This window comes from Pacificibacter marinus, from assembly GCF_018860505.1.
GTDB classification, from domain to species: Bacteria; Pseudomonadota; Alphaproteobacteria; order Rhodobacterales; family Rhodobacteraceae; genus Celeribacter; species Celeribacter marinus_B.
This window is the reverse complement of the sequence record NZ_JAHKPU010000018.1, coordinates 1-113,705: the sequence shown is the minus strand read 5'-3', so window position 1 is coordinate 113,705 and position 113,705 is coordinate 1. Positions and strand designations below refer to the sequence as shown.

The window sequence follows — 113,705 nt, the reverse complement described above, 5'->3', positions numbered from 1 at the left end:
TCTTGTTTTGGCAGGGTCTCAAATGTGTGCTCAGGTGGTGGGCACGGTAGGGTCCATTCGAGTGTATCCGCGTATTCATTCCAGTAATTGTTTTCGGTGACGCGTTTGCCCCATTTGAGGGAGTAGATCACGATACCGATAAAGAAGATGAATGACGCGAAGGACAAGAAAGCACCATAAGAGGAGACTTTATTCCAAAGCGAGAAGGCTTCTGGGTAATCGATGTAGCGACGTGGCATACCTTGGCGACCCAAGAAGTGTTGTGGGAAGAAGGTCAAGTTCGCGCCGATGAACATCATCCAGAAGTGAACATGTGCGGCCCATTCAGGGTAGTGACGGCCCGACATTTTACCGAAGTAGAAGTAGATACCGGCAAAGATCGAGAAGATCGCACCCAAGGACATAACGTAGTGGAAGTGTGCCACAACGTAGTAGGTGTCATGATAAGCACGGTCCACGCCCGCTTGGGACAAGATGATGCCTGTCACACCGCCAACGGTGAAGAGGAAGAGGAAGCCAAAAGCCCAAACCATAGGTGCTTTGAATTCGATCGACCCGCCCCACATTGTGGCGATCCAAGAGAAGATTTTCACCCCTGTTGGCACAGCGATAACCATCGTTGCCATCATGAAGTATGTCTGTTGGCTGAGCGACATGCCGACTGTGTACATGTGGTGCGCCCACACGACGAAGCCAAGTCCACCAATCGCGATCAACGCCCAAACCATCGGCAAGTAGCCGAACACGGGTTTGCGAGAGAATGTCGCGATGATGTGAGAGATCAAGCCAAAGCCGGGCAGAATGATGATGTACACTTCTGGGTGTCCGAAGAACCACAGGATGTGTTGGTACAAAATCGGGTCGCCGCCGCCGCCAGGTTGGAAGAAGGATGTGCCAAAGTTGCGGTCTGTCAGCAGCATGGTGATCGCGCCCGCCAAAACTGGCAAAGACAAAAGGATCAACCAAGAAGTCACAAAGATCGACCAAGCAAACAGTGGAACCTTGAACAATGTCATGCCCGGTGTGCGCATGTTCATGAATGTCGTGATCATGTTGATCGCGCCAAGGATGGACGAAGCACCTGAAACGTGGACAGCAAAGATCGCAAGATCCATGGAATAACCTGCTTCAGAGGTGGACAATGGTGGGTAGAGAACCCAACCAACGCCTGAACCCGCTTGACCATTGCCGCCAGGGGCGAACAAGGACGCGATGCCCAAAGCCACACCACAAACGTACATCCAGTAAGACAGGTTGTTCAAGCGTGGGAAGGCCATGTCTGGCGCGCCGATTTGCAGCGGCATAAAGTAGTTACCGAAACCGCCAAAGAGCGCTGGAATAACCACAAAGAACATCATCAAAACACCGTGGTAGGTGATCATAACGTTCCAAAGGTGCCCGTTTGGTGCACATTCGTCGCCACCAAAGCCAGAGATCAGGCGCGCGGCTGCGTTGCCGGCCTCATCAAGGCACATGAATTGAACACCCGGTTCCATGAGCTCAAGGCGCATGTAAACTGTAAGGGCGACAGAGATAAAGCCCACCACCGCAGCGGTGATGAGGTAAAGGATGCCGATATCCTTGTGGTTCGTTGACATGAACCAGCGCGTAAAGAAGTCGCGGTTGTCTTCATGTTCGTGGCCGTGAATGGCTGCGTCTGCCATGCGGTCCTCCCGATTTATGCTTAAGCTATGCGTTAATCCGCGCTGCAACAAAACAGAGTCACCACACGGAATTGCGTATGGTCTTAAAGGCAATATATCGCTGGGGCAATGTGTCAACGCGCCCCATGGGGTGAAAAAGTGTCTCATGTGGCTTGAATTTTGATACCGACTGCCGGCTCACGGGGATTCGACGCGTGTTACGAGGGGCATGGCTTTCGATAGAGGGCTGTGATCTGGTGGTTTGTGCCGTGGTGTCTTGGGCGACATAGCGCTATGAGCAAGCATTCGGGGAATCGATGCGCCATAAAAAAACGCCGCCCCGAAGGGCAGCGTTTCAAAATCTATCCGTGTGAGGCCTTCTTACTCGGCAGGGGCCGCATCTTCTGTTGGCATGTCTTCCACTGGCATCTCTTCGACAGCGGGTCCAACGGACGCAAGGTAAGCGGCAACGTCTGAGGCGTCTTTGAGTTTGAACGACATTTTGGATTTTGCCGCCGTATCAAGCTGCGCGCTCAAGAATTTTTTTGGATCTTGCACATATTCAACCAAAAGCTCTTCGGTCCAAACCAGACCTGCCGCACCGACCGCAACCAAGTCGTCACCGTATTTTGTAAAGCTTTCTTCTGTTCCAGCTGTACGCCCGATCACGCCGTAAAGGTTCGGACCGGTTTTGCCGCCTTTGAAAATCACTTCATCGCCATTTGCGACTGTGTGACAGGCTTTGCATTTTTTCATATCTTTTTCGCCTTTGACAGCATCGCCTGCATAGGCGGATGTTGCGGCCAAAAGGGCAGCGGCAGTGAGTGCAAACATCTTAGTCATCGGAATCTCCAACGTGAGTCGTTTCTGGTTGTGTAGACAATATCGCTTGTATCTTAAGATGCGAGTTCGAGATTGTCGCAGGGAGGGTGTTTGTCGTCGTTCTTGCGCGTTTTTTGTGAACAAACCGTTACAGTTGTGGTGGTTATCTTACGTTTTTACTGCAAGTCGGGCACATTTTCAAATACATCGTCAAAGGCACGGCGCAGGGCTATATCCACGTCATCCATGGTGATCGGCAGGCCCAAATCCACCAAAGACGTCACGCCATATTCCGTGATGCCACATGGCACGATGCCTTCGAAATGCGACAAGTCGGGTTCAACATTGATCGACAACCCGTGAAATGACACCCATTTGCGAATGCGCAACCCGATAGCGGCCACTTTGTCTTCAGCCTTTTTGCCCGTAACGGTCAGCGGTTTGTCATCGCGTTCAACCCAAACGCCGACACGCCCCTCGCGAATTTCACCTTTGATGTTGAATTCCGCCAAAGCGGCGATCACCCAAGTCTCCATGTTGTGCACAAATTTGCGCACATCGCGCCCGCGTTTGTTCAGGTCAAGCATCGCATAAGCGACCCGTTGCCCTGGGCCGTGATAGGTATATTGCCCGCCGCGCCGCGTGTCATAAACAGGGAAGCGATCCGGTTGCACGAGGTCTTCGATCTTGGCGGATGTGCCGGCTGTGTACAAAGGCGGGTGTTCGACCAGCCAAATTAGCTCGTCCGCTTCGCCCTTGGCAATCGCAGCCGCACGCGATTCCATTTCGGCCAAGGCTGTGTCGTAATCGGTCAACCCGTCTGATATTTTCCATTCAACCATAGTGTCTCAGAGCAAAAGCCCTGCCTCCTTGAGTGCAGGGACATAGGCGCGCAGCACATAAATGTCACGCCCATCCGAGGTCTTGATCGCAGCTTTCGCGCCGTCACGTTTCGCGGATGTCTTGGTAGTTGTGTGCAAGCACGCAGGTATGGCCCAAATACGTTGGACAAAAAGAGTTTCTTAAAATCACATCCGTTCGAAAAGACGATGACATTTGGCAGCGTCATAGGTGTGTCATTTTTTTCTGACAAAGATCATTTTTGGCCTTTCCATCCATTCGCACCTTCGTTAGATACGCCTCACCAAGTCAAGACTGTGCGGTCGTGGCGGAATTGGTAGACGCGCAGCGTTGAGGTCGCTGTGGGGTAACACCCGTGGAAGTTCGAGTCTTCTCGACCGCACCATTTACTTTCCAGTAAATTCCCTTTGCCCTTATTAATAAGAGGTTTGACAAAGGTCGGGCATAGCCTCGCATCCCCATATCCCCATCATTTTCTCCTAAGTTGGTCAAGCATTGCGTATTAACGTACTCGTTTTTTATTCAGGGCGCATTTTGTCAGCTAAACCGTTATTGCAGCGTTGGTTTCAGGGCGCTTTTTGATTTGTTGACGGTCAAGGCGCGGTGGGGGTTTACGGCACGCGCCATAGGCCGCGCCATCCATCACGGCGCTCATAGAACGCACGGATGTGAATAGGCGCAGCCAAAGACACCACATCCATGTCGAACAATGTCATGCGCAGGATTGCGAAACGGGCCTGATCAGGCTGGCGCGTATAGGATGTGGGTGTTGGGATGTTTGATCCAGGGGACGGAGACACGCCATAATTGGGTAAGGCCAGATCGGGCAGGCTAGACCAAGCGGCATGCGCTTGCGTGCCCTCAATGATTTCTATCGTGCCGGACAAACGCAGTTGCAGTTGAAAATCCGCGTGCCACAGGGTGAGAGCCGCACGGGGATCATTGGTAATTTCAGCGCATTTGGGGGTGGCGGCATCCGTGAATATATCAACAGATGCACGTGACCTGTCATTGGCACGCAAAACGACACTGCGCGCTGCGGGGGCGCCACCTTGGCCGACGGTGGACAGTGTCACGACTTGCGCTTTGCGTTTGTCTGCAACGATCTGTGGAGCCAAGGCAGACCAAGCCGTGTTTAAAAACTGTGCAAGGTCTACGGGATGTGATGTATTCATATCATGTGTCATGGGTTTAAACTGACCCTTGTCTCGTTGTCTTGCAAGCGGCTGGACGCGCGTGCTCTTGCATGTGATAATTAAGGTATGCAGATTGATATGAACGTCCCGACGACACCCCTGAATTTTTCTGAAATGCGTGAACGTGCTTTTAAAGTGTTTATGGCGGGGGTTGATGAAGCCGACCCAGCCAGCGCTGTCGAAGAGGCTTTGAAAGGCAGCACATTCACCCGCCCAACGATTGTCGCCGTAGGTAAAGCTGCGCGCACGATGGCGCAGGCTGCTATGAAGCATGTCCGAGCCGAAACGGTTTTGGTCGTGACCAATTACGAGAACGCGGCCCCCCTTGATGGCGCTGAAGTTCGTGGGGCCGCACATCCTGTCCCTGATGTTGAAGGTGCACGTGCCGCCCAGCGGGTTGAAAGCGTACTGAGCATGGCCCAAGGCGATGTGATCGCTTTGATTTCGGGTGGTGGGTCTGCTTTGTTGCCTGCGCCTGTGATGGGCGTCAGTTTAGAAGACAAAGCTGCCGTGAACGCGCTTTTACTCGCGTCTGGGGCTGATATCGTCACGATGAATTTGATCCGCCAGCAGCTGTCGCGTCTTAAAGGTGGCGGACTTTTGCGTGCGGCTAGCCCATCGTTTGTCACCACTTTGGTTTTATCTGATGTGGTGGATGACGATTTGCGTGCCATTGCCTCTGGCCCATCTGTGTCACCAATTGGAACACGGGCGGATGCTGTCGCAGCTTTGAAGTCTTTGCAGGTGTGGAATCGCCTGCCTGAATCTGTGCGCAAACATTTGTTGCAAGTCGAGCCAGACCTTGGACCATTGCCTGACAGTGAAACCATTTTGATTGGATCGAACGCACGGTCTGTCGCGGCTATGGCGCGCGCTTGCGGTGGTGTGGGGCAGGGGGTTCACCTGTTTCCTACGCCTCTTGAGGGCGACGTGGATGCCGCAGCCCATGTGATGTTAGACTGTGCAACCGAGCCTGGCATTTTTCTGTTCGGCGGCGAGACAACCGTAAAAATCGCTGGCCGCGGGCTTGGCGGGCGCAATCAGGAATTGGCGCTGCGTGTGGCAAAGCTTGCTGGTGAGCGCGGGCTTGACGACTATGTGTTCTTGTCTGGCGGTACAGACGGGCGCGATGGTCCAACGGACGCAGCTGGGGGGCTCGTGGATGGATCAACGCTTGCTCGGCTCAAATCGGCGGGTGTTGATCTTGATGATATCTTGGCACGCAACGACAGCTATCATGGGCTTGAAGCGACGGGTGATCTGTTGAAAATAGGCGCGACGGGCACGAATGTCGCTGATCTTCAGGTACTTATACGGCGCTGATCATTTGACAGGTGAAAAGCCGTAAATGAGTTGACGCAGGCCCAATGCAGCACCTGCGATAATGGCCACCAGTGTGATGGGGGCCGAAAAAGCCAGCACTGACATGGCTGAAATGCCCTGCCCGATGGTGCAACCAAAGGCCAAAACCGCGCCGACGCCCATCAAAGCAGCGCCGCCAATTTGGCGTTTCAATTCGCGTGGGTCATCGCAGGCTTCCCATCTGAAATGGCCTTTGATCAGTGATCCAATGGCCGCACCGATCAATACACCTGCCACAGACCCAATGCCAAAGCTTGGCGTCGTGGCCGATGACATCATCAGAAAAAACAGGGCATCGCCAATAGGCGCGGCAAAGGAATGGGACGCAAGGGGCACGGCCTCAAACGTAAGATGTGACAGCCAAGCGCTGCCCGCCCAGCCAGAGGTGATTGCCAAGCCGACAATGCCGCCCCACAGAATTGATTTTCGGTCAGACAAGAATGATTTCGAACTCAGCGTGAGGATAAGAATCGTAAGGCCGATGCTCAGTCCTGCAGGCACCAAAGGCACGTCGTGCCTATTGAGCCAGTGCGCAATGCCAGCAGGGTTTTGCGCGGGCGCAGGTGGAAATAAGACAACGCGCAGCTCTGCCAGTGGCCCGTTCAACGTCATATAACTGAACAGCCCCATGACGATCACGATGACGAAATTGCGCAGGTCGCCGCCGCCAAGACGCGCCAAGGCACCAAATCCGCAGTTTCCGGCCAGTGCCATGCCGTAACCGAACATCAATCCGCCCAGAATGGACGCAGCAGGGGACCATCGCAATGCTAAGAAATGGGACGCCGTTGGGTCAAAGCCAAAAAGCCCGATAAGGGTGAAAACACCGATGATTGCCACGCCAATCGCCACACCCCATTGGCGCGCACGGATATATGAGGCTTGATATAAGGCGTCCTCGATCGCGCCCATAGAGCAAAAGCGCCCAAGCCGCGCTGCCAAGCCAAGTCCTATGCCTCCAGCACAGCCAATTAGGGCCGCCAATGCGCCCGGACTTAAAATATCAAGCATATGTCCTCCCTATCGATGAGAGAGGCGGGGCTAGTCGCCGCGCTTTTCCGCACCGTCATCTACGCTGCAAAACAGATCGTAGATAACTTCAAGGATGCGTTTGGGGCGATCATCGGTCAAGGAATAATAAATCGCCTTGCCGTCGCGCCGTGGGGTCACAAGACCTTCAAGGCGCAGCCTTGCCAGCTGCTGACTGACAGCCGCTTGGCGCACAGATAGCAAGTCTTCAAGCTCTGTGACCGATTTTTCCCCCGTGACGAGGTGGCACAAAATCATCAAGCGACCTTCGTGCGACAGTGCTTTGAGCAGGTTTGATGCGTCACAGGCACTCGACATCATTTTGTCGAGTTCTGCGTCAGATAGATCGTCCGAAAACACTGGCAAAGAAGAGGTCATCGCCCCAGTCCCTCATTGTTAAAACGCGATATCATCCCATATCGCGTCAATCCCGTCTTGGGCACAGCGCTCGTCAATATCCGGCCCCGGTGCCCCTGATACACCAATCCCTGCAACAATAGAACCCGCCGCTTCGATCACAACTCCGCCACCAAGGGCCAGCGGCTCTGAAAGCTCGCGAATGCCTGCCATCATCTCGCCAGGGGCGGTGAGGGTGGCAAGGTCCAGCGTCGAGGTGCGAAAAGACACGGCTGTCCAAGCTTTGCGGCGCGCGGTCTCGAACACGTGCAGTCCGGCAAAGCGGTCGCGGATATAAACTTGCGGGAGGCCGAAACGATCAACGACCATGACGCCGACCTGATAGCCCTGTGCGCGACAGCTTTCCATCGCAGCCACGGCCGCCACACGCGCCACTTCAGGTTTGAGCACTTTGAAGGTGACAAAGGCGTCATCGTCTTGGGCAAAGCTTGGGGATGCCGTTGCTGCCATAAGGGCAAAGGCAGTCAAAATGCGTTTCATATCAGTGTCCTCCCGTTTGTTATTTTTATTCTTAATCAGTGACTTACTCTCCGAAATCGCTGTGGTTTTGCAACGTCACAGTCAGCATCGCCCAAAACATTTCATCGCCGCCGTAGCCTTCGATCCGTGCTTGTTCGACGCCGTTTTCGACCAAAACAAATGTGGGCGTGATCGCGAGTGGCCCTTTGAATGTGATGTCTTTCGGAGGCTCAGCGCGCAGATCCATGCGGCGCAGCGGGGCAAATTTGCCCTCTGGCGTTTTGGGGTAGATGTCAGAAATCTCTTTATTCCAGCGCGCGCAATAGATGCATCCGTCCTGTTCCACCATGACCAATTGCGGGTTGGTGTGTGCATGCAGGGCCTCTTTATCGGAGTGATCCGCTGCAGCAGCACCAAAGAGCATCACAAGAGGAATGCACAAAAAACGGGCTAGAATGAAACGACGTGTTTGCATAAGCATGAAGGGACCAGTGAGTTCGATTAAGAGAATGTTTATTGACGTTCGTATAACAATCAACATAATTTGAATATGTGCATGACACAAGGTTTTCACAGCGCAAAACATTCGGCGCAGGTGAGAACGAGGGAGGAATTATATGTTAGATGTGACCGTGATCTCCGCTTTCATAGGGGGGCTGATTGTATTTTTTTCGCCCTGTATTCTGCCTATCGTGCCGTTTTACCTGTCCTATATGGCGGGTACATCGATGGGAGAAATCTCTGAGGATGGTCAATTGGCGGCGGGGGTACGTAAGCGTGCAGTCATATCATCTATCATGTTTTCGCTTGGTATTATCACGGTTTTTGTCGCCCTTGGGGCTGCCGCGTTTTCGTTTTCGCAAGTGTTTCGCGGCCAACAAGATCTGTTTCGCATCCTCGCCAGTGGCATCGTCTTTGTCATGGGGTTGCATTTCTTAGGCATTATTCGGATTGGCATATTAAACCGCCAGTTCCAGATGGATGCGGGTGATACCTCGAACATGAGCGTCTTTGGCTCTTACGTTGTCGGGCTGGCCTTTGCCGCGGGCTGGACGCCTTGCGTGGGTGGTGTTTTGACGGCTGTGGTCTTTACCGCGTCGGTTGAAGAAACCGCTGTGAGGGGCTTGATCATGATGCTGGTCTTTGGTGTCGGGATGACCCTGCCGTTTGTTGTCGCGGCTATCTTTATCAAACCGTTTTTGAAATTCGCCGCCAAGTTCAGACGCCATTTGCCCAAGGTTGAAAAACTCATGGGGGCATTTTTGATTGTCTTCGCCATTCTTATTCTAACCAATTCTGTCAATATGATCGCGGCTTGGATGTTGGAAACCTTTCCGGCCTTCACTAAAATCGGATCAACTGGGAGCCTATAAAATGTTTCATATCTCACGTCGCACCTTTGGCGCGCTCGCGCTTGGTTTTGCCTGCACTTTGACACCCGCTTTCGCCGCAGTGCTGGGGGATGACGGTTTGCACAAAGCGCCATGGCTGCGCGAAACGTTCAAAGACCTGCGTGAAGATTTGGAAGAGGCCACGGCTGAGGGCAAGCGCTTGATGGTGATGATAGAGCAACGTGGCTGTATCTATTGCACCAAAATGCACGAAGAGGTGTTTCCCGATCCGGACGTGACGCAAATGATCGAAGACAATTTCTTTGTTGTCCAGATCAACATGTTTGGCGATGTCGAGGTGACTGATTTTGATGGGGAGGTCTTGTCCGAAAAGGACATGGTGCAAAAATGGCGGGCTTTGTTTACGCCCACGACCTTTTTCTTTCCTCAAGAGGTTCCCGAAGGATTAAGCGCGCCTGAGGCGGCCGTGTCCACTGTGCCCGGTGCTTTTGGTCGTATGACCACCTATAATATGATGACTTGGGTGCTTGAGCAGGGCTATGACACCGATGTGCCTTTTCAAAAATATCATGCAGATCGCGTGGCTAAGCAGCAAAAGACAGGTACACTGCGCCTTGACGCTCAATGATTCTAATAAGATAACACCGTTTGTCCGTTTTGCGATTTGATGGCTTTTACAAACATTAAAATTCCATTTTTTGAATTTGTTCTTGCGCCAATGCGAAATGCTGGTCTACGGTATCTGACAATACACAAGTCTTTCTAGGGAGGAGACATGAAACGCATCGCAACGACTCTCGTCGTACTTGGCCTAACGGCTGGTGCCGCACTCGCAGAGGTAACGCCAAATGACGTTGCCTACGTTGATGGCGCAATCGCAGACTCTTTGACTGGTGTTGCTGGCAACGCTGAAAAAGGCCGCGAAATCTTGACATCCAAAAGTCTGGGCAACTGCGTGGCATGTCACGCGGCTGAGGCTTACGAAGATATCTCTTTCCACGGCGAAATCGGCCCCATGCTTGACGGTGTCGGATCGCGCTGGGAAGAAGCTGAAGTCAGGGGGATCGTGGCCAACGCCAAGATGACCTTTGAGGGCACAATCATGCCTGCCTTTTACAAAACAAATGGCTACATTCGTCCGGGTGATGCTTACACAGGCAAAGCCGCAACAGGAGATTTGCCACCGCTTTTAAGTGCGCAGCAGATCGAAGATGTGGTCGCCTACCTTATGACGCTGAAAGACGAGTGATCGCTTTGAGCTGGCTGGAATTTTTGAGGAGAACACTATGAATCTCACACGACGTGACGCTTTGGCGCTTGGGCTTGGGGCGACGGCTGCTTCATTATTGCCTTTGCGCGCTGTTGCTGCCGCTGACGATGCGATTGCCGCCTTTACAGGTGGTGCAGAAATCGGTTCCGGTGGTATCACTTTGACCGCACCTGAAATTGCTGAAAACGGCAACACCGTGCCTGTGTCTGTTGATGCGCCTGGGGCCGTTTCTATTATGGTTTTGGCAACAGCAAACCCGACACCCGGTGTGGCGACCTTTAACTTTGGTCCATTGGCTGGGTCGCAATCCGCGTCCACGCGGATGCGTCTGGCGGGGACGCAAGACGTTGTTGCGATTGCCAAAATGGCAGATGGATCTTTTGTGAAAGCATCGAGCACTGTCAAAGTAACCATCGGCGGCTGTGGCGGCTAACTCAACCGACTAATCTAGGAGATCCTATCAATGGCATCAGGTGTAAAACCCCGCGTGAAAGTCCCCAAGTCGGCAGCAGCTGGCGAGACAATCACCATCAAAACACTCATCTCTCACATCATGGAATCTGGTCAACGCAAAGACAGTGATGGCAACATCATTCCGCGTTCGATCATCAATCGTTTTACCTGCGACTTCAACGGTCAGTCCGTGATCGATATTAAAATGGAAGCGGCCATTTCGACCAATCCATATTTCGAATTCGACGCTTTGGTTCCCGAAGCTGGCGAATTTAAATTCACTTGGTATGACGATGACGGCGATATCTACGAAGACGCTAAAGCTATCGCAATCGCATAAACCAAGCGCTTAGGGAGGAGACACGCATGAAAACGAAATTGCTTAGCACAGTGCTTGGCACGGCGGCGCTTTCGGCTTTGGTATTTGCAGCACCTGTGCTTGCAGATGAAGAGGCTGAATTGATCGTCAATGGCGAGCTAGAGATCGTTACCAAAACCGCAGCGCCAGCCCATTTGTCTGACAGTCTCGACGAAATTCTATCTGGATGGCGCTTTCGCTCGGATGGTACGCAGACGATGCAGATGGATGATTTCGACAACCCTGGCATGTTGGGCGCTGAAGTTGGTCTTGACCAATTTGAGACATCTATGGGGTCAGAGGGCAAAGCCTGCGCTGATTGTCATAACGGTCCTGAAAGCCTGTCCTCAGTGCGTGCCACATATCCGAAATGGAATGAAGGCGCGGGCGAAGTCCGCACTATTCAGATGCAGATCAACGATTGTTTGACGACGCAAATGGGTGCGGAGCCAGAGAAGTACGACAGCGCTGCAATGTTGAATTTTGAAGCGATGCTTGCGGTTGCGGCGCGCGGCACACCGATCAATGTTGCGATCGATGGACCTGCGCAATCCACATGGGAGCAGGGCAAAGAGATGTACTACACGCGTTTTGGTCAGCTTGAATTGTCTTGTGCCAATTGCCACGAAGACAATTACGGCAATATGATCCGCGCCGATCATCTGTCGCAAGGTCAGATCAACGGTTTTCCAACATATCGTTTGAAAAACACCAAGCTCAACGGGTCGCATTCACGCTTTAAAGGCTGTATCCGCGACACCCGCGCCGAGACCTTTAACCCGGGTTCGCCTGAGTTCGTTGCACTTGAGTTGTATGTTGCCTCACGCGGCAATGGACTGTCGGTCGAAGGACCGTCTGTGCGCAATTAAATCATTGAAGACCCCGCTGGACTTGGTCGAGCGGGGTTTTGTTTTTCTCAATACATTCAAAATGACGCATGGAATGCCATTTGCGCCTTGCGTATAGCGGAGCCCATTATGATCAATCGTCGTGATTTTCTTCAGGTGTCTATGGCCGCCTCTGCCGTTGTCGGCGCGTCTGGCTTTGGCAATTGGTCGCGTCTTGCAGCGCAACAATTGTTGACCCAAGATCAGTTGTTGGATTTTGACACCTTTGGCAATGTCTCCTTGATCCATGTGACTGATATCCATGCGCAGCTTAAGCCGATCAATTTCCGCGAGCCCAGCATCAATATCGGTGTGGGAGACAACAAAGGCCAAGTGCCGCATATCACCGGTGCGGATTTTCGCAAGCTTTACGGCATTGATGACGGATCAGCGTTTCACTATGCGCTGACGTCTGACGATTTCGCGGCTTTGGGCCAGACATACGGCAAAGTTGGCGGGTTGGATCGCGTGTCTACCGTGATCAATTCGATCCGTGCTGCGCGTCCCGATGCGTTGCTGCTGGATGGTGGGGACACATGGCATGGGTCTTACACCTGTTATCACACCGAAGGCCAAGATATGGTCAATGTGATGAACGCGCTGAAACCTGATGCGATGACCTTTCACTGGGAATTCACGCTGGGGTCTGATCGTGTGCGCGACATTGTGCAAGAGTTACCGTTCGCTGCCTTGGGTGCCAATATTTATGACGCGGAATGGGATGAGCCTGCCGAGGATTTCGAGCCTTACAAATTCTTCGTACGTGGCGGGGTGAAAATCGCTGTTATCGGACAGGCGTTTCCTTACATGCCTATCGCAAATCCGGGCTGGATGTTCCCTGAATACTCATTCGGCATCCGCACAGAGCGCATGCAAGAGGTCGTTGACGAGGTGCGCGGGCAGGGGGCCGAACTGGTGGTTCTGTTGTCGCATAACGGCTTTGACGTGGACAAAAAGATGGCTGGATTGGTCAAAGGCATCGATGTTGTTTTGTCAGGTCACACTCATGACGCCTTGCCTGAACCTGTTTTGGTGGGCGAGACGATCATCGTCGCCTCTGGGTCCAACGGCAAATTCGTGTCTCGTGTCGATTTGGATGTGCGCGATGGCCGGATGATGGGCTTCCGTCATAAATTGATCCCCATTTTCTCTGATGTGATCGAACCTGACAAGGCGGTCAGCGATTTGATCGACGCACAGCGCGCCCCATATGAGACCGCCATGTCCGAAGTGATTGGCGAAACCGATGGCGTTTTGTACCGTCGTGGCAATTTTAACGGCACTTGGGATGATTTGATTTGTGATGCGCTTTTGTCTGAACGCGAGGCAGACATTGCGCTCAGCCCTGGCGTGCGTTGGGGGCCATCCTTGATGCCCGGCGATCAGATCACCCGCGAGGACATCTTTAACGCCACCTCAATGACCTATCCGAATGCTTATCGTACTGAAATGACGGGTGAATTGATCAAAACGATCATGGAAGATGTCGCCGACAATATCTTCAACCCTGACCCTTATTACCAACAAGGTGGCGATATGGTGCGCCTCGGTGGTCTTGGTTACCGTATCGATGTGACCAAACCCCAAGGGGCGCGGATTTCGGACATCACCATGCTGAAAACGGGTGAGCAACTCGATCCTTCGAAATCATATGTTGTTGCGGGCTGGGCCTCGGTCAATGAGGGAACAGAAGGCCCTGAAATTTGGAACGTGGTCGAAGATCACATCCGCAAAATTGGCACCGTCCACCCGACCGAGAACACGTCGGTCAAAGTCGTCGGCGCTTAAATCTATTGGCCGTCTTGCCGATCTGGCAAGGCGGTTTTTAAACCTCAGTTTTATTCACATAGTTGAATGAAAGAATGCATAAGGGAGACATCCCCATGACTGACAAACGGATCAAAACAAAACAAACCCACCCCCCATCACGGCGGGCCTTTTTACGCGGGGCGGCTGCTACAGGGGCAGGGCTAGCTGCCAGTGCCGCCAGCGCGCAAACCGCGCCTGATCCGCTGATCACCGAGGTCCAAGATTGGGCCTCAGGCACAGGGGATGGGGTTGACGCAACGCCCTATGGGTTGCCCATCGAATTTGAAAGTGACGTGATCCGCCGCAATGTGGCTTGGCTCACGGCAGACACGATTTCATCGATCAACTTTACCCCTATTCATGCGTTGGACGGCACGATCACGCCACAAGGCTGCGCGTTTGAACGGCATCACTCTGGCGCGATTGAGTTGAGCAAAAGTGACTATCGATTGATGATTCATGGTCTGGTCGACACGCCGCTTGTGTTCACCTACGCTGATTTGGAACGCTTCCCGCGCATCAACAAGACGTTCTTTTTGGAATGCGCGGCCAATACTGGCATGGAATGGGCGGGCGCGCAGTTGAATGGCGCGCAGTTCACCCATGGCATGATCCACAATATGGAATATTCTGGCGTCTCTCTGCGCAGTTTGCTGAGCGAGGCGGGCCTGAGTGCTGCAGGCGATTTCAAAGACAAATGGGTCTATGTCGAGGGCGCAGATGCCTCGTCAAACGGGCGTTCCATTCCGCTGGAAAAGGCGCTTGATGATGTGATGATCGCCTTCAAGGCCAACGGTGAAGCCCTGCGCAAAGAACACGGTTATCCTGTGCGTTTGGTCGTACCCGGTTGGGAAGGCAACATGTGGGTTAAATGGCTGCGTCGCATTGAGATCACCGACCAAGCTATTGAATCGCGTGAAGAAACGTCGAAATACACTGACACATTAGAAGACGGCACTGCACGCAAATGGACGTGGGTGATGGACGCGAAATCTGTCGTTACCTCGCCCAGCCCGCAAGCGCCGATCACTCATGGTAAAGGGCCTTTGGTCATCACGGGGCTGGCGTGGTCTGGTCGTGGGGCCATCACTGGCGTTGATGTGACGATTGATGGTGGCAAGACATGGCAAAAGGCCCGTTTAGCCGCCCCCGGTCAACCGATGGCACTGACACGGTTCTATTTGGACATTGATTGGGATGGCTCTGAAATGTACCTGCAAAGCCGCGCCCATGACGACACGGGCTATGTGCAGCCGACGAAAACGCAACTGCGTGAGGTGCGCGGGCTCAATTCGGTTTATCACAACAACTGTATTCAAACATGGTGGGTCAAGAAAAACGGGGAGGCCGAAAATGTCGAAGTATCTTAAGCTGGCGCTTGTAACGGCGATCACCACTGGCAGTCTTAGCGCGCCTGTTTTGGCCGCAGGCCTTGGGGTGGGGCGTGCTGCACTGCCTGAGGAAATCGCGGCTTGGGACAAAGACATCGCGCCCGATGGTACGGGGCTGCCTGTTGGATCTGGCTCTGTTGAATACGGCGAAGAGATTTTTTCTGAGACTTGTGCAAGCTGTCACGGTGAATTTGCCGAAGGTGTCGACAATTGGCCCACGCTTTCTGGCGGTTTTGGCACTTTGGACCGTGAGGACCCTGTGAAAACGGTCGGATCTTATTGGCCTTATCTGTCAACGACTTATGACTACATTCGCCGCTCTATGCCTTTTGGCGGTGCGCAGACGCTGTCGGATGACGATGTCTATGCCATGGTCGCCTATATTCTGTATTCCAATGATTTGGTTGATGATGATTTTGTCCTCTCGAATGAGAATTTTCTTGAAGTTGAAATGCCGAATGCTGGCGGTTTTATTGTCGATGATCGTGTGGTCACCGAATACCCGCATTTTACTTCTGAGACTGCCTGTTATGAGGATTGCAAAGACACAGTTGAAATCACCATGCGCGCGGCTGTGTTGGACGTAACGCCAATAGAAGACACGCCTGAGCCTGTGATTGAGGCGACGCAAGAAGCCGCTGTTGAAGCCGCCCCTGTGGTGGAAACACCCACAACTGTGACTGCCGCAGCTTTTGATGCAGATTTAGCCGCGAAAGGTGAAAAGGTCTTTAAGAAATGCAAAGCCTGTCACCAAGTGGGCGAGGGCGCAAAAAACAGGGTCGGGCCGATGTTGAACGGCGTGGTTGGGGCATCCGTCGCCCATGTGGACGGGTTTAAATATTCCAATGACCTATTGGCTGCCAAAGACGCAGGCCGTGTTTGGGATGAGGCTTTGATATCAGAATTCTTGGCCAAACCGAAATCCGTGTTCAAGAAAACCAAGATGAGTTTTGCAGGCTTGAAAAAGGACAGTGAAATCGCCGCAGTGATCGAATATTTGAAATCTGTGTCACAGTAATTTTTGAGCGATCTCTGGACAAAGGCGGCGTGATGCCGCCTTTATTCGTTTGCAACGTTGATCTATGCTATGGTCAAGCTAGAAAGGATTTTGTCATGAGAAATAATCTGTTAGCTCTCGTTCTGAGTCTCGGACTTGCAGCACAAGCCAGCGCTGGCGAGGCGGTTTTGTATGACTATGATGGCACATTTGAGGACGCGACATTCGCAGTTGAAGACGCCATCGTATCAAAAGGTTTGGTGATCGACTACCGCTCGCACACGGGCGATATGTTGGAACGTACCCGCGAAACTGTGGGGTCTGATGTGGTCCTGTTCGACAATGCAGACATATTTTTATTTTGCTCAGCCGTTGTCTCGCGCAAGGTGATGGAAGCGGACCCGATGAACATCGTGCATTGTCCATTTTCCATTTTTGTTGCCGACCAAGCGGGTAAGGTGACGATTGGTCATCGTGACTATCCCGAAGGCCCGATGCAAATGGTTGAAGACTTGTTGACAGAAATTGTGACAGAGGCCACATCGTTTTAAACAGCAAGGCAATGCGCAAACCGGTTTGGTGATGCGCAAGAACAAGGGCGACTATGGACTGGATTGATAGATTTGCAGGGCTGTCTCAGCTTGATGACAGCTTGCGCAACATTTTGGTGTCGAAATCTCAGATCGTGAACCTGCCCCAGAAAACCGTGCTTTTCGGACCTGGGAAATCGCCGGAAAACCTATTGCTATTGTTGGATGGTGTCGTGCGTGTGCAGCAAGTCACAGAAGGCGGGCGCGAAATTGTGCTTTATCGCGTGCACGCGGGCGAAAGCTGTGTGCTGACGACCGCCTGCCTTTTGGCCTATGAAAACTACGCCGCAGAAGGCATTGCCGAAACCGATGTCCAAGCTGTCGCTATCCCACGTCTCGTGTTTGACGATCTTGTAGCTGGCTCTAAATCGTTCAGAAATTTCGTGTTCTCAGCCTATTCGCGCCGCATCACAGATTTGTTTCATGTGATCGAGGAAATCGCCTTTCAAAAGGTCGATATTCGGCTGGCGCATAAACTTGTAGAACTGGCAGGCCCAGACCACAAATTAACTGCCACCCATGCGCAACTGGCCGCAGAGCTGGGCACAGCACGCGAAGTGATTTCGCGGCAATTGCAAGAGTTCCAGCGCCGCGGATGGGTTTCAACCGCTCGAGGCGCTGTCACGTTGACGGATCGCAGCGCTTTGGAGGCCCTGTCTGAGGCGGGGTAGCGCAGCGCGCTACGCTTTTATTTCTTGATCTTGCAGGTGTTGATTCCGATGAGGGAATACAAAGCGCAGCTGCTCATCAAACCCGTCGCCAAGGGCACGATGCCGATGAGGTAGAGCCAACGGTAAGGCGCATCTGGGCTCATAACGAAACCAGCCAAAAGCGCGATTCCGACGATGATGCGGATGATACGGTCAATCTTGCCGACATTCTTAGAAAACATGGTGTAACTCCCCTGATGTTTTATTGAACCTCGCATAAGTGGCGCGGGGTTGTCTGTGACAAGGTCACCAAGTTTGAACGAAATTCATAAATTAAAACTAATGTTGTTAAATGAATATAAAAAGGCGGCCCTACCATCGATGGGCCGCCTGAAATGTCGTATTTGTATAATTTATAGTTTAGTCGAGCGCTTTGAAATTCAACGCTGCGCCGTCTTTGATGCCAGAATACCAACGCGAAGTGACGGTTTTCGTCTTGGTGTAGAATTTGAACGCGTCAGGACCGTATTGGTTCAAATCGCCAAAGGCAGATTTTTTCCAACCACCGAACGAAAAGTAAGACAAAGGCACTGGGATCGGGAAGTTGATGCCCACCATGCCCACATTGACGCGAGACGCAAAATCACGCGCCGTGTCACCGTCAGCGGTATAGATTGCGGTGCCGTTGCCGTATTGGTTGTCCATGACCAGTTTGAGCGCGTCTTCGTAGTTGTCTGCGCGCACTGTGGTCAAAACAGGGCCAAAGATCTCTTCTTTGTAGATGTCCATTTCTGGGGTCACGTCATCAAACAGTGTTGGGCCGATGAAATAGCCGTTCTCATAGCCCTGTAACGCGAAATCACGCCCGTCGATGGCCAGCGTCGCGCCTTGCTCAACACCAGAGGCGATGAGGCTTGTGATGCGTTCCAAGGATGCGGCGGTGATCACGGGCCCATAATCCACGTCGTCACCCGCCGTATAGGGACCGACTTTCAAGGCTTCGATTTTGGGCAGCAATTTCGCAACAAGTTTATCTGCGGTGTCTTTGCCCACGGGCACAGCCACAGAAATCGCCATACAGCGTTCGCCTGCAGCGCCAAAACCAGCGCCGATCAATGCGTCAGATGCTTTGTCGAGATCCGCGTCCGGCATGATGATCATATGGTTTTTCGCGCCGCCAAAACACTGCGCGCGTTTGCCATTGGTGGCTGCTCGACCGTAGATATATTGCGCGATTGGCGTTGAGCCAACAAAGCCGACTGCTTGGATCGTGTCATTGTCGAGCAGGGTATCAACAGCTTCTTTATCGCCGTTAATCACTTGCAGCACGCCATCGGGTAGACCCGCTTCAGAGAACAATTCCGCCAAACGCAAAGCGGTAGAGGGCACACGCTCGGAGGGTTTCAAAATCATAGCGTTGCCGCACACAATCGCAGGGGCCATTTTCCACAGCGGGATCATCGCAGGGAAATTGAACGGCGTGATGCCAGCCACAACGCCCAAAGCTTGGCGCATAGAGGTCAAATCGATGCCTGGGCCGGCGCTGTCCATGAATTCGCCTTTGAGCATCGCAGGCGCGCCCATGCACACTTCGACCACTTCCAAACCGCGCTGGACGTCGCCTTTGGCGTCTGGGATGGTTTTGCCGTGTTCACGTGCCACAAGTTCGGCCAACTCTTCCATGTGCTCATTGATCAAAGCACCAAATTTCATCATGACACGGGCGCGACGTTGTGGGTTCACTTTGGCCCATTCCACTTGCGCAACCGCGGCTTTTTCAACCGCGTCTGCGACTTCATCAGGGGTCGCAAGCGGCACACGGGCTTGAACTTCGCCCGTGGCTGGATTGTAGACGTCTGCAAAACGGCCAGATGTGCCTTTGACGTGGGCGCCGTTGATGTAGTGAGTGAGCTCTTGCATGGAATCCTCCTAAGGCATTTTTTTCCAATCTACTCTTGCGAAAATGTCTGTAAAAGAGGCAATAATTCAAAAAAGAAATGCAAAAATGCAAAACTCTGTGAGGCGATGTGCATTTGAACGGATGAAAACGGGGTGAGTCGATGAATTGGGATGATATGCGCGTCTTTTTGGCTGTGGCTCGCACGGAAAGCCTGTCTGGAGCAGGACGCGTGCTGAAAATGGACCCTGCCACCGTGGGACGACGGGTGGCACGTCTTGAGCAAGGCATGAGCGTGACATTGTTTGCCAAGTCGCCCCAAGGGTATGATTTGACGCGTGATGGTGCGCGTTTGTTGACCCATGCGGAAGACGCGGAAAAGGCTATGACCTTGGGCGCGGCTGATTTGGAGGGCAAGGGGGACACATTGAACGGGGTGATCCGTTTGGGGGCGCCCGATGGTTGTGCAAATTATGTTTTGCCCAAAGTCCTTGCGCGCATCGCAGTTCAGCATCCCGATTTACAGGTGCAAGTCGTGGCCTTGCCGCGGGTGATCAGCCTGTCCAAGCGCGAAGCGGATTTGGTGATTTCTGTCAGCGCGCCACAAACTGGGCGTTTGTTGGTGCAAAAGATCACAGATTATCACCTCTCATTGGCGGCGATGCGCTGGTATTTGCAGCAAGAAGGCGAGGTGAAAACTCTAGGCGATGTGAAAAACCACAAGATTGTCGGCTATGTCCCAGATTTGATTTTTGATAAGGAACTCGACTACTTAGACAGTGTCGGTGGTGCCACTGCGGATTTTTCATCGAATACGGTGTCGGTACAGTTGAACATGATCAAAGCGGGGCTGGGGATCGGCGTTGTTCATGATTTCTGCCTGCCTCATGTTGAGCGGATGGTACGCATTTTGCCTGACGATTTTCGGCTTAAGCGGGCCTTCTATTTGATCCGCCATGCGGATGATCGCAAGGTTGAGCGCCTCACGCGATTTGCCGATCTTTTGGTGAGTGAGATGAAAATTGTCGTGGAAGCGCTTGAAGGTGACGCTTGACACATGAAGCTGTCTGACGGACGCTGAAGGTGGGAGCAGGACAATTAAGGAGGAATTATGTTAGTTGGTCAGATTCTGAAAGAAAAAGACATCGCAGAGATTGTTACAATCGGACCAGATATGACGATTGCCGCAGCCGCAGAGCTTTTGTCATCGAAAAAAATTGGTGCCATTATTGTTCAAAGTCAAGCCGGCGGGTTTGATGGTATTTTGTCCGAACGTGATGTTGTGCGTGAGCTGGGCAAAGAGGGCGCAAGCGTGTTGAAACGCAAAGTGTCTGACTTGATGACAACGAAACTACAAACATGCGTGTCCGATGACACCGCTTTGGCCGTGCTTGAGCGCATGAGTGCGGGCCGTTTTCGCCACATGCCTGTGGTCGATGGCGGAAAACTGGTGGGCCTTGTGTCTATCGGTGATGTGGTGTCGGCGCGGTTGTCGCAGCTTGCGATGGAAAATTCGGCCCTTGAGGGCATGATCATGGGGCATTGATGGCGCGAGAATGATCCGTCATCCTCTATCGCCATTGCTGAGAGCCTTGTTTGTCACAATGGGGTAGGGGTCTTGTTCAGTGGATGCTTTGATGTGGGGCGGTGACAGTTTCAAGCTGAGGTGAAAAACTGTCGACTTGTGCTTGCAATTGGTAGCGCAATATTGTTGCGTTCGCTCAAGCAAAAGGAGAATGCGATGCGCATTGGGCTATACCCTGGAACCTTCGATCCAGTCACTCACGGTCATCTTGATATCATTCGCCGAGGCTGTGCCTTGGTGGATCGTTTGGTGATTGGCGTCGCGATCAACCGATCCAAGGGGCCATTGTTTTCTCTTGAGGAACGTGTGGCCATGCTTGAACCAATTTGCGCACAACTGTCGCAAGATACGGGATGCGAAGTGGTTGTTCATCCGTTTGAAAATCTGCTGATCCAATGTGCTGCCGATGTTGGTGCTTCTATTATTGTGCGCGGCCTGCGGGCGGTTGCCGATTTTGAATATGAGTACCAAATGGTCGGAATGAACAGGGCGCTGGACGATAGCATCGAAACCGTGTTCTTGATGGCTGAAGCACGGCATCAGGCAATTGCCTCGAAATTGGTCAAAGAAATCGCGCGTCTTGGCGGTGACGTGTCCAAATTCGTCACGCCAGAGATAGAAGCGCGATTGAAAGACAAACTGGCCAGCCGTTAAACTGGAATTTTACCAGCGGACCAAGAAACACCCGCCACGATTATCGTCCGCGACGGCGTTCATGACCGCACAGTGTTTTGAGGCGTTAAAAGTCTGGAATGACGCCAATGGCCACAAAGCCTTGCAGCACTGTGTCGACCGCAACTGCTGCTAAAATCATGCCCATCACACGGCTGACAATTGCAGCTCCGGTGTCGCGTAGTATCCGCAAGATGGGGCGCGCAGCCAGCAGTATACCCAGTGTGATGATCAAGATGAGGGTCATGACCGTGGCGGTCATCATTTGATGGGCCACTGAAAAGCGATCATTGTCTGTTAACATGACCACCGCCAACATGGCACCCGGCGAGGCGATAGATGGCATCGCCAAGGGAAAGACTGCCACGCGGCGTGCGTGCAAAGATAATGATTTCGTTTCTGGGGATGTCTGTCCCGTTTCCTGTTGGGGTTTTCCGTCCCCAAAAATCATCGTCATGGCAAAGAGAAACAGCACAAGGCCGCCAGCAATTTGGAAAGAGGGCAAGCCAAGTCCAAGGGCATCCAGCACGACTTGACCAAAGACAATAAACACCAACAAAATCGCGAAAGCTGTCGCAGTCGCACGTATGGCGACTTTTCTGGAAAGCCGAGGGTTCAACGAGGCTGTTGCGGCGATAAAGACGGGGAGAGTGCCGATAGGATCAATCACGACCCAAAGGGTAATAAATTCGCTTAGGATCGTTTGGAAATTAATCATAAATTGGATGAATTGTCATTTTTTGAAACATTTCAGGGGCAATCACGGACAATATAGGGTCGCGACTACATATGCTCATTCATGGGCGGAAAATCAACAAGCAAGCCGACAAAGCTTGAGATGGATTAAAAAAAGCCCCGCAGAGTGCGAGGCTTTTGGATAGGGTAAGCCTATCTAGGCAAGCGGGGCTTGCACGGGTCTTAACGACTGTCTTTACAGGAATTTACCCATTGCAACAGCTGTGTCTGACATACGGTTAGAGAAGCCCCATTCGTTGTCATACCACGTCAGGATGCGCACCATTGTGCCTTCCATGACCTTGGTTTGGTCCGTGTGGAAGATAGAAGAGTGTGGATCGTGGTTGAAGTCAGAGGACACGAGCTGCGCGTCAGTGTAGCCAAGCACGCCTTTGAATGGGCCGTCTGCCGCATCGCGGATCAACTGGTTCACTTCTTCCACAGTTGTGTCGCGGGCCGCTTCAAATGTCAGGTCGACAACAGACACATTCGGTGTTGGAACGCGGATAGAAACGCCATCCAATTTTCCGTTAAGCTCTGGCAACACCAGGCCCACAGCTTTTGCAGCACCAGTTGATGTCGGGATCATGGACAAAGCCGCCGCACGCGCGCGGTAGAGATCTTTGTGCATTGTGTCCAAAGTCGGTTGGTCGCCTGTGTAAGAGTGGATCGTGGTCATAAAGCCTTTAACGATACCGATGTTATCGTTGAGAACCTTCGCCACAGGAGACAGACAGTTGGTTGTGCAAGACGCGTTTGACACAACGATGTCGTCGGCTGTCAATTGGTCGTCGTTCACACCAAACACGATGGTTTTGTCAGCGTCTTTGCCTGGCGCAGAAATCAACACGCGGGAAGACCCGTTGTCGAGGTGCGCTTGGCAGGCTTCTTTAGAGGTAAAGATACCCGTACATTCCATCACAACATCAACATCAGACCAAGGCAGGTCCGCAGGGTTGCGCATGGCTGTCACTTTCATCGGGCCACGACCCACGTCGATTGTGTCTTCTGTGTGGGTCACTGGGAACGGGAAGCGACCGTGTACAGAATCGTACTGCAACAGGTGGGCGTTTGTGGCCACTGGGCCAAGATCGTTGATTGCGATCACTTCGATGTCTGTACGACCAGATTCGATGATGGCACGCAAAATATTACGACCGATCCGACCAAATCCATTGATTGCGACTTTTACCGCCATTTCAGCAACTCCTTGACGCTAGAATGTGAGCAGAACGTCTGCCCGTTATGGGCGCAAAGGAGGCAATTCTCCCCCGCGTCGTTAACGCTAACATCGCCATCTTGGCCAAAAGGTCAACCGTCAAAGGCAAAAATTATCGCCAAAAGGCCACCAGAGCGATGAGGTCCATGAATTTACGGGCCAAGAACAGTGATGCGATACTGTTATTAAGTGTGATGTCCAATGCGACCGCCACAGCGATCAACACGGCAAAGGCAATGGAAAGACGGTCCATACTTGAATTTGTTCCTTGAGCGGCACCGGCATTGGTGCAGGGTCGGTGCAAATCATAAAGGGATTGCGCAAAAAGAAAACCGCCCAAAGGTCTGATAGATCTTTGAGCGGTAACATTATGCTTGGTTGGTCGATGCTTGGTTATTGTCAGGCTTAGTGCATCAAGCGGCCCATGGCGCCGGCAACATCGGCCATGCGTGAGGAAAACCCCCATTCGTTATCGTACCACGCCAAAACCCGCACAGTACGACCGACCACTTTTGTTTGGTCTGGTGCGAAGATTGAGCTTTCAGATGTGTGGTTAAAATCGATCGAAACCTTGGCTTCTGCATCATAGCTCATCACCATGCCCATGTAGCCGTTGGCGGCGTCGCGCACGATTTCGTTGATGTCGTCAACCGTGACGTCTTTGCCCGCTTGGAACGTTAAATCCACAGCAGACACATTCGGGGTCGGAACGCGGATGGATGAGCCGTCAAGTTTGCCTGCAAGTTCTGGCAAAACCAAACCCAAGGCCTTGGCGGCGCCTGTAGAGGTCGGGATCATCGCCATTGCGGCGGCACGCGCACGGTACAGATCAGAGTGACGGCGGTCCAGCGTTGGCTGGTCGCCAGTGTAGGAATGGATCGTGGTCATGATGCCGCTTTCGATGCCAACAGCGTCGTTCAACACTTTGGCCAAGGGCGCAAGGCAGTTGGTGGTGCATGATCCGTTGGAAATCATCCGTTCGTCTGCCAACATATCGCGGTGGTTCACGCCGTACACAACTGTGCGATCCACGTTTGTGGCTGGGGCAGAGATCAGCACTTTTTTCGCGCCGCGTTCCAAGTGTACAGCAGATTTCAAACCGTCATTAAATTTGCCTGTGCATTCCAAAACAACGTCAACACCTTCCCAGTCTAATTCCTGAGGCTCGTAGGTGGACATCACTTTGATCGGGCCGCGCCCCAAATCCAATGTGTCGCCATCCACAGTGACGTTGCCACCAAAGCGGCCGTGGACTGAATCGTATTTCAGCAAATGCGCGTTGGTTGCAATCGGGCCAGTCGCGTTGATCTTAACGACCTCCACATCATTGCGTGCGGCTTCCGCGATATGCGCCAATGTGCAGCGTCCGATACGGCCAAAACCGTTGATCCCTAGGCGAATGGTCATATGCGTCTCTCCTGGTGCTCTCTCGATGCAAAGGCAACTTTTGCATCCTCTCAGATTTATGCGGTCTCGTGAGGCGCTGCGGGGGGCCACCCATAGCGCGTCTGAGGTTCGTATAGGCGAGACTCGGTTTTTAAAAAAGACGTTTAGCGCCAACATGTTAGCGTAAACATGGTGTGGTTGCGCTAACAGAGGGTCTGGGATGCGGAAATATCTGTCACGATGCTTGGTTTCTATGTCCTTGGCACGCTTAATCCTTAAAAGCCCAAAAACCCAAAAGCCCGCGCATCGCTGCACGGGCTTCTTAAGTGTTTCAAATCTGATGAGCTTAGCTCAAAAGCGGTGTGGGGCTTAACCCAAAAGTGTTTTGACCTGCTCAACGATGTTTTCAGCGGTGATGCCGAATTTCTCATAAAGCTCATCGATAGGCGCAGAAGCCCCAAAACGATCCAAGCCCACAAAGGCTTGCTTTTGCTCACGACCACGTTCGCCCAACAGCAGCTTGTCCCAGCCACCAGCACGTGCGCCAGCTTCAACACCCACACGGACAGGGCCAGCAGGCAGGACTTTGCGGCGGTAGGCCAAGTCTTGCTCTGCGAACAGTTCCATACACGGCATAGATACGACACGTGTGCCGATTCCAGCCTCTTGCAAGATGTCGCGTGCTGCCATGGCGATGGCAACTTCGGACCCTGAGGCGATCAAGATGGCTTGGCGTTTGCCGTCTGAGTCCGCCAAAACATAGCCACCTTGTGTGACCAAGTTTCTGACTTTGTGGTCTTTGCGCAAAGTTGGCAGACCTTGACGGGTGAGCGCCAAAACGGTTGGTGTTTTTTGTGACGTCAGCGCGATTTCCCACGCTTCAGCCGTTTCCACAGTGTCACAGGGACGGATGGTCAATGTGTTTGGTGTGGCGCGGCAAATGGCCAAGTGCTCAACAGGTTGGTGTGTTGGGCCGTCTTCGCCAAGACCGATGGAATCGTGGGTCATCACGTAGGTCACAGGGATTTGCATCAAAGCAGACAGACGCATCGCGGGGCGGGCGTAGTCAGTGAAGCAGAAGAATGTCCCGCCGTAAGGGCGTACACCACCGTGCAGCGCCATGCCGTTCATTGCAGCCGCCATACCGTGCTCGCGGATGCCGTAGTAGACGTAGCGACCTTTGCGGTTCTCTTCGTCAAAGACGCCCATGTCGGCTGTCAGGGTGTTGTTTGATCCCGTCAAATCGGCAGAACCGCCAATGGTTTCGGGCAACACTGGGTTCACCACGCCAAGCACCATTTCGGATGATTTGCGTGTGGCGACTTTTGGCTGATCTTCGGAAATCTGCTTTTTAAGCGCGCGAATGACCGAGCTCAATTTGTTGGGGGCTTCCCCTGCAAATGTGCGGGCGAATTCGGCTTGGCGGCGTTCTGATTGCTCGTCAAGGCGTGCTTCCCAAGCGGCGCGATCCTCTCGGCCACGTGATCCGATGGCTTCCCATTGGGATTTGATATCCGCTGGAATTTCAAACGGCGCGGCTGTCCAGCCATAGGCTTCTTTCGCCGCTTTCATTTGATCCGCATCGGTCAAAGCGCCGTGGCCTTTGGATGTGTCTTGTTGTGCGTGACCCAAAGCGATGTGGGTTTTGCACGCAATCATAGAAGGCTTGCCTGCGTTTTTCGCAGCCGTGATCGCCGCATCGATGGCCTCCGGATCGTGACCGTCGATTTCTTGCACGTGCCAGCCGGCGGCTTTGAAACGCTGAGGTTGGTCGGTGCGATCAGATAGATCAACAGTGCCATCGATGGTGATGTTGTTGTTGTCCCAGAACACGATCAGCTTGCTGAGCTTTTGTCGTCCCGCAAGCGCAATCGCCTCATGAGATACACCTTCCATCAAGCAGCCATCGCCCGCGATACAGTATGTGTAGTGATCTTGCAGCTTTTTGCCAAAGCGTGCGCGCAGGTGTTCTTCTGCCATGGCAAAGCCAACAGCGTTGGAAATGCCCTGACCCAATGGGCCAGTTGTGGTTTCAACCGCTTCCAACAAGAAATTTTCAGGGTGACCAGCTGTTTTGGCGTTCATTTGGCGGAAGTTTTTCACTTGCTCCAAGGGCATCTCTTCGTAGCCTGTGAGGTAAAGCAATGAGTAGACCAACATAGAGCCATGGCCAGCAGATAAGATAAAGCGATCGCGATCGGCCCAAAGTGGGGCAGAGGCGTCGAATTTCAGGTGCTTTTCAAACAAAACAGTTGCCACATCGGCCATGCCCATTGGCATGCCTGAGTGTCCTGAGTTCGCAGCAGCGACCGCATCGAGTGTCAAAGTGCGGATGGCAGCAGCACGCATCCAGTGATCAGGGTGCGCTGCGCGCAGTTTTGCGATGTCCACGTGTGGATCTCCTAGCTGTCTCAAAGGCAGCCGCCAAATCCAACATGTTAAGCCAGACTTCGCAGCCATTCGCGTTTGGTGATAACGATGTTGCGCGAAAGTGCAAGCCAGAGGGACCAATTTGCCGCCATATGAAGTCATATCAAGTCACTTTAGGTCAGCCGTTGGTAAAGCCTTTGCCATAGGCTAACCTCTCGAATCGAACGGACTTATATGTCTTGGGCTTGCGCTTTACTGGTTTTGGGGTAGTTTTATCCTGTCAGGTATAGGCCTGTTTTGCAGGGTTTGTGACATCCGCCAAGGATGTGTTATAGAGTGAGAGACATTTGTGCGGTCTACGTCAGAAGATGACCGGCACAAAAACAAGTATTAGCAAGAACAGTAACAGGTATGGCGATGAGCGAAATTTCAGACTTTGAGACACGGATCACGGCAGCGCTTGAGCGTATCGGCCGTGCAGTGGCTGCCGCCGAAGAACAAGCCGAAGAACAAAATGCCTCAGGCGGCGGAATTGCCTCTGATGAAATGATGGCCGAAATGGGCCGCTTGCAAGAGGCGTTGGATGGTGAGCGCGCCACCAACTTGCAGCTTGAAGAACGTGTACGCGCGATCCATGAAAAACAGCAAAGCCATGTCGCGTCTTTGGAAGAAGAAGTCGAAACACTGCGTCACCAATTGATGAACCATGATGCCGAAACGCAAAAACTGCGTCGTGTCAACGCGCAGCTGCGCACCAACAACACCGCATTGCGTGAGGCGAATGCGACTGCAATCGGGGATTCGGCTTTGGTGAACACAGCTTTGATGACTGAACTCGAAGCGATCAAAGTTGGACGTGATGCCGATCTGGTCGAACTTGATGCGATTTTGAATGAATTGCGCCCGTTCACAGATGCTGCTCAAAAAGAAGAGGCTTAACCCATGCCAGAGATTAAAATTTCCATCGGTGGACGTGAATTCGAAGTGGCTTGCCAGCTGGGTGAAGAACATTTTTTGAAATCCGCAGCACAGCTTTTGGACAATGAGGCCACTGTTTTGTCTAGCCAAATTGGCCGTTTGCCCGAAGCCCGCATGTTGTTGATGTCTGGTTTGATGTTGGCAGATAAAACCGCAGGCATGGAAGAACAGATGCGCGCACTTGAGGCCAAACTTGGCGCACAAGAAGCCCTATTGGAAGAGTTGCGATCCGCACCCGCCCCAGCGCCTGAACGTATTGAAGTGCCTGTGGTGCCAGCCGAGGTGAATGACACCTTCGCCGAATTGGCGGCACGGACCGAAGCTATGGCTTCTGCACTTGAAGATCGTTTGGGTGTGTCAGCTTAGGTGTTTCGTCAACCTATTGAATTATAAAAAGGGCGGCGAAGAGATGATCTTCGCCGCCCTTTTTTCGTCCAGATAAAGGTGTTCAAGTCAAACTGTGTTACGCGTTTGCGGCGCGCACTTGGTCGGCTTTTTCTTTGTCGAATGCGACGCCGTTGGCTTCGAACAATGTGTCCAATTCACCAGAAAGCGTCATCTCTGTGATGATATCACAGCCGCCAACAAATTCGCCTTTGACGTAGAGCTGTGGAATGGTTGGCCAATCGGAAAAGTCTTTGATGCCTTGGCGAATGTCGGCGTCAGCGAGAACGTTTTCGTCGTGAAAATCCACGCCCATAAAGTTCAAAACGCCAGCCACGCGGGATGAAAACCCACATTGCGGCATCATTTTATTGCCCTTCATGAACAAAACAACATCATTGTCATCAATGGTTTTTTGGATTGTGGCTTTTGCGTCGGACATAGAATCGACCTTTCGAATGTTTGAGCCGCATTAGGTGCGGCAGATGTGTATCTTTTACTCAGGTGCGCGTGTGGACAGGGCCAATGCGTGCAATTTACCGCTGTCTATCTCGGCTTTCAGCGCAGCGTTTACGGCGCGTTGCTGTTGTACGCGGTTTTTGCCACGAAAACTTTCATCGACCACTTCGGCGGCAAAGTGCTGCCCGTCGTCGCCTTGAACGACGATGTGGGCCTCAGGAAAGGCTGTGCGGATCAGAGTTTCGATTTCTGCGGCGGTGATGGCCATGTAAGGCGCTCCTTAGTGTCGTCTGTGAGGGTCGTCTTGTGGGTGTGTTCTTACTTTGATGTAAATGTAAGGCCCGCGCGGCAGCGCTGCAAGGCGTTGATGAGATTAAGACGCAGTGCTTTGTGCCAGTGCAGTCAAAAAAGCGTCATATCGGTGCTTGAGTGTGTCTGTATCAGCCCAAACGCGAGCGCTGCGTTTCAGTAAATCAGCGCGTTCGGTTTCCAGCACCTCTGGCAAATCGCTTTTGCTTGCCTCAGTCAGTTGCACCATGCGCTCATGCAGGGGGCGCAGGTTTTCAAAGTCGCGCATCATTGCGAACATGAGTTCTGGATGATCTTGCCAGCTTTCGCCGTTGAACCGCATCTGCGTCACACGTTGACCTGCGCCCGCGCAATCAAATTTGATGCAACCTTCAAACCCGTCCTCTTTCAGCGAGCTATGGATTTTGCAGCTATGATCACGATCTAAATTGGGGCAGGGCGTGCCTGACGCTTTGTCGATGGCAAAGTCATCGCCCTTTTGAAAGGACATACCTAGGCAGCACAACCCAACACAATTGGCGCAATCGGATGTGAGATCTGGCAGGTTCATCTGGGGCATCCCTGGCTTGATTAAATTTGGCTTGGACTAAACTTGATTTGGATGAAGTTCGGGTGGGCTTCAAACCAAAGACCCGCGCGAAGTGGCGGGCCTTTGGTCTATTTTATATGGGGCCGTCTACGGTTTATGCAAAAGTCTCGGCAAAGGCACCGTTGAACACGGCGCTCAAGCTGGCCAATGAAGCCTGTGAGCCGCCAAGTTTCACGGTGTCGCCGCCAAACTTACCAACTGTGACAATCTCTACACCCGCTTGGGAGGCTGCTGCCATCAACGCTTCGGCTTGATCAAAGGTACAAGACACAAGGTAGCGCGCTTGGTCTTCGCCAAACAGTTCTGCTGTGTCGCCGCTGTCCAATGTCAGACCAAGGCCCGCTTTATCCGCCAATTCAAACGCCGCCAAAGCAAGCCCGCCGTCAGACAGGTCAGTGGCCGCGTTGATCAGTTTGCGGTTGGCCTTGAGGAACTCACCGTTGGTTTGTTCAAGTGCAAGGTCAACATGTGGCGCATCGCCATCTTCACGGTTGAACACTTCGGCGAGCAGTGCAGATTGACCCAGATGCGAGCCAACAGCGCCAATCACAACCGCGATATCACCATCTTGGGCAAGGCCCGCGATCAATTCGTCTTCGTTTGCGATCAGGCCAACAGCGCCGATGGTCGGTGTCGGCAAAATGCCCTCGCCATCGGTTTCGTTGTACAAAGACACGTTGCCCGACACGATTGGCATATCAAGGAATTTCACAGCCTCACCAATGCCCTGCAATGCGCCAACAAACTGCCCCATGATTTCGGGCTTTTCTGGATTGCCGAAGTTTAGGTTGTCTGTTGTCGCCAAAGGTTTCGCGCCGACTGCGGTCAGGTTGCGGTAGGCTTCGGCCACAGCTTGTTTGCCGCCCTCAACTGGGTTGGCTTTGACGTAGCGCGGCGTCACGTCTGATGTGAAGGCCAGCATCTTAGGTGTGCCGTGGACGCGGATCACGCCAGATCCCATGCCTGGTGCGCGGACTGTGTCTGCCATCACTTGGCTGTCGTATTGCTCGTAAACCCAAGATTTCGCCGCATAGTTTGGTGAGGCCAAAAGCGCTTTTAGGCCATCAATTGGATCGATGCTTGGCACGTCGTCCATTGGGTCCGCTGCGGGTGTTGGCACCCAAGGACGGTCGTATTCTGGCGCAGAAGAAGCCAGCGTGGACAGCGGCAAGTCACCTTTGACTTCGCCGTTGTGCATGATCAAGAAGCGGTCTTCTTCGAGCGTCTCGCCAACGATGGCAAAGTCGAGGTCCCATTTTTCGAACACGGCGCGGGCCTCAGCCTCAAGTTCTGGTTTGAGAACCATCAGCATGCGTTCTTGGGATTCAGACAGCATCATCTCGTAGGCGGTCATGTTCAATTCACGCTGTGGCACGTTTTCAAGATCAAGGCGTACGCCCAATTTGCCTTTGTCGCCCATTTCCACGGCAGAACAGGTCAGGCCAGCGGCCCCCATGTCTTGGATTGAAATCACAGCACCGGTGGCCATCAGCTCAAGCGTGGCTTCCATCAGGCGTTTCTCAGTGAATGGGTCACCGACTTGAACGGTGGGGCGTTTGTCTTCGATTGTGTCGTCGAACTCAGCCGAGGCCATTGTCGCGCCACCCACACCATCACGTCCGGTTTTGGCACCAAGGTAGACAACAGGCATGCCAACACCAGATGCGGCAGAGTAGAAAATTTTGTCGGTGTCCGCCAAGCCCGCTGCAAAAGCGTTCACAAGGCAGTTGCCGTTGTAAGCAGAGTGAAAGCGGACTTCGCCGCCAACAGTTGGGACGCCAAAACAGTTGCCGTAGCCGCCAACGCCCTCAACAACACCATGCACAAGCTGCTTGGTCTTATGGTGCTCTTTGACGCCAAAGGACAATGAATTCATCGCCGCAATAGGTCGCGCGCCCATGGTAAAGACGTCGCGTAAAATGCCACCAACACCGGTGGCCGCGCCTTGATAGGGTTCGATGTAGGACGGGTGGTTGTGGCTTTCCATCTTGAACACAACACATTGACCATCGCCAATATCAACGATGCCGGCATTTTCGCCGGGACCGCAAATCACTTGCGGGCCATCAACGGGCAGGCCGCGCAGATGTTTCTTGGAGGATTTGTATGAGCAATGCTCATTCCACATGGCCGAAAAAATGCCGAGCTCAGTATAGGTCGGCTCGCGGCCCATGATCTCGAGGATGCGCGCGTATTCTTCGCCATTCAGGCCGTGCGCGGCAATAAGATCATCGGTAATTTTCGGATCGGTCATGGAAATCCCCCAAAAGGTCATCAGAGCGCCCTGCGTCATGCTTGAAGGCACTCGCGGACGCGTATCTCGGTCAGGCGTTCTCTTAGGCTATAGTGGTGCTTTGGGAAAGAGGGCAGTTGATGTCAAAGGGCCTCTATCTGTGGTTTTTACCCTTGAAGCGGTGATCCGCGGCCAAAAGACGAGACGATCTTGGGCTCTGAGCGACTCACTTGAAGGCGCTCGCATACCAAAAACCAAAAAAAAGGCCGAGCATTAGCTCGGCCCAAGTCCAACAGGGAGGTGAAGTTGCTAAGAGTTTCCTCTATCAGCAGCTTCGATGGTTGATTTATGTGCGGTTTGTGAATCGTTCAAGAGGGAATGGGGTAAAAATGCGCATGTCCGCTATGTCCTTAACGCATAGCTCAGGTAAACGTTGCTCGTAACAGCCTGAAATAGTTGAACATAGAATGAAATTTATCGCCCTAACTTGGATCAGACCTGCAGGCCGCGACTTCAGCTCGGGGTGTCGCGAAGGCGGCGGCGGTACTCATTGATTTCGCTGGTGATGAAATCGCGGAACACTTCGATCCGCTTTGAATGGCGCAGTTCTTCAGGGTAGGCCAAGAATACGGGCACTTCATTGCTTTCAACCGTATCCAAAACGCGCACAAGATTCGGGGCGCTGTCGAATAGGTAATCTGGCAACAGGCCGATTCCGAGATCATTGAGAACCGCTTGCAGCACGCCAAAATAGTTGTTCACATAGAGTTTGGATTTCACTTCATGCAGGCTTAGTTCATGAGACAGGCTTGCCCCAGCCGCGACTTGTGCCGATTTCGGGTTTTGAGAAATCAGGCGGTGGTTGTCAAAGTCATCCAAATCCTTGGGCGTGCCATGTTCGTCGAGATACTTTTGCGTCGCAAACAACCGCATGCGGATGTTCATCAAGCGTTTGCGGATCAAATCTGCCTGTGACGGCTCTTTCATACGAATGGCCACATCCGCTTCGCGCATCGGCAAATCCAGTACCCGTTCCTCAAGCATCAGGTCGATCGTCAGGTCTGGGTATTTTTTATAGAGTTTCGACAGGCGGGGCGCGAGCCAAAGCGTGCCAAAGCCCGTGGCTGTGGTGACGCGCAGTTCGCCGTAGACTTCTTCTTCGCTGTCTTTGATGCGCGCAGCAGCCGCATCAAGGCGTTTGGCCATGGCGCGGGTGGCGTCAAACAGCAATTCGCCTTGTTCGGTTAAAATCAAGCCGCGGGCGTGACGGTGAAACAGCGTTGTACTGAGCGATTCTTCGAGCGCACGAATTTGGCGCGACACAGCCGATTGGCTTAGATGTAATGTATCACCCGCATGAGTCAGTGATCCTGCATCTGCAACCGCGTGAAAAATCCGTAGTTTATCCCAGTCCATACCTATAACCTTTTTAGTCTCATTACCTGTAACATAGTTGTCTGTTCGGACAAAGTGCGGTTTGGGGGCTCTCATTTGCGTTTTTTGATCAGGCTGCAAGAGGAGATTGCCACTTGTTTGTCTTAGCTTCGCTTTTTTACGATTTTTTTACGTTTACGATAAAAATATAGCAGCCTTAAAACCTGCCTGCGCAGGCTTTAGGCATATATGTCGTTTCAATACACTGATTGAGTGTAAATAATCATGAACCGAGACTCATTTTTTGAGAAAAACAATGGAGGTTTCGCGAAAAACAATGGAGGCGGTTCGTTTGGCAGGTTAAAGTGTCCAAACATTTATGAATGGAATAGCCCCAAGTGATTGTGCATCCAAAACCTAAAAATGGTGCTTGTAAAGAAAGTGCCCGCAAAGATCGCCAAGTCGCGAGAGATATCACCTATGCCAGTTCGGCGCAGACGCGGCCTGGGCGTGCACTTATTCGTGTGATGGAAAATGTCACGGGGCGTTTGTCTTTGATCAAGCGGGCCGAGGGCTATAGCAAAGATCTTGAAGACGGACAGACGATTTGGCAGGTGATGGTGCGACGATACGGGCTTGAACTTGATGTGCTTGTGGGTGCGCTGGAAAATATCCCGCGCGAGGGGCCTTTAATCGTTGTTTCTAACCATCCTTACGGGATTTTGGATGGGTTGATGATGGGGCATATCCTTTCGGTTACACGCGGTGATTTTCGGATTTTGGCAAACACAGTCTTCAAACAGGCCGAAGACATTGATCGCGTAATTTTGCCCGTATCGTTTGATGCTAGCAAAGAAGCGGTGCAACTTAATCTTGAGACTCGCAAAGTGGCGATGAAATATCTCGCAGATGGCGGCTGTATCGGGATTTTTCCGGGCGGCACTGTGTCGACCTCTGCCACGCCGATGGGCAAGCCTCTGGACCCATCTTGGCGCGCATTTACTGCTAAGATGGTCGCCAAATCTGGCGCGCAGGTCGTACCTATTTTCTTTGAGGGCAGCAATTCACGCCTGTTCCAATTGGCCAGCCATCTGCATTCTAGCTTGCGCACGGGTCTTTTGATCCGTGAGTTTAAAAACCGTATCGATGAACCCGTGCGCGTGGTCATTGGTGAACCGATCGCGCCAGAAGAGCTTGAACCTTATCGTAAAGATCCGAAACAGATGATGGATTTTCTGCGTAGGCGGACCTACGCTTTATCTCCAAATCCCATTGACAATCTGACGCTTGGGTTCGAGTTTGAGGCAAAGCATGGGGCGACTCCACGTACATTGTTCGGCGCTCCGCTGAAACGATTTCGGGTGTCCACAAAAGGTCAAAAGGACCGGTATTGAGCATGGCAGTAGGTATTTTTGACAGCGGACTTGGCGGGCTGACGGTTTATGACGCGGTTAGTAAGCGAATGCCTGATCTGCCATTGGTTTATTTCGGTGACAGCGCACATGCGCCTTATGGCGTGCGCGATGCAGATGATATTTACAATTTGACCACGGCGGCTGTTGAGCGTCTTTGGGATGCGGGCTGTGATCTGGTAATCTTGGCTTGTAATACAGCCTCTGCTGCGGCTTTGCGCCGGATGCAAGAAAGCTGGATCCCGAAAGATAAACGCGTCTTAGGCGTTTTTGTACCTTTGATCGAGGCTCTGACAGAACGTGAATGGGGTGATAATTCCCCGCCCAAAGAGGTCGCGGTGAAATCCGTGGCCTTGTTTGCCACACCTGCCACTGTGTCGTCGCGTGCGTTTCAGCGTGAACTGGCGTTTCGCGCCATTGGTGTCGATGTCGAAGCACAAGCCTGCGGTGGTGTCGTTGATGCGATTGAAGACGGCGATATGATTTTGGCTGATGCTTTGGTGCGCTCTCATGTGGATGCGTTGAAACGCAAGCTGCCCAAACCGGATGCGGCGATTTTGGGCTGCACGCACTACCCAATGATGGAAAAGGAATTCCAAGAGGCATTGGGCGCAGATGTGAAAGTGTTTTCGCAAGCCAACTTAGTGGCCGAAAGCTTGGAACATTATTTGGAGCGTCGCCCTGAAATGATCGGGGCAGGGACAGAGAGTCTGTTTTTGACAACAGGCGATCCAGCCAAAGTCAGCCGCGGTGCAACGCAATTTTTAAAGCGCCAAGTGACGTTTCAAAAGGCCTGAGCGCAGACGCATTCGATGTTTGTTTGGCCTGTCTCGTTTTCCTGTCAGTGTTTGGTGGGCGCGATTTGACACCATAATTTCGATGTCAGGCTTGCGCATTCTGGTCTCTTGCCATTTTGCCGCAATTGCGCTTTGCCACCTGCATCAGTACATTAACGTTAATTCCTGCTGCGGGCTTTGCCTGACAGATCAGCCCTGAGATCAAAGAGAGAGTTATGACCTATAAAATCGCCATTTTGGGCGCCTCTGGTTACACTGGTGCCGAACTCGTGCGCTTGATTGCGACACACCCCAAGATGGACATCGTGGCCCTGTCTGGTGATCGCAAAGCGGGGATGGCGATGGCGGATGTTTACCCGCATCTGCGTCATTTGGATTTGCCAGCACTGTGTAAGATTGACGATATCGATTTTGCAGGCGTTGATCTGGCCTTTTGTGCGCTGCCCCATGCGACCTCTCAGGCGGTGATTTCGAAATTGCCGACGACGTTGAAAGTCGTTGATTTGTCAGCAGATTTTCGTCTGCGCGATCCCGAAGCTTATGCAAAATGGTACGGCCAACCTCATTCTGCCATCGAGATGCAATCCGAAGCGGTCTATGGCCTGACCGAATTTTACCGCGACGAGATCAAAGCAGCACGCCTTGTGGCGGGCACGGGGTGTAATGCCGCGACGGGTCAGTTCATTTTGCGTCCTCTTGTGGCCTCTGGTGTGATCGATTTGGATGACATCATTCTGGACCTGAAAGTTGGTGTCTCTGGCGCGGGCCGCTCGCTCAAGGAACCGTTCCTATTTGGTGAACTACACGACAATGCTTTCGGTTATGCAGTCGGTGGTAAACACCGTCATTTGGGTGAATTTGACCAAGAGTTCTCGAAAATCGCAGGGCGTCCGGTTGAGATTCAATTCACTCCGCATTTGATCCCTGCCACCCACGGTATTTTGGCCACGGCCTATGTCAAAGGCGAAGCGCAAGCCGTCTATGACGCATTGGTAAAACAATACGCGGATGAGCCATTCATTCAGGTGTTGCCTATGGGTGAAGTGCCAGCACTTAAACATGTGCGGGCGTCAAATTATTGCCATATCGGTGTCGTTGCTGACCGCCGTGCGGGCCGCGTGATCGTTATCGCCACATTGGATAATCTGACCAAAGGCTCAAGCGGGCAGGCAATCCAAAATGCCAATTTGATGCTGGGACTTGATGAGGTGACGGGGCTAACCTTGGCGCCTGTCTATCCTTAGAACTGCGAAAAAGATGAAGGACGTGCAATGAAAAACCTTAAAAAACAACGCCGTATTCAAATCATTGCTGTGGCTGTCGTTGCACTCACTGTGTCCACGGCTTTGATCGGCTTTGCGATGAAAGACGGCATCAATCTGTTTCGATCACCAACTCAAGTGGTCGAAGAACCACCACGTCCAAATGAAGTCTTTCGCATTGGCGGGCTGGTTCTTGAGGGCAGCTTGATACGCGGCGAAGGCACGGCTGTAACCTTTGAGGTGACGGACACCAATGCCACAGTGCCTGTCAGCTACACAGGCGTTCTGCCGGATTTGTTCGGCGAAAATCAGGGTATGGTGGGCACAGGTACGCTGCAAGATGGCGTCTTTGTCGCCTCTGAGATTTTGGCCAAACACGACGAAACCTATATGCCCAAAGAAGTTGTCGACGCTTTGAAAGAACAGGGCGTTTATCAATCCAGCGCTGAGTGACGCGCACGCTCTAGTCCGCCTGCGTTAACTTTTATGCGGCAGCCTTAACCCATCAAATTGGTGGGTTTTGGCATATGAAAACAGTACAGCAAATAGCAAATGACATTATCGCTCGTGAGGGCGGTTATGTGGATGATCCTGATGATTTGGGGGGCGCGACCAACTTTGGCGTCACCATCGGCACGCTGCGCCGACTTGGGATCGATAATGACGGTGACGGGCGAGTGACATCGTCAGATGTGCGCATGTTAACCCGCGCACAGGCCCGCGACATTTTCGTTGAACACTACTTTAGCGGGCCACGTATCGACGAATTGCCGCCGGTGCTGCATGCCACTGTGTTTGACATGTATGTCAACGCCGGCACGAACGCGGTGCGCATTTTGCAGCGGCTTTTGGTCGATATGGGGCAAAGTATTGTCGTTGATGGTCAAATCGGCCCGCAAACGATCGAAGCGTGCCTGATCGCGCAGAGCTTGGCCCCGCATCATCTGGCGGATGCCTTTGGGATTGCGCGGCGCAACTATTATTATGCTTTGGCCGACAGACGTCCTAAGAGCCGCAAATACGCCAAGCGCCAAGATGGCGGCAAGGGCGGTTGGATCACACGGGCAGAAGAGTTCATTTCTCCGAGGTATCATCTGACTGAGGCGGAACATGCCGCACGGGTGGCGTCATGGGAATAGTGCAGATTTTAGGTCAATTGCTGTTCGGTAATGGGCAGAATGTGATCAAAGAGACGGCTGAGGTGTTCATGGAAAACACCGAAAACGGATCGGTCCGTGATGCAGCCTTGCGCGCTGCCGCCATGGATCAATTTGCCAAAGAATTTGCCGTGGCGCGCACTGGGCGGTTTGATCGGTTCATGGATGGGCTCAATCGCGTGCCGCGTCCCTTGATGGCCTTTGGTTCTATCGGGTTATGCGTGGCGGCAATGGTCAATCCGATTTGGTTCGCCGAGCGGATGCAGGGGGTGGCGCTGATCCCTGAGCCGTTGTGGTGGCTCATGGGGGCGATTGTCAGCTTTTATTTTGGCGCGCGGTATCAAGCGACGGGGCAAAATTTTCAACGCTCCATTGCCGCAACTGTGGCGCAAGCTCCGATTGTAACGGCTAACATTCGCTCGCTAGAGGCGCTCAGAGCGCTGGAAGCTGGGGCGAAAGGCGACACCGTTCCATTGGTGCAAACCGCCTATGCGGCTGGCCCCTTACCTGAGCAAAACCTGCCGGAAGTTCTAGGATTTGAGGCTGAAAATCCAGCGCTTGCAGCTTGGAGAGGTGAGCAATGATGAGTGATGCGCTGATCAATGCTCTGTCCGATCACGGGCCTTGGGCGATTATGGTTTTTTTCCTCTTATACAGGGACTTACAAAAAGACCAAGCCACCCGCGCTGTGCTCGATAAAAACTCGCAAATCTTGATTGAGACGACGACGATGATTCGAGAGCGCCTGCCAAGAGGGGGGGCGCAGTGATGAGGCCACACCTAAAAGAAATCTCGATCTGGCTCTTGGACTTGGTTGCAGGCACGCCTCTCGCAAAGGCCGTCAAACGTAATCACGACGCTGCAAACGCTTTGGATGCGGCAGTGAAGGAGATGTTGAAACTATGAAACAAGCACTCGCATTATACGGCGTGATTTTGGGGCTAGCGCTCATGGGCATGTCCTTGATCGGCACCACGCATATGGTGCTGATCGGGTATGGCGCGATCTGCGTGATGGCGCTGGTTATTTCAGGCACGTTCTTTTGGCTTTGGCAGGTGCGTGCTACACCACTGGCCTTGGGCATGTCGTTCAGTTGGGCGGGACTTGGTTTAACCTTGGGCTGGTGGTGGGCCTCACAAGTACGCTTAAGCTCTGTCTGGGGCGTGGAAGCTGCGGTTCTGTTCGCCTTTTTGTCTTTGCTGATGGCGGGCGCCGTGCTGCATTTTGCGGTCATTCAAGGGTCATTTGGTTACCATGGTTTTAGTTTTTTGGTGCCCGTTATTGGCGCGTTGCTTTTGTCTCTGGGGGTCTTATGGGTGATTTGAGGCCTCATCATCCATTGGATACATGGGGTGAGATGGGGTGAGATAGAGGGAAGAGGGGGCTTGGGTCCCTTTTTCGCGTGCTGTTGATCTCACTTATTTGCGACATCGCAGCGCATCCCATTGGCGGCGGAGGCCAAGCAAGCTACAACAGCTCTCATTGGAGCGTTACAGCTCTCAGGGAGAGACACTATGCTTGTTGAACTTGGACATTTTGCCTTGATCTTGGCCTTCTTTGTGGCCATCGCTCAGACCGTTTTGCCCCTTGTAGGGGCTCAGTTTGGCAGGCGTGCCTTTATGGATTTGGCTGCCCCCGCGGCGCTGGTACATCTTGTTTTGATCGCCTTTTCATTTTGCGCGCTGATGTATGCCTTTGTCACTTCTGACTTTTCTCTAAAGATTGTGGTTGAGAATTCCCACACGCTCAAACCGATGCTTTATAAAATTTCAGGCGTTTGGGGCAATCACGAAGGTTCGATGCTGCTGTGGGTCTTAATCCTTGCCTTGTTTGGTGCGGCCGCAGCCTTGTTCGGTGAAAACCTGCCGACATCACTCAAAGCGCGGGTGATCGGGGTGCAAGGCTCCATTGGCGTGGCCTTTTTGGCCTTTATCCTGTTCACATCGAATCCGTTTGTGCGTCTGGCAAATCCGCCGATGAATGGCCAAGATCTTAATCCCCTGTTGCAAGATCCAGGTCTCGCGTTCCATCCACCGTTTTTGTACTTGGGCTACGTGGGTCTTTCCATGACCTTTTCTTTCGCCGTTGCCGCCCTTTTGGAAGGGCGTGTTGACGCCGCTTGGGGCCGTTGGGTGCGCCCTTGGACATTGGCCGCATGGGTGTTTTTGACTATCGGCATCGGGCTTGGCTCTTGGTGGGCCTATTACGAGCTGGGCTGGGGCGGGTTTTGGTTCTGGGATCCTGTTGAAAACGCGTCGTTCATGCCTTGGCTGTTCGCTGCCGCTTTGCTGCATTCTGCCATCGTGGTGGAAAAACGCGAAAGCTTGAAGGCTTGGACCATTTTGTTGGCCATTCTTGCGTTTGGATTCTCTCTTATCGGCACCTTCCTTGTGCGCTCTGGAGTGATCACATCTGTTCATGCTTTTGCCAATGATCCTGAGCGAGGTATCTTTATCTTGTTGATTCTTGGCATCTTTATGGGCGGTGCTTTGATCCTGTTTTCATTGCGCGCCGCCGCCATGGAAGCCCGTGGCGTGTTTGCCTTGGCGTCGCGTGAAACGGCTTTGATCATCAACAATATCCTGCTGGCCGTGGCCGCATTTGTTGTGTTTATCGGCACCATTTGGCCCCTTGTAGCCGAAGCCTTTTGGGACCGTAAACTGTCCGTTGGCGCACCGTTTTTTGATGCAGCGTTTACCCCGTTTTTCACCGTGCTTGCCATCGTCTTACCTATCGGTGCGATGATGCCGTGGAAACGTGCCAAGCTTGGAACCGCCATGCGCAAGTTGATTCCTTCTATGGTCTTGGCATTTGCTGTGGTGACGCTGGTCGCCGTGATACAAACAGGAAAATCCCTTTTGGGGCCAATTGGTCTAGGCCTTGGCGTCTGGCTTGTATCCGGTGCGGTTCAAGACATCGCCTCTAAACTTGGCAAGAAACGTGACCTGTCGCGCTTGTTACGTCTGCCGCGTGCCGATTGGGGGCGCTTGCTGGCTCATGGTGGTTTGGGCATCACCATTGCCGGTATTGCGGGGCTTACGGCGTGGACGATTGAGGATATTCGTGTTGTGCAGATCGGCGAAACCTTTGACGTTGCTGGCTTTACGATCACCTTGAATGATGTCGAACGCAAACAAGGCCCGAATTACATCACAACCATGGCCGATATGACGCTGTTTAAAGAGGGTCGTGAACTCTCCTCACTGCATCCTGAAAAGCGCAATTACCCCGTCGCACAAATGCCCACAACCGAAGCGGGGATCGATTCAGGGTTGTGGCGCGATGTTTATGTGGTGATTGGCGATGTGCAATCTAATGGCGGCTGGGCTGTGCGGACTTATGTGAAACCACTGGCCAATTGGATTTGGGGCGGCACTATTATTATGGCGCTTGGCGGATTCATGTCCTTGACAGATCGGCGGTATCGGGTGGCAGCAGGGGCGCGTAAAGCGCGCGTTGCGTCCAAGGGAGTACCTGCCGAATGAGATCGTTTTTTCTGATCCTGAGCCTGCTATTTGCGTTGCCGCTTTACGCGGTAGAACCCAGCGAAGTTTTGGACGATCCCGTGATGGAAAGCCGCGCACGCGAGATTTCCAAAGAGCTGCGCTGTTTGGTGTGCCGTAATGAAAATATCGATGAATCCCATGCGGATCTGGCAAAGGATTTACGGCTTTTGGTGCGTGAGCGATTGGTCGAAGGTGACAGTAATGTCCAAGTGATCAACTACATTGTTGAACGTTACGGCGAATATGTTTTGCTCAACCCCACTTTGTCAGGGGCCAACAAACTACTGTGGGTCGCGGGGCCTGTCATGTTGTTTCTAGCACTTGGTATCGGCTTTGCTTTTGTGCGCCGCCGCCAAGCGGAAACAGTCATCGATGAGCTGTCACAAGAAGAGGCTGCGCGCATTGCGGAGATGTTGAAAGACTAAGGCGCAGTTGGTGTAAACCGTATCACTGCGGGTGCAAACGAGCAAAAACGACAAGAAGTTTGGATTTTACGGAGCGTTTCTCTTTCTTTCGGGGGCGCTATGCCTAAGTTAGGCGCAAGCCCCTGCAAAGAGAGATGCACATGCACTATGACACCATCCGTTACACCCTTCGTGACGATATCGCCGTTCTGACGCTCAACCGTCCTGCAGTCAAAAATGCTTTAAACACGCAGATGCGTGCCGAGATCACCCACGCGGTGCGTGCCGCTGGCAAGCAAGCGCGGGTCTTGGTGATCACAGGGGCGCAAGATGCGTTTTGTTCAGGTCAAGATTTAGGCGATGGCATCAACGCAGGCAACGCCGATTTGGAGCGCACTCTGCGCGATGAATATGAACCGATGTTGCACGCCATTCACAACAGCACTATCCCGACGATCGCCGCAGTCAACGGCGTGGCCGCAGGGGCAGGGGCCTCATTGGCACTGGCCGCTGATGTGGTGATCGCCACCGAGAGTGCTATCTTCATTCAAGCCTTTACCCGCATCGGCTTGATGCCTGATGCAGGGGGGACTTATGCTCTGCCACGTCAAATTGGTATGGCGCGTGCGATGGGGGCGTCTTTGTTTGGTGACCCTATCTCAGCAGATAAAGCAGCACTTTGGGGCATGATTTATGAAAGCGTCGAAGACGACCTGTTTGCAGCTCATTGGCAGGCGCGCGCGCAGCATTTGGCTGCGGGCCCGACTGTGGCTTACAGCGGCATCAAAGAGGCACTGCACGCCTCTGCGAGCAATTCATTCACCGAGCAGCTGACGCTTGAGGCCAAGCTGCAAGGGCGCTGCGGTATGGCGCGCGATTTCCGCGAAGGCGTTGTGGCATTTCTTGAAAAGCGCCCTGCCAAATTCGAAGGACGATAGCCTCGGGCATAGCTTTAGAAGACCTATCGGCCCTACCTGCACAGACATGACACGAAAAAGACCGCCCTTTCGGGGCGGTCTTTGAATTTTTATCGCACTTTTTTATCGCGTTGTGGCTAAGACTTAGCTTAAGCGCGGTCTTCTACGTTTGTGTAGGGGCGTTGCGTCGCACCTGTGTAAAGCTGACGTGGACGGCCAATTTTCAGCGCTGGATCTTCGATCATCTCTTTCCACTGTGAAATCCAACCCACTGTCCGTGACAGGGCAAAGATCGGTGTGAACATAGATGTTGGGAAGCCCATGGCTTCAAGAATGATGCCTGAATAGAAATCCACATTCGGGAAGAGTTTCTTCTCTGCGAAATACGGATCAGCCAAAGCCGCCGCTTCGAGTTCTTTCGCAACCTGAAGGATCGGGTTGTTTTCAACGCCGAGCAACTCAAGAACTTCGTCAGCAGATTGTTTCATCACAGTCGCGCGTGGGTCGAAGTTTTTGTAAACGCGGTGACCAAAGCCCATGAGGCGGAACGGATCGTTCTTGTCTTTGGCGCGGGCGATGAATTCAGGAATGCGGTCAACAGTGCCGATTTCTTGCAACATTTCCAAACACGCTTGGTTGGCGCCACCATGTGCTGGACCCCAAAGACAGGCGATACCCGCCGCGATACAGGCGAACGGGTTGGCACCAGACGAAGACGCAAGGCGCACAGTCGATGTGGACGCGTTTTGTTCGTGATCTGCGTGCAGCGTGAAAATACGGTCCATTGCGCGCGCAAGGATCGGGTTCACTTCGTAGTCTTCAGCAGGAACCGCAAAACACATGCGCAAGAAGTTGGACGCGTAGTCCAGATCGTTGCGTGGGTACACAAATGGCTGACCGACGGAGTATTTATACGCCATCGCTGCGATTGTCGGCATTTTCGCGATCAGGCGAATTGTTGCAACTTCGCGCTGCCACGGGTCTGAAATGTCAGTGGAATCGTGGTAGAATGCAGACATCGCGCCCACAACACCAACCATAGAGGCCATCGGGTGCGCATCGCGACGGAAGCCACGGAAAAAGTTGTGCATTTGTTCGTGCAACATCGTGTGATTGGTCACACGACCTTCAAAGTCTTCAAGCTGAGTTGCATTTGGCAATTCGCCGTTCAGCAAAAGGTAGCAAACTTCAAGGTAATGAGAGTTCGCAGCCAATTCACCAATTGGGTAGCCGCGGTGCAACAACACGCCAGCATCGCCGTCAATGTAAGTGATCGCACTGTCACAAGCAGCAGTGGACGTAAAGCCTGGATCGTAAGTGAACACGCCAGCTTGGCTGTAGAGCTTGCGGATGTCGACAACGTCAGGGCCTTCTGTCGGTGTGTGAACCGGAAGCTCGTAAGACTTGCCGTCGAGCGTCAAAGTCGCTGTTTTTTGTGTGTCTGCCATGGTCGTTCCTTCGGTTGGCAACGGGCCAAGCCTGGCACCGCTGGAGGTCGGGGAGGGCGCGCAAAGGAATATCCGCGCGCCTTCTGTGGCTAAAGAGGGCCGGTGCCGCTCTTTTGGAATGGGCTTTGCCGCTATTTACGGCGTGCCATGTTACCGGACTGTGAAAGTCGCGGAAAATTTATCAATCGGCCTAAAATACGCTGGCCGTAGACCCGAAATATGCCGTTCATGCACGGCTTAGGGCCTTAAGTGTTACTCTTGTACAGCATCTGACAGTCGAGCCAGTGTTTCGTCGCGTCCAAGTACAAACATCATATCGAGAACGCTCGGGGTTTGGGCGCGTCCAGCAAGCGCCGCTCTAAGCGGGCCTGCAACTTTACCAAAGCCGATCTCTTGCGTTTCCATGACGCGGCCGACAGCCGCTTCCAATGCGTCGCGGTTCCAGCTAGCACTTTGCAGATGCGGCGTCAATTCGTTCAGTATACCGTTGGATACTGCCCCAAGGTGCTTTTGCGCTTTCTCATCTACATCGACAGGGCGCGTGTTCAAGGCGAAGCGTGCTTTATCAATGAGTTGAGGATAATTTTTAGCGGCGCCTTTGAGGCAATACATTGCGGACAAAAGACGTGATTTTTGTGCATCTGTCAGTTCAGGTTGTGCAGATGCAGCAAGGTAACCTTCGATTTCGCTCACGATTTGAGCATCTTCCATCACCGCCAAATGCTGTCCGCAGATGTTATCAAGCTTTTTGGTGTCAAAGCGCGCAGGCGATTTGTTGATTCCATCCAAATCGAACCAGTCCATCGCTTGGGCGTCAGAGAAAAATTCATCATCGCCATGGGACCACCCCAGCCGCGCAAGGTAATTGCGCATGCCTTGGGCGGGATACCCCAGCGCTTGATATTCTTTTACGCCGGTCGCCCCATGGCGTTTCGACATCTTCTTGCCATCTGCGCCAAAGATCAGCGGAATATGCGCATAGACTGGAAGGTCCCATCCCATCGCGTCATAGACCATCATCTGGCGCGCAGAGTTTGCAAGGTGGTCATCGCCACGAATAACATGGGTCACGCCCATATCATGGTCATCCACCACAACCGCCAACATATAGGTTGGCGAGCCATCTGATCGCAGCACAATCATGTCATCGATCTGGTCGTTTTTGATCGTCACATCCCCTTGCACTTGGTCTTTGATCACAGTGACGCCCGTCCTTGGCGCTTTCATGCGGATCACGAAAGGCGCATCAGGATAGGTGCTTGGGTCTGCATCACGCCAAGGCGATTGAAAGAGGGTGCTGGTCTTATTGGCGCGGGCCTCTTCGCGAAAGGCCTCGATTTCGTCTTGGGTCGCAAAACATTTATAGGCTGTTCCAGCCTCTAACATTTGATTGGCCACTTGCGCATGACGTGCGGCTTGTTCGAACTGGCTTACAGCCTCGCCGTCGTAATCCAAGCCCAGCCACGCCATGCCGTCCAAGATGCCTTGGGTTGCCTCAGGCGTTGAGCGCGCGCGATCTGTGTCTTCGATCCGCAGCAAGAATTTGCCGCCACGGGCGCGCGCATAGAGCCAGCTAAAGAGCGCCGTGCGCGCGGTGCCGATGTGCATATCACCGGTTGGCGAAGGCGCGATGCGGGTGACAACTGGTTTGGCTGCAACGTTGGAAGCGGAAGAGGCGTTTGACATGCGGAAATTAACCCTTTGGTAACCATAGAAGCGGTAGCGTTAAGAAGAGAGGCGGTAGCGTTCAGACTGTGGTGCTTGCGTGCAGGTCTAGACCATTTCTGCGTCAAGTGGAAATGAGTTTTGCTGTCCCTTAGCGTGACGGAACGACAGAGTGCATGTCGCCCATATAGGCATGGATCGACATGAGGATAAGGATCCTTAGGTGACATTGTTTTTGCGGCCTCTGGAGTGGATCCTTGATGTCTTTGACGGGCAACGTGGACGGTTGTTTTTATGGCTGCCTGTGGTGTTGGGGCTGGGCGTCGCGCTTTATTTTGCCGCGCCTTATGAACCAAGTCAGATGAGCTATGTGGTTTTGAGCGTAGCGGCTCTGCTCAGCGGATTGATTTTAATAATTATTCCAGCATATTACGCGCCGCCCTTTACATTTTTCTTGATGATTTCCGTTGGATTTCTATTCGCAGGATTTCGCGCGCATGACGTGGCGGCCCCTGTGTTAACATATCGCTATTATGGTCCTGTTGAGGGGCGCGTGGTCAAAATTGACCGATCAGCGTCAGAAGCTGTGCGCCTGACCTTGGACCAAGTGATCTTGAAAAACACCGATCCCAGTCGCACGCCTGACCGTGTGCGGGTGTCCTTGCACGGGGCGCAAGAGTACATCACGCCAGAACCGGGGTTGCGGGTCGCTCTGACAGGGCATTTGTCGCCGCCTCCTAGTGCCGCAGATCCCACGGGTTTTAACTTTCAGCGCATGGCATGGTTCGACCGGCTGGGGGCTGTGGGCTACACGCGCGTCCCAGTTTTGCGTGCTGGGCCGACAGATAAGGGGATGTCTTTGGTCATCCACAGATTGCGTCAAAAATTGTCTTTGGCCTTGCAAGATCGCATTGCGGGCCAAGCAGGTGCTTTTGCTGCTGCTATTTTGACCGGCGATAGGTCTGGCATTACGGCGCAAACTGCGGAAAATCTGCGCGCCAGCAATCTGTCGCATCTTTTGGCCATTTCTGGTCTGCATATGGGGTTGCTCACAGGGGCCGTGTTCGCAGCTGTGCGCGGCTTTTTGGCTTTGATCCCGTTTGCGTTTTTCTATTTTCCGAACAAGAAAATCGCGGCGGTCTGCGCCTTGATCGCTGGAGGGCTGTATTTGGCCTTGTCTGGGTGGAACGTTGCCACGGAGCGGGCTTATATCATGGTGTCGATGATGTTCGTCGCGGTGTTGTTTGACCGCCAAGCGATCTCTTTGCGGGCTGTTGCGATGGCCGCTTTGCTGATTTTGCTAATCCGACCAGAGGTTTTGCCTGAACCCGGATTTCAGATGTCCTTTGCCGCGACCACAGCGCTTGTGGCGGTGTTCTCTATCGTGCGGCGCCTCAATCTGATGGCGCATTGGCCACGTTGGCTGAGTGGCGCGTTGACGGTTGTCTTATCTTCCGCTGTGGCTGGGGTGGCAACAGCACCCGTGGCAGCAGCGCATTTCAATCGCATCGCCGATTTTGGCCTGATTGCGAATGTTATTTCTGTGCCGGTCATGGGCGCGGTTGTGATGCCTTCGGCTGTTTTGGCCGCCGTTTTGACGCCCCTCGGATTGCAGTGGATTCCGCTGATGATTATGGAGCCTGCGATTCGGTGGCTGCTGTATGTGGCGGGTCGCGTTGCGCAGATTGAGGGAGCGGTGACATGGATCATATCACCGCCGCCGCAGACCTTACCATTGATTGCTTTGGGCGGTCTGTTTGTGGTGCTGTGGCGCGGGCGTCTGCAATTGCTGGGCTTGTTGCCTGTGGTATTGGGGTTCGTTCTTTGGACCAGTGCCGAGCGACCTAATGTTTTAGTGTCTTCTGACGGTGGGCTTGTGGGGCGCATGACGGCAGAGGGACGTGCATTGAACAAATCCTCCGGCGGTCGTTTTGCTGCATTATCATGGCTTGAAAACGATGGGGATCACCCCGATCAACAAGCTGCCGCGGCGCGGCCTATGCCGCCGCTGGATTTGTCTGGGATCCGTATTGTTCATGTGACGGGGCGTGGATGGCAAGACCGCGCAGCCGAGGCCTGTGTCACGCATGATATCGTAATATTGAATCAAATATGGGAAAATGAATGGTTGAAAGACTGTTTTATGTTCGATTTGTCTTATATAAATGCAAGCGGATCGCTGTCCTTTGTGGCAATAAATGAGGGCATAACGGTCACCACGGCGTTGGGCGAAGCTGGCGTTCGACTGTGGAGCGCGCGGGAATTTGGCCGTAACCAATGGGCGGCAGCGCGCGAGATTGAAGCGATGCGAAAACGCCCCGTTGACGGTCTGACGTTCCTGCGGGAGGGAGAAAATGTGATCTGGCGCAAACTTGAACATTAATGTGATGGTGTTTTGTCATTGCCATTACGGGTTTCACAAAAAAGCCATCTCAACACTGGGTTAAGATGGCTTAGAAATTGGAAATTGATGGCGTATCAGTAGCTGCGGATCAATCCGACGAGTTTGCCTTGGACTTCGATTTTATCCGAAGTGAACATGCGCGTTTCAAACGCAGGGTTGGCTGCTTCCAAAGCGATCATGTCGCCTTTGCGCATGTAGCGTTTCAATGTGGTCTCATAACCTTCGACCATTGCCACAACGATATCACCGTTCGAGGCATCGGATGTTTCACGGATCACGACAATATCGCCATCATTGATGCCCGCGTCGATCATGGATTCGCCTTTGACCTCAAGCGCGTAGTGATTGCCACGTCCCGACAACATTGATCCCGGAACAGCGACATTCAAGGCACCGTCTTCGACAGCTTCAATCGGCACACCCGCAGCGATTTTACCCATGATAGGTAGGTTAAAGGCAGAAACGGCCACTTCCATAGCTTGCGCAGGGGGCGGACTGTTGGGGCGGTCGCCTTCGATCACGCGGGGCTTAAACCCTGCCGCAGTTGGTGCGGTGGGTTGACCACCAAGGCTTTCGGGCAGTTTCACTATTTCAATGGCACGGGCGCGATGCGCGAGACGACGGATAAATCCGCGTTCCTCTAAAGCGGTGATCAGGCGATGGATGCCAGATTTTGAGCGCAGATCCAGCGCTTCTTTCATTTCATCAAAGGACGGTGGTACGCCGTCTTTGTGCATGCGATCATTGATGAACTCTAACAATTGCAGTTGCTTTTTTGTCAGCATATCTGTGCTCCCGCCGTGGCTGTCTATCCTGTCGACCCCTTCCGGTTCTGGGTCTGCCGCAGCCTGTGATGACACAGAAGAGGGCAGGGATGAGACGTAAAGGATCGGCAGAGGGACGGGGGATGATGGCTTTTTCGACAAAATGCGTGGCGCATTGAGTGCATCGGTTTTAAAGCCAACAGGCCCGCCTGTGTCGATCCGTCTCCAGATAGGTTGGGCATCGTGTTCTGATAATGTTCTACCGTCGTTCCCTAAATGTGTCAACGATACTCTCCTGCTCGGGTGGATCACGGAATGCGGGGCGAGACGGCCCAGCGATTGGTGTCGTGAGTGCAGAAGAGTGTTTTTTGGTTAAATCAACGTTAAGGTTAATCGAATGAAGCGTATTTTATAGAAAAATGACGTCCACAAGATCGCCAGCTCGCATGGCTGGTGCGAAAGGCGCACGCACGATCAAGGCGTCAGAGTCAGACAGAATACGCAAAAGTGCGCTGTCTTGGCTGTGCATAGGGATTACGCCACGATCAGATGTGATGGCACGCATGTAATGGGCGCGGGGGCCGTTGGCGGGCAGATCTTCGGCCAAAGGGTGCCGCAAAGTTGCAAGCGGAGCTTCACCAAGGCCAAGCATTTTATACAAGGCGGGCAGCATGAACAGCTGAGCTGTGACCAAAGAGGACACAGGGTTGCCCGGAAGGCCCAGCATCATAGACCCATCGATTTTTCCCGCCATAAGCGGTTTGCCCGGGCGCATGGCGACTTTGTAAAAGGCGCGCTCTAATCCCATATCCATCGCAACTTTGCCAACGATGTCATGGTCGCCCACAGAAGCCCCGCCGATCGTGACGATCAGGTCGGCGCCTTGGGCAAGGCTGAGCACATGGCGCAAGGAAGCCTCATTGTCGCGTGCAATAGGCAGCATCCGCGCGATGCCGCCAGCGGTCTCTACCATAGCCGCCAAGCCGAAAGTGTTGGACGTGATGATCTGCGCATCTTTCGGTGTCTCACCCGGCATGACCAATTCGTCACCTGTGGCAATCAGCGCCACAATGGGTTTACGGGTGACGGTGATTTCGGCAATGTTCATCGAGGCGAGCAGGGCCAAATCGCGTGACGTGAGTCTGCGCGGGGCTTTGACGGTATCGCCCACTTTGAAGTCAGCGCCGATGTCGCGGATATTGGTGGTGCTGGACACATCTGTTTGCGTGATCACATCGCCCGTCCGTGTGACGTTTTCTTGGATGATCACGCGGCTGGCACCGGTCGGCACAGGCGCGCCGGTGAAAATACGCAGCGCCTGACCGGCTTCAATCTGACCTGCATAGGCATGGCCTGCGGCGGATTCGCCAATCACGGTGAACTGCGCACCAATGTGGCTTTCGTCGTCGCGTACGGCGTATCCATCCATGATCGAGGCCGAAAACGGCGGTTGATTGCGGGTGGCCACGGCGTCTGTTGCCAGAACACGGCCAAGGCCTTGGCGCAATGGGATGGTTTCAGTGTCTAAAGGACAGCAAAGTGAAAAGACGTGATCAAGGGCCTCCGCAACAGAAATCATGATGGGCTCTCGTCCAAGGTGTAGACGCCTGATTTGCCGCCTTCTTTACGCAACAGGCGAATAGACACGATTTCCATGCCTTTTTCAGCGGCTTTCAGCATATCGTAGACGGTCAAAGCGGCGGTGGAGGCAGCAGTGAGCGCTTCCATTTCCACGCCGGTTTGACCGGATGTTTTCACCGTGGCAGTGACGCGCACACCGGGCAGGGTCTCGTCGGGGGTAAGATCCAACGTGACTTTGGTGATCGGTAGAGGATGACATAAAGGGATCAAATCAGAGGTTTTCTTGGCCCCCATGATGCCTGCAAGTCGCGCAACACCCAAAACGTCACCTTTTTTCGCGGTGCCTTGGGTGATATGCGCCAGCGTTTCGGGGCGCATTTTGATTGCGGCCTCGGCTGTGGCCAAGCGATCTGTCACGGCTTTGTCCGAGACATCCACCATATGCGCGTGGCCAGCGTCGTCGAAATGGGTCAGGTCTGCCATGGTGTGATCCTTATCTGAAGGTTATGCGGGAACGGGATTGGCCAGCAAAGCGCGGGTGGCAGCCGTGACATCGTCTTGGCGCATCAGGCTTTCGCCGATCAAGAAAGTGCGCGCACCATGTGGGGCCATCGCGGCCAGATCGTCAGCGGTGCTGAGCCCGCTTTCGCAGACAAGCAATTTGCCACTCGGCACCATTCTCGATAGACGTACAGTGGTGTCCAAAGAGGTTTCAAAGGTTTTCAAATTACGGTTGTTGACGCCCAAAAGCGGCGATTTCAACGCGAGTGCCCGTGTCAGTTCGTCCTCATCATGCACTTCGACCAAAACATCCATGCCGTGCGCCATGGCGGCGTCTTCCAGTTCAAGCGCCTGCGCGTCAGACACAGAGGCCATGATCACCAAAATAGCATCAGCGCCCCAAGCGCGGGCCTCGGCCACTTGGTAGGTGTCATACATGAAGTCTTTGCGCAGCACGGGCAGGCTGACTGCCGCACGGGCTTGGATCAAAAACTCAGGTGCGCCTTGGAAAGACGGGGTATCAGTCAGCACGGATAGACATGTCGCGCCGCCATCCTCATAGGCTTTGGCCAAAACGGGCGGGTTGAAATCCGCGCGGATCAGTCCTTTGGAGGGGGAGGCCTTTTTGACTTCGGCAATAAGACCGTATCCGGTTGTGGCCGCTATCTGCAACGCAGAGGCAAAGCCACGCGTTGGCGCCTGAGTTTTGGCAGCCGCTTCAAGTTCAGCAAGAGGCGTCTTGAGTTTAGCTGCGGCGACTTCTTCGAGTTTGTAAGCTTTGATTTTGTCGAGAACATTTGCCATGGGGAAAGCCTACTTGGTTGTGAGATATGTTGGATAAGTGTGTAGCGGTGAGCGCAGTGAGCTTCAAGAGGACGCTTTAAGAGAGGCTTCCAAAGGGAAAGGCCTAATCCGCCCTGTCCCAGCAGCCCGCGTGACCGCAGAGCTGCTTGGCGCGCAAAAGGCTTGTCACGCGGCCAGTTTCAAGCAATTCTCACGTCAAATGGCACCATTTGGGGAATGTCGGTTTAGGGAAGTCGTGATGTTGAAAAAAATGAGCTTGATTGGACTGATTTTCGTTTTTGCGACTGGTGTCGCGGCTGATGAGGATTGTGTTTCGTGCAATACGACACCTTATCCAACAGCGATTGATATTCCTAAAGATGAGTTTGGTCGTTACATGGGCATGGCAGGCGTGAGATGTAATAAAGATGATTTTAAAGTAAATTTCTGCGGTGCTTTTGATAATACCCAAGAAATTTCAGACGTTCGGGAATGGATTGGACGCTGTAAACATCAGGATCCACAAGGGCGCAGCACAATGCTTGAACTACTGGATACAATGACGTGTGAAAGCGATATGTTAGAGTCAGTTTTCTATAGTATCGGTATCGATAACCCTGAAGTTTACCATTCTGAAATCCCTGCTTTGAGCTACTTGCTCTATGATAGCCATGATGTAGGCTCGATTATTGATTTTAATAAGAGTCTCGTTCGTCATTACTATTATATGGGCGAGGATTCAGGCCTAACGGAGCTTAGGGAGTTCAGCCGAATTTTAAATGAGAGAGATGCAAATAACCTAACGTTTCTCGACAATGTCCTCGTGCGTTGGAATGATAACTATACTGATAGCGTTGGATTTCGAAAACCAAGAGATCAGATGATCAAAGCGCTCTGCAATGTTGGCGCAGTTTTTTCTTCGGCTGAATACAACACAAGATTCGAGTGTGAAATCAACCCGAGGATCATGGGGCAGCAATAAGTCAAAACGGCTCATTTCCCCTGTACTATTTATATTAAGCAAGCACCCGTAACCATCAGCCTCTCAAGCCCATGAAAATGCCATGTGTTGGCATAACGGGGGGCAGAGGTGAGTCGCAGATCTGGACAGCGATCAAACAACACGGGCAGGGCGATGCGCATTTCAAGCCGCGCAAGGGGCGCGCCGACGCAAAAATGGATGCCGCCGCCAAAAGACGCGTTTTGTTTCACTTTACGGGTGGGGTCAAAGACATGGGGATCATCCCAAGCATCATCGTCACGATTGGCGGCCCCTAGCAAAAGACCGATTTTGTCACCCTTTTTAAAGTCTTGCCCCAAAAAGGTTGTGTCCTCATTCACCCAACGCTGGAACAAATGTAGGGGGGGATCATAGCGCAAGAGTTCCTCTACCGTGCCATCAATCGCGGGATCCGTTAGCATCTCAACAGGGGTTTGGTGTTCAAGCAGGGTTTTCACTGCGATACCAATAGAGTGCACTGTCGCCTCATGCCCAGCGTTGAGCAGCAAAATACAGGTGGTGATCAATTCTTGCGTCGATAGCTTTTCACCATCTTCCTCAGCTGCAATCAAATGCGAGATCAAATCATCGGCAGGGCTTAGGCGGCGTTCGTCGACATAGGCGCGCATAAAGTCTGAAAAATCCGTTGCTGCAGTTGCGGCAGCGATCTGTGTCTCAATCGGGCAGTTGGGCGTGTAGACCGCCACCATAGCGTTAGACCATGCCAGTAATTGATCACCCATATCCTGAGGCACGCCCAAAAGCTTGGAAATAATGCGAATGGGTAAGGGGGTGGCATAGGCCTGCAGCAGATCGAACCCCTCACCCGTGTGCTTAGCGGGGAAGGCATCAATCAAATCGTGACAGGTCTGGGTGATCTCTGGGGCCAGTTCTTTGATCCGCCGAGAGGTAAAGGCCCGTAACACCAGACCGCGCAGACGCGTATGACGATCGCCTTCCAGTTCCAGCATAGAGTGATCATCCACATCGTAAAACGCACGCAAATGTTCAGGGTGTGCAGGTTTGAACCCCTCAGGGGCCTCGCGCCCAAACCGCCGATCTCGTAACCCCATGGTCACGCCGTCGTATGAGGCAATCACCGGTAGACCTAAGTCCTGCCAATAGGCGATAGGCCCTAAGTCACGTAGAGTGTCATAGAACTTATAGGGATCTTGCACGAAAGTCGGGCACTTGGGGTCTTGAAGAATGGTTTCCATCGCAAAGTCTCTATCAGGTTGGGGTGGTTATATGGGCAAATCAAACACTGTCCATTGAAAGACATTGGGAAGGTGCTGCTTGGCGCTTTGCTTTGCAAGCAGGAGTTTCTAATGTGCGTCCCTATGAACACCGTTGACCTGCAAACAAAGATAGATGATTTGCCCTCCCGCGCTTTAAGACGGCGATTGGTCGAGGTCTGTAGTCTCGTACTGGTGGTCGCCATGATCGGTGCTGGTGTCTATGCTTTGGCCTTTCGCGCAGCACTGGATCAGGCCGCCGCGCGCGCGCGTGCGGATTTGGCGCTGTCTACCGACCGGCTGCGCAGTGGTTTGGGGCGTTACCGTGAGCTGTCAGTGTTTATCGCCGAACACCCCACCGTTTTGTCTTTGGTGCTGCAAAGCGATGCTGCGGATGACATTTTATATCAAAAACAGACGTCTACTGCGCTTTTGCTGCAAAGTATGGCGGATAAGACTGGGTCGCAATCTTTGATGCTGGTGTCCAAATCCGGTCTGGTGCTTGCGGCCTCTCAAGAGGGGAAGCTGCCCAATGGCGCGCGCGCTGCCTTTGAGCGTGCGATGAACGGCGCGCTGGGCGTGGCGCATTTTGTCGATACCGATGGCGCGCGCCGCTTTGTCTATGCTGCCCCTGTGTTCAAACCAGGGGGCGCGGCGCTGGGCGCTGTTTTGGTCAGTGTCGATATGGAATCGATTGAATGGGGGTGGCCGGCTGATCCTTTTGCTGTCTATTTCACGGACACGGCGGATGTGATTTTTGTGTCCAATCGCACCGAGTTGATTTTGGCGGGGGGCAGTGCTGGCGCTTTTCCTGTGGTGCGCAAACGCGTGATTTCTGGTCATGATATTTGGACTATGCAGGCTGGTCCGTATATCCCCGCCAGTGTTTTGCACATCCGCCAACCTTTGCCCGTGATCGATATGACCGGCGAGCTATTGTATGATCTGGCCCCTGTGCGCGCGATAGCGGGGCTGCAAGCGGGTCTGGTGGCGGCGATTGCTTTGGCCTTTGGCGCGTTTTTGGTGCTGGCCACCGAACGCAGACGCACCCTGTCCGAGGCCAATGCCCGCCTTGAGGCGCGCGTTGCCACGCGCACCGCGGATCTGGAAATCGCCAACCGTGATTTGATGCGCGAAGTGTCAGAGCGTGAAGAAGCCGAGGCGCGTCTGAAACGGGCCCAAGCCGATTTGGTGCAAGCTGGAAAGCTGTCGGCGCTGGGTGAGATGTCGGCAGGAATTTCGCATGAATTGAACCAGCCGCTTATGGCCATCCGCAGCTTTTCTGAGAATGCGCAACTGTTTTTGGAACGCGGCAATACGGACAAAGCAGGTGAAAATCTTGGGCGTATTGCTGAATTGTCGCGGCGCATGGGGCGGATTATAAAAAACCTGCGGGCGTTTGCGCGCCAAGAAAATGAGGCTATTTCCGACGTTGATCTCAGTGCTGTTGTCGATGCCGCTTTGGAAATGACCACAGGTAAAATTTCTGGCGCGGGTGTCACCGTCGATTGGGTGCCAGAGCCGCGGGCATGGGTGCGCGGCGGTGATGTGCGTTTGCAGCAGGTGGTGATGAACCTTGTGTCAAACGCTGTGGATGCAATGGCAGATAGCGATGTCAGGCGCATCACCATTGCCATAACCCCATCAGGCCAAAACGATGATCCTGTGCGCCTGCGCATCAGTGATACAGGGCCGGGGATTTCGGATCCGGAAAAAATGTTCGAACCTTTTTACACCACCAAACATGTCGGCGCCGCCCAAGGTATGGGGCTTGGCCTGTCGATTTCCTATGGTTTGATCCAAAGTTTTGGCGGCAATATTCGTGGTGCCAATGCGAAGGCGGGCGGCGCGTCTTTTGTGATCGAATTGCCCGCGGCAAAACCCCGTAACGCTGCTGAGGAGGCCTTATTATGAAACGCACCAATGCTGTAGACCGTGTGCTATTGGTCGATGATGATCTGTCTGTACGCCAAGCCTTGGGGCAAACCCTTGAGTTGGCCGATCTCGTGCCCACCTTGGCGGGAACTTACATCGAGGCCAAAGATCATATCGTCCGTGATTTCGAAGGCGTCGTTGTCACCGATATTCGCATGCCGGGCAAAGACGGGTTTGCTCTGTTGGAGTACGCGCAAGGCATCGATCCGGAATTGCCGGTGATTTTGCTGACGGGCGAAGGCGATATTCCGATGGCGGTGAAAGGTATTTCTGGCGGGGCGTTCGATTTCTTAGAAAAGCCCTGTTCGCCCAAGGAACTGTTGGCCGTGGTGGAAAAAGCCCTGCGCACGCGGGCTTTGGTGTTGGAAAATCGCCGCCTGAAACGCCAAGTGGAATCGGGCGATGCCGCGGCGCGATTGCTACGCGGCACGTCTGATCTGTCCAAGCGCCTGCGTGATGAAGCCCGCGCCGTGGCACGCTCTGCTGCTGATGTGTTGATCACAGGCGAGCCGGGCGTGGGCACGGCCAAAATGGCCGAGGTTGTGCATCTGTTGTCTGCGGGGTCGCTGGCACCGTTTTTGAAATTCTCTGGCGCTTCCATGACCCCAACTGCGGTGACGTCAGCCTTTGAAGACGCCGAAGGTGGGTCTGTCTTTATCGACGAAGTGGCCGCTTTGCCATCGAACACGCAATTTGCCTTGTTGGACCTGTTGGAAACCCATGATCGCCCACGTTTGATTGTGGGGTCTTATGCCGATCTGTCTGATCTGGCCAAAGCAGGGGCGTTTTCTGCCGATTTATTTTACCGTCTAGAGGCCGCTGTCATCCGCATTCCGCCGTTGCGTGAACGTCCCGAAGACATTCCTGTGCTGTTTCGCCACTACGTTGATATCGCCTGCGAGCAAACCAATCTGCCTGTGCCAGATATTACCCCTGACATCATCGCCAATTTGATGGCCCAAGACTGGCCTGGCAATGCACGCAGTCTGATGAATGCGGCGATGCGTTTTGCGATGGGGCTGTCGGACGGCGAGCCTCAAGAGGGTGAGTTGGGCTTAACCGAGCAAATGGCACAAGTGGAGCGTTCCTTGCTGATCTCAGCGCTTCAACGTCACGATGGCAATGCGACCGAGGCTGCAAAGGGGTTAAAACTGCCGCGTAAGACGTTTTACGACAAGCTCACACGCCACGGTGTGAGGGCGGAATTGTATCGATGATAGGCCGAATATCTATTGCGCAGCTCAGCTGATCCATGCTGCGGGCCAAGGCGCAAACGGCAACATGTCGCCGTCAAGTGTATCGGTTTTGACTGTGCGAAAATCCGCACAGTTGCAACTAGTGTATGTGCGACGATCCGCACAGGATGCACATGGAGCATGGCAGCTATGCATGCAGATTGTCCATTAATGTTTTGATTTTTATGAATTTACAGAGATTTTTTATAAATGTGAGACTTCCCCTTGCTGCGCTCATCACAGAACTGTCATTTATACATCGAGCCTGTCTAGCCCTGTACCAAAGGGCAATCATACGCAGGCCAATGATTTTGACTTTATGTCTGGGAGGACATCCATGAAATTTCTCGCAACAGCAGCAACCGCACTCGCTTTAAGCGTCACAGCCACATCTGCAATGGCGGCTTGTGATGCCGGCGAAATGGTTATCAAATTCAGCCACGTCACCAACACTGACAAACACCCAAAGGGCATCGCTGCCAATTTGTTCATGGATCGTGTGAACGCTGAAATGAACGGCAAAGCCTGTGTTGAAGTTTACCCGAACTCCACATTGTACAACGATGACCAAGTGTTAGAGGCGATGCTGCAAGGCGACGTGCAAATGGCGGCTCCGTCGTTGTCCAAGTTTGAGACATTCACCAAAGAATACCGCATCTTTGACTTGCCATTCATGTTCAAAAACATGGATGCGGTGGACGAGTTCCAAAACTCGGAAACAGGTCAAGCAATGAAACAAACCATGGTACGTCGTGGTCTGTTGGGTCTTGATTTCTGGCACAATGGTTTGAAACAAATCTCAGCCAATAAGCCTTTGATCGTTCCAGCAGATGCAGCGGGTCTCAAGTTCCGCGTTCAGCCGTCTGATGTGCTGGTTGCTCAAATGGAAGCACTTGATGCCTCTCCACAGCCTATGGCATTCTCAGAAGTGTACGGCGCGCTGCAAACCGGCGTTGTGGATGGTCAGCAAAACACTTGGTCCAACATCTACGGTCAAAAATTCTTTGAAGTGCAAGACGGAACCACAGAAACCAACCACGGTCTGCTGGACTACATGGTTGTGACCTCTGTTGACTGGTGGGAAAGCCTCGATGCTGACGTTCGTGATCAATTGAGCACGATCATGTCAGAAGTCACAGCCGAGCGTAACGCAGCCATTGGCGATGTTGATGCCGAAAACCGTCAAGCTGTTTTGGATGCTGGTGGTGTCATTCGTGAACTGACTGCAGAACAACGTCAAGAATGGGTCGACGTGATGAAACCTGTTTGGGCGCAGTTCGAAAGTGATGTTGGCGCAGACAATATCGCAGCTGCGCAGGCCATCAACGCCAAGCACTAAGGCCTTGTCTTAACCAGTATGTGGCCCTGACTTTGCGGTTGGGGCCATTTTTACTTACCCTATTTTCGGGCGCCGTTTCGACCTTTTTCGGTGCCTTAAAGAATGCCCGTGCGTGATCATTTGGATCAGGAGCAGGTTAAAGGTCCATCAATTTTCAAAGATGTGGGGGACACAGATGTCACATCAAACTGGCGATAAGCCGCAAAGCGCCATCGGGCGTTTTATCGACGCGCTTGAGGAAAATATCATCGCGGGCATCTTGGGCGCGATGACATTGATTACGTTTGTTAACGTGGTGTTGCGCTATGTGTTTAACCAGTCTTTGATTTGGGGGCTTGAGGTCGTTTTGATCTTATTCGCTTGGCTGGTGCTGCTTGGCATTTCCTATGGGTTCAAAAAGAACACCCATCTTGGGGTCGATGCTGTCACCAATATGATGCCTGAGCGCGGCCAGCGGATCATGGCTATTCTGGCGGCGCTTGCCTGTGTGATTTATGCTGCTTTGTTGATGAAGGGGGCATGGGATTACTGGGCGCCTTTCGCGGCACTGCAACCCACAGAAGGCCGTTGGTTCCCCACTGGGTTCACCGAGAACACTCGTGACCGCGCGTTTTATATCACCGATCAAGTGCCCATGCTGGAAATGTTTCGTTGGCTGGAAGACGCAATCAACTACGGCGACACATATGACAAGCTGCCACGCGTCATCCCCTATTTCATCATCCCCTTTGGCTGCGGCCTGATTTTGCTGCGCGTTGTGCAAGCCACCATCCGCATCATCAAAGGTGAGCAACTGAGCCTGATCGTGTCTCATGAGGCAGAAGAAGACGTTGAACGCGCGGCGGCGGATTTAAACGCTACCAGCGTGAATTCAGACGGTTTGAACAAGGAATAATAAACATGGAAGTCGTCTTTCTCTTTTCAATGGTCTTGGGCCTGTTGCTGATCGGTGCGCCGATTGCTGTGTCCCTTGGTCTGTCGTCGATGATCTTTTTGCTCATGTTCTCGGACACCTCGTTGGGGTCTGTGGCGCAGTCTTTGTACCAAGCCATGGCGGGGCACTATACCTTGCTGGCGATTCCGTTTTTCATCTTGGCCTCTAGCTTCATGTCCACCGGCGGGGTGGCAACGCGTATCGTGCGCTTTTCCATCGCCTGTGTGGGCCATATGCATGGTGGTTTGGCCATCGCGGGTGTTTTTGCTTGCATGATCTTTGCGGCTCTGTCTGGATCATCCCCTGCAACGGTTGTGGCCATCGGCACAATCGTCATCGCGGCGATGCAAAAAGTCGGTTATACTAAAGACTTCGCCGCTGGCGTGATCTGTAACGCTGGCACGCTTGGCATCTTGATCCCGCCTTCTATCGTGATGGTGGTCTATGCCTCTGCCACGGATGTGTCTGTGGGCCGTATGTTTCTTGCGGGTGTGATTCCTGGTCTTTTGGCGGGCTCCATGTTGATGATCGCCATCTATGTCATTGCACGGATCAAAAAACTGCCCAAAGGCGAATGGAATGGCTGGGGGGAAATCATCGCCTCGTTCAAAGATGCGTTCTGGGGTTTGATGCTGATCGTCATCATTATGGTTGGTATTTACGGCATCCCTGGCATCACCGGCGCGATCTTTACCCCGACCGAAGCGGCGGCTGTGGCATCCGTCTATGCCTTCTTGGTCGCCTCATTCGTCTACCGCGATATGGGACCGCTCAAAGGTTCAGACGAGCCTGTGTCCTTGCTGAAAAAGCCACAAGCCATCGTGACAGCGTTCTTTCATAAAGACACGCGTGACACTTTGTTTGATGCGGCCAAGCTGACCATCATGTTGATGTTCATCATCGCCAATGCTTTGATCTTGAAGCATGTTTTAACCGACGAACAAATTCCGCAGAAAATCGCAGAAGCGATGCTCTCGGCTGGTTTCGGCAAAATCATGTTCCTTGTTATGGTCAATGTGATCTTGCTCATCGGTGGTCAATTTATGGAGCCTTCAGGCCTGATCGTCATCGTCGCGCCGCTGGTGTTCCCAATTGCGATTGAGCTTGGCGTGGACCCGATCCACCTTGGCATCATCATGGTGGTGAACATGGAAATTGGCATGATCACACCGCCAGTGGGGCTCAATCTGTTTGTAACCTCTGGTGTCGCTGGTATGCCGATGATGTCTGTCGTGCGCGCCGCTTTGCCGTTCCTTGCGATCTTGTTCGTGTTCTTGATTTTGGTCACTTACATTCCCATCATCTCGACCTTCTTGCCGACGACTTTGATGGGGCCCGAGATCATAACCAACTGACGCGGTCAGTGCGGCTGCTGCGATCAACACGGCTGCTGCGATCAGCGCGACCTGAAACCCAAAGACGCCCCTGTCGTTTACACGGTGGGGGTGTCTTTTTGTACGGTAAAGTGGTTATTGTACGGTAAGGTGGGCGAGACTGATTTGCGGGACTGGCTTCACGTGGTGCCTTAGCGTAAAGCAAAACAGGCCCGCGCAGGCAAAGGAAAGCCCATGATCAAATCCGACATCATTCACCCACAGCTACTGTCCTCGCTCGCCAAGGCAGGGCACAAGGCGCGTATTTTAATTGCTGACGCCAATTATTCTTGCGTGACCAACGCGAACCCAGCAGCAGAAATCATCTATCTCAACTTCGCGCCGAACATGATCCCCAGCACCACCGTGCTTGAGGGGGTGAGCAAACTTATCAATATCGAGCAAGCCACGATGATGGCTTGGCCTGACGAGTTCGACAACACCATCCACCAAAGCTATCTTGATATTCTACCTGAAGAAACGCCGATGGATTATGTGGAGCGCGCGGATTTCTACGGAGCCGTCAAATCTCCCGACACATTGCTGGTCATTGCCACAGGAGAAACGCGCCGCTTTGCCAATCTGTTACTGACTGTTGGCCCTGTGATTGTGTAGTCATCAAAAGGCGCGCCATAAAAATAGGACGCGCCTTGTTTGTTTGGGGGAAGCGTGATCGAAAGCCTAACTGCCAGAGGTCAGCTTCGCCAAGGCCTCAAGTTTCGCCAATGCAGCCCCGCTGTTGAGGCTTTGTGCTGCCATTTCAACGCCCTCTTTGAGCGTTGTGACTTTATCGGCCACGATCAAGGCGGCAGCTGCATTGAACAACACTGCATCACGATACGCACCGCGTTCGCCGGACAGCATGGCACGCATGGCGGTTGCGTTCTCGTGAGGTGTGCCCCCTAAAATATCACGCAGCGGATGTACGGGCAGGCCTGCATCTTCTGGATGGATTTCCAATGACTTAACTTGGCCATTTTCCAAAGCGGCCACAGAGGTTGGTCCCGAAATTGACACCTCATCAAGGCCTTCGTGGCCATGGACAATCCACGCTTTTTCAGACCCAAGCGTCATCAAAGTTTCCGCCATTGGGTGCAGCAAATCCGAGGCAAAAGCGCCCGTCATTTGGCGTTTCACACCCGCAGGATTGGTCAAAGGTCCAAGGATATTGAAAATCGTTTTACAGCCCAATTCTTGGCGCACAGGCATCACATGTTTCATCGCAACATGGTGCATAGGGGCCATCATAAAGCCGATCCCAACCTCATTGATTGCGCGTTCGACCACATCAATTCCAACTGTGATATCAACGCCAGAGGCGCTCAGCGCATCGGCTGAGCCAGATTTGGACGACAAATTCCGATTGCCGTGTTTCGCCACGGTCACGCCAGCACCTGCGACAACAAATGCGGTGCCTGTCGAGATGTTGAGCGTGCCCAAGTTGTCGCCGCCTGTGCCGACGATATCCATGGCGCCCTGGGGCGCTTGTACGGCAAGGCATTTGGCGCGCATGGCAGCTGCGGCGGCTGCGTATTCAGACACAGCTTCACCGCGTGCTCGCATCGCCATCAGCAATCCACCGATCTGAGCATTTGTGGCTTGGCCTTCGAACAAAATCTCAAAGGCCTCGGCGGCCTGTGAGCGGCTCATCGGGCCTTCGGAGGCTGCAAAAATAAGGGCCTTCATCGCTTTCGCAGGATCATAGTCTAGGCTCATTATGCGACCTCTTTGGTATTGGCGAATTGGTTTAAGAACGTGCGCAGCATGTCGTGACCATGTTCGGACCGGATGCTTTCAGGGTGAAATTGCACGCCCTCGATCGGCAGGGTTTTGTGACGCAGGCCCATGATGGTGCCATCTTCCAATTCGGCGGTGATTTCCAAACAGTCGGGCAGGGTGGCGCGGTCTACGATCAGCGAATGATAGCGCGTCGCCAAGAGTGGCGAGGGCAGACCGGCAAACACACCTTTGCCTTCATGCTGAATGTTGCCCATCTTTCCGTGCACGATCTCGTGGCAGCGCACAACAGTGCCGCCAAAGACCTGCCCAATGGATTGATGCCCAAGGCAAACGCCAAACAACGGGATCTTGGCCTGTGCGGCGGCTGTGATCAAATCCATACAAATGCCAGCTTCAGTCGGTGTCTTAGGGCCGGGTGAGATTAAAATGCCGCTGGGGTGCAGCGCCAATGCTTCGTCCACGGTCAACTCATCATTGCGCACCACTTTAGAGGTCACGCCCAGCTCGCCGATATAGTGCACGAGATTATAGGTAAAACTGTCGTAGTTATCGATCAAAAGCAGCATATGAGGTCTTTCTAAAACGGTTTTTCCCGTGGGCGCGGTGGCGGATAATAGCTAAATCTGTGACCAATAGGCGTCCATATGGCCACGCAGACGTCAAAAGGGGATGAACCCCATTGATGCACGCGCTATACATGTCCACGAAGGCAGGCAAAGGGTCAAGAGTGTGCTCTTGATTTTTGCAATGTTTGAACGAATTTGGCGCTTTGAATAGGCCAAGACAGATAGCAATATGCCAGTAAAAATTGGCAAAAGCGATATTGAGTAAAGGGCTTCGACGTATGGGACGCGGAATTTTGGCAGGTTTGGTGTGGGGCTCTGTTGTGGGCTTTGGAATCGTCACTGTTGCCAACCAAGTGGTGGATAAAGTCTATGTTTCACCCGTATCCTTATCTCCAGCGCCAGCAAATGATGACAGTTCGCCACAAAATAGAGCCGAAGAAAACAAAGCCGCAGAAAAAATGGCTGAGGATATGGGGTCTGAACAGGTGGCAGATGCGGCCGAAGCAGTAGATGCCATAACTGCACCTGAAATACCAGAAACGCCAAAAGATGTTGACGGGCAAACCCCAGATACCAACCCAAATCACGACCAAGACCCGAATGTGGTGATCGCGTCTCCCATGCCGATGGACCCAGCACCAGAAGACACATCTGATACCGCACTTGGTGAGATGGCGACTGCCACGCCAGATCGCAACATCACTCAGCCAGATAAGGTCGCGTCGCTTGCGCCCTCTGATACCAGCCCTGAAGCCGTTGAAGATACCGCGCCGCTGCCGTCCTTTGAGACGCCAGAGGGTTTGGAGGCGCCAAAGATTGAAGCCAACGCCACACCTGCCATTCAAGGTGACAGCCCTGTGTTGGGCAGCCCGCAGGGGCTTGAATTGATCCAACCCAATTCGGGCACAGCCCCCGTTCAGGTCGATACGACTTTGCCAGGACAAAAACCCAAACCTTTGGGCACGCCCGCCACTGCGCGCACTGCAGCGGATGAAGTCAGCGGTGATGCCAGCCAAGCCGCACAAAACATTGCCGATGCGATGAGTGCGCAACAGCCTGTCGCACCTAAGGCTGTGCCCAAAATTGCGCCGCAGGGCCAGCAGGCGCTGGGTCAGAAAGTCGGCAGTTTCACGGACCGCAACGATGCGATGAAATCCACACGCTTGCCCTCTGTGACGGGCAGCGCGATGGCTGACGCAGCCCCTGTGATTGCGGCCGAAGACCTGCCTGCGATCATTGCTTTTTCTGCCGATTACACCAAATCAACCACAGCACCTGAAATGTCGGTGATTTTGGTCGATATTGGCGAGTTGGACCCCACGTCTCCCCAGCTTTCGAATCTGCCATTCCCTGTGACTTTTGCAGTGGATGCGCTGGCCCCCGGCGCATCTGAGCGCGCGCAGATGTACCGTACGGCTGGGCTGGAGGTCTTGTCTTTGATCGGTCTGCCCGAAGGGGCCACTGCCCAAGATGTGGCCGTGACCATCAACCAAGCCCGCGATTTGGTGCCTGTTTCTATCGGTTTCTTGGATGTGCCCTCTGCGTCCTTCCAAGCCACACGTGACATTGCTGCCCAAGTGGTCGCCTCTGCTGCTTCAACGGGCCATGGTGTTGTGTCGTTCTCAAGTGGTTTGAATGCGCTGATGCAAGAAGCTACGCGTGCCAAAGAACCGGCTGCGTTGGTGTTTCGCGACTTCGACGGTCGAGATCAAAACTTGGCAACGATTAAACGGTTTTTAGATCAAGCGGCCTTTCGTGCGGGCATCGATGAAGACATTGTATTGGTGGGCCGTGCCAAAGAAGACACCATGAAAGCCTTGGTGGAATGGTCTTTGGGCAATCGTGCGGCAACGGTCGAATTGGTGCCTGTGTCCTACCTTTTGACCGGTGGTGGCACTGCGGCAAAGTGATTTGCGACGTGGATTTCGACTGCGCAAAGCTGCATGCTTGACAGTTGGGCAAGATTTCGCGTGAACTCATAGCGCCGTGAGGTGCGTTTTCACATTTGAAAGCGCAGGCGCAAGGAGGATACGATGAGCCATTTAGAAACAGACCTAGCTGCTGCTCCTGTGCCTGAGGTTGCACATCTGTCACTTGGCGATCTGGTGTTTGCGCTCAAGGCGGGTATGACTGATTTTCGCAAAGCGCCGCAATTTGGGTTGTTCTTTTCTGTCGTCTACGTTGTCGGCGGGATCGTTTTGGTCTGGCTGGGAGCGGGCACAGTGGAATGGACCTTTGCGATGACCTTGGGCTTTCCATTGGTGGCCCCTTTTGCTGCCGTGGGCCTGTACGAAGTGTCGCGCCGCATTGAACGCGGCGGGGCGATGGATTGGTATAAAATCTTAAGCGTGGTGAAGTCCGAAAAAGACCGGCAAGTGCCATGGATGGGCGCGATCATTTTGATCTATTTCCTGTTTTGGTCCTTTTTGGCCCATATGATTTTCGCGCTCTTCATGGGATTGTCGGTGATGCGCAATCTATCCACCAGTTACGAGGTGTTTTTGACCCCCAATGGCCTGACGATGATCGGGGTGGAACTTGGGGTGGGCGCTGTTTTGGCGTTCATCCTGTTTTCGCTCACCGTCACCAGCCTGCCGCATCTGCTTGATAAAGAAGTGGACTTTGTCACCGCTATGCTACTGTCTTTGCAGGTGGTCAAAGAAAATTTCTGGGTGATGATGGTCTGGGCCATGCTTGTTGCTGGCCTCACATTTATTGCCATGCTGCCACTGTTTTTAGGTCTGCTGGTGGTCATGCCTGTTTTGGGGCATGCGACATGGCATTTGTACAAGCGGGCCTTGGTGTAGTGGGTGACAGGGTGAACGGGTGTGACGGATGAGCGCCAAGACCTATGAGTTTCGCCAAGCGACGATGGATGATGTCGATCTGATCACCCATTGGCAGGCCCAGCCACATGTCCGCAGATGGTGGGATGCCGCAGAGCCTTACACCCAAGACGATATGAACGACCCGCGTGTGTCACGCTGGATCGTGTCTTTTGAGGCGCGTCCCTTTGCGTTCATGCAAGATTACACTGTACATGGCTGGGACGCGCATCATTTCGCCAATCTCGCCAATGGCACACGCGGCATCGATCAATTTATTGGCGATCCCGAGATGGTGGGGGTTGGGCACGGATCGGGCTTTATCACTGAGCGGATGCGAGACTTGTTTGACGCCGGCGCGCCTATGATTGCGACGGACCCGCATCCCGACAATTCCCGCGCGATTGCCGTCTACGCGAAGCTGGGGTTTCAGCCCCTGGGCCCACCACAAGAGACACGTTGGGGTTTGATTTTGCCGATGGCGGCAGAGCCGTAAAGCAGGTCATGTTTTGCTTAGGGGATCATCCGCCGCGCAAAAACAGCGAGATCGTCACAGGCGTAGTCGGGCTGTCGCAGATGCGGCACCTCGAAAACACTGTTGTGCGGACGGGCGATGAAAGCCCCTTGATAGCCCGCCGCCTGCGCGCCGATGGTGTCCCAGACGTGACAGGCGACCATGCACATGTCGGATGCAGGGGTATTCAAGGCTTTGGGCACGATGTCATAGACGGACCGATGCGGTTTAAACTTTTCGACCTCTGAGACATTGAAGTGGTGATCAAACAACCCCGCGATACCCGCGTTTTCTAGCGGCGTTGGTGATGGCGCCGCGGCAGAGTTGGTCAGGGTCACAAGGGTATATCCCGCATCGCGCAACGCCGTCAGCGCAGGCACGACATCTTTATGAGCAGGCATTTGACCAAACAGTTGCTTCAGTTCCGCGATGTCAGCATCCGTGACATCTATCCCTTTGTTGGCGCCAACCATGCGCAACATACTGCCCGCAAGCGTGCCAAAAGGCGTGTAGATATCAGACAAGGTCAGCGTTTGAGAATATAAAATCAGCTCAGGAAACCATTCGCGCAGCACAGCCCTATCACCAAACAGACGTTCGAACAGCGGCTCCAAGGTGGTGATATCCAGCAAGGTTTCATTGACGTCAAATACCAAAACGGATGGGCGGCCTAAATCTGTCATCTGCTGTTCCTTCTTTGATCGCAAATTCTCAAGTTACATCAGTTCAGTATGGGCTTTGCGGTCCGTTTGCGCCCCGTCAACATCAAGGCCAACCCCGCCGCGACAATCACAGCCCCACCGAACAGTTCCATCGCATCGGGGCGCTCGTGAAACACCAGAGCCGCCAAGATCATCGCGAACAACAGGCGTGAATAGCGAAACGGCGTCACCATCGACACTTCGCCCGTGCGCATCGCAAAGGTCAATGCCGTATAGGCCGCGACGCCAACCACCACAGCGGCTATTAGCATCAAGGCTTCAAAACCTGAGGGCACAACCATTTGCCCGCTCCATGCCAGCAACATCACACCAGAGACGATCAGCATCGCAAAGCCGTAGACACCAAGCTGCGCATATGACAACCCCTTGGGGGCTGCGCGTGTCGCTAAGTCTCGCCCTGCAAAACCGATCATGCCAAGCACAGCCAGAATAGACAGGGGCGTGAACCCGTCAAGGCCGGGGCGCAGCACCAAAAGCACGCCGACGAAGCCCAAAGTGATCAACATCCACCGCAAGCCACTGATCTTTTCACGAAAGATCACAGCACTTGCTGCCGCCACCAACAAAGGTGTTGCTTGCAAAATCGCTGATGTGGTTGATAGCGCTGTCAGCGCCAGCGATAGCGTAAAAAACAACCGGCCCAACACTTCGAATAAAGACCGGATCAACAGGGCAGGGTGCTTGAGGTCCGCATTGAAAATGCGCTCTCCGCGCCGCCATGTCAGCACGGCAAAAATCAATGTGCCGCCAGAGCCGAACAGGATCAAAATTTCAGACACTGGCAGATGCGACGACACCTGTTTCAACAGCGTGTCTTCGATAGCGAACAAAGCCATGGCCAGCACCATAAAAAATGCGCCTGCGACATTGCCGGCTGTGCCGCTTTTATCAACTGAATGGGGCATATATTGTGTCCTTAAATATCTGCGCAGACACTGTCTTGGATTGCTCTCAGATACAAGCAAGGCATGTCAAAAACACACACGGATCAGATGCAACAAAAACGGCCCGTGACACAAGTGTCAGGGCCGTTTTGATCGTCAAAGCAGATCTACGCCTTATTTGGCGGCAGGATCTTTTGCTGGGGCTGTCTTCGCAACGCCAGGGGCTTTGTTTTGGGAATTGGTTGTCAAAGGATCGTCAGCGCGCTGAACTGAGCCTTCAAAATGCGCACCGCTTTCAATGGCGATGGTTTTGTGAATGATGTCACCTTCGACTTTGGCCGAAGACGTCAGGCGCACTTTCAAACCGCGCACGCGGCCGATGATGCGGCCATTGATGACAACATCATCCGCCATAACTTCGCCGCGTACCGTGGCTGTTTCGCCGATGGTCAGCAAATGCGCACGAATGTCGCCCTCAACAGTGCCTTCGATTTGGATATCGCCGGTTGTTTTGAGGTTGCCCACAATCGTCAAGTCGCTGGACAGCACTGAGGCTGGCGGCTTGGCTTTTGGCGCAGTCGGAGTAAACTCAGCAGCCTTTTTGGGAGCAGCTGATTTTGGCGCCGTAGCGGTATCTGTTGGTGTCACGTCATCGGTTCCTTTAGACGGGCCCGGCTCATTTATTCTGCTTTTAGAAAACATCGTTGGCAGCCTTAATATAGGTCATCGGGTTAACGGCCTTTCCACCTACGCGAACTTCGTAGTGGAGATGAGTACCAGTGGAGCGGCCAGAATTCCCCATAGCACCGATTTGCTGACCACGCGAGACCCTTTGTCCAACTTTGACCATAAGTTGGGATTGGTGTGCGTAACGTGTCTCAATTCCGAACTCGTGTTGGATTTTGACCAGACGGCCATATCCGTTAGACCAGCCCGCAAATGTGACAACGCCGTCAGCAGTAGAGTAAATTGGTGTGCCGTAGGCTGCCGCGAAGTCTGTGCCTTCGTGCATGCGGCCCCAGCGCGGGCCAAAGCCCGATGTGTAGCGAAAAGAATTTTTGATCGGTAAGGCAAACGGCGCTTTTTGCGCTGCGATGCGATACAGGTTCAAACGATCCATTTTTTCGATGATACCATTGGCGCGCAGGCTGTCAGGGTCTTTGACGCCGCCTTTGGTGGAAAACTTAATAGGGGTCAGCGGACCACCGGTGCCAGACAGACCAGAGCGCACTGTGTTCAGCAAGGTTTTGGTGGATAGGCCTGCTGCGGTGAACATTTTGTCCAAAGGCTCAACTGACAGGACCACGGCATCTTCAAGTTGAGAGAAAATCCGATCGTTTTTTTCTTCCATCAGACGCAAGTCAGTTTGCAGTGTTTCTGCGTTTTGTTCGGCTAGATTGGCCAGCAAAACCATCGTGTCGCGCTCTACGGCCGTATTGTTCAAAGCGGCGGACAGCACATCGACCGTGTTACCGATTTCTTCGGGGTTGATGCTTTGGGTGTCTGGGTCTGTGCCGTCTAATTTTGCTTGCAAGAGTGCCGCATCTTCGCGCGCAGCGTCACGGTCTTTCATGGTGCGGCGCAGCGTGGCTTGGACAACAGTAATGCCTTTGCCAAGTTCGCGCACTCGCTCTTCAGAGGACAGCAGCTCGGATTGCATGGTGGAAATTTGGGCCAAGGCTGTGTTGAAACGCTCTTGGGCTGCGGTGGCTTCAGCGGCGCGCATATCACGCTCGGCGGCCAATTCATTGACGCGGCTTTCAAACAGCGCCAAGTCGCGTGAAGCTTGGTCGCGTAGATTGCCCGACCCAATGCTGTCCATCAAAACAATCGCAGAAGCGATGATCAGCCATCCGGCCAAGACTGTCGTGCCAGCAAAACCAAAAACCTGCGTGAGCGGCGTTAAGCGCACGTAGCGCGTTTCGCTCTCAGAGCGTAAGAATACCCTTTGCTCAGGAAAACTACGCTCAAGCATAGAGTTGAGCTTGTGTGTCAGCATATTGGTCAAAAAACCGTCCTCACGTCCCATTTCGCCCGCTTTCTATGTGAACGGTCACGAGCCAGTCCACAGCGGTTGGCACTGTGTTACAAAAGGATTCATCTATCGGCAATCCTTTTGCCCGTTTTGATGAAGGTCTGTTGCGAAATGCCTGTTTATTGGCGGTTTTTTGCCTAATGCGCAGGCCAGTTTTGGCCGTCCATTTTGTAAAGCTATGATCGAAACACGTTTAAATTGCGTCCCGAACAGATTGCGCCGCAACATATGGTATTCCATACCTTGCGGCACTCAAGCGTTGATTGTGTGAATTAGCTGATTAAGGGCCAATAAAAGTCAGGCGGAATACCCGCTTCGGCGCGCTTTTCATCGTTGAAAGGCGGCTTTAACGCGCCATGAAAGTATTTGCGCACCAATGTGTGAAACAAGGGTTTGGGGTCCACATTGTCGCGACCACATAGAAAATGGAACCATTTTGAGCCGTAAGACACATGGCCCACTTCCTCGGAATAGATCACATCCAGCGCCGCCACGGTGTCTTTGTCCTTGGCCTGTTGGAACAGTTTAATCATGCTTGGTGTCACATCTAAACCGCGTGCTTCTAAAACCATTGGCACCACGGCCAATCGTCCCATCAAATCATCCGCGGTTTCCTCGGCCGCTTGCCACATGCCTGCATGAGCGGGCAAAGCACCGTAAAAGCTGTCAAAGGCTTCAAGTCGATCACATAACAAATTGAAATGTTTTGATTCCTCATCTGCCGCGCGCACCCAGTCATCATAAAACCCAATTGGAAAGGGCACATGAGAGAACCGCGCAATCAAGTCCCAATGCAAATCGACGGCGTTCAATTCGATATGGGCAATCGCGTGCAGCATTGCGATGCGCCCCTCTGGCGTGCCTGGCTTGCGCTTGGGCACATCTCTGGGGGATAGCAATTCAGGCCTATCGGGACGTGCGGGGAAATCAGGGGGCGTGATGGTGCCGATTTCAATGGGTGTGGCGCCGCCCTCGCGGCTGGCGCGCCACAAAGCGGCATAGCGATGGGACAGCGCTGTTTTTGCGCGTCCGTCAGCGGTGCGCAACACTGCGTCTGCCATCTGTGTCAGTGTCATTTCCGCTCCCATGCTTGTGCTCATGACTGCGCGGCCTCAAGAACCTCGGCGGCGTGCCCTTTGACCTTGACTTTGGGCCAGACACGCATAATTTTTCCTTCTTCATCAATTAGATAAGTCGTGCGCACAATTCCCATATAGGTTTTGCCGTAATTGGACTTTTCCTGCCAAACACCATAATCTTCGCACATCGAGCCATCTGCGTCAGACAATAAAGGGATGCCCAGATCGTGTTTGGCGCAAAAGTTATCGTGCTTTTTCACGCTGTCTTTCGAAATGCCAACCACAACAGTATTTGCCGCGTCAAATTCGGCCTTTAAGGCGGTGAAGTCCAGTGCTTCGGTGGTGCAACCGGGTGTGTTGTCTTTGGGGTAGAAATACAAAACCGTCTTGCGCCCCATCAGATCAGCGCGTGACAAATTGGTGCCTCCGTCACGGGGCAATGAAAAATCAGGGGCGAGGGTTCCAATATCAAGCATATTTTCAGTCCTTAAGCGTAAAAGCGTTGCGATACGTTGGCCAATTTATGCCCTTGTCGCTGAAAAGGACCGCTTTGACCATTGCATCTGATTGGGGTTCAGTTTTAAGCCGGAATACGCCAAGATCAACCAAAGGTCTGCCATGTGATATGGGCAGATCCCATTTTGAGAGTCCCAAACACGCCATGAGCGACACGCCTGACCTTGATCCGTCCCAAAAGGACAGCGCGCAAACCTCTGTTGCGACACAGGATGAGGCGGGGGATACATCTGTGAAAACCTTGGACGCTCAGGATGCGCCAAACCAAGATGCTCTAGACACAGAGAATATGGACGCGACGCCAGAAAAAAAACCTAAATGCAGCAAAATATGGGGCGTGCGTCCCCATAAAAAACGCCATCATGTGCACCATTTCGGGCTGTGGTTCTGTTCTATGCTGTTGTTTTTGAGTCTTTTGGCTGGCATGGGCGTTTTGGCGTTGACGGGGCAGGACGTTGTTTTGCCTGCCGCGCTGACCAAGCAAATTGAGACCCGAATGAACAATAATTTGGGCGACACAAAGGTCTCGGTCGGGCAAGTTGTCGTCACTGTCGACAAACATTTCATCCCGCAAATGCGCGCGCGTAATGTGGGGATCATCGACCCCACGGGGTCCGAAATCGCACGTCTGAGCGAACTTGATGCACAATTTTCCATGGGGCAAATCAGAAGTGGTCAGATGACCCCAACGGCCTTGCGTTTGACCGGTGCTCAGATCGTTGTGCGTCGCGGTGTTGACGGTCTGTTTGCCCTAGATTTTGGCGGGGCAAGCGGCACTGTCGGTTCTGCCGAAGAGGTGCTCAAAGCCATCGACGCAGCGTTTACGTCCGAGCCCTTGGTTGATGTGCAAACGGTGGCGGTCAGTGGATTGACAATTATCTTGGAAGACGCGCGATCAAACCGTATTTGGCAAGCGACGGATGCTGTTTTAACCTTGACGAATTCCGACGATAACATCGACGTCTCGATGGCTTTTGATGTGTTCAACGGCACAGAAGACTTGGCGCGCCTGCAAATGAGCTTTGCCACACGCAAGGGGTCTTTGGCCACGGCCATCGGGTTGAACATCGAAAACATCCCTGCATTGGATTTGGCGCAACAAAGCCCCGCGCTGTCCTTTTTATCAGTGCTGGATGCGCCGATTTCAGCGGCGATGCGCGCGCAAGTCACCCCTGATGGATTGCTGTCAAGCTATTCAGGCACATTGGAAATCGGCTCTGGCCAACTGGTGGCAGGAGGCGGCGCGAAACCGTTGAGTTTCGCGGGCGCACGTGGATATTTTGATTACGATCCCGCGATGGAACGCCTGTCGTTCGCCGAATTGTCAATGCGCTCTGAAGCCTTTGCAATCGCAGGCAATGGACATATGCTCTTGCGCGATTTTAACGGCAATTTTCCATCACAGTTTGTGGGGCAATTCTATATTGATCAGCTCACAGCCGATCCGCGGGACGTGTTCGAGCAGCCTTTGACGTTTGATGAAGGGCAGGTGGATCTGCAACTGACGCTTGCGCCATTTTCTGTAAATTTGGGACAATTGGCGCTGAGGCACGGGGATCTGTGGTTGCGCGCAAAAGGCGCTGCCAATGCAACGCCTGAAGGGTGGAGCTTGGCCTTGGATGCCGAGACAGACCCTTTACAAGCCGCAGAGTTGATGTCGTTTTGGCCTGATGCGGTCGTGCCCAAAACCCGCGAATGGATTGTCGAAAATATCGGCTCTGCGACGTACAAAGACATTGCGATGTCCTTTCGTTTGGCTCCTGGTGCCAGCGCGCCGCAAACGCATTTAGGGTGGTCGTTTGAAAACGCAAATGTGCGGTTTATGAAGGCTTTGCCTTCTGTGACAGCGGGCGCAGGATACGGGACGATTTCAGGCAATGCGTTGACGATTGTCGTGCAAGAGGGCGCTATTGCTGCGCCATCGGGGGGCGACATTGATGTGGCCGGCACGGTTTTGCGTATCCCGCATTTGGATGTCAAACCTGCCGCCTTGACGGCCCAGCTGAAAACCTCATCGCGGGTCGAAGCGGCTGTGGCCTTAATGGCGCTCAAACCTTTTGAAGTGCTCAAAGATGCTGATTTTGGTGCGGATGTGGCCCAAGGGCAGGCCGATTTAAGGGGGCAACTAACAGTGCCTTTGATTAAAAATATTCTGATGGAAGACGTGGATTTCAACATCACCGGCGATATCACCGAGGCCTCGTCGACGCAGTTGATGGCGGGCAAAGAGCTGCGCGCCTCCCGTATGGCTTTGGCGTTGACCCCCGCTGGATTAAGTCTGTCTGGGCCGGTTGAGGTGTCTGGCGCACGCGCTGTCGCCGTTTGGCGCAAAAACTTTGGCCCTGAAAATCGTGGTAAATCTGACATTTCAGGCTCTGTGACAATCAATCAGGCGCTGCTTGATGCTTTTGATATCGATCTGCCAGCCAACACCATATCGGGCAGTGCCCAAGGCGATTTGACCGTCGCATTACGCGCGGGCCAAGATCCGAGCTTTGGCATTACCTCACGGATGGAGGGGCTTGGCCTTTCGGTGCCTGCTATCGGATTTTCAAAACCCCAATCCCGCAGTGGGGCGCTCAACGTCACTGGCACCTCTGGCGATCTGCCCAAGGTGACGTCATTATCCATCGAGGCCTCTGGGCTGACGGCGACGGGCGGCTCTGTGACGCTTGACGCGAGCGGCGGATTGGATCGCTTGCGGTTCGACACCTTGAAAGTGGGCGCATGGCTGGACAGCTCCGCGACCTTGATCGGGCGTGGCAAAGGGCGCGCTGTTGCAGTGAGACTGGGCGGCGGTTCGCTGGACCTGTCAAAATCGCCCTTTGGAACAGGCGGCGGTGCCAGCGGAGGCTCTGGCTCTGGGCCTATCGAGATGGTTTTGGATCGCTTGAAGGTGACAGATAATTTGTCTTTGAGTGGCGTCACTGCGCAGCTGACACAGAATGGCGGGTTGTCGGGACAATTTTCAGGGCGGTTGAACGGCCAAGCACCGATCACAGGCACCATAAGCCCCGGTCAATTTGGTCCGACGATTTCAGTAAAGGCACAGGATGCGGGGAAAACTGTGATGGCTGCGGGTCTGTTGGAAGAGGCCGCAGGCGGTACTTTGGCGCTGACACTGACATCAAAGCGCGCAGAAAACAGCTATGACGGCACCGTGCAGATCACCGATATACGGGTTTTGTCTGCACCTGAATTGGCGCAACTGTTGTCGCTGGTCTCTGTTGTTGGATTGCTTGATCAAATGAATGGGCCGGGCATTGCCTTTAGTGACGTCCGCAGTGATTTCATCATTCAACCCAATTATATCACCATCGGCACATCAAGCGCAGAGGGGCCATCTTTGGGGATCACCGGCGAAGGCATTTATGACTTGAGCGCCAAGAAGATTGATCTGCAAGGGGTGATTTCGCCGATTTATTTCTTGAACGGGATAGGCCAAGTGTTTGCCCGCAAAGGCGAGGGCTTGTTCGGGTTTAACTTCACCCTCAAGGGCGCGATTGACAATCCCAGCGTAGGGGTTAACCCGCTGTCCATTCTGACGCCGGGGGCTTTGCGCAGCATTTTTCGGAAACAAACTCCGACAGCTCCCGCCAATTGACGTAGAACCACTGACGCTGAACCACTGATGCAGAACGACAAAGGTATCTTGATGAAACTCTCTGATTTTGATTTCGAACTGCCGCAAAGCTTGATCGCCACGCGTCCAGCCAAACCGCGCTCTTCAGCGCGTCTTTTGGTGGCGACGCCGACGCAGATTCATGATGCCCATGTCTATGATTTGGTCGATTGGTTTCAATCTGGCGACCGTTTGGTGTTGAACGATACCAAGGTGTTGCCCGCGCGCCTGACAGGTCAGCGCGGGCGCGATACGGCGCAGGGCTATCAAGAAGCTCGCGTCGAGGTGACTTTGCTTGAGCCGCAAGCGACTGCGGGCCAATGGCGTGCGCTTTTGAAGCCGTTGAAAAAGGTGAAAGAGGGCGAAGTGGTTCGGTTCTCAGATGACCTAAGCGCCACTTTGGACAGCAAAGAAGATGGCGCGGCTTTTCTGACGTTCAACCTGACGGGCGATGATTTTGACGCGGCCTTGAACGCGGCAGGGGCCATGCCTTTGCCCCCGTATATCGAGGCCCTGCGCAAAGCCGATGCGCAAGACAAAGAAGATTATCAGACGGTCTGGGCGAAAACGCTTGGCGCTGTGGCTGCCCCCACTGCCTCGCTGCATTTCGATGCGCCCTTGCTGGAGGCGCTGAAATCCAAAGGGGTCGAAATCACATATGTGACGCTGCATGTGGGTGCTGGCACGTTTTTGCCAGTGAAAGTTGACAATGTGGATGATCATAAAATGCACGCAGAATGGGGCGAGGTGTCCCCCAAAGCTGTGCGCGAAATCGCCGCCACCAAAGCCGCAGGGGGCCGCGTGATCCCCGTGGGCACCACAGCCCTGCGTCTGATTGAAAGTGCTGCGCGCGCGACAGGTCAAATCGCGCCTTTCGTGTCTGATACAGATATTTTCATCCGCCCTGGATTCACATTTCATGTGGCCGATGCGTTGATGACCAATTTTCACCTGCCCAAATCGACCCTGATGATGCTTGTGTCCGCTGTGATGGGCTACGATCGTATCCGCGAGATTTACGCCCATGCGATTGAGCATGAGTATCGGTTCTTCTCATATGGGGATGCATCCTTGTTGTTGCCGCAAGAGGATGAGCGCAAAGGATGATATCGGTGCAATTATGAATGACATTATTAATATTAGACCTGCGCAAGACGCAGATGGAGAGGCCGTGCGGGCCTGTGCCCATGAGGCCTACGCGCAATATGTGGCGGCGATCGGGCGCAAACCCGCGCCTATGACGGCGGATTATGCAGGGCTTATTGCCGCGGGTCATGTCCATGTCGCCACGGATGCGCAGTCAGGCGTGCTTGGGTTTATCGTGTTCTATCCAGATGGGACGGATATGGTGTTGGAAAATATAGCCGTGCGCAGCGTTGCCATGGGGCGGGGCATCGGTAAGCGTTTGATTGGGTTTTGCGAGCGCAGGGCCAAACAATCCAGCTTGACTGCGGTGCGTCTCTATACCAATGAAAAAATGACTGAAAACCTGTCTATCTATCCCCATCTTGGATATCGTGAAATTGAGCGTCGCAGCGAGCAGGGGTTCAATCGGGTGTTTTTTGTCAAAGACCTTTGAGACTTGCCTCAAGCTTGCTTTTTGTGAATTTCAATAGAAATAAACGCGACGGTTTTGCGTGTCGCAAATAAATTCCTTTCTTAGTTCATTTTCCTTTGGTAGCTGTGGCATTCAACCGTCCAAACGTTGAACTGGGCACCCATAAACTTTTGCGTTCAAGGTGACTCTATGCGTCAGGTTCTCGCGTCTTCCTCAGCTTTATTGCTTGGTATGTTGCTTTTGATGATCGGCAACGGTCTGCAAGGGTCGGTTCTTGGCGTGCGTGGCGGCTTGGAAGGGTTTTCCACCTTTTCATTGTCCGTGGTGATGTCTGGCTATTTTCTTGGGTTCTTGGGCGGGTCGCAGATCACTCCGCACCTGATCCGTCGCGTCGGGCACGTTCGGGTCTTTGCCGCGTTGGGATCGTTCATTTCCGCCGCCCTGATCATTTTTCCGACCCTGACAGACCCATTCGTATGGACCATTTTGCGCATCATTTTGGGGTTCTGTTTCTCGGGGGTTTACGTCACCGCCGAAAGTTGGCTGAACAATTCCACCACCAATGACATGCGTGGCAAAACTCTGTCCGCTTATATGATCGTGCAAACGATCGGCATGGTGATCGCCCAAGGCATTTTGTCCGTTGGCGACCCGTCTGGCTATATTCTGTTCATCGTACCGTCTGTTTTGGTTTCGATTTCTTTCGCGCCTATTTTGCTGTCCGTATCGCCCACGCCGCCGTTCGAGACCTCAAAGCCGATGACCCTGCGGCGGTTGTTCGACGTGTCCCCCTTGGGCTGCGTTGGTATGTTCTTGATGGGGGGCGTCTTTGGGGCGCAGCTTGGCATGGGGTCTGTTTATGCCATTCAAGCTGGGTTTTCCCTTCCTCAAGTGTCGACGTTCCTCGCATCTATTTTCATCGGTGCGCTGGTCTTTCAGTTGCCCATTGGATGGATTTCGGATCGTTTGGATCGTCGTTTGGTGATTTTGGGTGCCGCCGGTGTTGGCGGTGTCGCCTGTCTTGCGGGCAGTGTTATGGGAACGCAGCTTTATATCGCTATTGGAGTGGCAATTCTTGCAGGCGGCATGGCTTCGCCGCTTTATTCTTTGCTGATTGCGCATACGAATGATTATCTTGACCCTGATGACATGGCGGGATCTTCTGGCGGATTGATTTTCATCAACGGCGTTGGGGCCGTGGGCGGCCCTATGATTGCCGGTTGGCTTATGTCGACGGTTGGCCCGTCGGGATACTGGCTTTTGCAGGCGATCTTGATGTTGTCTATCGCTGGTTATGCCGCGTGGCGCATGACACGTCGCGCCGCGATCCCCGTCGAGGAAACCGCCGCCTATGTCGCGGTTATGCCATCGACCACGCCTGTGGCGTCTGAGGTTGCCCAAGAATGGGCGATCGAGCAGGCCGAGGATGAGGCCGAAGAGGCCGAGAACCAAGCCGCGGCACTTTGAGTGCGGATGTCGACTGTCTCAAATGCGCAACATTTCAAAGTATGGCGTTTATGTTAGCGCGATCTTCTTGCCTCGCTTTGATGAAATTGTAACGGTTTTGTGTAACAGCTAAGCCATTACGGAGAGACCACATGGCCCATATCCCGTCGCTGCAACTGAACATCACGCCTGATGATGTCTTGTCCTTTTGGCTCGATGAGCTCACGCCCAAAGATTGGTATGTGGCGAATGACGCTTTGGATGCGAAAATCCGCGAACGGTTTTTGCCAGCTTGGGAAAACGCACAAGAGGGCGCTTATTCTTTGTGGTTGACCCATGCCTCTGGCGCCTTGGCCTACATCATTCTGAACGATCAAATGCCACGCAATATGTTTCGGGGTGAGGGCAAAAGCTTTGCCTCTGATCGTATCGCTTTGGCCGCAGCCAAGGCTGCAATTTCCAAGGGGTGGGATCTGAAAATCGATGCGCCTGCGCGTCAATTTTTCTATATGCCTTTGATGCATTCGGAATGTTTGACGGACCAAGAACGCAATGTCTGCCTGTTCAAAGAGCGCATGAGTGCCTCTGATGATAACATGCGTCACGCCCAAGCGCATCGTAACATTATTCGCGAATTCGGCCGCTTTCCTTACCGCAATGAAGCGCTGGTTCGGGCAACAAATACAGCGGAAGAGGCGTTTTTGGCCAACGGTGGATACCGCTATGCGTTGGAATGTCTCGCGCCCGTTGCTGCCTAATTCACTGTAAAGTAAAACTTTTCGCTCTATCTATGCGTTTCCCGTCTGAGCTATGCGCCAGGCGGGATGCGGCCTTTCGTGCACATGGGCACAAGGGCCGTTGCTCGAATTTTCAAAGTAGTTTAGTGTCAAACTAAATATGGTTTCGGGAGGATCCCCATGTCTGACAAATCTTTTGACCTCGTCGTAATCGGGGCTGGCCCTGGTGGCTATGTTGCTGCAATTCGGGCGGCTCAGCTCGGTTTATCTGTTGCTTGTATCGAGCGCGAAAATCTTGGTGGCATCTGTTTGAATTGGGGATGTATCCCGACCAAAGCTTTGCTGCGTTCTGCTGAAGTGTTTCACCAAATGGAACGTGCAAAAGACTATGGTCTTTCGGCTGAAAAAATCGGCTTTGATTTGGATGCCATCGTCAAGCGGTCGCGCGGTGTCGCCAAGCAGATGAACGCGGGCATCAAAGGTTTGTTCAAAAAGAACAAAGTGACCTCGATCATGGGTGAGGCCAAGTTGGCTGGCTCAGGCAAGGTCATCGTCAAAACAGACGCGGGCGAAGAGACGCTTGTGGGCAAAAACATCATCGTTGCCACCGGCGCGCGGGCGCGTGAATTGCCCGGTCTTGAGGCTGACGGCGATCTGGTTTGGGCCTACCGCCAAGCGCTTGTGCCAACACGGATGCCAAAGAAATTGCTGGTGATCGGCTCTGGTGCGATCGGCATCGAGTTCGCCAGCTTTTACAATACGTTGGGCGCTGATACGACTGTGGTCGAGGTGATGGATCGCGTTCTGCCGGTTGAAGACAAAGACATTTCAACCTTCGCGAAAAAACAGTTCGTGAAACAGGGGATGAAAATCCTAGAGAAAACCACCGTCAAAAAACTGGACCGTTCTGCGGGTAAGGTTGTGGCGCATCTGGAAGACGCCAAAGGTACGACAACGCAAGAATTCGACACGGTGATTTCCGCTGTTGGGATCGTTGGCAATGTCGAAGGTCTGGGTCTTGAAGAGCTGGGCGTCAAAGTGGATCGCACCCATATCGTGACTGACGAATACTGCCGCACGGGCGTTGAGGGCGTGTTCGCCATCGGTGATGTCGCTGGCGCGCCTTGGCTTGCCCATAAAGCGTCCCACGAAGGCGTTATGGTGGCCGAACTGGTTGCCGGTCTCAAAGCGCATCCGATCAAGCCGAACTCCATCGCGGGGTGCACCTATTGTCACCCACAAGTGGCCTCTGTCGGTCTGACCGAAGCGAAAGCGAAAGAGGCGGGCTATAAAGTCAAAGTCGGCAAATTCCCGTTTATTGGCAACGGCAAAGCCGTGGCTATGGGGGAGGCCGAGGGTCTGGTAAAAACCGTATTTGATGAGGCCACAGGCGAGCTTTTGGGCGCGCATATGGTCGGCGCCGAGGTCACGGAAATGATCCAAGGCTACGTCATCGGGCGCCAGCTTGAGACCACCGAAGAAGACCTGATGCAAACCGTATTCCCGCATCCAACCATGTCAGAAATGATGCATGAATCCGTGCTAGATGCCTACGGGCGTGCGATACATATTTGAGGGCTTACTAGGTCAAAATCTAACACTGCGCCGTCCTATTGGGGCGGCGCTTTGCGTTTGTGATGTGGTGGCTTGCATGAATTCATTAGGTGTTCTTAATTGTTATGTACGCGTGCGGGGCTTGTGCATAAATACGCGCACTCATATGGTCACCTAATGACTGATTGGGATTCCTTACGCTATATCTTGGCCGTCGCTCGTGAAGGGGGGCTGTCTGGTGCTGCCCGTGTCTTGGGGGTCAATCACGCCACCGTGTCGCGACAATTGTCGCGCGTCGAAGACGCCTCGGGTGTGCGGTTTTTCACCCGTTTGGCCTCTGGCCTTCAAGCGACAGAAGCAGGCAAGGTTGCCATCGCTCATGCGGAAGAAGTTGAAGCGCGCATGGTCGCCCTCGACATCGCATTGGCGGCACGCGATGAAACCGAAGAAGGTGAATTACGTATCACCATTCCACCGCTTGTCGCAGAAGATCATTTTGCGCAAGATCTTAAAGAATTCAAACGCTTGCATCCGGGAATCGATATTCAAATTCGCGGCTCAACCGATATATTGAATCTGCACAAACGCGAGGCGGATATCGCCATTCGGGTCAGCGGATCGCCCGAAGAAAGTCTTTGGGGCCGGATGATGGTGCAGCAACGTGCTGGCTGGTTTGCCTCGCCTGACTTTATCGAAGAATACGCCGATGTCTTGGATGGCAAAAATATGGACAGGCCGTTGCCCTATATTGGCTTTACGGCTTGGGACAATGTCTGCCCGCCGACGTTGTTTGCCAATATGCCGAGTTGTAAAATCGCGCTGAAAACCGATGATATGATCTCGGCCATTTCGGCGGCGCATTTGGGAATCGGCGCAGTGCGATGTACGCATCTGGTGGGAAGCGGTGATGCGAAATTGGTGCGTGTGCCACAGTTTGCGCTTGATGATCACTTTCCGATATGGATTTTGACTCATCCTGATTTGCGCCATGTCCCGCGTGTGACCGAATTTATGCGCTTTATCGCAGCACGATTTTCGGCGCGGCGCGAGATCTATTTCGGGCCAGATGAGTTGAGCGCGGGCGGTATCATGGCCAGCGCAGAACATGCACCTTTTGATGGCGATGTGACAGAGCCTGCCGAGTAAGGGTTTTGTGTCGACCCTCTGGATCAGGTCAAGTCAACGGATAATCAGGTCGTCGCTGGCGATCAACAGTTGTGGCTGTGGGCAGCTTTGCTCAAAATGCGGTGATGCTCCTCTATATATTGCCTGTGTTCGCTTAATGTTCTCATTTTAATGTTGGAACATGCGGCTTAGCCCGCTAGATATGTCAAAAGCGTTGCGCTTTGGGTGAATTTATACGGGTGGCAGGCATATGGCAGAGCTGAAATCGATCGAAGTCAGAGGTGCGCGCGAGCACAATCTTAAGAACATCGATGTGGATATTCCGCGCGACCAACTTGTGGTGATCACGGGCCTATCGGGGTCGGGAAAATCATCGTTGGCCTTTGACACGATCTATGCCGAAGGGCAGCGGCGTTACGTTGAATCCCTGAGCGCCTACGCTCGTCAATTCCTTGATATGATGGGAAAACCTGATGTGGATCACATCGCGGGTCTGTCGCCCGCGATTTCAATCGAGCAAAAAACCACCTCGAAAAACCCGCGCTCGACTGTCGGTACTGTGACTGAAATTTACGACTACCTGCGTCTGTTGTTTGCCCGCGCAGGCACGCCCTATAGCCCCGCGACGGGCGACCCGATCGAGGCGCAGCAGGTTCAAGATATGGTCGATATCGTCATGACACTGCCTGAGGGCACACGAGGGTTCTTGCTGGCGCCCATCGTGCGTGACCGCAAAGGGGAGTATCGCAAAGAATTCCTTGAGCTGCGCAAGCAGGGGTTTCAACGCGTCAAAGTCGATGGTGAGTTTTACGAGCTCGACGAGCCGCCCACTTTGGACAAAAAGTTTCGTCACGACATTGATGTTGTTGTGGACCGCATCGTGGTGCGCGAAGGCTTGGAAACCCGTTTGGCGGATTCCCTGCGTACCGCATTGGATTTGGCCGATGGCATTGCCATTTTGGAAACCGCCCCGCGTGAGGGGGAAGGCGAGGTCGAGCGTCTGACGTTTTCCGAAAACTTTGCTTGTCCGGTTTCGGGCTTTACCATCCCTGAAATCGAGCCGCGTTTGTTTTCGTTCAACGCGCCCTTTGGGGCTTGTCCGCATTGTGATGGGCTTGGGGTCGAGCTGTTTTTCGATGAACGTCTTGTGGTGCCTGACGTCAGTTTGAAAGTCGCAGACGGGGCCATCGCCCCGTGGCGCAAAGGCAAAACGCCGTATTTTTTGCAGACGATTGAAGCGATTGCAAAGCACTATGAATTCAAAGCCTCATCTCCTTGGAAAGACATTCCTGATCACGTGAAAGAGGTATTCTTGCGCGGGTCTGGCGAAGAAGAAATCAAATTCCGCTATGACGAAGGCGGCCGCGTCTACGAGGTGACGCGTGCGTTCGAGGGCGTGATCCCCAATATGGAACGCCGCTACCGCGAGACAGATTCCAATTGGGTTCGTGAAGAATTTGAACGCTATCAAAACAACCGCCACTGTGGCCATTGTAATGGTTTCCGTCTGCGCCCCGAAGCTTTGGCAGTGAAAATCGGCCCCGAAGACCAGCGCTTGCACGCAGGCGAAGTGGTGCAGATGTCGATCAAAGAAGCCTTTGATTGGATCGATGGCATCGACAAATCTTTGAGCAAGCAAAAGCAAGAGATCGCGAAGGCTATCATTAAAGAAATTCGTGAACGGCTTGGGTTCTTGAACAACGTCGGCCTTGAATACCTGTCGTTGTCACGCAATTCGGGCACTTTGTCAGGCGGTGAAAGCCAGCGTATTCGATTGGCGTCACAGATCGGTTCTGGCTTGCAGGGCGTGCTTTATGTGCTGGACGAGCCTTCTATCGGGTTGCACCAACGCGACAATGATCGCCTGATCGGCACGCTGAAAAACCTGCGCAACCAAGGCAATACAGTGATCGTGGTTGAACATGACGAAGACATGATCCGCGAGGCGGATTACGTTTTCGACATCGGCCCAGGGGCAGGGGTGCATGGCGGGCAAGTGGTCGCCAAAGGCACACCTTTGGAAATTGAACACACAACAGGCTCCATTACCGGCGATTACCTGACAGGCAAACGCGAGGTTCCCGTCCCCGAACTGCGTCGCAAGGGCAATAAGAAAAAGATTAAAGTGGTCAAAGCCACAGGCAACAATCTGAAAAACGTCACGGCGGAGTTTCCGCTGGGCATGTTCGTTGTGGTCTCTGGTGTGTCTGGCGGCGGCAAGTCGACTTTGACCTTGGAAACCCTATTCAAAACCGCCTCGATGCGTCTGAACGGCGCGCGCCAGACCCCTGCGCCTTGCGAGACGATTAAGGGCTTGGAGCATCTCGATAAAGTTATCGATATCGACCAACGCCCCATCGGGCGCACGCCGCGATCCAACCCTGCGACATACACTGGCGCGTTTACACCGATCCGTGAATGGTTTGCAGGCCTGCCTGAAGCCAAGGCCCGCGGATACAAACCCGGACGCTTTTCGTTCAACGTCAAAGGCGGGCGCTGCGAGGCCTGCACCGGCGATGGCGTGATCAAGATCGAGATGCACTTTTTGCCCGATGTTTACGTCGAATGTGAGACCTGCAAAGGCAAGCGTTATAATCGCGAAACTCTGGAAGTTCGCTTTAAAGGCAAAAGCATAGCTGACGTTCTTGATATGACTGTTGAGGACGCGCAAGAGTTTTTCAAAGCCGTGCCTGCCATCCGCGACAAGATGGATGCACTGATGCGTGTGGGGCTGGGGTATATCAAAGTTGGGCAACAGGCGACGACCCTGTCGGGGGGCGAAGCGCAGCGGGTGAAACTGTCCAAAGAACTGGCCAAGCGCTCCACTGGGCGCACGCTGTACATCCTTGATGAGCCCACAACAGGTTTGCATTTCGAGGACGTGAAAAAGCTGCTCGAAGTGCTGCATGAACTGGTGGATCAGGGAAATTCGATGATCGTGATTGAACACAACTTGGATGTGATCAAAACCGCTGACCATATCATCGACATCGGCCCAGAGGGCGGCGATGGCGGCGGTATGATCGTGGCAACAGGCACACCCGAACAGGTGGCCCAAGTTGAAGCCTCGCACACTGGGCGTTACCTCAAACCGATGTTGGAAAAAATAGCGGCGCGCAAGGCGGCTGAGTAATGATTCAGGTGCCAAAACTTGGCGCTTTGGCGGTTGTTCTGCGTGATGATTGTGCTTTGCTGGTGCAGCGTAAGAACCCGCCGGACGCAGGCACTTGGGGCTTTGCGGGCGGTCATGTTGAGTTCGGCGAGACATTTGCCGAGGCCGCTGTGCGCGAGCTGTTCGAGGAAACAGGGGTGCAGGCCAAGCCCGTGCAACTGATTGAGACTGCTGAATTTATTCACCGTGACGCGCAAGGCGAGGTGACGCATCACTTCGTGCTTGGCGCTGTGTTGTGTGACTATGTTTCGGGCGAGCCTGTGGCCGATGATGATGCGCTTGATGCGGCTTGGGTGCCGTTGGAGGACATCTATGCCAAACGCTTGCCTATGTCTGACAAAGTCGATGATATGGCGCGTATGGCAGCGGCTTTTCTGGCAAAGTGAACCTAAGGTTTACCCTTAAATACGAACGGCGTCCCGTGTGAACCGGACGCCGTTTTTGTTTCGCGATTGCGCTGTTGTTAGCTCAGTTTGCCGTCAAGGCCCAAGGTCAGCTTGCCGCCCAGATAAGGCGCCAAAACGGCTGGCAGGGTGACAGAGCCGTCAGCCTGTTGACCATTTTCCAGCACTGCAATCAACGTGCGACCAACTGCCAAGCCTGAGCCGTTGAGCGTGTGCACGAACTCAGGCTTGCCACCGTCCGCAGGTTTGAACCGCGCGTTCATGCGGCGCGCTTGGAAATCGCCAGTGGTGGATACGCTTGAGATTTCGCGATACGCATTTTGCCCCGGCAACCATGCCTCAATATCGAATGTGCGCTTTGCGCCAAAGCCGATGTCGCCTGTGCACAAGTCGACGGTGCGGTAGGCCACGCCCAGCTTTTCCAAGATGCCTTCAGCACATCCCAACATCCGTGCTTGTTCTGCATCAGATTCGTCAGGGTGGGTGATCGATACCATTTCGACTTTCTCGAACTGGTGTTGGCGCAGCATACCCGATGTGTCGCGGCCCGCTGATCCTGCTTCTGAGCGGAAGCACAATGAATGCGCCGTCATGCGGATGGGCAGGGCGCTTTCATCCAACACGTCACCCGCCACAGAATAGGTCAGTGGCACTTCGGACGTTGGGATCAACCACCAGCCGTTTGTGGTCTGATAGCTGTCTTCGCCGAATTTTGGCAATTTATCTGTGCCATACATGGCCTCGTCGCGCACCATCACTGGCGTGTTCACTTCCGTTAGGCCGTTTTCGTCCACATGGGTGTCGATCATGAACTGCGCCAAAGCGCGGTGAATGCGCGCGACGCCGCCTTTGAGCACCACAAAGCGCGTGCCCGACAATTTCGCGCCTGTCTCGAAATCCATCGAGGCTTTGACCGCTTCGATTTCGAAATGCTCGCGTGCGTCAAAATCGAAAGACGGCACATCGCCCCAAGTCTTGACCTCGACGTTTTCATCCTCATCCGCACCGTCTGGCGCGTTGTCCGCTGGCACATTGGGGATGCGGGCCAAGAAATCCGTCAACTCGGCGTCTTTGGTTTTGGCCTCATCATTCAGTCGCGCGATATTGGCTTTGCTCTCGGACACAAGTGCGCGCAGACGTTGGAATTCGTCTTCGTCGCCACGCGCTTTGGCCGCGCCCACTTCTTTGGACGCCTTGTTCTGCGTGGCTTTTGCCTCTTCGGCCTCTGCGATCAAAGCGCGGCGGGCAGAATCGATGTCCAAGATTTGCGATGACAGCCCAGACAGCCCACGGCGCGCCATAGCGGCGTCAAAAGCATCAGGATTTTCGCGAATGGCTTTGATGTCATGCATCGGGGGAGTCCTTGGATTATGTAACTTTGTTGGAGTTATGGACGAAATGGGGCGCGAAGGGGAAGGGGTTAGAACGGGATTTCATCAAAATTGTTTTTGAACTCCTCGATATGCTTGTGCCACATAGAAGGTGTAATTCCGTACTCGTCCTCCCAATGCTTTGGAGTCTTTAGTTCGGTTGGAAGGATGCAGTTTTGAGCGCCATATGCAGCGTTAAGTTGTTTTTGTTGAACGCCACTATCTTTAAAATCGCACCTTCGAAATGCGCATTTAGCTATGTAGTTTTCTGATTTGTTGATTAGACAATTAGATTCAAAGCTACAGTTGCTGAATTCCATGGGGGCAAGATAATGCGCACCTTTTTCGTTAAAATTGATTTTACAAAAGTTAAACTTGGCAAAGGCATTAGCCCCAAAGCCGTTTTCGATTTCCGAAATTTCAATATACATATTTATGAAATTTGCAGCTGAAAAGTTTGTTTGTGCGGTAGTAATTTCTTTGATACGACATCTGCGTAGAGTGACTTTTTCAAAGTCAGTGTTGACCAGCGAGCTATTGGAAAAGTTAACTCGATCTAAGCTTGATCCGATAAAATCTGTGCGATCAAATACAATGCCCGACAGGTCGCGGTTTGAAAGGATGAGGCCTGCAAACGAAGTGTCATTGAGTTGAAGTTTGTAGCGGTTGTCTTTTTCGATACGACGCTGTTGCTCGGTTCGTCGTGATAAGACGCTTAGGGCTGTAATCAAATCGTCCCTCGGGCGAATTGGCGCATCGATTTCGCCTTTATATTCTACGTATGCCTGAGCATTGTGGCGAATATAGGCGGTCAAAATTTCCATTACCTCAATGTGAAAGTCGTGATTGTCTCGGGCGAGCCGTTCGAGTGCCAAGAGACCGCCGCTGCGCACCTCAAGTGCTGGCACAGACTTTTCAATGAATTCATTGTTGGCTTCACGCCTAACTGTTTTTTCAGCACCGAGATTGGTTACAGCTTTGTTTAGGGTGTCGGTTATCAGGTTTTTCTCTGCGGTCTTGGTCTGCCGCTCTGTCGTGTGGACCCTGATCAATGCCAGCGGTGTGCCAATGATACCGCCGAGGGCAGTGAGCAATCCGACGAAAGACAAGACATACCAGCGCAGGTTGTTTTGTCCCAGAATGCCAGTCGTGTTGTCTGTTAGAATTCGAACGCCAACTTTTGCGAGCATCGCCAAGATCGACACAAAAATGATCGCAAGGATCGGCGCAAAGAATATTGCGAACCAATAGACGAAGTTGAGCCATACGGTCTCTGAGAACTTGAGCGGGTTTGGTTTGCCGGTTTTGGTGTTGTTCATCACAAAAACCAAGATCGCGCAAAATACAGCGAAACCGCATAACCCAAGCGTTAGCGGGTGAAAGATAAAGCTATCAATCTGCGTTATCAGGTCCAAAAATCCGTTTTTCTCGCTCATTTTTCGGCCAATCAAATTTAAATTCTCAAAATCCTCCCTATATCAACGGCAACAGGTGCAGATGTCACGCTTGAAACGCGACAAAGGTGTTGTTTGTTGGCCCAAGGGTCGCTTGCCAAGTCCTGCGTTGGCGCATAGGGTGCGCGTCGACTTGGGGGGTGGAATCTGCCTCTTGCTTTGTAATTTTCGCACAAGGGATGGCCTTTGTGCAGCTATCAAAAGGACGACTTAATGTTCGTAACTCCAGCATATGCTCAGGCCGCAGGCGGCGCAGGCGCAAACCCAATTATGCAATTTGTGCCACTGATTGCGATTTTCGCGATCATGTATTTCCTTATGATCCGCCCACAGCAGAAAAAAGCCAAAGAGCACAAAGCGATGATCGAAGCGGTGCGTCGCGGCGATACGGTTGTGACAGCAGGCGGGATTTTGGGCAAAGTGACCAAAGTGAAAGAAGACGGCGAATTGGAAGTCGAAATCGCTGAAGGCGTTAAAGTGCGCGTTCTCAAAGGCACATTGGCGAATGTGGTTTCCAAAACAGAGCCAGCGTCCTAAGCGTTTGATATATTACACAAAGGCCTGCGCAACTGCGGGCCTTTGATTGTTTTAAGGCGATCGTTTGAAAGACTGTTTTAACACGACAGCTTTAAGACGATCATTTTAAAACCTCTAAAATAATCCGCGCATTCTGCGATTTTCTTTGCACCCGCGCCCCCGCATATAGGCTGTGACATGCTCAACTTCTCTCTTTGGAAACGGATCGTAATTTGGGGCTTTGTTGCCCTCGGTCTTTATGCAGCCTTGCCCAACGGGTTTTACAACCGCGTTGACGCCCACAATCAGGCGATAGCCACGATTGAAACCTCTGGAGAGACAGAAATCTTGGCGGCCGAACGCGACGCTTGGCCCTCATGGCTGGCGTCTAACGTGGTTAATCTCGGGCTTGATCTGCGCGGCGGGGCGCATTTGTTGGGCGAAGTGGACGTGAACGAGGTCTACGCGACACGTATGGACGGCTATTGGCCCGCGGTGCGCGACGCTTTGCGCGATGAGCGTGCCACAGTCGGCACGATCCGCCGCCTAGACGCGCCCGACGGTTTGTTGCGGGTGCGTATTTCCAATGCGGACCAAATGGAAACCGCATTGCGCACAGTCCGCGCTTTGTCCACGCCTGTGGTGTCTTTGACCGCAGCAGGACAAAACGACATCGTGGTGAGTGCCAACAATGACGTGATTTCGATTGAGCTGTCAGAGGCCGAACGTGCCGCAACAGACGATCGCACCATGCAGCAATCGCTTGAGATCATTCGCCGTCGTGTGGATGAGGTCGGCACACGCGAACCAACGATCCAGCGTCAAGGCGAAGATCGTATTCTTATTCAGGTGCCTGGGATCGGATCTGCAGCAGAGCTGAAGTCCTTGATTGGCACCACCGCCAAACTGACGTTCCACCCTGTTGTAGGTCAGACATCGAACCCTGACCAAGCCCCCGGCGCACGCAATTTCCTTGCCGCTGATATTTCGGGCAATGGCGTTTACTACGTGTTGGAAGACACGCCTGTCGTGACAGGCGACGAATTGACCGACAGCCAGCCAGCCTTTGACCAAAACGGCGCACCTGCTGTGACCTTCCGGTTCAACCCATCGGGGGCCCGCAAATTTGGCGACTACACTGCGGCAAATGTTGGCGCGCCTTTCGCGATTGTCTTGGACAACGAAGTGATTTCTGCCCCTGTGATCAACGAGGCCATTCGTGGCGGCTCTGGTCAGATTTCGGGCAATTTCACCATCGAGGAAAGCACCGAATTGGCTGTTTTACTGCGCGCTGGGGCTTTGCCTGCCAAAATCAATTTCCTTGAGGAACGCACCATCGGGCCAGAGCTTGGCGCAGATTCCATCGCAGCCGGTAAGATCGCAACAATGGTCGCGTTTGCCGCTGTGCTTGTGTTCATGGGGCTGGCTTACGGGTTGTTTGGCATGTTCGCCAATATCGCCTTGATCATCAACGTTGCGATCTTGTTTGGGTTCTTGTCCGCCATTGGCGCGACGCTGACATTGCCCGGCATCGCGGGGATCGTGTTGACCGTGGGTATGGCTGTGGACGCCAATGTGTTGGTGTTCGAGCGTATTCGCGAAGAATTGAAAACCTCGAAAGGGCCGGGGCGCGCGATTGAGCTTGGTTACGAGAAAGCCCTGTCGGCGATTGTCGATGCCAATATCACAACCTTTATTACCGCGGCTATCTTGTTCGTTATGGGATCTGGTCCGGTGAAAGGCTTTGCTGTGACTTTGGCCTTGGGCATTTTGACATCCGTGTTCACCGCGATCTATGTGACACGCGCGATGGTGGCGATCTGGTATCACCGCAAGAACCGCAAGGGCTGGACGCTCAAAGGTGTCAAACTTGTGCGTGACGATACCACCGTCGATTTTTTCAAATTGGGCAAATACACCTCTGGCCTGTCAGGGGCTATGGTGATCGCGGCTGTGGTTGCGTTCTTTATGTTCGGGCTGAACTTTGGCATCGATTTTCGTGGTGGCACAACCATTCGCACCCAGTCTGAAAGCGCTGTCAGCGTCTCGGATTATCGTGCCGCGATGGAGCCTTTAGGGCTTGGCGATATAACCATCACCGAAGTGTTTGATCCAACCTTTGACGAAGACCAACATGTGGCCATGGTGCGGATTGAGGCGCAAGACGAAGTCGAAGCTGTTACGCCTGAAACCATCGCCATTGTTGAAGAAGCTTTGCAAACCGTTGACCCTACGATCACTTTCCCATCCGTGGAATCTGTTGGTCCTAAAGTGTCGGGTGAGTTGATCACGACAGCTGTCTTGGCTGTTATGGCAGCCATTGGCGCGGTGCTGTTCTACATCTGGTTGCGCTTTGAATGGCAGTTCGCCGTGGGCGCTGTTGTGGCCTTGGTCCATGACGTTGCCATCACCATTGGTATTTTCGCGATTTTCAAAATCCAGTTCGATTTAACGATTATCGCGGCGCTTTTGACCATCGTGGGGTATTCGCTCAATGACACTGTTGTTGTGTTTGACCGTGTGCGTGAAAACCTACGTAAGTATAAAAAGATGCCGCTGTCTGGTATTTTGAACCTGTCGATCAACGACACTTTGGCGCGGACAATCATGACCTCTGGCACCACTTTGATCGCTTTGATCGCTCTATTGGTTTTGGGCGGTGATGTGATCCGTGGCTTTGTCTTCGCCATGACTTTGGGTGTCGTTGTCGGGACGTGGTCTTCGGTCTTTGTTGCATCCAACATCTTGCTGTGGCTCGGTGTGAAACGCGACTGGGAAAAGAAAGATCCGACACCTGGTATTCAAGCAGATGGCAGCGCGGTTTAATCCGCTCTGCTGACCACTTTGACAAATCACACGCCATAAACGGAGCGCATGATGCATATTAATGAGATGGCCTTTGACGGCGCTGTGCCGATTGACAGCTACGGTCCAGGGTTCTTTCGAGTTCAAGGCGAAGTGCATACAGGCGCGATGTTGATGTTGGCGGCGGATGTGTCGGCTTGGGGCGGCTTTGATGATGCAGCGCCTTTGCTGGCTCTCAAAGGTCAGGTTGATTTTATCGTCTTTGGCACCGGTGAACAGTTGGCCTATTTGCCAGCGGACCTGCGGCGTTCGCTTGATGACGCGGGCATCGGGGCCGAAGTTATGGCGACCCCAACCGCATGTCGCAGTTATAATATCTTGGCCTCAGAGGGCCGCCGTGTCGCTGTGGCACTCTTACCTGTTTGATGCCTGCATAAATGCCTGTAGGCTGACCTCATGAGCATCCTATCTGTCACCAATCTTAGCATTGCGCGCGGCGGTATTCCTGTTTTGGAAGGCCTTAATTTTACTGTCGGGGCAGGCGAAGTCTTGGTGCTGCGTGGTCCCAATGGGGCAGGCAAGACCACGTTGTTGCGCACATTGGCAGGGCTGCAATCACCGTTGTCGGGCACTGTCACTTGCGCTGATGATGCCGTGGCCTATGCCGCTCATGCCGATGGATTGAAATCGACCCTGACGGCTGCTGAAAATCTGAAATTTTGGGCAGGCGTTTATGGCGGCGGCGACATTGAACCTGCGCTAACCGCCTTTGATCTGACGGCCCTCGCGGACCGGCTTGCGGGCAATCTGTCTGCTGGTCAAAAACGCCGCTTGGGTCTGGCGCGGTTGTTGGTCACGGGCCGCCCAGTTTGGGTTTTGGATGAACCGACGGTGTCGCTCGATGCGGCATCAGTCGCCTTGTTTGCCGCAGCTGTCGCCAATCATATCGCTCAAGGGGGCGCTTTGATCGTGGCCACCCATATCGACCTTGGCTTTGACGCGCAGGTCTTGGATGTCGCCCCGTTTCGCGCCGATCCCCAAGTCATGTCCGGCGCTTTTGACGAGGCCTTTTTATGATCCGGCTTCTGATGCGCGATCTCATTTTGGCGCTGCGTGCTGGCGGCGGATTTGGCCTTGGCTTGGGATTCTTTTTGATCCTTGTCACGCTTGTACCCTTTGGGGTCGGCCCCAATTCCGAACGCCTTGCCGCCATCGCCCCTGGAGTGCTTTGGGTGGGGGCCTTGCTGGCCTGTCTGCTATCGTTGGACCGTATTTTTGCGCTTGATTACGAGGACGGCTCGCTTGATCTTTTGGCTACGGCCCCTGTGCCGCTCGAAGGTTTGGTCGCGATGAAAGCCTTGGCGCATTGGATCACTACAGGCCTGCCTTTGGTAATCGCAGCCCCGATGTTGGGTGTTTTGCTACACCTTGATGGGGCGGCTTATACTTGGCTGATCGTCACGTTGTTGATTGGCACGCCCGCTTTGTCATTCATCGGTGCCTTTGGGGCGGCGATCACTGTGGGGCTCAAACGTGGTGGGTTGTTGATGAGCCTGCTCGTTTTGCCACTTTATATTCCGACATTGATTTTCGGGGCCGAAGTGGTCCGACGTGGCGCGCAAGGCTTTGACGTCATGACACCTTTGTTGATGCAAGGCGGGATTTCGGCGGGGGCGATTGCTTTGCTGCCCTTTGCCGCAGCCGCAGCCATTCGCATATCATTGCGTTAAAGTATTTTGCCTTATATTTGAGCTGGAATGCGGCAGAACGCAATAACGCGATGTTGAGTTGAGAACACCGACGCGACCCCCTAAGGTGAGCGTCAAATCGGGGAGAAACACATGGCGTCACTTTGGGAATGGGCAAATCCGCGCAAGTTTATGACTTGGACGGACAAGGCTTTGCCTGTCATCTCCATTTTTGCGGCTGTGCTGTTTCTAGCGGGGTTGGTTTGGGGGTTCTTTTTCACTCCAGATGATTATCGTCAGGGCGCTACTGTCAAGATTTTCTATATCCATGTGCCCTCTGCTATGATCGCGATCAACGCTTGGCTGATGATGCTGGTTGCCTCCTTGATCTGGCTGATCCGCCGCCACCATGTGTCTGTGCTGGCCGCGAAAGCTGCCGCACCTGTGGGGATGGTGATGACATTGATCGCGTTGGCATCCGGCGCGATTTGGGGCAAGCCGATGTGGGGCACATATTGGGAATGGGACCCGCGTCTGACGTCATTTTTGATCCTATTTTTGTTTTATGTCGGATACTTAGCGCTTTGGGAAGCCATCGAAGACCCCGACACAGCCGCAGATCTCACCTCAGTCTTATGCCTTGTCGGGTCTGTCTTTGCCGTTCTGTCACGCTATGCGGTGAACTTTTGGAACCAAGGTTTGCACCAAGGCGCGTCCTTGTCGTTGGACAAGGCTGAAAACGTCGCGGATGTGTTTTGGTATCCGGCCTTGGTGGCGCTCGCGGGCTTTGTATTATTGTTCTTGGCGCTGGTGATTTTACGCACCCGTACAGAAATTCGGGCGCGCCGCCTGCACGCTATTGAGATGCGCGAAAGGGTTCAAGGATGATGCCTGATTTGGGAAAATACGCGGGCGATGTTTTCGCCGCCTACGGGATCACATTCGTGTTGCTGGGAGGGCTGATCGCGCTGTCGCTGATCCGCGCTGCCCGTATCAAAAAACGTCTACAAGCTGCCGAGGAGCGCCGCAAAACCAATGGCTAAATTTTCTCCCCTTATGGCCCTGCCACCTGTCTTGTTCGTTGGGCTGGCCAGCCTGTTCATCTTTGGCATGAACCGCGAAGACCCTGACCAATTGCCCTCTGCCAAAGCGGGCAAAGACGCGCCCTCGATTGCGCAAGTGACACCCCTTGGCGATCTCGCGCCACTGAGTGATGACATGCTGCGCACAGGTGGCGTCAAATTGGTCAACTACTGGGCTTCTTGGTGCGCCCCATGTCGTGCCGAGCACCCTCAGTTGGAAACCATGGCAGAGGAGGGGGTGACCATCTATGGCATCAATTACAAAGACAAAGCGGATGCCGCTGTTGGGTTCTTGGCAGACCTGGGAAATCCTTATACGGCTATAGGCGCAGATGCACCAGGGCGCACAGCGCTTGAATGGGGGCTATACGGCGTGCCCGAGACCTATATTTTGAATGCTGAGGGCGAGATCACATACCGTTTTGCGGGGCCGATTACAGTCGAGATCATGGACAAATACATCAAGCCCGAGATTGCCAAGGCGGCTGAGTAGGGGGGGGCTTTTAGGCGAAAATGATGACTGCTTTGAGCCAATAAATTTTTTTGAGTTGTTTCGTTCTGTGTTTAACTATCAGATATTTTGAGAGGTCTAATGCCATTACTTGATCCGCCATTAACGCCCCTGCCAAAGCTTAAGCTATCACGATTAAGAGACATCGGTTGGTCACTGTGGGACCCAATTGGCCTGCTTCCTAAGGGCCAAAAATGGAACGATGAGGACTGCCTGTCGTTCGCGGATGAATATGACACCTATTTGGTACAGGCTGCAGGACGGCTGAGAAGGGGGGAGGCTGCTTGTGATGTATCTGCTTTTCTGGCTGAAATTGAAGTGGATTACATAGGGTTAGACGGCCCGTTTCAAGATGCATTGGTGCGCGCAGAAGGCGTGGTTGCAGCGATTCAAGCTGATTCAGAGCTTTGGACTTTTCCTGATAAATGAAGGTATCTGTCTGAGATGCTCCAAACAGAATGGGTCAGCGTTACAGGCGAGATCATGGACAAATACATCAAGTCCGAGATCGCCAAGGAGGCTGAGTGAGTTTGGTGCATAGTCAAGGATCGAAATGCATGATTGGATTGATAGCACGTGTCACGAACTGTTCATAAGCCGCCTCGCTTGAGTTCCGTGCAAAAGGGGAGTTCCCCAACGAGATGGTCAAAGTTTGTTGGCATTCGTTGCCCGAGCTGCAAGCGCGTGCAGCCCCCGAACCTGATAGCAAAGACCAATCCTTCTAAGGGGTATAACAGATTTGATTTTCACATCTGCGGAGGCTGTGGGAAATGGCTATATCTAAAGGGCGGCATCGGACGTTATATACGTTTTTTCCTGCTGGTTATGCCATCTGTTGTCATCATAAGTCTTGGTATGGGGGGGCTTGTCAGTCAGGTTGAAGTGCTAAGTACGTATCGTCCGGCTCGGGGGGGGATGAGCCAAACTTCCTCGGTTTCCTCATCCTGTGTGCGACTATGTTCTTGGCTATCTCATGGTTTTCTAGGTTTGAAACCGTTGGACTCGTTGTTCCGCCAGCGACGGAGGAAAAACAAGCACAGTCCACAAATGACTCGTTTCCTGATCACGAAAATGCCTGACCAATCACTGCGGGCTCAGAGGCGGAAAAGTCTACATATCCAGCATTTGGTTGGATGTGGGAGGGAAAAACGAAATGACATCATATTAGATAATCAAAGAAAAACCCGCCCTCAAATGAGAGCGGGTTTTGTCACTTCATAGTCTTTGGCGCTACTGAATAGCTTGAGTGATCGGCGCTATGCCATAGCTTGATCTAAATCAGCAATAATATCCGCCACATCTTCAATGCCGATGGACAAGCGCAGCACATTTGGCGACGCGCCGGCTTTGATTTGATCTGCCTCAGGCAACTGACGGTGGGTGGTGGACGCAGGGTGGATCACCAAGGACCGCGTGTCGCCCAAGTTGGCCACATGGGAAAACAGCTCCATCTTATCCACGGTCGCCACACAAGCGTCATAGCCGCCTTTGAGCGCCACGGTGAACAAGCCACCAGCGCCTTTTGGACAGATGCGGGCCATGCGTTCTTTGTAAGGGGATGACTCCAAACCTGCGTAGGTTACAGCCTCAACACGGGGGTCTTTTTCCAGCCATTCCGCGACTTTAGCTGCGTTTTCCACATGGCGTTGCATCCGCAAAGATAGGGTTTCAATGCCCATCAGCGTGTAATGTGCGCCTTGCGGGTTCATGGTCATACCGAGATCGCGCAGCCCAATGGCGATGCCGTGGAAGGTGAACGCCATTGGTCCCAAAGCCGCGCCAAAGCACAAGCCGTGGTAGGCAGGCTCGGGCTGGCTGAGCGATGGGAATTTGTCAGAGGCCATCCAGTCGAAATTGCCCGAATCCACAACACAGCCGCCAGTCACAGTGCCGTTGCCGGTCATGTATTTCGTGGTCGAATGCACCACCAAAGTGGCGCCGTGATCAAACGGGCGACACAGGTAAGGCGTGGCTGTGGTGTTGTCGACGATCAGCGGAATGCCTGCATCTTTTGCAATCACGGATACTGCATCGAGGTCGGTGATATAGCCGCCGGGATTGGCGATGGTTTCACAGAAAATCGCGCGGGTGTCGTCGTCAATCGCTGCTTTCACGGCGTCCAGATCGTCGAAATCGACAAAGGTTGCAGACCAGCCAAAGCGTTTGAATGTCTGGCTGAATTGAGTGAGTGTCCCGCCGTAAAGTCTTGTCGATGCAACGATATTTGTGCCTGGCTGCATGAGCGGGAATAGCGCCATGATCTGCGCCGCGTGGCCAGATGAGCAACAAACAGCGCCCACACCGCCTTCAAGTGCTGCGATGCGGTTTTGCAATGCTGCCACCGTCGGGTTGGTCAGGCGCGAATAGATGTAGCCGACTTCTTCTAGGTTGAACAATTTCGCAGCATGTTCTGCATCACGAAACTCATAAGCAGTGGTTTGATAAATTGGAACTTGGCGCGCGCCGGTGGCGGGGTCCGGAGCTGTGCCTGCGTGAATTTGCAATGTGTCAAATCCTTGGGTGCGTTCTGTCATGGTGTCCTCCTCGATGACGGTTGCGTAAAACTAGGTCACAGATGAAGGCATTACAATGGTCTCAGGTGCCCAATATCATCATCATGATAAGGGGCAGGCCGATCAAAAGCTCTGTGGTCGGTAAGGGAAGCGCGGGCAGCAGGGTTTTCATAAGCCATAGGGTGACAGGTATATGTTGAAAATCCATAAACAGTGTAAAATGGATCTTGCAAAATCATCATTATTTCGTTAATTCATGAAATATGGATTCATATCAAGCTCTCACAGCCTTCGCCGCCCTCAGCCAACCCTTGCGGCTGGAAGCTTTTCGTCTGCTGATCAAAGCTGGCCCTGACGGGATGGCGGCTGGCGATATCGCCACGGCGTTGAACGCCAAGGCCAACACCACCTCGCAAAACCTGTCGCAGCTTGCGCAAGCGGGGCTGATCACCAGCACACGGGCAGGGCGCAGCATCATCTATCGTTCAAACATGGATGGGTTAAATGCCCTGCTGCGGTTTATGCTGGAAGACTGCTGCGGTGGCGCACCAGAGACTTGCGCCCCTGTCATCAATATGGTTGCGCCTTGTTGTGGGACAACATCAAACAATACGTCTAAAGGTCTGACATCATGATTAAAATATACCACAATCCAAGATGCGGCACTTCGCGCAATACGCTGGCAATCTTGCAAAGCACTGGCGAAGGTATCGAGGTGATTGAATATCTGAAAACGCCACCAACGCGGGATGAATTGGTCGCGATGATCAAAGAGGCTGGCGAAACACCACGTTCTGCGATGCGCGCCAAACAGAAAGAGGCCGAAGACTTGGGTCTGCGCGATGGAAGCGTTTCGGATGAGGTGATTTTAGACGCGATGATGCAGCACCCGATTTTGATCAACCGACCATTTGTCGTCACGTCAAAAGGCACCGCGCTATGCCGTCCCTCTGAAAAGGTCTTTACGATTATGGAAAACCCGCCTGCGAGCTATACAAAAGAAGACGGCGAGGTCGTGACACCATGACGCTGACCGCAACTGATACTTTGCCCGCCGTTGATGAAGCTCAACTCAAATCGATTGACTGGCGTGACTATGCTGGCGCGAAAGACGACGGCCATGCGCCGCGTATTTTGGTGCTCTACGGTTCCCTGCGGGTTCGGTCCTTTTCGCGTTTGGCCGCCGAAGAAGCGGCACGTTTGTTGCGGTGGTATGGTTGCGAGGTCAAAATCTTTGACCCACGCGATCTGCCTCTGCCTGATGCTTGCGATCCCGATCATCCCAAAGTGGTCGAGCTGCGCGAATTGGCCGAATGGTCTGAAGGTATGGTCTGGTCTAGCCCCGAACGCCACGGCGCGATGACAGGTATTCTAAAGGCACAAATCGACTGGATTCCGCTATCCATGGGCGCCGTGCGACCAACCCAAGGCAAAACGCTGGCGGTGATGCAGGTTTGTGGCGGCTCGCAAAGCTTTAACGCAGTCAATCAAATGCGCATTCTGGGGCGTTGGATGCGGATGGTGACCATTCCCAATCAGTCCTCTGTGGCCAAAGCATGGAATGAATTCGACGAAGCGGGGCGGATGAAGCCTTCGCCCTATTTGATGCGGATCACAGATGTGATGGAGGAACTGGTCAAATTCACTTATATGGCCCGTTCGCGCCCTGCTTTGACTGATCGCTATTCTGAGCGTGTTGAAAGCGCACAGGCCTTGATCGATCGCGTAAATCTAAAGCAAGCGGTAAGCTAACGGTGTATTTTAACGACGATCTGGTCGCGGTCTGACGCCATGTTTGGCATCACGCGTTCGCAGATGGGCAATGTAGTCTCGTAACAGTGGCACGCGGCGGGGGCGAAAGCTTTCGCTGGTGCGTGCGTAGGCCGAGATGCGTGTGGTGTGAAACATGCGAAAATCTTGGCGTGTACAGCACCATGCCAGCACCATGACCGCTTGGTCATGATAGGATAGCGTCAGCGGATAAATGCGCCGCTGAGTGACATTTCCCTTTGCGTCTGTGTAGGTTAAGTCCAGCGCCTCTTCGGCCCACATCGCCTCGCGCAGTGCGCTCATGTCGATGGCAGGGGGCGCAGGGCGGTGCAGCCGGTGTACCAAATTCACCGCATGAGCGGCTTGGCGTTGCTGGCGCTCGGGCAGGGTGGCTAGAATTTTTGTCAAAGCGTCCGAGGCCGCCGCCGCCAAAGCGGGATCACAGCGTTGGTTCACATCTGACAAGGCCAAAGTCAGCGCCTCGATTTCCAATTGTGTAAAGGTTTGCGGCGGCAAGGCGATGTCTTCGGTCATAGTATAGCCCAATCCTGCCTCGCCTTCGATCTGTGCGCCTGCTGCGCGCAGGCTGTCGATGTCGCGGTATATTGTGCGCTCTGATACCTCCATCGTTGCGGCCAATCGCGAGGCCGTCACTGGCGGGGTCAAGCCGCGGATAAGGTGAAGTAATCTGAACAGTCGATCTGATTTGGCCATAGGGTTTTATCGCATAAGCATACTGACAGGAATTGTCAGCAGAAGGGTGGCACAACGGCGACATAACGCAAAGCCAAAAACGAGAGGCCAAATCATGCCAACACTTTACTATGCCCCTGAGACACGCGCCACACGCATTATTGTCCAGCTTATGATGATGGGAAAACTGGAAGATATAAAAGTAATCAACGTCGATATTGTGAAAGCTGACGGCTCTGGCCGTGTTGATCCAAACAACGCGCATCCCGAGGGCAAAGTGCCCTACCTGATCGCGGATGATGGTGAACACATTCGCGAAAGCGTTGCCATCATGATGTACCTTGATGAGCTTTACGGCTGCCCGTTGGGGGTGGCTGCTGGCCAGCCGGGGCGCGGTGCATTCTTGTCATGGATGACTTATTACTGCGGCGTCTTAGAGCCTGCGATGGTGACGCATTTTGCCGAAATCGACCATCCAATTGTGGTCAATAATTTTCGCACGATGAAAGAGGTGGGGGACCACATCGTCACAGGTTTGGGTGATAAGCCTTTCTTAGTGGGCGATAAAATCACTGTGGCTGATTTGATTATGGCCTCAGCATTCCAATGGGCCCCGCATTTAACGCCGGATTACAGCACGGTGCAAGCTTGGCTCAAACGTGTGGGCGAAGCGATCGATGGTCCTGCCTTGCAAGCTTATGAGGCGCGCGCCAAAGATGCGTTGATGGCTGCGGCGTAATATCATGGCACCTGAGTATGATCTTTTTGGCGGCACAGGTGTCGCAACCGCCCCGCGACGCTATTGGATTGGCGTCGCGGCGGCGCGTCACGTGGCACGGGGGCGTGCCGAGGGCTTTGCCCAATTGGGGCACGGCAAGCACACCCCGATCAAGCGTCTGAATGTGGGGGATTTGATCGCCTATTATGCACCGCGCGAAGGAATGGGCGAAGGGGCAACCGTGCAGGCCTTTACCGCTATCGGTGTGGTGACAAGTGAGGTTTATCAAGTCGAACAAGCGCCCGGATTTCACCCTTACCGGCGCGATGTGACCTATTTCGAAGCAAGACCCGCGCCGATAAGGCCGATGTTGCAAGGCCTTGGCTTTATTGAAGATATTCAACATTGGGGCATGTCGTTTCGGCGCGGATCTTTTGCTGTCTCTGAGGCAGATTTTGGTCTGATTGCACACGCAATGGGCGTGATGCTGCCGCTTGTGTGAGGGGGGCTGCATTTTGGAAAGATTGCCTGCGGCGTTGTTTTAAACTGCGCGATTCACAACCAAGCCACGTGACAGGTGAATACGCATGGCTGTTGCCGCAGCCTCGGGGTCTTGGGCCTCAATCGCATCATAGATCGCGTTGTGGTGTTCAATTAACTCTTCAAAAAAGGCATCGCGTTCTGCGCCAAAATCAAGGCGCAAAACCACGCGCGGGATGATGGGCGTGCCTAAGAAATTCATGAAGTCCACAAGATAGCTGTTGTGGGTCGCTTCGGCAATTTTGACGTGGAAATGAAAGTCTTCGGCGGCACCTCCGACGCTCTCAGCGTTCAGTTGGTTGATAGCGTCTAGGGCGCGTTTTATCTCGGCCAGTTCTGCATCTGTGCGACGGGCTGCGGCCAAGGTGGCGGCCTCTGTTTCGATCCCAAGCCGCAGTTCCATGCTTTGGCGGATGTGCGTGGTTTCATCGATGCTTGTGTCACCAAAGCGAAACGGGCGGGTGGGCAGATGTTCAGCCACAAACACACCGCGGCCGTGTTGGGGTTGGACCAGCCCTTCGGCACCAAGGGCTGAAATGGCCTCGCGGATGACAGTGCGGCTGACACCAAACATATCGATCAACTTGAGTTCTGTGGGAAGCTGCTGTCCGGCAACCCATTGACGATCATCAATCATTTTACGCAGTCGGTTGGCAACGTCGACACTTAGGCGCGGACGTTTTGATGTGGTTGGTGACGGTTGGTCGTGCAACGTAATTCTCCTACTGCGTCCTTTGATTTCGATGGCTTTGGGGCATGCATTCAGAGGTTTCATACATGAGATCAATGCAATCACAAGCTCAGGCTGACTTTATTTCACATATGACGTATGACATCATATGACTATTGACTCAAGAGGGAGCGCTGTATACTCAAAGACGGGTCAAAATCCTGCCGCTGAGGCAGATAACATTACTTTATATGAGAGACTTCACGCTATGAACGCACAGGCAAAACCAACCGTTGGGGCTCCTATCCCTGCCATTTCTGTTCCACAACTCGGTGGTGGAACCATGAATATTGGCGGGGCGACCGAAGGGTGGACCTTGTTCATCGTGTACCGTGGTCGCCATTGTGGTCGTTGCAAAAACTACCTCAACGGTTTGGAAGCGATGAAATCTGAATGGGAAGATGCAGGGTTCACGATCAAAGTGATGTCCGCAGACACTGAAGAGCGCGCTGCAGCAGATATCGCTGAATACAAATGGAGCATGGATGTGGGCTACGGTCTGACTGTCGATCAAATGGTCGAGCTGGGCCTGTATATCACTGAACCAGCAAACAACGGTGACGCGATTGCGCGTTTTGCTGAGCCGGGCATTTTCTGCCTTGATCCAGCTGGTAATATCGTTGTTGCGGCCATTTCAAACGCACCATCTGCACGCCCTGATCTGGTTCAATTGCTCGATGGTATGAAGTTCACGATTGCAAACAACTTGCCGTTTCGCGGAACAGTTGTTGTTTAAGCGATAGGGGCGGGCATGTCTGTCCGTCTCACCAAACAACATTTTCATGAGGCATATTTGCCCCGTTTGACCTTGTAGAATATGGTCAGGCTGGCGGCGGGTGAGCAAAGAAAGCACTCATTTAACGCCCCAAACGCCCAACATCAGTTGGGCGTTTTGACATTTCCGAGCGTGGTTGGTTTATGTCATCAACAACCGCGCTTCATGTGCTTTCAAACATAGGCGTGCTGTTGGCCCGTGTCCCGTTGGCATCGTACGCAGTTCTGGAAACAGTTTGAACAATTCCTCGCGTGCCTCGTCAGCCACCCCAGTTAAAGACAAATCAGAAGGGTGGAAACTTTCTGAGGCAGCGCTTTCAGCAAAAACGACCTCATGGGCATCGAACATCATGTGGAAGTATTCCACAAATCCGCCCTCACGCCGCACAATGGTGGTGTCGTTGATCAGGTGCTTGGCGGCTGCAAAAACTTCATTCGCGCCAAACAACATCTCGGCGCGCCACCCGTCCAAGACCATACGATGTTGCGGTGATACAATCAGATCGGCTGTGTTGCCCAATACGCCAGATTTGATCTGGATCGGGGCAAAGTCGCCTTTGGCCTCAACGCCGCGCGACCCGATCCAGCGCAGCGGCTGAGGCCCGTGATCACGGGTGATAACCAGATCGCCCACCTTCAGCGTCTCGATGCGGCGTGGGCCATACGGGGTTTCGATGCGGGTGCCACGACCAAAGCAGATCAAGGTTTCGATGTTCTCAAATCGAATGATCGTGCCGTCCGTCAGTGTGGCATACCCGCTTTCATCGTCGCCAGCATCGCGCACAACGGACCCAGGTACCATAAGGCCGTTCATGTCCAAAGTATCGCCGCCACCGTCTTCGCCAGTCTCGCTGCCGATGATGGTGATCACATCTGGGTTGAGCGGGTTTGCATTGCCTTCAAGCTGAGAAGGGTCAATGATGAATGTGTCATCACCGTCTCCGCCGTCTATCGTATCGCCGCTGCCAGCGTAGATGGTGTCATCACCTTCACCGCCGTAAATCGTGTCTTCGCCAGTGCCACCGTAAATCGTGTCGTCGCCACTGCCACCATCGATGAAGTCATTGTCCGCGCCGCCGCTCAGGGTGTCATCGCCGCCTTGACCGTAAATTGTATCATCGCCGTCGCCGCCGTCCATGATGTCGTCACCGTCGGTGACCGCATCGGGGTCAACGACATAGGATACTTCCATGACGGACACGTCGTCTAACAGCACACCCCGTTTGTCGTCTTCACTGGCGATTTCACTGAACTCGATTGTGGTGTCGTCGCCGGTGCCTGTGAATTCGACCGTATAGGTGTCCCAAGTTGCATCGCCCGGTCTGATCACATCCACGAGCTCGCCGTCGATGTAGACCTCGATGCCATCGTCGCCACCAGTGTTGCGAAGTGCGGCATCGAAGCTTAGGACATAGGACGTGCCTGCTGTTGTCGCGATTGTCTGGCTGATGGCGTCGACGCCGGTATCGTTGTCCAATTCGACATAGGTGTCGCCGACGGCATTGCTGACCCCGTCAAGAGACCCGTTCCAGACCTCAGACTTGCTTACGATATCCCCGTCAAGGATACTCGTCCAACCTGACACATTCGTGTCGACAGCTCCGTTTACCTTGGTGCCTGTCGCTTCCATGGTGCCATTTGTGATCAGATTTGATCCCACCGTTGTGGTCGATGGTTCGGTATCTTGGTCGCCGAACAGGATATCATCACCCTCACCACCCGACACAGTGTCATCACCAGCGCCAGCTGAGACAACATCATCGCCGAGACCAGATTCGACAAAATCGTCGCCGTCGCCTGCTTCAACCGTGTCGTCGTAATCTGCGTACACGCTGTCAAAATGGATGTCAGAAATGTTGACGCCTTGGTCGCCTGTGCCATCGTTGCCGTAATCGATTTCAATGGATGATACTGGGCCCGCAATGGTGACAAGAATCGATCCATCTGCATCCGCCGAGGATGTGCTGGAAACGCCTGTTGCCGTGTCGCCCGCGACAGATACATCTCCGGCAGATGTCACGAGGACTGTGACGGGCTGACCAGAGTCGTCCGATGCTGTGATCGTAAGAGTGTCGACAAATCTTCCCACATCGATATCGGAAATGCGGAATGTCACGTTTTCGACTTCTGAATTCATTTCAGACCCGTCTGCCTGATCGAAATCGATGATCAAAGTAGAGGTATCGGACCCGCTGCCGTTGCCGTTGCCGTTCGAATTGTTGCCGCGCAGCTTCAGAGAGCTGTCAGTGTCGAAATCTTCGCCCGCTTCGGTGTAGATTGTATTGTCGGACACGGCAGCAGAATAGCCCGGACCTTCGTCATTATAGCTGATGGAGACCTCGATGCCGCCGACAACCATGGAGCCATCTGAACCTGAGAGATCGACGCCATCTTCGGCGTAGTCCTCCCATGAAAAAACGTTAGACGTTGTGGTTTCGCCGTCGATCACATCACCGCCGTTTGGTTCAACGTATGAGGAATCTATCGTGTCATTGCCGCTGGTGCCCTCGACGATGCCGTCTTGGTAATCGGCATAGGTAAAGGCCTCTTCGCCGTCTGCAATAACCGCGTAAGTGTCATTGTTTAGGACTTCATAGGTGTGCCCTACAACAAGAGGCACCTCGGACAGAGTGTAAAGCCCTTGCGCATCGCCGCTTTCAACATCGAACTGCGCGATTTGAAAAATTTCACCTGTTGTGGTGTCTTGAACGGTCCACACACGTTCTGCATCAACAGCTGCATTGGTTGAGGTGTCGCCATCGAGTGACACAACCGCAGTCGTGGCGCCCTCGCCAGCGCCGTCATCATCCAAGCCTAGCCCATCGGCCCCTGTGCCGTTGTCAGTGATTGCGGCAACGCCTGCGGCTATTTGGGGGCCAGTATAGGTGGATGAAGATCCCGTCTCTCCCAAAAAGGATGCTGGATCAATATTATAAAATCTTACGTCGAACACTGGCATATCAATAACCTCAAAACTACAGATCAAACCACAGGGCGCAGTTCGGTCGTCTTGATGGATGAAATGACGGAGGATTGAGGCTCAAATTGGGCAGGTTTGAGGTTCATACGTGAAAGATAAGGGGTTTTTAAAGGCACTGTTTACAAATGTGTCGTCTTTTTTCGAAGGTGGTATCCCGTTGGGGTCACGGGGTAGGGATCGCATCGAAACCCAAAGAGGCGATTTTTGAACCTTATTTTTATGAACATGCGCGGCGCTCAGGCCTGTAGTTTGCCACAACGTGGCGCGCGCGCCTTAAGGTAAAATGGCGAGCCAGCACCAAAGGGTCAACACCGAAAGCCCCGTGCCGATCAACACAGACGAGGCTGCTACACGTTTTGCCGATCCGTACATATCTGCAAACAAATAGCCATTGACGCCTGTGGCCATTGCACCTGTAAGCGCAGCAGACCTGAGTGGGCCGACCTCTAAATGAAAAACAAAGTGGCCCAAGCCATAGGTGATCAAAGGATGCACCAACAGCGATGCCGTGACAGTCCAGGCGATGATACGCATGTCGCCCTCGGGACGGTAGCGCACCAAGACGCCGCCCAATCCAAACAGAGCCACAGGAATAGCGGCGCTTTTCATTAGATTGATCGAGTCCCAAACGGGCAGGGGCAAAGATAGGCCCGTGACATTGACGACCCAGCCTGCTGAAATGCCGATGATCAATGGGTTTTTCAAAATAGACGAACTAACCTGTTTGGCCAACTTTATCGCAGATATATTTTGCCCATGGTTTCGGGCGAGTTCCATCGCGGTGATCCCAACCGCGTAAAGCAATGGCGCGTGGATCGAAATGATCGCAAAGTTCCACCCCAGCGCGTCAATCCCATAGGCGCGCTCGGTGATTGGAATGCCCAGCAACATACAGTTTGAAAACAGACCGACGAAACCTATGGCAACAGAGTCTGTCAGGCTGCGTTTGAACAGATAGCGTGCTCCGCAAAAGGCAAAAGCACCCCCTGAAAATGCGCCAATGTAAAATGATAACAGCAACGGCAGGTGAAAGGTTTCGCCTAAATCTATTTGCGCAATGCCTGAAAACAACAGCAATGGCACGGCAAAGTTCTGGGCGAACTTCATTAACATCGCCACGGCATCGTCAGAAATCCAGCCCCGTACCCGCGAGAGATAGCCATACCCCACAACCAAAAAGACGGGCATAATGACTTGGAGCAGCGCTTGCATAGGATTAGTCCTTAAAGGGGATCGTCAGACCGTCGAATGCGGGCGTGATGTGATCTTCGGTTTCAGCTTGCAGGGTCTCGTAGTCAAGATCAATGTGCATATTTGTGAGAACGGCTGTGCTGGGAGCGGCGCGTTTGATCCACTCCAGTGTCCGTGCCAGATGCGCGTGCGAGGGATGCGGTTCATAGCGCAATGCGTCGATGACCAATGTGTCGAGCCCCATAAGTTTGGGCCAGCTGTCTTCAAAAATCTCTAAAACATCAGGGATATAGGCCAATGCCCCAATGCGAAACCCAAGCGCGTCAATTTGGCCGTGGTTCACTTTGATCGGATCAAAGGTGATTGGCCCGCCAGCGCCATCAATCGTCACAGGGCCAGAGATGGCGTGCAGGTCCAAAATGGCGGGATAATTCGAGCCCTCAGGTTGCACAAAAGCATAGCCAAAACGCGAAATAAGATCGTTTTGCGTGTCTTTGTCGGCCCAGACTTTCACCCGCTCGCGCATGGAAAACACCACTTGGCGCAGATCATCAATGCCGTGGACGTGATCCGCATGGGCGTGGGTATAAATCACCCCGTCCAAATGGCTGACCTCGGCATCCAGCAATTGCTTGCGCATATCGGGCGAGGTGTCGATCAACACTTTTGTGGTGCCGCCTGAACCGGTTTTTTCAACCAAAGCCGAACAGCGCAGGCGTGTGTTTTTTGGGTTCTTCGGGTCGCAGGCTCCCCAAAGGCCGCCAATGCGCGGCACGCCACCAGAGGACCCACAGCCCAATATGGTAAAGGTCAGGCTCAAAGCACGGCCTTGGTGAACAGGCGTTCAAAATTGGCTTCTGTCTGAGCTGCGAAATCAGCGTAATTCATGCCGAAAGTCTCGGCCGCTTTGCGCGCTGTATGGGCGACATAAGACGGCTCGTTGCGACGCCCGCGATAGGGCGGCGGCGCAAGATAGGGCGCGTCTGTTTCCACCAAAATGCGATCCTTGGGCACATCGCAGAAAATTTCGCGCAGTTCAGATGATTTAGGGAATGCCGTGATGCCAGACATCGACAGGTAAAACCCCAAATCGAGTGCCGCCATGCCCAATGCGCGTGAGCTGGAAAAGCAATGCATGACGCATGAATAAGCGCCCGCCTTAAATTCTTCCGTCAAAATACGCGCCATATCGTCATCCGCAGCACGTGCATGAATGATCAAAGGCAGGCCGGTTTGACGCGCTGCTTCAATATGAATACGCAGGCTTTCCTGTTGAATGCCCATACTGTCGGCGCTGTAATGATAATCCAGACCTGTCTCACCAATGCCGACGAATTTCGGATGTTCTGCCAGTTTGACCAAATCTTCAACGCTGGCCAATGGTTCCTCTGCCGCCGACATCGGGTGAGTGCCCGCCGCCCAAAATACCGGCGCATGGGCCTCAGCAATAGCTTGCACCTGTGGCACGTTTTTCAGTTTGGTGCAGATCGTTACCATTCGGTGTACGCCAGCATCCAAAGCCCGTTCAATCACCTGCGGCAATTCATCTGCAAAGTCGGGAAAGTCCGTGTGACAATGGCTGTCGGTGATCAAAGCTGTGGTTTCAGGCGTCATATCAGATGCGGACATTACGGGTGCTCTAAACTGTGGCGGCGCGCAGCGGTTTATCGAGTTCGGGCTACGCGAGACGCCGTGTCATTAATCTTGAATACCATATCAAGGATCGACGCTGCGGGGTCAAGGTTGACCGCCTTGGCATGGGCCGCGCGGGCCGATATTTCTTGTTGAACTGTGGCCCAGTCTTTGGCCGCCATGTTGTCAGGGGCCAAACGCCTCATGACCTCGGCTTCGCCGCGGGCTGCTTCGACAAGTGGCGGACGGCCTGCTCCTGTACGTGCCATGCGGGTCAAGAACCGATCAATGAGTCCCAAAATAAGCTCATAGCGATCAACATTGGCAGCGCCCACACAGCTTTCCGCCAGTTTGAGCGCACGCGGGCGGTCAAGTTTGGGCAGCGTTGCGAACAAGGCAACGACTTCGCGATACGCGTCCATTCCGTCCAAATTCGTCAATCTCAAGGCTTCCCCAACCGAGCCTGCTGCCAATTCAGCAAGTGCGTCGCTTTGGTCTGCCGCATCAAAGCCTGCCGCGTCAAGGGCTTGGCGTACATCTTCGCCGCCCAAATGCCCCAAGCGTAACTCGCGACAGCGCGACCGGATGGTTGGCAATAGCCGCGAGGGTTGGTGTGACACGAGCAAAAGCACAGCATCTTTGGGCGGCTCTTCGAGCATTTTTAGCAAAGCATTGGCAGAGGACACATTCATGTCATCGGCACTGTCCACGATCACCACGCGGCGTCCGCCATCCGTGGCCGACATGTGAAAAAACGCGCCCAGTTTGCGCACTTCTTCGACGGATATCTGCGCAGTGTGCTTACCTTTCTTTGCGTCATAGGCACGCCGGATCAAACACAGGCGCGGTTCAGCCAATTGTGCTGAGCGGCGATAGACGGGTGTATCATGGCCAATCTCGAGGCTGGTCGGGGCAGGGGGCGCATCCCCAAACAAGCCCGCGTCAGCCTCGCCCACAGGTTGAGAAAGTAAAAAACGAGCGATGCGCCACGCCAGTGTCGCTTTGCCAACGCCGCGCGGTCCCGTGATCAACCAAGCATGGTGCAAGCGCCCCGTGTTGAAGGCTTGCAAAAACGCGTCTTCGGCATTGGATTGACCAAACAAATGCAAGGTTTCGCGCGGATGCGGCGCACCGGGGGCACGATCAGCTTCCGGCTCTAGCTCCATGTCTCCGGCGGGGGCTCTCATGCGTGGGGGCCTTCGGCTGCGGCCAAGCGTGGCAGAATGGCCTCGGCAATATCACTGGCCACATCATCCATGCTTTGCGCGCCCTCGATGACAACGAAACGGGGGGCACTTTTTGCCAGTTCCATAAACGCGCTGCGCATTTTGATTTGCATCTCAACGCCGAAATCTTCGAACCGTTCCTCTGCTGTTTGGCGAGACTTGGCGCGTGACAATCCAAGACTGGGATCTATGTCGACCAGAATAGTGACGTCTGGTTCTACCCCGATCATCGCCGCGTGTAACGCATTCACGCGCTCCAACAGATCGCCGCGTGTGGTGCCTTGATAGACTCGCGTGCTGTCGGCAAAGCGATCACAGATCACGATTTGTCCAGCCTTCAGCGCAGGGCGAATGGTCTTTTCAAGATGGTCGCGGCGCGCGGCGGTGAACAACAAAAGTTCGGTTTCAGCCGACCAACGATCTGGTTCGCCTTCCAGCACCAGCGCGCGGATTTCTTCGGCGCCAGCCGATCCACCAGGTTCGCGGGTCAAGATCACGTCATGACCTTGATTGCGCAGAAAATCCGCCAAAAGGCGCGCTTGAGTGGATTTGCCAGAGCCGTCAATGCCCTCGAAACTGATGAACATATTTAGGTCCTATTGGGCCACTGTATCAGCGGCGTCGGATGACGTTGTCAGCTTGGTGCGCAGCACGCTAAAGGCTGTGCGCAACCGAGGGCCAACGCCGCCACGCTCAATCGTGCGGTCCGCCACCAAAGGCAAGCGTGCCTCTGGCATATCGCCGCGATCAATCACGAGTTCTGCAACCTTATCGCCTTGCAGAATTGGCGCTTGTAGCGGGCCCGAATAGACGACCTCGCCTTTGATATCTTGCAACATTGGCGCGGGCAGCAACAAAGACATGTCTTGGGCCGCGACAAGACCTACGTTGGTCTCGCTGCCCATCCAGACATCGGCGCGGGCGAATTCTTGCCCTGATGTCGCGATTGTTTTTTGCGCGAATTGGCGAAAGCCCCAGCTGACAATACGTTCGGCTTCTTGGGCGCGCTCTGCTTCTGAAGCGAGGCCCGTTATAACGAAAACCAAACGGCGATTGCCCTGCATCGCGGAGCCGACAAGTCCGTAGCCTGCCTCTTGGGTGTGGCCGGTCTTAAGTCCATCCGCGCCGATGCCGAGTTTCAGCAAAGGGTTGCGATTGTTGCGGTTTTGCGGTGCGCGATTGTCGTAAGGGAATTCCAGTTGGCCAAAGTAACCGTAATATTCAGGGAAATCTTTGATCAAACGCGTTGCCAAAATGCCGAGGTCTTCCATCGACATGCGCTGCGCGGGGCTTGGCCAGCCAGATGCATTGGCAAAGGTCGAATTGTCCATTCCCAAAGCCTGCGCGCGCTCATTCATCAGGCGTGCAAAATTGTCTTCCGTGCCAGCAAGCCCTTCGGCCACCGCAACACAAGCGTCATTGCCAGACAAAACGATAATGCCTTGGATCAACTCTTCGACAGTGGGGCGATCTGTTTCATCCAGAAACATCGTCGATCCGCCCATGTTCTTTGCCCGTGTTGAGACAGAAAACTGCGTATCAAGTGTGACGCGGCCATCGCGCAGGGCTTCGAACAACATGTTGAGCGTCATCAATTTTGACATCGAAGCAGGGGGAAGCGGCGTATCGGCTTCTTTTTCCAACAACAGCGTTTCAGTCGTCAGGTCATAAACCCAAGCGGCCCGCGCACGGGTTTCAAAGGCGAAGGCGGGCAGGGCTGATGTGGCAATCACACAGGAGGCCGCGACAACACAGGCAAGGCGGGACAAGAGATGGGGCATAAATATGCAATCCTTTTCGTCTCTGGCGTCAAACGGTGGCGCACAGACCAACGTAAATTGAATGCGCAGATAACCTGCGCAGAGATGTAACGCCTTAATGTGTCACAAAATACGCATCAGTGAAGCCCGCAGACTTCACTTTTGCGAGAAGATCTTTGCGTTCATTTGCATTGGAGGCAGGTCCAACGACCACGCGCCAAAACGCCTTGCCCGAGGTTTCACCGTTTTTCACGATCGCGACAAGACCTTGCGACCCCAGCATTTCAACCGTGCGATCTGCGTTGCCTTTGACCGAGAAAATTCCGATTTGGATGAACGGTTTGCTCAGGTTTGCCGCTACAGGTTTCGGGGCTGTCGTCTTGGGGGGCGCGACGGGTTTGGCAATCGGTGCGCTGGATGCCGCTGGGGCAATCGCGTCCAGTGTCGCAGCCGCGTCAGCGATAGGATCAAGTGGCGTGGCCTCAATCGCTTCTGCGGGGGCGAGTGTCTCTACCTGTGCAGGGGCTGTCGCAACTGGGACTTCCTCGCGGCGCAGCGCGGTGATGTTCAATTCAGCGGGGCTGCCTGCCAAGAGCCCCAAGGCTTCGGCCGCATCCGAGGAGACTTGAATTTCAGGGCCAGGCGTGCTGCGTTCGCGCTTGAACAAGGCGCCAATCACAAACTTGCCGTTTTTAGAATTTCGGATGATGACGCGCTCTGGATCTGTGACGTCAGAATGGGCCACCCAAACGCCGCCCAAAGAGGGTCTGCCATCCCAAAGTCCGCTGGCTGTGACTTGAAACACATCTGGCGCTTCGATGTCGCGCTCGACGATTTTGGTCGATGTTTGTTGTTGTACCGTGCCTTCCGCCGAAGCATTCGGTTTTTTCTGAAAGAGGTTTACACCTTGTCCGTCTTCACAGGCCGCCAGAAATGTTGCACTGGTCAGCATCAACACCGCGCGCATGACGGGGCGGCTTTTGATCTGCGATTTTAGGCGATGGGTTGGTGTTTGAGTGCCTGTCGATTGCATGCTCTATGCCCCTTGAACTTGTGCCGCGTTTTATGCGCGAATGATCTGCTCTGCCTTGGCCGCCTTGCCGCTTTGGGCATTGGTGCGGTCTAATTTTTTTGCAGTCTAGCGGCTTGCCCTCGCGCTGGAAAGCCCCGCAAGCGCCAATGGGCAAAAAACGGCATGTTTTCTGGCTTGCGACGTCCGTACAGGGATAGAAAAATCGAGCTAAGCGAAATTGTTTTGATTTTTTTTCGTTACATGCCTTTTAGAATCGAAAAGAGGGCGCTAGAGAGAGCGCGTCGGAGGAGTGGCAGAGTGGTCGAATGCACCGGTCTTGAAAACCGACGAGGGTGAAAGTCCTCCCAGGGTTCGAATCCCTGTTCCTCCGCCATATCACCCTAAATATTTGTTTAAGTTCAAATGTTTAGGGTGGATACTATCTTTTTTGCCCCACATTTTGCCCCCACTTCGAGTTTTGCTAAGGTGGTTCGAACGCCTAAATAGTTTGAACTAAAAGGCAAGTTATTCTCATGTTTGAGCTAAGGCCTGAAAGAAAAGCAAGGGAAGTGGTTTTGCCCAGCCTCCATCAGTAAACCTGCCGCGTAAGGCATGCCTGAGTTGCGCTTCTAGCTAATTAGTTGATTTGCGTGCACTCGATGTAGGCTGTGAAATTTGTCGCACGGGCCGCCAATTGGATTGCGGTAAGTGCCTCTTGCGTACTAGAGATTTGGGGTGTGACGCCATTTAGCTCTAGGAATATTTTTGCAGCATACCCACGAATTGCAAAGTTTATGTTTTGAGGAATGTCGCCAATTGCATCGGCGATATATTGGTCTTGCCTCGTGTACGT

General features: G+C 53.4%; 112 protein-coding genes, 2 tRNA genes and 1 pseudogene (1 of these 115 running past the window's edge). 65 read left to right on the top strand and 50 right to left on the bottom strand.

What is annotated here, in order from left to right:
- The 4 genes from KO503_RS04530 to KO503_RS17885 all read right to left on the bottom strand — a co-directional run.
- A protein-coding gene (locus KO503_RS04530) for a cytochrome c oxidase subunit I (RefSeq protein WP_215990376.1) crosses the window boundary here: on the bottom strand, positions 1–1,664 show its 5' portion. 28 nt of this gene lie to the left of the window's left edge; only the first 1,664 of its 1,692 coding nucleotides appear in the window; the start codon lies at positions 1,662–1,664; its stop codon lies beyond the left edge, outside the window.
- A gap of 360 nt (positions 1,665–2,024) precedes the next feature.
- Positions 2,025–2,486, bottom strand: a complete 462-nt coding sequence (locus tag KO503_RS04525; RefSeq protein WP_215990375.1) for a c-type cytochrome — start codon at positions 2,484–2,486, stop codon at positions 2,025–2,027.
- Positions 2,487–2,641: 155 nt separating this feature from the next.
- A complete protein-coding gene (lipB, locus tag KO503_RS04520) occupies positions 2,642–3,307 on the bottom strand; it encodes a lipoyl(octanoyl) transferase LipB (RefSeq protein ID WP_215990374.1) in 666 nt (221 codons plus the stop codon).
- A gap of 6 nt (positions 3,308–3,313) precedes the next feature.
- On the bottom strand, positions 3,314–3,445 hold the full coding sequence (locus KO503_RS17885; protein WP_290122910.1) for a hypothetical protein: 132 nt from the start codon (positions 3,443–3,445) through the stop codon (positions 3,314–3,316).
- 179 nt (positions 3,446–3,624) lie between these two features.
- On the opposite strand from KO503_RS17885, the gene KO503_RS04515 reads away from it, so the two are divergent.
- A tRNA-Leu gene (locus tag KO503_RS04515) sits at positions 3,625–3,711 on the top strand.
- A 226-nt stretch (positions 3,712–3,937) separates the two neighbouring features.
- On the opposite strand, the gene KO503_RS04510 is transcribed toward KO503_RS04515, so the two are convergent.
- Positions 3,938–4,501, bottom strand: coding sequence for a pyridoxamine 5'-phosphate oxidase family protein (locus KO503_RS04510; RefSeq protein ID WP_215990373.1), 564 nt, complete (start codon positions 4,499–4,501; stop codon positions 3,938–3,940).
- Between the two features lie 99 nt (positions 4,502–4,600).
- Here KO503_RS04510 and KO503_RS04505 point away from each other — a divergent pair, with 99 nt between their 5' ends.
- The gene (locus tag KO503_RS04505) at positions 4,601–5,845 is read left to right on the top strand and encodes a glycerate kinase type-2 family protein (RefSeq protein WP_215990372.1); all 1,245 of its coding nucleotides are present in this window, start codon (positions 4,601–4,603) and stop codon (positions 5,843–5,845) included.
- Here the strand turns inward: KO503_RS04505 and KO503_RS04500 are convergent, their stop codons facing one another.
- From KO503_RS04500 to KO503_RS04485, 4 genes are read right to left on the bottom strand one after another with little or no spacing between them, the layout of a single operon-like run.
- On the bottom strand, positions 5,846–6,895 hold the full coding sequence (locus tag KO503_RS04500) for a YeeE/YedE family protein (RefSeq protein ID WP_215990371.1): 1,050 nt from the start codon (positions 6,893–6,895) through the stop codon (positions 5,846–5,848).
- Between the two features lie 30 nt (positions 6,896–6,925).
- Positions 6,926–7,291 carry an ArsR/SmtB family transcription factor gene (locus KO503_RS04495; protein ID WP_215990370.1) on the bottom strand — a complete coding sequence of 122 codons (366 nt, stop codon included), beginning with the start codon at positions 7,289–7,291 and terminating at the stop codon, positions 6,926–6,928.
- An 18-nt stretch (positions 7,292–7,309) separates the two neighbouring features.
- Complete coding sequence (locus KO503_RS04490; protein WP_215990369.1) at positions 7,310–7,810, bottom strand: GlcG/HbpS family heme-binding protein; 501 nt, start codon at positions 7,808–7,810, stop codon at positions 7,310–7,312.
- A 43-nt stretch (positions 7,811–7,853) separates the two neighbouring features.
- Positions 7,854–8,270: a thioredoxin family protein gene (locus KO503_RS04485; protein ID WP_252730937.1), complete on the bottom strand. Its 417-nt coding sequence runs from the start codon at positions 8,268–8,270 to the stop codon at positions 7,854–7,856.
- A 136-nt stretch (positions 8,271–8,406) separates the two neighbouring features.
- Here KO503_RS04485 and KO503_RS04480 point away from each other — a divergent pair, with 136 nt between their 5' ends.
- The 11 genes from KO503_RS04480 (at position 8,407) to KO503_RS04430 (ending at position 17,567) form a co-directional block, all read left to right on the top strand.
- A complete protein-coding gene (locus tag KO503_RS04480) occupies positions 8,407–9,162 on the top strand; it encodes a cytochrome c biogenesis CcdA family protein (RefSeq protein WP_215990368.1) in 756 nt (251 codons plus the stop codon).
- 1 nt (position 9,163) lies between these two features.
- Positions 9,164–9,769 carry a thioredoxin family protein gene (locus KO503_RS04475; RefSeq protein ID WP_215990367.1) on the top strand — a complete coding sequence of 202 codons (606 nt, stop codon included), beginning with the start codon at positions 9,164–9,166 and terminating at the stop codon, positions 9,767–9,769.
- Positions 9,770–9,916: 147 nt separating this feature from the next.
- Positions 9,917–10,390 carry a sulfur oxidation c-type cytochrome SoxX gene (gene soxX / locus KO503_RS04470; protein ID WP_215990366.1) on the top strand — a complete coding sequence of 158 codons (474 nt, stop codon included), beginning with the start codon at positions 9,917–9,919 and terminating at the stop codon, positions 10,388–10,390.
- Positions 10,391–10,427: 37 nt separating this feature from the next.
- Positions 10,428–10,844 (top strand): thiosulfate oxidation carrier protein SoxY, encoded by a 417-nt coding sequence (gene soxY, locus KO503_RS04465; RefSeq protein ID WP_215943401.1) that lies wholly within the window; start codon positions 10,428–10,430, stop codon positions 10,842–10,844.
- A 30-nt stretch (positions 10,845–10,874) separates the two neighbouring features.
- Positions 10,875–11,204: a thiosulfate oxidation carrier complex protein SoxZ gene (soxZ, locus tag KO503_RS04460; RefSeq protein ID WP_215990365.1), complete on the top strand. Its 330-nt coding sequence runs from the start codon at positions 10,875–10,877 to the stop codon at positions 11,202–11,204.
- 26 nt (positions 11,205–11,230) lie between these two features.
- Positions 11,231–12,091: a sulfur oxidation c-type cytochrome SoxA gene (soxA, locus tag KO503_RS04455; RefSeq protein WP_215990364.1), complete on the top strand. Its 861-nt coding sequence runs from the start codon at positions 11,231–11,233 to the stop codon at positions 12,089–12,091.
- Positions 12,092–12,199: 108 nt separating this feature from the next.
- On the top strand, positions 12,200–13,897 hold the full coding sequence (gene soxB, locus KO503_RS04450) for a thiosulfohydrolase SoxB (RefSeq protein ID WP_215990363.1): 1,698 nt from the start codon (positions 12,200–12,202) through the stop codon (positions 13,895–13,897).
- Between the two features lie 95 nt (positions 13,898–13,992).
- Positions 13,993–15,288, top strand: coding sequence for a sulfite dehydrogenase (gene soxC, locus KO503_RS04445; RefSeq protein ID WP_215990362.1), 1,296 nt, complete (start codon positions 13,993–13,995; stop codon positions 15,286–15,288).
- Positions 15,272–16,327, top strand: a complete 1,056-nt coding sequence (locus KO503_RS04440) for a c-type cytochrome (protein ID WP_215990361.1) — start codon at positions 15,272–15,274, stop codon at positions 16,325–16,327. The genes soxC and KO503_RS04440 overlap by 17 nt, the downstream gene beginning before the upstream one ends.
- A 95-nt stretch (positions 16,328–16,422) precedes the next feature.
- On the top strand, positions 16,423–16,857 hold the full coding sequence (locus KO503_RS04435) for a DUF302 domain-containing protein (protein WP_215990360.1): 435 nt from the start codon (positions 16,423–16,425) through the stop codon (positions 16,855–16,857).
- Positions 16,858–16,910: 53 nt separating this feature from the next.
- On the top strand, positions 16,911–17,567 hold the full coding sequence (locus KO503_RS04430) for a Crp/Fnr family transcriptional regulator (RefSeq protein WP_215990359.1): 657 nt from the start codon (positions 16,911–16,913) through the stop codon (positions 17,565–17,567).
- A 17-nt stretch (positions 17,568–17,584) separates the two neighbouring features.
- Here KO503_RS04430 and KO503_RS04425 read toward each other — a convergent pair whose 3' ends face one another.
- Together KO503_RS04425 and KO503_RS04420 are read right to left on the bottom strand one after the other, a co-directional pair.
- Complete coding sequence (locus KO503_RS04425) at positions 17,585–17,788, bottom strand: YgaP family membrane protein (RefSeq protein WP_215990358.1); 204 nt, start codon at positions 17,786–17,788, stop codon at positions 17,585–17,587.
- Between the two features lie 178 nt (positions 17,789–17,966).
- Positions 17,967–19,466, bottom strand: a complete 1,500-nt coding sequence (locus KO503_RS04420) for a CoA-acylating methylmalonate-semialdehyde dehydrogenase (protein ID WP_215990357.1) — start codon at positions 19,464–19,466, stop codon at positions 17,967–17,969.
- A gap of 140 nt (positions 19,467–19,606) precedes the next feature.
- On the opposite strand from KO503_RS04420, the gene KO503_RS04415 reads away from it, so the two are divergent.
- The 3 genes from KO503_RS04415 to coaD all read left to right on the top strand — a co-directional run bounded on the left by KO503_RS04415 (position 19,607) and on the right by coaD (position 21,682).
- A complete protein-coding gene (locus KO503_RS04415; protein WP_215990356.1) occupies positions 19,607–20,497 on the top strand; it encodes a LysR family transcriptional regulator in 891 nt (296 codons plus the stop codon).
- Positions 20,498–20,554: 57 nt separating this feature from the next.
- Positions 20,555–20,989, top strand: coding sequence for a CBS domain-containing protein (locus KO503_RS04410; protein ID WP_215990355.1), 435 nt, complete (start codon positions 20,555–20,557; stop codon positions 20,987–20,989).
- A gap of 195 nt (positions 20,990–21,184) precedes the next feature.
- Positions 21,185–21,682, top strand: a complete 498-nt coding sequence (gene coaD, locus KO503_RS04405) for a pantetheine-phosphate adenylyltransferase (RefSeq protein WP_215990354.1) — start codon at positions 21,185–21,187, stop codon at positions 21,680–21,682.
- Between the two features lie 85 nt (positions 21,683–21,767).
- On the opposite strand, the gene KO503_RS04400 is transcribed toward coaD, so the two are convergent.
- From KO503_RS04400 to tkt, 5 genes are all read right to left on the bottom strand, one after another.
- Entirely contained in the window at positions 21,768–22,418 is a 651-nt protein-coding gene (locus KO503_RS04400; protein ID WP_215943388.1) for a MarC family protein, read from the bottom strand.
- A 213-nt stretch (positions 22,419–22,631) separates the two neighbouring features.
- Positions 22,632–23,633, bottom strand: a complete 1,002-nt coding sequence (gene gap / locus KO503_RS04395; RefSeq protein WP_215990353.1) for a type I glyceraldehyde-3-phosphate dehydrogenase — start codon at positions 23,631–23,633, stop codon at positions 22,632–22,634.
- Positions 23,634–23,766: 133 nt separating this feature from the next.
- Positions 23,767–23,907 (bottom strand): hypothetical protein, encoded by a 141-nt coding sequence (locus tag KO503_RS04390; protein ID WP_215990352.1) that lies wholly within the window; start codon positions 23,905–23,907, stop codon positions 23,767–23,769.
- A gap of 152 nt (positions 23,908–24,059) precedes the next feature.
- Positions 24,060–25,061, bottom strand: coding sequence for a type I glyceraldehyde-3-phosphate dehydrogenase (gene gap, locus KO503_RS04385; RefSeq protein ID WP_215990351.1), 1,002 nt, complete (start codon positions 25,059–25,061; stop codon positions 24,060–24,062).
- A gap of 348 nt (positions 25,062–25,409) precedes the next feature.
- Entirely contained in the window at positions 25,410–27,431 is a 2,022-nt protein-coding gene (gene tkt / locus KO503_RS04380) for a transketolase (protein WP_215990350.1), read from the bottom strand.
- Between the two features lie 396 nt (positions 27,432–27,827).
- On the opposite strand from tkt, the gene KO503_RS04375 reads away from it, so the two are divergent.
- A complete protein-coding gene (locus KO503_RS04375) occupies positions 27,828–28,349 on the top strand; it encodes a hypothetical protein (protein WP_215990349.1) in 522 nt (173 codons plus the stop codon).
- Positions 28,350–28,352: 3 nt separating this feature from the next.
- Positions 28,353–28,754 carry a cell division protein ZapA gene (locus KO503_RS04370; RefSeq protein WP_215990348.1) on the top strand — a complete coding sequence of 134 codons (402 nt, stop codon included), beginning with the start codon at positions 28,353–28,355 and terminating at the stop codon, positions 28,752–28,754.
- Between the two features lie 97 nt (positions 28,755–28,851).
- On the opposite strand, the gene grxD is transcribed toward KO503_RS04370, so the two are convergent.
- The 5 genes from grxD to KO503_RS04345 all read right to left on the bottom strand — a co-directional run bounded on the left by grxD (position 28,852) and on the right by KO503_RS04345 (position 33,778).
- The gene (gene grxD, locus KO503_RS04365) at positions 28,852–29,214 is read right to left on the bottom strand and encodes a Grx4 family monothiol glutaredoxin (protein ID WP_215990347.1); all 363 of its coding nucleotides are present in this window, start codon (positions 29,212–29,214) and stop codon (positions 28,852–28,854) included.
- 54 nt (positions 29,215–29,268) lie between these two features.
- Entirely contained in the window at positions 29,269–29,499 is a 231-nt protein-coding gene (locus KO503_RS04360) for a BolA family protein (protein WP_215990346.1), read from the bottom strand.
- A gap of 105 nt (positions 29,500–29,604) precedes the next feature.
- The gene (locus KO503_RS04355; RefSeq protein WP_215990345.1) at positions 29,605–30,090 is read right to left on the bottom strand and encodes a hypothetical protein; all 486 of its coding nucleotides are present in this window, start codon (positions 30,088–30,090) and stop codon (positions 29,605–29,607) included.
- Between the two features lie 133 nt (positions 30,091–30,223).
- Positions 30,224–32,383, bottom strand: coding sequence for a phosphoribosylformylglycinamidine synthase subunit PurL (gene purL, locus KO503_RS04350; RefSeq protein ID WP_215990344.1), 2,160 nt, complete (start codon positions 32,381–32,383; stop codon positions 30,224–30,226).
- A gap of 492 nt (positions 32,384–32,875) precedes the next feature.
- Entirely contained in the window at positions 32,876–33,778 is a 903-nt protein-coding gene (locus tag KO503_RS04345) for a LysR family transcriptional regulator (RefSeq protein ID WP_215943377.1), read from the bottom strand.
- 359 nt (positions 33,779–34,137) lie between these two features.
- Between KO503_RS04345 and KO503_RS04340 the strand changes: the two genes are divergently transcribed.
- The 11 genes from KO503_RS04340 (at position 34,138) to KO503_RS04290 (ending at position 43,212) form a co-directional block, all read left to right on the top strand.
- Positions 34,138–35,130 carry a lysophospholipid acyltransferase family protein gene (locus KO503_RS04340; protein ID WP_436836509.1) on the top strand — a complete coding sequence of 331 codons (993 nt, stop codon included), beginning with the start codon at positions 34,138–34,140 and terminating at the stop codon, positions 35,128–35,130.
- A gap of 2 nt (positions 35,131–35,132) precedes the next feature.
- On the top strand, positions 35,133–35,945 hold the full coding sequence (locus KO503_RS04335) for a glutamate racemase (protein ID WP_215990343.1): 813 nt from the start codon (positions 35,133–35,135) through the stop codon (positions 35,943–35,945).
- 215 nt (positions 35,946–36,160) lie between these two features.
- The gene (argC, locus tag KO503_RS04330; protein WP_215990342.1) at positions 36,161–37,189 is read left to right on the top strand and encodes an N-acetyl-gamma-glutamyl-phosphate reductase; all 1,029 of its coding nucleotides are present in this window, start codon (positions 36,161–36,163) and stop codon (positions 37,187–37,189) included.
- 27 nt (positions 37,190–37,216) lie between these two features.
- Positions 37,217–37,660 carry a cytochrome c maturation protein CcmE gene (gene ccmE, locus KO503_RS04325; RefSeq protein ID WP_215990341.1) on the top strand — a complete coding sequence of 148 codons (444 nt, stop codon included), beginning with the start codon at positions 37,217–37,219 and terminating at the stop codon, positions 37,658–37,660.
- 74 nt (positions 37,661–37,734) lie between these two features.
- The gene (locus KO503_RS04320; RefSeq protein ID WP_215990340.1) at positions 37,735–38,346 is read left to right on the top strand and encodes a holin-associated N-acetylmuramidase; all 612 of its coding nucleotides are present in this window, start codon (positions 37,735–37,737) and stop codon (positions 38,344–38,346) included.
- A complete protein-coding gene (locus KO503_RS04315) occupies positions 38,337–38,948 on the top strand; it encodes a holin family protein (protein WP_215990339.1) in 612 nt (203 codons plus the stop codon). Before KO503_RS04320 ends, KO503_RS04315 begins: the two co-directional genes overlap by 10 nt.
- 184 nt (positions 38,949–39,132) lie before the next feature.
- Positions 39,133–39,270: a hypothetical protein gene (locus KO503_RS04310; RefSeq protein WP_215990338.1), complete on the top strand. Its 138-nt coding sequence runs from the start codon at positions 39,133–39,135 to the stop codon at positions 39,268–39,270.
- Positions 39,267–39,689: a hypothetical protein gene (locus tag KO503_RS04305; protein WP_215990337.1), complete on the top strand. Its 423-nt coding sequence runs from the start codon at positions 39,267–39,269 to the stop codon at positions 39,687–39,689. Before KO503_RS04310 ends, KO503_RS04305 begins: the two co-directional genes overlap by 4 nt.
- A gap of 189 nt (positions 39,690–39,878) precedes the next feature.
- Positions 39,879–41,849 carry a heme lyase CcmF/NrfE family subunit gene (locus KO503_RS04300; RefSeq protein WP_215990336.1) on the top strand — a complete coding sequence of 657 codons (1,971 nt, stop codon included), beginning with the start codon at positions 39,879–39,881 and terminating at the stop codon, positions 41,847–41,849.
- Positions 41,846–42,295 (top strand): cytochrome c-type biogenesis protein, encoded by a 450-nt coding sequence (locus KO503_RS04295; protein WP_215990335.1) that lies wholly within the window; start codon positions 41,846–41,848, stop codon positions 42,293–42,295. The genes KO503_RS04300 and KO503_RS04295 overlap by 4 nt, the downstream gene beginning before the upstream one ends.
- Before the next feature lie 140 nt (positions 42,296–42,435).
- Complete coding sequence (locus KO503_RS04290; RefSeq protein WP_215990334.1) at positions 42,436–43,212, top strand: enoyl-CoA hydratase-related protein; 777 nt, start codon at positions 42,436–42,438, stop codon at positions 43,210–43,212.
- 128 nt (positions 43,213–43,340) lie between these two features.
- On the opposite strand, the gene KO503_RS04285 is transcribed toward KO503_RS04290, so the two are convergent.
- Together KO503_RS04285 and gltX are read right to left on the bottom strand one after the other, a co-directional pair.
- Complete coding sequence (locus tag KO503_RS04285) at positions 43,341–44,639, bottom strand: citrate synthase (RefSeq protein WP_215990333.1); 1,299 nt, start codon at positions 44,637–44,639, stop codon at positions 43,341–43,343.
- Positions 44,640–44,891: 252 nt separating this feature from the next.
- Positions 44,892–46,325 carry a glutamate--tRNA ligase gene (gene gltX / locus KO503_RS04280; RefSeq protein WP_215990332.1) on the bottom strand — a complete coding sequence of 478 codons (1,434 nt, stop codon included), beginning with the start codon at positions 46,323–46,325 and terminating at the stop codon, positions 44,892–44,894.
- 202 nt (positions 46,326–46,527) lie between these two features.
- On the opposite strand from gltX, the gene KO503_RS04275 reads away from it, so the two are divergent.
- Entirely contained in the window at positions 46,528–48,687 is a 2,160-nt protein-coding gene (locus tag KO503_RS04275) for a ComEC/Rec2 family competence protein (protein ID WP_215990331.1), read from the top strand.
- Positions 48,688–48,782: 95 nt separating this feature from the next.
- Here the strand turns inward: KO503_RS04275 and lexA are convergent, their stop codons facing one another.
- The 4 genes from lexA to trpC all read right to left on the bottom strand — a co-directional run bounded on the left by lexA (position 48,783) and on the right by trpC (position 52,358).
- Positions 48,783–49,493 carry a transcriptional repressor LexA gene (gene lexA / locus KO503_RS04270; RefSeq protein ID WP_215990490.1) on the bottom strand — a complete coding sequence of 237 codons (711 nt, stop codon included), beginning with the start codon at positions 49,491–49,493 and terminating at the stop codon, positions 48,783–48,785.
- Between the two features lie 388 nt (positions 49,494–49,881).
- On the bottom strand, positions 49,882–51,051 hold the full coding sequence (locus tag KO503_RS04265) for a molybdopterin molybdotransferase MoeA (protein WP_215990330.1): 1,170 nt from the start codon (positions 51,049–51,051) through the stop codon (positions 49,882–49,884).
- On the bottom strand, positions 51,048–51,536 hold the full coding sequence (gene moaC, locus KO503_RS04260) for a cyclic pyranopterin monophosphate synthase MoaC (RefSeq protein WP_215990329.1): 489 nt from the start codon (positions 51,534–51,536) through the stop codon (positions 51,048–51,050). Before moaC ends, KO503_RS04265 begins: the two co-directional genes overlap by 4 nt.
- A 21-nt stretch (positions 51,537–51,557) precedes the next feature.
- On the bottom strand, positions 51,558–52,358 hold the full coding sequence (gene trpC, locus KO503_RS04255; protein WP_215990328.1) for an indole-3-glycerol phosphate synthase TrpC: 801 nt from the start codon (positions 52,356–52,358) through the stop codon (positions 51,558–51,560).
- A gap of 130 nt (positions 52,359–52,488) precedes the next feature.
- Here trpC and KO503_RS04250 point away from each other — a divergent pair, with 130 nt between their 5' ends.
- Positions 52,489–53,319, top strand: a complete 831-nt coding sequence (locus KO503_RS04250; RefSeq protein WP_215990327.1) for a hypothetical protein — start codon at positions 52,489–52,491, stop codon at positions 53,317–53,319.
- A 29-nt stretch (positions 53,320–53,348) separates the two neighbouring features.
- Here KO503_RS04250 and KO503_RS04245 read toward each other — a convergent pair whose 3' ends face one another.
- Entirely contained in the window at positions 53,349–54,554 is a 1,206-nt protein-coding gene (locus KO503_RS04245; RefSeq protein WP_215990326.1) for a cytochrome P450, read from the bottom strand.
- A gap of 123 nt (positions 54,555–54,677) precedes the next feature.
- Between KO503_RS04245 and KO503_RS04240 the strand changes: the two genes are divergently transcribed.
- The 6 genes from KO503_RS04240 (at position 54,678) to KO503_RS04215 (ending at position 62,003) form a co-directional block, all read left to right on the top strand.
- On the top strand, positions 54,678–56,486 hold the full coding sequence (locus KO503_RS04240; RefSeq protein WP_215990325.1) for a sensor histidine kinase: 1,809 nt from the start codon (positions 54,678–54,680) through the stop codon (positions 56,484–56,486).
- Complete coding sequence (locus KO503_RS04235; protein ID WP_215990324.1) at positions 56,483–57,724, top strand: sigma-54-dependent transcriptional regulator; 1,242 nt, start codon at positions 56,483–56,485, stop codon at positions 57,722–57,724. Before KO503_RS04240 ends, KO503_RS04235 begins: the two co-directional genes overlap by 4 nt.
- A gap of 355 nt (positions 57,725–58,079) precedes the next feature.
- A complete protein-coding gene (locus tag KO503_RS04230) occupies positions 58,080–59,081 on the top strand; it encodes a DctP family TRAP transporter solute-binding subunit (protein WP_215990323.1) in 1,002 nt (333 codons plus the stop codon).
- A 175-nt stretch (positions 59,082–59,256) separates the two neighbouring features.
- The gene (locus KO503_RS04225) at positions 59,257–59,976 is read left to right on the top strand and encodes a TRAP transporter small permease (protein WP_215990322.1); all 720 of its coding nucleotides are present in this window, start codon (positions 59,257–59,259) and stop codon (positions 59,974–59,976) included.
- 5 nt (positions 59,977–59,981) lie between these two features.
- Positions 59,982–61,370: a TRAP transporter large permease gene (locus tag KO503_RS04220; RefSeq protein ID WP_215990321.1), complete on the top strand. Its 1,389-nt coding sequence runs from the start codon at positions 59,982–59,984 to the stop codon at positions 61,368–61,370.
- A 213-nt stretch (positions 61,371–61,583) separates the two neighbouring features.
- Positions 61,584–62,003 carry an RbsD/FucU family protein gene (locus KO503_RS04215; RefSeq protein WP_215990320.1) on the top strand — a complete coding sequence of 140 codons (420 nt, stop codon included), beginning with the start codon at positions 61,584–61,586 and terminating at the stop codon, positions 62,001–62,003.
- A 66-nt stretch (positions 62,004–62,069) separates the two neighbouring features.
- Here KO503_RS04215 and trpD read toward each other — a convergent pair whose 3' ends face one another.
- Both trpD and KO503_RS04205 read right to left on the bottom strand, forming a co-directional pair.
- Complete coding sequence (gene trpD, locus KO503_RS04210) at positions 62,070–63,104, bottom strand: anthranilate phosphoribosyltransferase (protein WP_252730936.1); 1,035 nt, start codon at positions 63,102–63,104, stop codon at positions 62,070–62,072.
- Complete coding sequence (locus KO503_RS04205; protein ID WP_215990319.1) at positions 63,104–63,694, bottom strand: anthranilate synthase component II; 591 nt, start codon at positions 63,692–63,694, stop codon at positions 63,104–63,106. Before KO503_RS04205 ends, trpD begins: the two co-directional genes overlap by 1 nt.
- Before the next feature lie 278 nt (positions 63,695–63,972).
- Between KO503_RS04205 and KO503_RS04200 the strand changes: the two genes are divergently transcribed.
- The 3 genes from KO503_RS04200 (at position 63,973) to KO503_RS04190 (ending at position 67,015) form a co-directional block, all read left to right on the top strand.
- Positions 63,973–65,604 carry a divergent polysaccharide deacetylase family protein gene (locus KO503_RS04200; protein WP_215990318.1) on the top strand — a complete coding sequence of 544 codons (1,632 nt, stop codon included), beginning with the start codon at positions 63,973–63,975 and terminating at the stop codon, positions 65,602–65,604.
- A gap of 123 nt (positions 65,605–65,727) precedes the next feature.
- Complete coding sequence (locus tag KO503_RS04195; RefSeq protein ID WP_215990317.1) at positions 65,728–66,501, top strand: DUF2189 domain-containing protein; 774 nt, start codon at positions 65,728–65,730, stop codon at positions 66,499–66,501.
- Positions 66,502–66,529: 28 nt separating this feature from the next.
- Positions 66,530–67,015, top strand: coding sequence for a GNAT family N-acetyltransferase (locus KO503_RS04190; RefSeq protein WP_215990316.1), 486 nt, complete (start codon positions 66,530–66,532; stop codon positions 67,013–67,015).
- Positions 67,016–67,032: 17 nt separating this feature from the next.
- On the opposite strand, the gene KO503_RS04185 is transcribed toward KO503_RS04190, so the two are convergent.
- From KO503_RS04185 to bcp, 6 genes are all read right to left on the bottom strand, one after another.
- Complete coding sequence (locus KO503_RS04185) at positions 67,033–67,716, bottom strand: haloacid dehalogenase type II (protein WP_215990315.1); 684 nt, start codon at positions 67,714–67,716, stop codon at positions 67,033–67,035.
- A gap of 38 nt (positions 67,717–67,754) precedes the next feature.
- Positions 67,755–68,660: a DMT family transporter gene (locus tag KO503_RS04180; protein WP_215990314.1), complete on the bottom strand. Its 906-nt coding sequence runs from the start codon at positions 68,658–68,660 to the stop codon at positions 67,755–67,757.
- A 153-nt stretch (positions 68,661–68,813) separates the two neighbouring features.
- Positions 68,814–69,341 carry a bactofilin family protein gene (locus KO503_RS04175; RefSeq protein WP_215990313.1) on the bottom strand — a complete coding sequence of 176 codons (528 nt, stop codon included), beginning with the start codon at positions 69,339–69,341 and terminating at the stop codon, positions 68,814–68,816.
- Positions 69,331–70,647: a DUF5930 domain-containing protein gene (locus tag KO503_RS04170; protein ID WP_436836508.1), complete on the bottom strand. Its 1,317-nt coding sequence runs from the start codon at positions 70,645–70,647 to the stop codon at positions 69,331–69,333. Before KO503_RS04170 ends, KO503_RS04175 begins: the two co-directional genes overlap by 11 nt.
- A 299-nt stretch (positions 70,648–70,946) precedes the next feature.
- A complete protein-coding gene (locus tag KO503_RS04165) occupies positions 70,947–71,750 on the bottom strand; it encodes a ferritin-like domain-containing protein (protein WP_215990312.1) in 804 nt (267 codons plus the stop codon).
- A 20-nt stretch (positions 71,751–71,770) separates the two neighbouring features.
- The gene (gene bcp, locus KO503_RS04160) at positions 71,771–72,229 is read right to left on the bottom strand and encodes a thioredoxin-dependent thiol peroxidase (protein WP_215990311.1); all 459 of its coding nucleotides are present in this window, start codon (positions 72,227–72,229) and stop codon (positions 71,771–71,773) included.
- Positions 72,230–72,414: 185 nt separating this feature from the next.
- Here bcp and KO503_RS04155 point away from each other — a divergent pair, with 185 nt between their 5' ends.
- The 9 genes from KO503_RS04155 to KO503_RS04115 all read left to right on the top strand — a co-directional run bounded on the left by KO503_RS04155 (position 72,415) and on the right by KO503_RS04115 (position 85,869).
- Positions 72,415–75,873, top strand: coding sequence for a YhdP family protein (locus KO503_RS04155; RefSeq protein ID WP_215990310.1), 3,459 nt, complete (start codon positions 72,415–72,417; stop codon positions 75,871–75,873).
- Between the two features lie 51 nt (positions 75,874–75,924).
- Positions 75,925–76,998, top strand: a complete 1,074-nt coding sequence (gene queA / locus KO503_RS04150; RefSeq protein ID WP_215990309.1) for a tRNA preQ1(34) S-adenosylmethionine ribosyltransferase-isomerase QueA — start codon at positions 75,925–75,927, stop codon at positions 76,996–76,998.
- Between the two features lie 13 nt (positions 76,999–77,011).
- Complete coding sequence (locus tag KO503_RS04145; protein ID WP_215990308.1) at positions 77,012–77,470, top strand: GNAT family N-acetyltransferase; 459 nt, start codon at positions 77,012–77,014, stop codon at positions 77,468–77,470.
- A gap of 168 nt (positions 77,471–77,638) precedes the next feature.
- Entirely contained in the window at positions 77,639–78,916 is a 1,278-nt protein-coding gene (locus KO503_RS04140) for an MFS transporter (RefSeq protein ID WP_215990307.1), read from the top strand.
- 131 nt (positions 78,917–79,047) lie between these two features.
- Positions 79,048–79,653 (top strand): DUF924 family protein, encoded by a 606-nt coding sequence (locus KO503_RS04135; protein WP_215990306.1) that lies wholly within the window; start codon positions 79,048–79,050, stop codon positions 79,651–79,653.
- 159 nt (positions 79,654–79,812) lie between these two features.
- Entirely contained in the window at positions 79,813–81,207 is a 1,395-nt protein-coding gene (lpdA, locus tag KO503_RS04130; RefSeq protein WP_215990305.1) for a dihydrolipoyl dehydrogenase, read from the top strand.
- A gap of 156 nt (positions 81,208–81,363) precedes the next feature.
- The gene (locus tag KO503_RS04125) at positions 81,364–82,332 is read left to right on the top strand and encodes a LysR family transcriptional regulator (RefSeq protein WP_215990304.1); all 969 of its coding nucleotides are present in this window, start codon (positions 81,364–81,366) and stop codon (positions 82,330–82,332) included.
- Positions 82,333–82,561: 229 nt separating this feature from the next.
- Positions 82,562–85,444 carry an excinuclease ABC subunit UvrA gene (gene uvrA / locus KO503_RS04120; protein ID WP_215990303.1) on the top strand — a complete coding sequence of 961 codons (2,883 nt, stop codon included), beginning with the start codon at positions 82,562–82,564 and terminating at the stop codon, positions 85,442–85,444.
- Positions 85,444–85,869: an NUDIX hydrolase gene (locus KO503_RS04115; protein WP_215990302.1), complete on the top strand. Its 426-nt coding sequence runs from the start codon at positions 85,444–85,446 to the stop codon at positions 85,867–85,869. The genes uvrA and KO503_RS04115 overlap by 1 nt, the downstream gene beginning before the upstream one ends.
- A 77-nt stretch (positions 85,870–85,946) precedes the next feature.
- Here KO503_RS04115 and serS read toward each other — a convergent pair whose 3' ends face one another.
- The gene (serS, locus tag KO503_RS04110) at positions 85,947–87,239 is read right to left on the bottom strand and encodes a serine--tRNA ligase (RefSeq protein ID WP_215990301.1); all 1,293 of its coding nucleotides are present in this window, start codon (positions 87,237–87,239) and stop codon (positions 85,947–85,949) included.
- Between the two features lie 68 nt (positions 87,240–87,307).
- Positions 87,308–88,693: a pentapeptide repeat-containing protein gene (locus KO503_RS04105; RefSeq protein WP_215990300.1), complete on the bottom strand. Its 1,386-nt coding sequence runs from the start codon at positions 88,691–88,693 to the stop codon at positions 87,308–87,310.
- Positions 88,694–88,924: 231 nt separating this feature from the next.
- Here KO503_RS04105 and yajC point away from each other — a divergent pair, with 231 nt between their 5' ends.
- The 9 genes from yajC to KO503_RS04060 all read left to right on the top strand — a co-directional run bounded on the left by yajC (position 88,925) and on the right by KO503_RS04060 (position 95,742).
- A complete protein-coding gene (gene yajC, locus KO503_RS04100) occupies positions 88,925–89,248 on the top strand; it encodes a preprotein translocase subunit YajC (RefSeq protein ID WP_215990299.1) in 324 nt (107 codons plus the stop codon).
- A 177-nt stretch (positions 89,249–89,425) separates the two neighbouring features.
- On the top strand, positions 89,426–92,053 hold the full coding sequence (secD, locus tag KO503_RS04095; protein ID WP_215990298.1) for a protein translocase subunit SecD: 2,628 nt from the start codon (positions 89,426–89,428) through the stop codon (positions 92,051–92,053).
- A gap of 51 nt (positions 92,054–92,104) precedes the next feature.
- A complete protein-coding gene (locus KO503_RS04090; protein ID WP_215990487.1) occupies positions 92,105–92,458 on the top strand; it encodes an Mth938-like domain-containing protein in 354 nt (117 codons plus the stop codon).
- Positions 92,459–92,488: 30 nt separating this feature from the next.
- Entirely contained in the window at positions 92,489–93,109 is a 621-nt protein-coding gene (ccmA, locus tag KO503_RS04085; RefSeq protein ID WP_215990297.1) for a heme ABC exporter ATP-binding protein CcmA, read from the top strand.
- Entirely contained in the window at positions 93,106–93,762 is a 657-nt protein-coding gene (gene ccmB / locus KO503_RS04080) for a heme exporter protein CcmB (RefSeq protein ID WP_215990296.1), read from the top strand. Before ccmA ends, ccmB begins: the two co-directional genes overlap by 4 nt.
- A gap of 111 nt (positions 93,763–93,873) precedes the next feature.
- A complete protein-coding gene (locus KO503_RS04075) occupies positions 93,874–94,608 on the top strand; it encodes a heme ABC transporter permease (protein WP_215990295.1) in 735 nt (244 codons plus the stop codon).
- Positions 94,605–94,763, top strand: coding sequence for a heme exporter protein CcmD (gene ccmD, locus KO503_RS04070; RefSeq protein WP_215943325.1), 159 nt, complete (start codon positions 94,605–94,607; stop codon positions 94,761–94,763). The genes KO503_RS04075 and ccmD overlap by 4 nt, the downstream gene beginning before the upstream one ends.
- Positions 94,756–95,295, top strand: coding sequence for a DsbE family thiol:disulfide interchange protein (locus tag KO503_RS04065; protein WP_215990294.1), 540 nt, complete (start codon positions 94,756–94,758; stop codon positions 95,293–95,295). The genes ccmD and KO503_RS04065 overlap by 8 nt, the downstream gene beginning before the upstream one ends.
- Positions 95,296–95,394: 99 nt before the next feature.
- A complete protein-coding gene (locus KO503_RS04060) occupies positions 95,395–95,742 on the top strand; it encodes a hypothetical protein (protein ID WP_215990293.1) in 348 nt (115 codons plus the stop codon).
- Between the two features lie 827 nt (positions 95,743–96,569).
- On the opposite strand, the gene KO503_RS04055 is transcribed toward KO503_RS04060, so the two are convergent.
- Positions 96,570–97,847 (bottom strand): O-acetylhomoserine aminocarboxypropyltransferase/cysteine synthase family protein, encoded by a 1,278-nt coding sequence (locus KO503_RS04055; protein WP_215990292.1) that lies wholly within the window; start codon positions 97,845–97,847, stop codon positions 96,570–96,572.
- Between the two features lie 242 nt (positions 97,848–98,089).
- Here KO503_RS04055 and KO503_RS04050 point away from each other — a divergent pair, with 242 nt between their 5' ends.
- The 3 genes from KO503_RS04050 to arsH are packed head-to-tail and all read left to right on the top strand — an operon-like array spanning position 98,090 to position 99,578.
- Positions 98,090–98,461 carry an ArsR/SmtB family transcription factor gene (locus tag KO503_RS04050; RefSeq protein ID WP_215990291.1) on the top strand — a complete coding sequence of 124 codons (372 nt, stop codon included), beginning with the start codon at positions 98,090–98,092 and terminating at the stop codon, positions 98,459–98,461.
- On the top strand, positions 98,458–98,853 hold the full coding sequence (gene arsC, locus KO503_RS04045) for an arsenate reductase (glutaredoxin) (protein WP_215990290.1): 396 nt from the start codon (positions 98,458–98,460) through the stop codon (positions 98,851–98,853). Before KO503_RS04050 ends, arsC begins: the two co-directional genes overlap by 4 nt.
- On the top strand, positions 98,850–99,578 hold the full coding sequence (arsH, locus tag KO503_RS04040; protein ID WP_215990289.1) for an arsenical resistance protein ArsH: 729 nt from the start codon (positions 98,850–98,852) through the stop codon (positions 99,576–99,578). The genes arsC and arsH overlap by 4 nt, the downstream gene beginning before the upstream one ends.
- 9 nt (positions 99,579–99,587) lie before the next feature.
- On the opposite strand, the gene KO503_RS04035 is transcribed toward arsH, so the two are convergent.
- Positions 99,588–100,310: a helix-turn-helix transcriptional regulator gene (locus tag KO503_RS04035; protein WP_215990288.1), complete on the bottom strand. Its 723-nt coding sequence runs from the start codon at positions 100,308–100,310 to the stop codon at positions 99,588–99,590.
- 94 nt (positions 100,311–100,404) lie between these two features.
- Between KO503_RS04035 and KO503_RS04030 the strand changes: the two genes are divergently transcribed.
- Positions 100,405–101,028, top strand: coding sequence for a glutathione S-transferase family protein (locus KO503_RS04030; RefSeq protein ID WP_215990287.1), 624 nt, complete (start codon positions 100,405–100,407; stop codon positions 101,026–101,028).
- A 4-nt stretch (positions 101,029–101,032) separates the two neighbouring features.
- A complete protein-coding gene (locus KO503_RS04025; protein ID WP_215990286.1) occupies positions 101,033–101,509 on the top strand; it encodes an EVE domain-containing protein in 477 nt (158 codons plus the stop codon).
- 39 nt (positions 101,510–101,548) lie between these two features.
- Here the strand turns inward: KO503_RS04025 and KO503_RS04020 are convergent, their stop codons facing one another.
- Positions 101,549–102,322, bottom strand: a complete 774-nt coding sequence (locus tag KO503_RS04020) for a FadR/GntR family transcriptional regulator (RefSeq protein ID WP_215990285.1) — start codon at positions 102,320–102,322, stop codon at positions 101,549–101,551.
- Between the two features lie 163 nt (positions 102,323–102,485).
- Here KO503_RS04020 and KO503_RS04015 point away from each other — a divergent pair, with 163 nt between their 5' ends.
- Positions 102,486–103,013, top strand: coding sequence for a redoxin domain-containing protein (locus KO503_RS04015; RefSeq protein WP_215990284.1), 528 nt, complete (start codon positions 102,486–102,488; stop codon positions 103,011–103,013).
- 180 nt (positions 103,014–103,193) lie between these two features.
- Here KO503_RS04015 and KO503_RS17880 read toward each other — a convergent pair whose 3' ends face one another.
- The 8 genes from KO503_RS17880 to KO503_RS03975 form a co-directional block, all read right to left on the bottom strand.
- A complete protein-coding gene (locus tag KO503_RS17880) occupies positions 103,194–106,010 on the bottom strand; it encodes a Hint domain-containing protein (protein ID WP_215990283.1) in 2,817 nt (938 codons plus the stop codon).
- 294 nt (positions 106,011–106,304) lie between these two features.
- Positions 106,305–107,243 carry an AEC family transporter gene (locus KO503_RS04005; protein WP_215990282.1) on the bottom strand — a complete coding sequence of 313 codons (939 nt, stop codon included), beginning with the start codon at positions 107,241–107,243 and terminating at the stop codon, positions 106,305–106,307.
- Positions 107,244–107,247: 4 nt separating this feature from the next.
- A complete protein-coding gene (locus KO503_RS04000; protein WP_215990281.1) occupies positions 107,248–108,042 on the bottom strand; it encodes an MBL fold metallo-hydrolase in 795 nt (264 codons plus the stop codon).
- Positions 108,039–108,851, bottom strand: coding sequence for a TatD family hydrolase (locus tag KO503_RS03995; protein ID WP_436836507.1), 813 nt, complete (start codon positions 108,849–108,851; stop codon positions 108,039–108,041). Before KO503_RS03995 ends, KO503_RS04000 begins: the two co-directional genes overlap by 4 nt.
- 35 nt (positions 108,852–108,886) lie before the next feature.
- On the bottom strand, positions 108,887–110,041 hold the full coding sequence (locus KO503_RS03990; protein WP_215990280.1) for a DNA polymerase III subunit delta': 1,155 nt from the start codon (positions 110,039–110,041) through the stop codon (positions 108,887–108,889).
- Positions 110,038–110,667, bottom strand: a complete 630-nt coding sequence (gene tmk / locus KO503_RS03985; RefSeq protein ID WP_215990279.1) for a dTMP kinase — start codon at positions 110,665–110,667, stop codon at positions 110,038–110,040. The genes KO503_RS03990 and tmk overlap by 4 nt, the downstream gene beginning before the upstream one ends.
- A gap of 9 nt (positions 110,668–110,676) precedes the next feature.
- Positions 110,677–111,861 carry a D-alanyl-D-alanine carboxypeptidase family protein gene (locus KO503_RS03980; protein WP_215990278.1) on the bottom strand — a complete coding sequence of 395 codons (1,185 nt, stop codon included), beginning with the start codon at positions 111,859–111,861 and terminating at the stop codon, positions 110,677–110,679.
- A gap of 94 nt (positions 111,862–111,955) precedes the next feature.
- Entirely contained in the window at positions 111,956–112,873 is a 918-nt protein-coding gene (locus KO503_RS03975) for an SPOR domain-containing protein (RefSeq protein WP_252730934.1), read from the bottom strand.
- A 283-nt stretch (positions 112,874–113,156) separates the two neighbouring features.
- Here KO503_RS03975 and KO503_RS03970 point away from each other — a divergent pair.
- A tRNA-Ser gene (locus KO503_RS03970) sits at positions 113,157–113,246 on the top strand.
- A gap of 243 nt (positions 113,247–113,489) precedes the next feature.
- Here KO503_RS03970 and KO503_RS03965 read toward each other — a convergent pair.
- Positions 113,490–113,705, bottom strand: a pseudogene (locus KO503_RS03965) (hypothetical protein); the annotation flags it as partial.

Excerpts from the sequence above, each read along its gene's own strand:
- KO503_RS04525 (WP_215990375.1), bottom strand. The coding sequence starts at position 2,486 with ATGACTAAGATGTTTGCACTCACTGCCGCTGCCCTTTTGGCCGCAACA.
- lipB (WP_215990374.1), bottom strand. The coding sequence starts at position 3,307 with ATGGTTGAATGGAAAATATCAGACGGGTTGACCGATTACGACACAGCC.
- KO503_RS04510 (WP_215990373.1), bottom strand. The coding sequence starts at position 4,501 with ATGAATACATCACATCCCGTAGACCTTGCACAGTTTTTAAACACGGCT.
- KO503_RS04505 (WP_215990372.1), top strand. The coding sequence starts at position 4,601 with ATGAACGTCCCGACGACACCCCTGAATTTTTCTGAAATGCGTGAACGT.
- KO503_RS04500 (WP_215990371.1), bottom strand. The coding sequence starts at position 6,895 with ATGCTTGATATTTTAAGTCCGGGCGCATTGGCGGCCCTAATTGGCTGT.
- KO503_RS04495 (WP_215990370.1), bottom strand. The coding sequence starts at position 7,291 with ATGACCTCTTCTTTGCCAGTGTTTTCGGACGATCTATCTGACGCAGAA.
- KO503_RS04490 (WP_215990369.1), bottom strand. The coding sequence starts at position 7,810 with ATGAAACGCATTTTGACTGCCTTTGCCCTTATGGCAGCAACGGCATCC.
- KO503_RS04485 (WP_252730937.1), bottom strand. The coding sequence starts at position 8,270 with ATGCTTATGCAAACACGTCGTTTCATTCTAGCCCGTTTTTTGTGCATT.
- KO503_RS04480 (WP_215990368.1), top strand. The coding sequence starts at position 8,407 with ATGTTAGATGTGACCGTGATCTCCGCTTTCATAGGGGGGCTGATTGTA.
- KO503_RS04475 (WP_215990367.1), top strand. The coding sequence starts at position 9,164 with ATGTTTCATATCTCACGTCGCACCTTTGGCGCGCTCGCGCTTGGTTTT.
- soxX (WP_215990366.1), top strand. The coding sequence starts at position 9,917 with ATGAAACGCATCGCAACGACTCTCGTCGTACTTGGCCTAACGGCTGGT.
- soxY (WP_215943401.1), top strand. The coding sequence starts at position 10,428 with ATGAATCTCACACGACGTGACGCTTTGGCGCTTGGGCTTGGGGCGACG.
- soxZ (WP_215990365.1), top strand. The coding sequence starts at position 10,875 with ATGGCATCAGGTGTAAAACCCCGCGTGAAAGTCCCCAAGTCGGCAGCA.
- soxA (WP_215990364.1), top strand. The coding sequence starts at position 11,231 with ATGAAAACGAAATTGCTTAGCACAGTGCTTGGCACGGCGGCGCTTTCG.
- soxB (WP_215990363.1), top strand. The coding sequence starts at position 12,200 with ATGATCAATCGTCGTGATTTTCTTCAGGTGTCTATGGCCGCCTCTGCC.
- soxC (WP_215990362.1), top strand. The coding sequence starts at position 13,993 with ATGACTGACAAACGGATCAAAACAAAACAAACCCACCCCCCATCACGG.
- KO503_RS04440 (WP_215990361.1), top strand. The coding sequence starts at position 15,272 with ATGTCGAAGTATCTTAAGCTGGCGCTTGTAACGGCGATCACCACTGGC.
- KO503_RS04435 (WP_215990360.1), top strand. The coding sequence starts at position 16,423 with ATGAGAAATAATCTGTTAGCTCTCGTTCTGAGTCTCGGACTTGCAGCA.
- KO503_RS04430 (WP_215990359.1), top strand. The coding sequence starts at position 16,911 with ATGGACTGGATTGATAGATTTGCAGGGCTGTCTCAGCTTGATGACAGC.
- KO503_RS04425 (WP_215990358.1), bottom strand. The coding sequence starts at position 17,788 with ATGTTTTCTAAGAATGTCGGCAAGATTGACCGTATCATCCGCATCATC.
- KO503_RS04420 (WP_215990357.1), bottom strand. The coding sequence starts at position 19,466 with ATGCAAGAGCTCACTCACTACATCAACGGCGCCCACGTCAAAGGCACA.
- KO503_RS04415 (WP_215990356.1), top strand. The coding sequence starts at position 19,607 with ATGAATTGGGATGATATGCGCGTCTTTTTGGCTGTGGCTCGCACGGAA.
- KO503_RS04410 (WP_215990355.1), top strand. The coding sequence starts at position 20,555 with ATGTTAGTTGGTCAGATTCTGAAAGAAAAAGACATCGCAGAGATTGTT.
- coaD (WP_215990354.1), top strand. The coding sequence starts at position 21,185 with ATGCGCATTGGGCTATACCCTGGAACCTTCGATCCAGTCACTCACGGT.
- KO503_RS04400 (WP_215943388.1), bottom strand. The coding sequence starts at position 22,418 with ATGATTAATTTCCAAACGATCCTAAGCGAATTTATTACCCTTTGGGTC.
- gap (WP_215990353.1), bottom strand. The coding sequence starts at position 23,633 with ATGGCGGTAAAAGTCGCAATCAATGGATTTGGTCGGATCGGTCGTAAT.
- KO503_RS04390 (WP_215990352.1), bottom strand. The coding sequence starts at position 23,907 with ATGGACCGTCTTTCCATTGCCTTTGCCGTGTTGATCGCTGTGGCGGTC.
- gap (WP_215990351.1), bottom strand. The coding sequence starts at position 25,061 with ATGACCATTCGCCTAGGGATCAACGGTTTTGGCCGTATCGGACGCTGC.
- KO503_RS04375 (WP_215990349.1), top strand. The coding sequence starts at position 27,828 with ATGAGCGAAATTTCAGACTTTGAGACACGGATCACGGCAGCGCTTGAG.
- KO503_RS04370 (WP_215990348.1), top strand. The coding sequence starts at position 28,353 with ATGCCAGAGATTAAAATTTCCATCGGTGGACGTGAATTCGAAGTGGCT.
- grxD (WP_215990347.1), bottom strand. The coding sequence starts at position 29,214 with ATGTCCGACGCAAAAGCCACAATCCAAAAAACCATTGATGACAATGAT.
- KO503_RS04360 (WP_215990346.1), bottom strand. The coding sequence starts at position 29,499 with ATGGCCATCACCGCCGCAGAAATCGAAACTCTGATCCGCACAGCCTTT.
- KO503_RS04355 (WP_215990345.1), bottom strand. The coding sequence starts at position 30,090 with ATGAACCTGCCAGATCTCACATCCGATTGCGCCAATTGTGTTGGGTTG.
- purL (WP_215990344.1), bottom strand. The coding sequence starts at position 32,383 with ATGACCGATCCGAAAATTACCGATGATCTTATTGCCGCGCACGGCCTG.
- KO503_RS04345 (WP_215943377.1), bottom strand. The coding sequence starts at position 33,778 with ATGGACTGGGATAAACTACGGATTTTTCACGCGGTTGCAGATGCAGGA.
- KO503_RS04335 (WP_215990343.1), top strand. The coding sequence starts at position 35,133 with ATGGCAGTAGGTATTTTTGACAGCGGACTTGGCGGGCTGACGGTTTAT.
- argC (WP_215990342.1), top strand. The coding sequence starts at position 36,161 with ATGACCTATAAAATCGCCATTTTGGGCGCCTCTGGTTACACTGGTGCC.
- ccmE (WP_215990341.1), top strand. The coding sequence starts at position 37,217 with ATGAAAAACCTTAAAAAACAACGCCGTATTCAAATCATTGCTGTGGCT.
- KO503_RS04320 (WP_215990340.1), top strand. The coding sequence starts at position 37,735 with ATGAAAACAGTACAGCAAATAGCAAATGACATTATCGCTCGTGAGGGC.
- KO503_RS04315 (WP_215990339.1), top strand. The coding sequence starts at position 38,337 with ATGGGAATAGTGCAGATTTTAGGTCAATTGCTGTTCGGTAATGGGCAG.
- KO503_RS04310 (WP_215990338.1), top strand. The coding sequence starts at position 39,133 with ATGAGGCCACACCTAAAAGAAATCTCGATCTGGCTCTTGGACTTGGTT.
- KO503_RS04305 (WP_215990337.1), top strand. The coding sequence starts at position 39,267 with ATGAAACAAGCACTCGCATTATACGGCGTGATTTTGGGGCTAGCGCTC.
- KO503_RS04300 (WP_215990336.1), top strand. The coding sequence starts at position 39,879 with ATGCTTGTTGAACTTGGACATTTTGCCTTGATCTTGGCCTTCTTTGTG.
- KO503_RS04295 (WP_215990335.1), top strand. The coding sequence starts at position 41,846 with ATGAGATCGTTTTTTCTGATCCTGAGCCTGCTATTTGCGTTGCCGCTT.
- KO503_RS04290 (WP_215990334.1), top strand. The coding sequence starts at position 42,436 with ATGCACTATGACACCATCCGTTACACCCTTCGTGACGATATCGCCGTT.
- KO503_RS04285 (WP_215990333.1), bottom strand. The coding sequence starts at position 44,639 with ATGGCAGACACACAAAAAACAGCGACTTTGACGCTCGACGGCAAGTCT.
- gltX (WP_215990332.1), bottom strand. The coding sequence starts at position 46,325 with ATGTCAAACGCCTCTTCCGCTTCCAACGTTGCAGCCAAACCAGTTGTC.
- lexA (WP_215990490.1), bottom strand. The coding sequence starts at position 49,493 with ATGCTGACAAAAAAGCAACTGCAATTGTTAGAGTTCATCAATGATCGC.
- KO503_RS04265 (WP_215990330.1), bottom strand. The coding sequence starts at position 51,051 with ATGATTTCTGTTGCGGAGGCCCTTGATCACGTCTTTTCACTTTGCTGT.
- moaC (WP_215990329.1), bottom strand. The coding sequence starts at position 51,536 with ATGGCAGACCTGACCCATTTCGACGACGCTGGCCACGCGCATATGGTG.
- trpC (WP_215990328.1), bottom strand. The coding sequence starts at position 52,358 with ATGGCAAATGTTCTCGACAAAATCAAAGCTTACAAACTCGAAGAAGTC.
- KO503_RS04245 (WP_215990326.1), bottom strand. The coding sequence starts at position 54,554 with ATGGAAACCATTCTTCAAGACCCCAAGTGCCCGACTTTCGTGCAAGAT.
- KO503_RS04240 (WP_215990325.1), top strand. The coding sequence starts at position 54,678 with ATGAACACCGTTGACCTGCAAACAAAGATAGATGATTTGCCCTCCCGC.
- KO503_RS04235 (WP_215990324.1), top strand. The coding sequence starts at position 56,483 with ATGAAACGCACCAATGCTGTAGACCGTGTGCTATTGGTCGATGATGAT.
- KO503_RS04230 (WP_215990323.1), top strand. The coding sequence starts at position 58,080 with ATGAAATTTCTCGCAACAGCAGCAACCGCACTCGCTTTAAGCGTCACA.
- KO503_RS04225 (WP_215990322.1), top strand. The coding sequence starts at position 59,257 with ATGTCACATCAAACTGGCGATAAGCCGCAAAGCGCCATCGGGCGTTTT.
- KO503_RS04220 (WP_215990321.1), top strand. The coding sequence starts at position 59,982 with ATGGAAGTCGTCTTTCTCTTTTCAATGGTCTTGGGCCTGTTGCTGATC.
- KO503_RS04215 (WP_215990320.1), top strand. The coding sequence starts at position 61,584 with ATGATCAAATCCGACATCATTCACCCACAGCTACTGTCCTCGCTCGCC.
- trpD (WP_252730936.1), bottom strand. The coding sequence starts at position 63,104 with ATGAGCCTAGACTATGATCCTGCGAAAGCGATGAAGGCCCTTATTTTT.
- KO503_RS04205 (WP_215990319.1), bottom strand. The coding sequence starts at position 63,694 with ATGCTGCTTTTGATCGATAACTACGACAGTTTTACCTATAATCTCGTG.
- KO503_RS04200 (WP_215990318.1), top strand. The coding sequence starts at position 63,973 with ATGGGACGCGGAATTTTGGCAGGTTTGGTGTGGGGCTCTGTTGTGGGC.
- KO503_RS04195 (WP_215990317.1), top strand. The coding sequence starts at position 65,728 with ATGAGCCATTTAGAAACAGACCTAGCTGCTGCTCCTGTGCCTGAGGTT.
- KO503_RS04190 (WP_215990316.1), top strand. The coding sequence starts at position 66,530 with ATGAGCGCCAAGACCTATGAGTTTCGCCAAGCGACGATGGATGATGTC.
- KO503_RS04185 (WP_215990315.1), bottom strand. The coding sequence starts at position 67,716 with ATGACAGATTTAGGCCGCCCATCCGTTTTGGTATTTGACGTCAATGAA.
- KO503_RS04180 (WP_215990314.1), bottom strand. The coding sequence starts at position 68,660 with ATGCCCCATTCAGTTGATAAAAGCGGCACAGCCGGCAATGTCGCAGGC.
- KO503_RS04175 (WP_215990313.1), bottom strand. The coding sequence starts at position 69,341 with ATGTTTTCTAAAAGCAGAATAAATGAGCCGGGCCCGTCTAAAGGAACC.
- KO503_RS04165 (WP_215990312.1), bottom strand. The coding sequence starts at position 71,750 with ATGACACTGACACAGATGGCAGACGCAGTGTTGCGCACCGCTGACGGA.
- bcp (WP_215990311.1), bottom strand. The coding sequence starts at position 72,229 with ATGCTTGATATTGGAACCCTCGCCCCTGATTTTTCATTGCCCCGTGAC.
- KO503_RS04155 (WP_215990310.1), top strand. The coding sequence starts at position 72,415 with ATGAGCGACACGCCTGACCTTGATCCGTCCCAAAAGGACAGCGCGCAA.
- queA (WP_215990309.1), top strand. The coding sequence starts at position 75,925 with ATGAAACTCTCTGATTTTGATTTCGAACTGCCGCAAAGCTTGATCGCC.
- KO503_RS04145 (WP_215990308.1), top strand. The coding sequence starts at position 77,012 with ATGAATGACATTATTAATATTAGACCTGCGCAAGACGCAGATGGAGAG.
- KO503_RS04140 (WP_215990307.1), top strand. The coding sequence starts at position 77,639 with ATGCGTCAGGTTCTCGCGTCTTCCTCAGCTTTATTGCTTGGTATGTTG.
- KO503_RS04135 (WP_215990306.1), top strand. The coding sequence starts at position 79,048 with ATGGCCCATATCCCGTCGCTGCAACTGAACATCACGCCTGATGATGTC.
- lpdA (WP_215990305.1), top strand. The coding sequence starts at position 79,813 with ATGTCTGACAAATCTTTTGACCTCGTCGTAATCGGGGCTGGCCCTGGT.
- KO503_RS04125 (WP_215990304.1), top strand. The coding sequence starts at position 81,364 with ATGACTGATTGGGATTCCTTACGCTATATCTTGGCCGTCGCTCGTGAA.
- uvrA (WP_215990303.1), top strand. The coding sequence starts at position 82,562 with ATGGCAGAGCTGAAATCGATCGAAGTCAGAGGTGCGCGCGAGCACAAT.
- KO503_RS04115 (WP_215990302.1), top strand. The coding sequence starts at position 85,444 with ATGATTCAGGTGCCAAAACTTGGCGCTTTGGCGGTTGTTCTGCGTGAT.
- serS (WP_215990301.1), bottom strand. The coding sequence starts at position 87,239 with ATGCATGACATCAAAGCCATTCGCGAAAATCCTGATGCTTTTGACGCC.
- KO503_RS04105 (WP_215990300.1), bottom strand. The coding sequence starts at position 88,693 with ATGAGCGAGAAAAACGGATTTTTGGACCTGATAACGCAGATTGATAGC.
- yajC (WP_215990299.1), top strand. The coding sequence starts at position 88,925 with ATGTTCGTAACTCCAGCATATGCTCAGGCCGCAGGCGGCGCAGGCGCA.
- secD (WP_215990298.1), top strand. The coding sequence starts at position 89,426 with ATGCTCAACTTCTCTCTTTGGAAACGGATCGTAATTTGGGGCTTTGTT.
- KO503_RS04090 (WP_215990487.1), top strand. The coding sequence starts at position 92,105 with ATGCATATTAATGAGATGGCCTTTGACGGCGCTGTGCCGATTGACAGC.
- ccmA (WP_215990297.1), top strand. The coding sequence starts at position 92,489 with ATGAGCATCCTATCTGTCACCAATCTTAGCATTGCGCGCGGCGGTATT.
- ccmB (WP_215990296.1), top strand. The coding sequence starts at position 93,106 with ATGATCCGGCTTCTGATGCGCGATCTCATTTTGGCGCTGCGTGCTGGC.
- KO503_RS04075 (WP_215990295.1), top strand. The coding sequence starts at position 93,874 with ATGGCGTCACTTTGGGAATGGGCAAATCCGCGCAAGTTTATGACTTGG.
- ccmD (WP_215943325.1), top strand. The coding sequence starts at position 94,605 with ATGATGCCTGATTTGGGAAAATACGCGGGCGATGTTTTCGCCGCCTAC.
- KO503_RS04065 (WP_215990294.1), top strand. The coding sequence starts at position 94,756 with ATGGCTAAATTTTCTCCCCTTATGGCCCTGCCACCTGTCTTGTTCGTT.
- KO503_RS04060 (WP_215990293.1), top strand. The coding sequence starts at position 95,395 with ATGCCATTACTTGATCCGCCATTAACGCCCCTGCCAAAGCTTAAGCTA.
- KO503_RS04055 (WP_215990292.1), bottom strand. The coding sequence starts at position 97,847 with ATGACAGAACGCACCCAAGGATTTGACACATTGCAAATTCACGCAGGC.
- KO503_RS04050 (WP_215990291.1), top strand. The coding sequence starts at position 98,090 with ATGGATTCATATCAAGCTCTCACAGCCTTCGCCGCCCTCAGCCAACCC.
- arsC (WP_215990290.1), top strand. The coding sequence starts at position 98,458 with ATGATTAAAATATACCACAATCCAAGATGCGGCACTTCGCGCAATACG.
- arsH (WP_215990289.1), top strand. The coding sequence starts at position 98,850 with ATGACGCTGACCGCAACTGATACTTTGCCCGCCGTTGATGAAGCTCAA.
- KO503_RS04035 (WP_215990288.1), bottom strand. The coding sequence starts at position 100,310 with ATGGCCAAATCAGATCGACTGTTCAGATTACTTCACCTTATCCGCGGC.
- KO503_RS04030 (WP_215990287.1), top strand. The coding sequence starts at position 100,405 with ATGCCAACACTTTACTATGCCCCTGAGACACGCGCCACACGCATTATT.
- KO503_RS04025 (WP_215990286.1), top strand. The coding sequence starts at position 101,033 with ATGGCACCTGAGTATGATCTTTTTGGCGGCACAGGTGTCGCAACCGCC.
- KO503_RS04020 (WP_215990285.1), bottom strand. The coding sequence starts at position 102,322 with ATGAAACCTCTGAATGCATGCCCCAAAGCCATCGAAATCAAAGGACGC.
- KO503_RS04015 (WP_215990284.1), top strand. The coding sequence starts at position 102,486 with ATGAACGCACAGGCAAAACCAACCGTTGGGGCTCCTATCCCTGCCATT.
- KO503_RS17880 (WP_215990283.1), bottom strand. The coding sequence starts at position 106,010 with ATGCCAGTGTTCGACGTAAGATTTTATAATATTGATCCAGCATCCTTT.
- KO503_RS04005 (WP_215990282.1), bottom strand. The coding sequence starts at position 107,243 with ATGCAAGCGCTGCTCCAAGTCATTATGCCCGTCTTTTTGGTTGTGGGG.
- KO503_RS03995 (WP_436836507.1), bottom strand. The coding sequence starts at position 108,851 with ATGTCCGCATCTGATATGACGCCTGAAACCACAGCTTTGATCACCGAC.
- KO503_RS03990 (WP_215990280.1), bottom strand. The coding sequence starts at position 110,041 with ATGAGAGCCCCCGCCGGAGACATGGAGCTAGAGCCGGAAGCTGATCGT.
- tmk (WP_215990279.1), bottom strand. The coding sequence starts at position 110,667 with ATGTTCATCAGTTTCGAGGGCATTGACGGCTCTGGCAAATCCACTCAA.
- KO503_RS03980 (WP_215990278.1), bottom strand. The coding sequence starts at position 111,861 with ATGCCCCATCTCTTGTCCCGCCTTGCCTGTGTTGTCGCGGCCTCCTGT.
- KO503_RS03975 (WP_252730934.1), bottom strand. The coding sequence starts at position 112,873 with ATGCAATCGACAGGCACTCAAACACCAACCCATCGCCTAAAATCGCAG.